This window comes from Pedobacter miscanthi (assembly GCF_032678605.1).
Classification (GTDB): Bacteria; Bacteroidota; Bacteroidia; order Sphingobacteriales; family Sphingobacteriaceae; genus Pedobacter; species Pedobacter miscanthi_A.
Window position 1 is genome coordinate 173,015 of sequence record NZ_JAVTSU010000010.1, and the last position, 113,956, is coordinate 286,970.

The 113,956-nt window shown below is 37.9% G+C and carries 96 protein-coding genes and 1 tRNA gene; 21 read left to right on the forward strand and 76 right to left on the reverse strand.

Features of this window, described 5'->3' with window-relative positions:
• Positions 1-327 precede the first annotated feature (327 nt).
• The 4 genes from R2R28_RS16265 to R2R28_RS16280 form a co-directional block, all read right to left on the reverse strand.
• Positions 328-1,005, reverse strand: a complete 678-nt coding sequence (locus R2R28_RS16265) for an OmpA family protein (protein ID WP_316826741.1) — start codon at positions 1,003-1,005, stop codon at positions 328-330.
• Positions 1,006-1,183: 178 nt separating this feature from the next.
• A complete protein-coding gene (locus R2R28_RS16270) occupies positions 1,184-1,876 on the reverse strand; it encodes an ABC transporter ATP-binding protein (RefSeq protein WP_316826742.1) in 693 nt (230 codons plus the stop codon).
• Positions 1,877-1,878: 2 nt separating this feature from the next.
• Positions 1,879-3,351 (reverse strand): DUF5687 family protein, encoded by a 1,473-nt coding sequence (locus tag R2R28_RS16275; protein WP_316826743.1) that lies wholly within the window; start codon positions 3,349-3,351, stop codon positions 1,879-1,881.
• A 66-nt stretch (positions 3,352-3,417) separates the two neighbouring features.
• A complete protein-coding gene (locus R2R28_RS16280) occupies positions 3,418-4,698 on the reverse strand; it encodes a replication-associated recombination protein A (RefSeq protein ID WP_316826744.1) in 1,281 nt (426 codons plus the stop codon).
• 119 nt (positions 4,699-4,817) lie between these two features.
• On the opposite strand from R2R28_RS16280, the gene R2R28_RS16285 reads away from it, so the two are divergent.
• Entirely contained in the window at positions 4,818-5,198 is a 381-nt protein-coding gene (locus tag R2R28_RS16285; protein WP_316826745.1) for a VOC family protein, read from the forward strand.
• Positions 5,199-5,405: 207 nt separating this feature from the next.
• On the opposite strand, the gene R2R28_RS16290 is transcribed toward R2R28_RS16285, so the two are convergent.
• Positions 5,406-6,704 carry an MFS transporter gene (locus R2R28_RS16290; RefSeq protein ID WP_316826746.1) on the reverse strand — a complete coding sequence of 433 codons (1,299 nt, stop codon included), beginning with the start codon at positions 6,702-6,704 and terminating at the stop codon, positions 5,406-5,408.
• A 170-nt stretch (positions 6,705-6,874) separates the two neighbouring features.
• Between R2R28_RS16290 and R2R28_RS16295 the strand changes: the two genes are divergently transcribed.
• A complete protein-coding gene (locus R2R28_RS16295) occupies positions 6,875-7,450 on the forward strand; it encodes a class I SAM-dependent methyltransferase (protein ID WP_316826747.1) in 576 nt (191 codons plus the stop codon).
• A gap of 277 nt (positions 7,451-7,727) precedes the next feature.
• On the opposite strand, the gene hisS is transcribed toward R2R28_RS16295, so the two are convergent.
• From hisS to R2R28_RS16330, 7 genes are all read right to left on the reverse strand, one after another.
• Positions 7,728-9,119, reverse strand: coding sequence for a histidine--tRNA ligase (hisS, locus tag R2R28_RS16300; RefSeq protein WP_316826748.1), 1,392 nt, complete (start codon positions 9,117-9,119; stop codon positions 7,728-7,730).
• Positions 9,120-9,264: 145 nt separating this feature from the next.
• Positions 9,265-9,876, reverse strand: a complete 612-nt coding sequence (locus tag R2R28_RS16305; RefSeq protein WP_316826749.1) for a LytTR family DNA-binding domain-containing protein — start codon at positions 9,874-9,876, stop codon at positions 9,265-9,267.
• Positions 9,866-10,060 (reverse strand): hypothetical protein, encoded by a 195-nt coding sequence (locus tag R2R28_RS16310; RefSeq protein WP_316826750.1) that lies wholly within the window; start codon positions 10,058-10,060, stop codon positions 9,866-9,868. The genes R2R28_RS16305 and R2R28_RS16310 overlap by 11 nt, the downstream gene beginning before the upstream one ends.
• 158 nt (positions 10,061-10,218) lie before the next feature.
• Positions 10,219-10,962 carry a LytTR family DNA-binding domain-containing protein gene (locus tag R2R28_RS16315; protein WP_316826751.1) on the reverse strand — a complete coding sequence of 248 codons (744 nt, stop codon included), beginning with the start codon at positions 10,960-10,962 and terminating at the stop codon, positions 10,219-10,221.
• A 1-nt stretch (position 10,963) separates the two neighbouring features.
• Positions 10,964-12,556, reverse strand: coding sequence for a sensor histidine kinase (locus R2R28_RS16320; RefSeq protein ID WP_316826752.1), 1,593 nt, complete (start codon positions 12,554-12,556; stop codon positions 10,964-10,966).
• Positions 12,557-12,958: 402 nt separating this feature from the next.
• Positions 12,959-13,309, reverse strand: a complete 351-nt coding sequence (locus R2R28_RS16325) for a translation initiation factor (RefSeq protein ID WP_316826753.1) — start codon at positions 13,307-13,309, stop codon at positions 12,959-12,961.
• 105 nt (positions 13,310-13,414) lie between these two features.
• Positions 13,415-14,296: a diacylglycerol/lipid kinase family protein gene (locus R2R28_RS16330; protein ID WP_316826754.1), complete on the reverse strand. Its 882-nt coding sequence runs from the start codon at positions 14,294-14,296 to the stop codon at positions 13,415-13,417.
• A gap of 223 nt (positions 14,297-14,519) precedes the next feature.
• On the opposite strand from R2R28_RS16330, the gene metK reads away from it, so the two are divergent.
• Positions 14,520-15,770: a methionine adenosyltransferase gene (gene metK, locus R2R28_RS16335; protein WP_316826755.1), complete on the forward strand. Its 1,251-nt coding sequence runs from the start codon at positions 14,520-14,522 to the stop codon at positions 15,768-15,770.
• A gap of 627 nt (positions 15,771-16,397) precedes the next feature.
• Here the strand turns inward: metK and R2R28_RS16340 are convergent.
• The 5 genes from R2R28_RS16340 to R2R28_RS16360 form a co-directional block, all read right to left on the reverse strand.
• Positions 16,398-18,509, reverse strand: a complete 2,112-nt coding sequence (locus R2R28_RS16340) for a peptidase domain-containing ABC transporter (RefSeq protein WP_316826756.1) — start codon at positions 18,507-18,509, stop codon at positions 16,398-16,400.
• A 6-nt stretch (positions 18,510-18,515) separates the two neighbouring features.
• Entirely contained in the window at positions 18,516-19,673 is a 1,158-nt protein-coding gene (locus R2R28_RS16345; protein WP_316826757.1) for an HlyD family secretion protein, read from the reverse strand.
• 63 nt (positions 19,674-19,736) lie between these two features.
• Positions 19,737-19,943: a bacteriocin gene (locus R2R28_RS16350; protein ID WP_316826758.1), complete on the reverse strand. Its 207-nt coding sequence runs from the start codon at positions 19,941-19,943 to the stop codon at positions 19,737-19,739.
• 305 nt (positions 19,944-20,248) lie between these two features.
• A complete protein-coding gene (locus tag R2R28_RS16355) occupies positions 20,249-20,782 on the reverse strand; it encodes a biopolymer transporter ExbD (RefSeq protein WP_316826759.1) in 534 nt (177 codons plus the stop codon).
• 159 nt (positions 20,783-20,941) lie between these two features.
• A complete protein-coding gene (locus R2R28_RS16360; protein WP_316826760.1) occupies positions 20,942-21,070 on the reverse strand; it encodes a hypothetical protein in 129 nt (42 codons plus the stop codon).
• Positions 21,071-21,189: 119 nt separating this feature from the next.
• Between R2R28_RS16360 and R2R28_RS16365 the strand changes: the two genes are divergently transcribed.
• The gene (locus tag R2R28_RS16365) at positions 21,190-21,537 is read left to right on the forward strand and encodes a hypothetical protein (RefSeq protein ID WP_316826761.1); all 348 of its coding nucleotides are present in this window, start codon (positions 21,190-21,192) and stop codon (positions 21,535-21,537) included.
• Between the two features lie 118 nt (positions 21,538-21,655).
• On the forward strand, positions 21,656-22,507 hold the full coding sequence (locus R2R28_RS16370) for a DMT family transporter (RefSeq protein WP_316826762.1): 852 nt from the start codon (positions 21,656-21,658) through the stop codon (positions 22,505-22,507).
• Here R2R28_RS16370 and R2R28_RS16375 read toward each other — a convergent pair whose 3' ends face one another.
• Positions 22,508-22,792 (reverse strand): putative quinol monooxygenase, encoded by a 285-nt coding sequence (locus R2R28_RS16375; protein ID WP_316826763.1) that lies wholly within the window; start codon positions 22,790-22,792, stop codon positions 22,508-22,510.
• Positions 22,764-23,393 (reverse strand): NAD(P)H-dependent oxidoreductase, encoded by a 630-nt coding sequence (locus tag R2R28_RS16380; RefSeq protein WP_316826764.1) that lies wholly within the window; start codon positions 23,391-23,393, stop codon positions 22,764-22,766. The genes R2R28_RS16375 and R2R28_RS16380 overlap by 29 nt, the downstream gene beginning before the upstream one ends.
• Before the next feature lie 98 nt (positions 23,394-23,491).
• Between R2R28_RS16380 and R2R28_RS16385 the strand changes: the two genes are divergently transcribed.
• Complete coding sequence (locus R2R28_RS16385) at positions 23,492-24,394, forward strand: LysR family transcriptional regulator (RefSeq protein ID WP_316826765.1); 903 nt, start codon at positions 23,492-23,494, stop codon at positions 24,392-24,394.
• 88 nt (positions 24,395-24,482) lie between these two features.
• Positions 24,483-26,978 (forward strand): PAS domain S-box protein, encoded by a 2,496-nt coding sequence (locus R2R28_RS16390; RefSeq protein WP_316826766.1) that lies wholly within the window; start codon positions 24,483-24,485, stop codon positions 26,976-26,978.
• A 667-nt stretch (positions 26,979-27,645) separates the two neighbouring features.
• On the opposite strand, the gene R2R28_RS16395 is transcribed toward R2R28_RS16390, so the two are convergent.
• Together R2R28_RS16395 and hutH are read right to left on the reverse strand one after the other, a co-directional pair.
• Positions 27,646-29,652 (reverse strand): urocanate hydratase, encoded by a 2,007-nt coding sequence (locus R2R28_RS16395; protein ID WP_316826767.1) that lies wholly within the window; start codon positions 29,650-29,652, stop codon positions 27,646-27,648.
• 19 nt (positions 29,653-29,671) lie between these two features.
• Positions 29,672-31,207 carry a histidine ammonia-lyase gene (hutH, locus tag R2R28_RS16400; protein ID WP_316826768.1) on the reverse strand — a complete coding sequence of 512 codons (1,536 nt, stop codon included), beginning with the start codon at positions 31,205-31,207 and terminating at the stop codon, positions 29,672-29,674.
• A gap of 76 nt (positions 31,208-31,283) precedes the next feature.
• Between hutH and R2R28_RS16405 the strand changes: the two genes are divergently transcribed.
• The gene (locus R2R28_RS16405) at positions 31,284-32,177 is read left to right on the forward strand and encodes a LysR family transcriptional regulator (RefSeq protein ID WP_316826769.1); all 894 of its coding nucleotides are present in this window, start codon (positions 31,284-31,286) and stop codon (positions 32,175-32,177) included.
• Between the two features lie 176 nt (positions 32,178-32,353).
• Here the strand turns inward: R2R28_RS16405 and R2R28_RS16410 are convergent, their stop codons facing one another.
• The 36 genes from R2R28_RS16410 to R2R28_RS16585 all read right to left on the reverse strand — a co-directional run bounded on the left by R2R28_RS16410 (position 32,354) and on the right by R2R28_RS16585 (position 69,192).
• Positions 32,354-32,911: a hypothetical protein gene (locus tag R2R28_RS16410; protein ID WP_316826770.1), complete on the reverse strand. Its 558-nt coding sequence runs from the start codon at positions 32,909-32,911 to the stop codon at positions 32,354-32,356.
• Positions 32,912-32,927: 16 nt separating this feature from the next.
• Positions 32,928-33,677 carry a polymorphic toxin-type HINT domain-containing protein gene (locus R2R28_RS16415; protein WP_316826771.1) on the reverse strand — a complete coding sequence of 250 codons (750 nt, stop codon included), beginning with the start codon at positions 33,675-33,677 and terminating at the stop codon, positions 32,928-32,930.
• Between the two features lie 30 nt (positions 33,678-33,707).
• Entirely contained in the window at positions 33,708-34,367 is a 660-nt protein-coding gene (locus R2R28_RS16420) for a hypothetical protein (RefSeq protein WP_316826772.1), read from the reverse strand.
• Positions 34,368-34,512: 145 nt separating this feature from the next.
• Complete coding sequence (locus R2R28_RS16425) at positions 34,513-34,803, reverse strand: hypothetical protein (RefSeq protein ID WP_316826773.1); 291 nt, start codon at positions 34,801-34,803, stop codon at positions 34,513-34,515.
• Positions 34,804-34,935: 132 nt separating this feature from the next.
• Positions 34,936-35,643: a hypothetical protein gene (locus R2R28_RS16430; protein WP_316826774.1), complete on the reverse strand. Its 708-nt coding sequence runs from the start codon at positions 35,641-35,643 to the stop codon at positions 34,936-34,938.
• A 12-nt stretch (positions 35,644-35,655) separates the two neighbouring features.
• Positions 35,656-37,236, reverse strand: coding sequence for a polymorphic toxin-type HINT domain-containing protein (locus R2R28_RS16435; protein ID WP_316826775.1), 1,581 nt, complete (start codon positions 37,234-37,236; stop codon positions 35,656-35,658).
• Positions 37,237-37,242: 6 nt separating this feature from the next.
• Positions 37,243-39,081, reverse strand: a complete 1,839-nt coding sequence (locus R2R28_RS16440) for a type VI secretion system Vgr family protein (RefSeq protein WP_316826776.1) — start codon at positions 39,079-39,081, stop codon at positions 37,243-37,245.
• Positions 39,082-39,104: 23 nt separating this feature from the next.
• Entirely contained in the window at positions 39,105-39,950 is an 846-nt protein-coding gene (locus tag R2R28_RS16445) for a hypothetical protein (protein ID WP_316826777.1), read from the reverse strand.
• 1 nt (position 39,951) lies between these two features.
• A complete protein-coding gene (locus tag R2R28_RS16450; protein ID WP_316826778.1) occupies positions 39,952-40,671 on the reverse strand; it encodes a hypothetical protein in 720 nt (239 codons plus the stop codon).
• Positions 40,672-40,753: 82 nt separating this feature from the next.
• A complete protein-coding gene (gene tssD / locus R2R28_RS16455; protein WP_025141860.1) occupies positions 40,754-41,149 on the reverse strand; it encodes a type VI secretion system tube protein TssD in 396 nt (131 codons plus the stop codon).
• 120 nt (positions 41,150-41,269) lie between these two features.
• Positions 41,270-41,665: a type VI secretion system tube protein TssD gene (tssD, locus tag R2R28_RS16460; RefSeq protein WP_025141870.1), complete on the reverse strand. Its 396-nt coding sequence runs from the start codon at positions 41,663-41,665 to the stop codon at positions 41,270-41,272.
• Between the two features lie 474 nt (positions 41,666-42,139).
• A complete protein-coding gene (locus tag R2R28_RS16465) occupies positions 42,140-42,598 on the reverse strand; it encodes a hypothetical protein (protein ID WP_316826779.1) in 459 nt (152 codons plus the stop codon).
• A gap of 105 nt (positions 42,599-42,703) precedes the next feature.
• The gene (locus R2R28_RS16470; RefSeq protein ID WP_316826780.1) at positions 42,704-43,042 is read right to left on the reverse strand and encodes a hypothetical protein; all 339 of its coding nucleotides are present in this window, start codon (positions 43,040-43,042) and stop codon (positions 42,704-42,706) included.
• Positions 43,043-43,145: 103 nt separating this feature from the next.
• Positions 43,146-44,168, reverse strand: a complete 1,023-nt coding sequence (locus tag R2R28_RS16475; RefSeq protein ID WP_316826781.1) for a DUF2931 family protein — start codon at positions 44,166-44,168, stop codon at positions 43,146-43,148.
• 270 nt (positions 44,169-44,438) lie between these two features.
• Complete coding sequence (locus R2R28_RS16480; RefSeq protein WP_316826782.1) at positions 44,439-45,986, reverse strand: phospholipase effector Tle1 domain-containing protein; 1,548 nt, start codon at positions 45,984-45,986, stop codon at positions 44,439-44,441.
• Positions 45,987-46,183: 197 nt separating this feature from the next.
• On the reverse strand, positions 46,184-47,119 hold the full coding sequence (locus tag R2R28_RS16485) for a hypothetical protein (RefSeq protein ID WP_316826783.1): 936 nt from the start codon (positions 47,117-47,119) through the stop codon (positions 46,184-46,186).
• A gap of 2 nt (positions 47,120-47,121) precedes the next feature.
• Positions 47,122-48,096, reverse strand: a complete 975-nt coding sequence (locus tag R2R28_RS16490; RefSeq protein WP_316826784.1) for a hypothetical protein — start codon at positions 48,094-48,096, stop codon at positions 47,122-47,124.
• A 178-nt stretch (positions 48,097-48,274) separates the two neighbouring features.
• The gene (locus R2R28_RS16495; RefSeq protein ID WP_316826785.1) at positions 48,275-49,039 is read right to left on the reverse strand and encodes a hypothetical protein; all 765 of its coding nucleotides are present in this window, start codon (positions 49,037-49,039) and stop codon (positions 48,275-48,277) included.
• Between the two features lie 2 nt (positions 49,040-49,041).
• Positions 49,042-49,716, reverse strand: a complete 675-nt coding sequence (locus tag R2R28_RS16500) for a hypothetical protein (protein WP_316826786.1) — start codon at positions 49,714-49,716, stop codon at positions 49,042-49,044.
• Positions 49,717-49,726: 10 nt separating this feature from the next.
• Positions 49,727-52,453 (reverse strand): OmpA family protein, encoded by a 2,727-nt coding sequence (locus tag R2R28_RS16505; RefSeq protein ID WP_316826787.1) that lies wholly within the window; start codon positions 52,451-52,453, stop codon positions 49,727-49,729.
• A gap of 17 nt (positions 52,454-52,470) precedes the next feature.
• Complete coding sequence (locus tag R2R28_RS16510) at positions 52,471-52,953, reverse strand: DUF4280 domain-containing protein (protein ID WP_316826788.1); 483 nt, start codon at positions 52,951-52,953, stop codon at positions 52,471-52,473.
• 12 nt (positions 52,954-52,965) lie between these two features.
• Positions 52,966-53,952, reverse strand: coding sequence for a hypothetical protein (locus tag R2R28_RS16515; protein WP_316826789.1), 987 nt, complete (start codon positions 53,950-53,952; stop codon positions 52,966-52,968).
• A gap of 65 nt (positions 53,953-54,017) precedes the next feature.
• On the reverse strand, positions 54,018-54,752 hold the full coding sequence (locus R2R28_RS16520) for a hypothetical protein (RefSeq protein WP_316826790.1): 735 nt from the start codon (positions 54,750-54,752) through the stop codon (positions 54,018-54,020).
• Positions 54,725-55,981 (reverse strand): hypothetical protein, encoded by a 1,257-nt coding sequence (locus tag R2R28_RS16525; RefSeq protein WP_316826791.1) that lies wholly within the window; start codon positions 55,979-55,981, stop codon positions 54,725-54,727. Before R2R28_RS16525 ends, R2R28_RS16520 begins: the two co-directional genes overlap by 28 nt.
• A 3-nt stretch (positions 55,982-55,984) precedes the next feature.
• Complete coding sequence (locus R2R28_RS16530) at positions 55,985-56,155, reverse strand: hypothetical protein (RefSeq protein ID WP_316826792.1); 171 nt, start codon at positions 56,153-56,155, stop codon at positions 55,985-55,987.
• A gap of 2 nt (positions 56,156-56,157) precedes the next feature.
• On the reverse strand, positions 56,158-58,020 hold the full coding sequence (locus R2R28_RS16535; protein ID WP_316826793.1) for a type VI secretion system Vgr family protein: 1,863 nt from the start codon (positions 58,018-58,020) through the stop codon (positions 56,158-56,160).
• Between the two features lie 350 nt (positions 58,021-58,370).
• Complete coding sequence (tssD, locus tag R2R28_RS16540) at positions 58,371-58,766, reverse strand: type VI secretion system tube protein TssD (protein WP_025141860.1); 396 nt, start codon at positions 58,764-58,766, stop codon at positions 58,371-58,373.
• A 120-nt stretch (positions 58,767-58,886) separates the two neighbouring features.
• Entirely contained in the window at positions 58,887-59,282 is a 396-nt protein-coding gene (tssD, locus tag R2R28_RS16545; protein ID WP_025141859.1) for a type VI secretion system tube protein TssD, read from the reverse strand.
• A 348-nt stretch (positions 59,283-59,630) separates the two neighbouring features.
• Positions 59,631-60,203: an NAD(P)H-dependent oxidoreductase gene (locus tag R2R28_RS16550; RefSeq protein ID WP_316826794.1), complete on the reverse strand. Its 573-nt coding sequence runs from the start codon at positions 60,201-60,203 to the stop codon at positions 59,631-59,633.
• Positions 60,204-60,326: 123 nt separating this feature from the next.
• Positions 60,327-61,715 (reverse strand): DUF5458 family protein, encoded by a 1,389-nt coding sequence (locus R2R28_RS16555; RefSeq protein WP_316826795.1) that lies wholly within the window; start codon positions 61,713-61,715, stop codon positions 60,327-60,329.
• An 18-nt stretch (positions 61,716-61,733) separates the two neighbouring features.
• Positions 61,734-62,180: a hypothetical protein gene (locus R2R28_RS16560; RefSeq protein ID WP_025141856.1), complete on the reverse strand. Its 447-nt coding sequence runs from the start codon at positions 62,178-62,180 to the stop codon at positions 61,734-61,736.
• A 56-nt stretch (positions 62,181-62,236) separates the two neighbouring features.
• Positions 62,237-64,753 carry an ATP-dependent Clp protease ATP-binding subunit gene (locus R2R28_RS16565; RefSeq protein ID WP_316826796.1) on the reverse strand — a complete coding sequence of 839 codons (2,517 nt, stop codon included), beginning with the start codon at positions 64,751-64,753 and terminating at the stop codon, positions 62,237-62,239.
• A 5-nt stretch (positions 64,754-64,758) separates the two neighbouring features.
• Positions 64,759-67,134, reverse strand: a complete 2,376-nt coding sequence (gene tssR / locus R2R28_RS16570; RefSeq protein WP_316826797.1) for a type VI secretion system protein TssR domain-containing protein — start codon at positions 67,132-67,134, stop codon at positions 64,759-64,761.
• A 29-nt stretch (positions 67,135-67,163) separates the two neighbouring features.
• Positions 67,164-68,141, reverse strand: a complete 978-nt coding sequence (locus R2R28_RS16575; RefSeq protein WP_316826798.1) for a PKD domain-containing protein — start codon at positions 68,139-68,141, stop codon at positions 67,164-67,166.
• Between the two features lie 34 nt (positions 68,142-68,175).
• On the reverse strand, positions 68,176-68,661 hold the full coding sequence (tssO, locus tag R2R28_RS16580) for a type VI secretion system TssO (protein ID WP_316826799.1): 486 nt from the start codon (positions 68,659-68,661) through the stop codon (positions 68,176-68,178).
• A 9-nt stretch (positions 68,662-68,670) separates the two neighbouring features.
• Positions 68,671-69,192: a hypothetical protein gene (locus R2R28_RS16585; protein WP_316826800.1), complete on the reverse strand. Its 522-nt coding sequence runs from the start codon at positions 69,190-69,192 to the stop codon at positions 68,671-68,673.
• A gap of 177 nt (positions 69,193-69,369) precedes the next feature.
• Here R2R28_RS16585 and R2R28_RS16590 point away from each other — a divergent pair, with 177 nt between their 5' ends.
• Positions 69,370-69,804, forward strand: a complete 435-nt coding sequence (locus R2R28_RS16590) for a GPW/gp25 family protein (protein WP_316826801.1) — start codon at positions 69,370-69,372, stop codon at positions 69,802-69,804.
• Positions 69,805-69,830: 26 nt separating this feature from the next.
• Positions 69,831-71,696 carry a hypothetical protein gene (locus R2R28_RS16595; RefSeq protein ID WP_316826802.1) on the forward strand — a complete coding sequence of 622 codons (1,866 nt, stop codon included), beginning with the start codon at positions 69,831-69,833 and terminating at the stop codon, positions 71,694-71,696.
• A 273-nt stretch (positions 71,697-71,969) separates the two neighbouring features.
• Here the strand turns inward: R2R28_RS16595 and R2R28_RS16600 are convergent, their stop codons facing one another.
• Positions 71,970-72,908 (reverse strand): type VI secretion system baseplate subunit TssG, encoded by a 939-nt coding sequence (locus R2R28_RS16600; protein WP_316826803.1) that lies wholly within the window; start codon positions 72,906-72,908, stop codon positions 71,970-71,972.
• A gap of 117 nt (positions 72,909-73,025) precedes the next feature.
• Between R2R28_RS16600 and R2R28_RS16605 the strand changes: the two genes are divergently transcribed.
• Both R2R28_RS16605 and R2R28_RS16610 read left to right on the forward strand, forming a co-directional pair.
• Complete coding sequence (locus R2R28_RS16605; protein WP_316826804.1) at positions 73,026-73,919, forward strand: TssN family type VI secretion system protein; 894 nt, start codon at positions 73,026-73,028, stop codon at positions 73,917-73,919.
• A 21-nt stretch (positions 73,920-73,940) separates the two neighbouring features.
• Positions 73,941-75,080 carry a hypothetical protein gene (locus R2R28_RS16610; protein ID WP_316826805.1) on the forward strand — a complete coding sequence of 380 codons (1,140 nt, stop codon included), beginning with the start codon at positions 73,941-73,943 and terminating at the stop codon, positions 75,078-75,080.
• A gap of 75 nt (positions 75,081-75,155) precedes the next feature.
• Here R2R28_RS16610 and R2R28_RS16615 read toward each other — a convergent pair whose 3' ends face one another.
• The 3 genes from R2R28_RS16615 to R2R28_RS16625 form a co-directional block, all read right to left on the reverse strand.
• The gene (locus tag R2R28_RS16615; protein ID WP_316826806.1) at positions 75,156-76,832 is read right to left on the reverse strand and encodes an alkaline phosphatase family protein; all 1,677 of its coding nucleotides are present in this window, start codon (positions 76,830-76,832) and stop codon (positions 75,156-75,158) included.
• A gap of 197 nt (positions 76,833-77,029) precedes the next feature.
• Positions 77,030-77,449, reverse strand: coding sequence for a hypothetical protein (locus R2R28_RS16620; RefSeq protein WP_316826807.1), 420 nt, complete (start codon positions 77,447-77,449; stop codon positions 77,030-77,032).
• Positions 77,450-77,527: 78 nt separating this feature from the next.
• Positions 77,528-79,111, reverse strand: a complete 1,584-nt coding sequence (locus R2R28_RS16625) for a Na+/H+ antiporter (protein ID WP_316826808.1) — start codon at positions 79,109-79,111, stop codon at positions 77,528-77,530.
• A gap of 318 nt (positions 79,112-79,429) precedes the next feature.
• Here R2R28_RS16625 and R2R28_RS16630 point away from each other — a divergent pair, with 318 nt between their 5' ends.
• Complete coding sequence (locus R2R28_RS16630; protein ID WP_316826809.1) at positions 79,430-79,990, forward strand: GIN domain-containing protein; 561 nt, start codon at positions 79,430-79,432, stop codon at positions 79,988-79,990.
• Positions 79,991-80,084: 94 nt separating this feature from the next.
• On the opposite strand, the gene R2R28_RS16635 is transcribed toward R2R28_RS16630, so the two are convergent.
• Positions 80,085-80,158: transfer RNA gene (locus R2R28_RS16635), tRNA-Asp, on the reverse strand.
• A gap of 235 nt (positions 80,159-80,393) precedes the next feature.
• On the opposite strand from R2R28_RS16635, the gene R2R28_RS16640 reads away from it, so the two are divergent.
• The 3 genes from R2R28_RS16640 (at position 80,394) to R2R28_RS16650 (ending at position 83,054) form a co-directional block, all read left to right on the forward strand.
• Entirely contained in the window at positions 80,394-81,167 is a 774-nt protein-coding gene (locus R2R28_RS16640) for a carbonic anhydrase family protein (protein WP_316826810.1), read from the forward strand.
• A gap of 174 nt (positions 81,168-81,341) precedes the next feature.
• On the forward strand, positions 81,342-82,610 hold the full coding sequence (locus tag R2R28_RS16645) for an erythromycin esterase family protein (RefSeq protein ID WP_316826811.1): 1,269 nt from the start codon (positions 81,342-81,344) through the stop codon (positions 82,608-82,610).
• Positions 82,611-82,646: 36 nt separating this feature from the next.
• Positions 82,647-83,054 (forward strand): hypothetical protein, encoded by a 408-nt coding sequence (locus tag R2R28_RS16650; protein WP_316826812.1) that lies wholly within the window; start codon positions 82,647-82,649, stop codon positions 83,052-83,054.
• A gap of 728 nt (positions 83,055-83,782) precedes the next feature.
• Here R2R28_RS16650 and R2R28_RS16655 read toward each other — a convergent pair.
• From R2R28_RS16655 to R2R28_RS16680, 6 genes are all read right to left on the reverse strand, one after another.
• Positions 83,783-85,069 carry an HlyD family secretion protein gene (locus R2R28_RS16655; protein WP_316826813.1) on the reverse strand — a complete coding sequence of 429 codons (1,287 nt, stop codon included), beginning with the start codon at positions 85,067-85,069 and terminating at the stop codon, positions 83,783-83,785.
• Positions 85,070-85,079: 10 nt separating this feature from the next.
• Positions 85,080-87,266, reverse strand: coding sequence for a peptidase domain-containing ABC transporter (locus R2R28_RS16660; RefSeq protein ID WP_316826814.1), 2,187 nt, complete (start codon positions 87,264-87,266; stop codon positions 85,080-85,082).
• Positions 87,267-87,582: 316 nt separating this feature from the next.
• Positions 87,583-87,798, reverse strand: coding sequence for a class I lanthipeptide (locus R2R28_RS16665; RefSeq protein WP_316826815.1), 216 nt, complete (start codon positions 87,796-87,798; stop codon positions 87,583-87,585).
• Positions 87,799-87,865: 67 nt separating this feature from the next.
• On the reverse strand, positions 87,866-89,002 hold the full coding sequence (locus tag R2R28_RS16670; protein WP_316826816.1) for a lanthionine synthetase LanC family protein: 1,137 nt from the start codon (positions 89,000-89,002) through the stop codon (positions 87,866-87,868).
• On the reverse strand, positions 88,971-92,075 hold the full coding sequence (locus tag R2R28_RS16675) for a lantibiotic dehydratase (protein WP_316826817.1): 3,105 nt from the start codon (positions 92,073-92,075) through the stop codon (positions 88,971-88,973). The genes R2R28_RS16670 and R2R28_RS16675 overlap by 32 nt, the downstream gene beginning before the upstream one ends.
• Positions 92,076-92,126: 51 nt before the next feature.
• Positions 92,127-94,499, reverse strand: a complete 2,373-nt coding sequence (locus R2R28_RS16680) for an outer membrane beta-barrel family protein (protein WP_316826818.1) — start codon at positions 94,497-94,499, stop codon at positions 92,127-92,129.
• Between the two features lie 205 nt (positions 94,500-94,704).
• Between R2R28_RS16680 and R2R28_RS16685 the strand changes: the two genes are divergently transcribed.
• From R2R28_RS16685 to R2R28_RS16700, 4 genes are all read left to right on the forward strand, one after another.
• Entirely contained in the window at positions 94,705-95,466 is a 762-nt protein-coding gene (locus R2R28_RS16685) for a hypothetical protein (protein WP_316826819.1), read from the forward strand.
• A gap of 210 nt (positions 95,467-95,676) precedes the next feature.
• The gene (locus R2R28_RS16690) at positions 95,677-95,937 is read left to right on the forward strand and encodes a helix-turn-helix domain-containing protein (protein ID WP_316826820.1); all 261 of its coding nucleotides are present in this window, start codon (positions 95,677-95,679) and stop codon (positions 95,935-95,937) included.
• A 643-nt stretch (positions 95,938-96,580) separates the two neighbouring features.
• Complete coding sequence (locus R2R28_RS16695; protein ID WP_316826831.1) at positions 96,581-97,096, forward strand: BfmA/BtgA family mobilization protein; 516 nt, start codon at positions 96,581-96,583, stop codon at positions 97,094-97,096.
• Position 97,097: 1 nt separating this feature from the next.
• The gene (locus R2R28_RS16700) at positions 97,098-98,072 is read left to right on the forward strand and encodes a DUF5712 family protein (protein WP_316826821.1); all 975 of its coding nucleotides are present in this window, start codon (positions 97,098-97,100) and stop codon (positions 98,070-98,072) included.
• 1,075 nt (positions 98,073-99,147) lie between these two features.
• Here the strand turns inward: R2R28_RS16700 and R2R28_RS16705 are convergent.
• Both R2R28_RS16705 and R2R28_RS16710 read right to left on the reverse strand, forming a co-directional pair.
• The gene (locus R2R28_RS16705) at positions 99,148-100,245 is read right to left on the reverse strand and encodes a hypothetical protein (RefSeq protein WP_316826822.1); all 1,098 of its coding nucleotides are present in this window, start codon (positions 100,243-100,245) and stop codon (positions 99,148-99,150) included.
• Between the two features lies 1 nt (position 100,246).
• Complete coding sequence (locus R2R28_RS16710; protein WP_316826823.1) at positions 100,247-101,062, reverse strand: hypothetical protein; 816 nt, start codon at positions 101,060-101,062, stop codon at positions 100,247-100,249.
• 796 nt (positions 101,063-101,858) lie between these two features.
• Between R2R28_RS16710 and R2R28_RS16715 the strand changes: the two genes are divergently transcribed.
• Positions 101,859-102,422 (forward strand): helix-turn-helix domain-containing protein, encoded by a 564-nt coding sequence (locus R2R28_RS16715; protein WP_316826824.1) that lies wholly within the window; start codon positions 101,859-101,861, stop codon positions 102,420-102,422.
• Positions 102,423-102,642: 220 nt separating this feature from the next.
• Here the strand turns inward: R2R28_RS16715 and R2R28_RS16720 are convergent, their stop codons facing one another.
• The 6 genes from R2R28_RS16720 to R2R28_RS16745 all read right to left on the reverse strand — a co-directional run bounded on the left by R2R28_RS16720 (position 102,643) and on the right by R2R28_RS16745 (position 113,794).
• Positions 102,643-105,033, reverse strand: a complete 2,391-nt coding sequence (locus tag R2R28_RS16720) for a hypothetical protein (protein ID WP_316826825.1) — start codon at positions 105,031-105,033, stop codon at positions 102,643-102,645.
• Positions 105,034-106,224 (reverse strand): hypothetical protein, encoded by a 1,191-nt coding sequence (locus R2R28_RS16725; RefSeq protein WP_316826826.1) that lies wholly within the window; start codon positions 106,222-106,224, stop codon positions 105,034-105,036. It lies immediately after the preceding gene.
• Between the two features lie 277 nt (positions 106,225-106,501).
• Positions 106,502-108,262 carry an ATP-binding protein gene (locus R2R28_RS16730; protein WP_316826827.1) on the reverse strand — a complete coding sequence of 587 codons (1,761 nt, stop codon included), beginning with the start codon at positions 108,260-108,262 and terminating at the stop codon, positions 106,502-106,504.
• A 6-nt stretch (positions 108,263-108,268) separates the two neighbouring features.
• Entirely contained in the window at positions 108,269-109,498 is a 1,230-nt protein-coding gene (locus tag R2R28_RS16735) for a hypothetical protein (RefSeq protein ID WP_316826828.1), read from the reverse strand.
• 270 nt (positions 109,499-109,768) lie between these two features.
• Positions 109,769-112,108, reverse strand: a complete 2,340-nt coding sequence (locus tag R2R28_RS16740) for a restriction endonuclease (protein WP_316826829.1) — start codon at positions 112,106-112,108, stop codon at positions 109,769-109,771.
• 474 nt (positions 112,109-112,582) lie between these two features.
• Entirely contained in the window at positions 112,583-113,794 is a 1,212-nt protein-coding gene (locus R2R28_RS16745) for a site-specific integrase (RefSeq protein WP_316826830.1), read from the reverse strand.
• Positions 113,795-113,956: the final 162 nt, after the last annotated feature.

Sequence of the window (113,956 nt, forward strand, 5' to 3'; positions counted from 1 at the left end):
GAATCGGGATCGGGAGGATGACGCTTCAATCCCGTTTAAGAAATTCTGCCAGTGCAACTATTTGGGGTTGCAGGGCAGTTTAGTGTAGAGCACTGTCTCAAGTTAACTAAACCTGATGGCAGCGGCATGCAGTAGAGCGAATAGAAGGGCTTTCGAAACCGATTAGTACAGGAATCTGCTTTTCAAAAAAAGAAACTAATTAACTCATTATGTGTCAGATGGTAACATCAGACACCACAACCGAACGCTCAAAAATAAAAAAACCCCGGTGGATGTACACCGGGGCTGCATATATAATGACCTCATAGGTAGAGGGAATTTGCGATATTATCCTTGTTTTTGTGCTGAAGCTTTTAACGCGTCGTTTGCAACGATTACAATTTCTACACGACGGTTAGCTGCACGGCCTGCATCAGTTTCGTTATCTGCAATTGGCTCAGCAAAACCTTTACCAATAGTAACTAACCTTGCTGCTGGCACACCTTGAGAAACGGCATAAGCTTTAACTGCTGCTGCTCTTCTTTCGGATAAACCCATGTTATATTGTTCGGTACCACGGCTATCGGTATGACCGATAATTTTGATATCTGTATCAGGATATTGATTTAATGAAGAAGCTAAGCTCTGTACATTTGTTTTAGCAGCATCTTTCAGCGCAGTTTTATCGAAATCGAATAAAATACCACTGTCGAATTTTACAATAATACCTTCGCCTTCACGAATAACTTCTGCGTTAGGAATAGCTTTCTGGATTTCAGCTGCCTGCCTGTCCATTCTACGGCCGATAAAAGCACCTGCTGTACCACCAATAGCACCACCAATTAAGGCTCCTACTGCTGTATTACCAGCCTTTTTGCCGATTAATGCACCAATAACACCACCAGCAGCAGCACCAATACCGGCACCTTTTTGTGTTTTAGTTAAACTATCACAACTTTGGAATGCCATTGATCCTACGGCTAATCCTATACTTAATGTCGCTATTCTTACTTTTGAAATACTCATGATATGCTAGATTTATAATTTCTACCCGACACATTCAAACACAATGCCAAAAAACTCTTTAAAGTGTATTTTATGCCCATTTCGACCAATTTTCGCTACAAAGAGTAATCTTACATACAAAAAAAGAGTCCCGACTGGTCGGGACTCTATCATAATGTATCATTCTTAGTACATAAAACTAAGCGGAGAAATAACTTTCTAACTCTTTTAGCGTATTTTCGTCTGTTTTGAAATCTTTAATCACTTTTCCTTTTTCTACCAGTACAATCCGGCTGCAAACATCGGTAACATGATTTAAATCGTGACTGGAAATAAAAGTAGTCATGCTGCCTGCCTGATCTTTTAATAGTTTTTTTAGACGAATCTGTGTGGTTGGATCGAGGTTGGCAAAAGGTTCATCCAAAATTAAAATTTCGGGTTTTTGCATCAAAGCTGCAGCAATACCCACTTTAACCTGGTTACCTTTGCTAAAATCGCGGATGTATTTGCCACTGTTCAGGATTTCGCTGTTAAAAAACTCACCATATTGATTCAGGTAAGCAGAAACATCGGCTACGCTGAGGTTGTGTAAACTGCCTATGAAAATGAAATATTCTTCGGGGGTTAAATAATCGATCAGGAAACCTTCATCCAGAAACGATGCGGTATAATTTTTCCAGTTATCGCTCTGCATTACGTTTTCGCCTTTTGATAAAACCTCGCCGGTTGTTGGCCTGATGAGATCTAAAAGCATGCGGAAGAAAGTGGTTTTACCAGCACCATTATTCCCTACCAAACCTACGGTTTCGCCGGCAGCAATCTCTAGATCTGCAATGTCTACAACGGTTTTATCGCCATAAACTTTTTGTAATTTCTTAACTTCTAAAATCATAATTATTCTCTAAAGCCTTCGGCTATTTTATATCGTTGTTTTTCAAGTCGTTTTGCAATGTAATTTACCCAGAAACCCCTTAGCAGGAGCATAGCTAAACCAAATATTCCTACTAAAGCTAATCCCCAATAAGGTTTATTCAATATGCCGAATGGTAAGTAAATTAAAATGGGCGTAAGTGCATAAGGAAACATTAAAAGCCATTGTGTAGCTCCTGTGCCCTGGTAGTTAAAGCTTGCTGCTTTGGTAATATCCAACCGTTTATAGTTTAAGGTAGCAAGATAAAGCACTACCACTGTGCCAAAACCGATATTATACAAATAAGCAGCTAAATGCAAAAGCAATAATTTAGGGCTTAAAAACCCGTAAAAACTGGCCAGTACCGTAATAATGGTACAACCAATGGTAAAAAGTAGAAATTTAGCCTTGATGTAATCTTTAAAATTGATTTTATTAGCCAATATCCCATCAAAATGGGCGCTTTGCCAGGCAAACATAAACTGACCATAAATAATAATGGATATACCAGTCATGAAAATGGCGCCGAACATCATCTGACCAAATGCATCGCTATTAATGGCTTTTTCTTTGTAAAAAATAAATCCATAAAAAAGAAAACAGAAACCCAGAATCACCGCAGAGCGCGGGCGTTTATGACGGAGAATTAATTTTAATTCCAGAGCCGCCAATTCTCCAACCTTACCAAAACGGTTGAGGAAAGCATAATCGGTACTGCCTTTTTTCTCCTGTTTAGTGCTTAACTCTTCTACATATAAGTTTTTACGCAAAAATTTAGAATTGATGTAAAATATAGCCGCCGCGGCCAGGGTAAAGGCAAAGCCATAAAATGGATGAGCAGCGATGGCCCTGAATACCTCATCAGAACCGGCCATAATCGAAATTACTTTGTAATATTCCAATGCAGCAAAAGCAGCGATAACAACTAATCCGAAAAAGGTATACAGGGTATTGGTAATCGATTTTCGTTTAATGTACAGCACGAGGTAGTTGTTAAAAACCATCACCGAAAATATCGAAACGATATACATTAGTGTAACCAGGATGCCGTACGCTGGTAAAATCTTAATAAAACAGAAAGGCAGGAAGATAAAAAATGGCCATAGGTTAAATGCGGAAAACAGCGCTTTTACATTTAAAAACCTGATGATTTTGCTTCTCGAAATCCTTAAATGCAGATAAGGAATAATACTAAGGGTTGGCAGCTCCTGAAACTGCAAACGCATGATAAAATCGAATGCGAAATAATAGAGGATAATACCGTTAAAACTGGAAATTACCTCTTTGTTTGGGAAAATTTTTGGCAGGAAATGCGACATTCCAAAACCAACGCCAACGGCTATGGCAAAGAAGTAAAGCATAAAGAAACCCAAAACAATCTGGCCAGCAATACTACTGCCCTTGTTCCGTGATCGCCAGAAAGATTTTCTCTGATGGCTTAAAAAAGTACTCAGCATATTAAGTTTAGGTGTTTGATTTTAGTCAATATACCTATTAGTATGCATTCCGGAGAAAATGTTACACTAATATTTGTATTTGTCTTTCCAATTTTGCCTCAATTTTTCGCGCAATTTCTCTTCAGCAGCATTTTTACCCGGATCGTAAAGTTTTGTACCGCTTAATTCGTCAGGGAAATACTCCTGGGGCGAAAAATTACCTTCATAACCATGCGAATACTGGTAATCTTTTCCATAACCGATATTTTTCATCAGTTTGGTGGGCGCATTACGAATGTGCAAAGGTACAGGCAAATTTCCGGTCTGTTTAACCAAAGCCTGGGCCTTGTTAATGGCCTCGTAAGAAGCATTACTTTTTGGCGAACTGGCCAGGTACGTTACACACTGTGATAGAATGATCCTTGCTTCGGGATAACCGATTACGTTTACGGCAGTAAAACAATTATTGGCCAGTAAAAGGGCATTTGGATTGGCATTGCCAATATCTTCTGAAGAAAGGATTAATAACCTGCGGGCAATAAAAAGCGGATCTTCGCCACCTTCTATCATCCGCGCCAGCCAATAAACAGCGGCATTGGGGTCGCTTCCACGGATGGATTTAATAAAGGCAGAGATGATATCGTAATGCTGTTCCCCGGCCTTATCATATAAAGCCAGGTTTTGTTGTGCATGCGCGAGAACGTTTTCATTGGTGAGCACCATTTTATTCCCACCAATACCATTAATGGCGATTTCGAGTACATTTAACAGTTTGCGGGCGTCGCCGCCAGATAAACGGATTAGCGCCTCATGCTCCTTTATGGTAATTTTTTTCTCTGAAAGTACCTGGTCCTTTTTGATTGCTGTTTGCAGTAAACCAGCCAATTCTTCTTCAGTTAGGGATTTTAGGATATAAACCTGGCAGCGTGAAAGCAAAGCGGAAATGACTTCAAAAGATGGATTTTCGGTTGTGGCGCCGATTAAAGTAACCAAACCTCTTTCAACTGCCCCTAACAAACTATCCTGTTGTGATTTGCTAAAACGGTGAATCTCATCGATAAATAAAATGGGCAGGCCCAAAAAGCTGTCCTTTAATTGTGCAGCCCGGTCTATTACCTCTCGGATATCTTTTACACCACTGTTTATCGCGCTCAAATTAAAAAACGGACGATCTAATGCCTGCGAGATGATATAGGCCAGAGTGGTTTTTCCTACTCCGGGAGGTCCCCAGAAAATCATAGATGGCAGCTGACTGCTTTCAATGGCTTTGCGTAATACCGCTCCAACTCCGACTAAATGTTTTTGCCCAACATATTCATCGAGGTTTTGAGGGCGCATACGTTCGGCTAAAGGAGGCAGGTTTTGCATAATGGTAAATATATAAAAATTGAGTATTTTGTTTGTCGATAATTTACTAACCAAATATCGGAAGCATCAGTCTTTACGTTAAAACAAAAGGAGGAATGCTTTAGTTCTAATTTATTATTATGGACATCAAAAATTTAGATCACCTTGTATTAACCGTTGTCAATTTAGAAAGTACGTGTAAATTTTACAGTCTGGCTTTAGGAATGGAGGTTATTGAGTTTGGCGAAAACAGAAAGGCATTGAAATTCGGCAATCAAAAAATTAATCTTCACCAATATGGATCAGAATTTGAGCCCAAAGCTTTTAAACCGATGCCTGGTACTGCTGATTTATGCTTTATTACCGATTTTCCACTTCGTGAAGTAATGCACGAACTGAAAGAAAAATGCATCGAAATTGAAGAGGGACCGGTAGAACGGACGGGGGCAAATGGAAAAATTATCTCTATTTATTTACGCGATCCGGATATGAATTTAATTGAAGTGAGTAATTATTTGTAATGTATAGTTAGTTTTTTTGCCACGGAAGCACTGAATGACAGGGAGATTATCCGGCGTCATTCCCACGCAAGTGGGAAACAGAATGCGCATTACAATACAATACTGAATAATTGGATTCCAAATTCTATAACCGTTAGCCTTTACCTGCATTACGATCCCCAATCAAGTTGGGAATGACGTTACGAGGGAACCATGCTTCAAAAAAATCTAGTCCTCTATCTTCGAGTGGTGTTTGGTATCTTTCATGGTGGTGTACAAAATCAACGAAATTAAAATACATCCAGTTACGTACCAGTAAAAGTAACTTTCGTGCCCTATATTTTTAAACCACAGCGCAAAATATTCTGCCGTTCCGCCGAAAATGGCAACTGTTAAAGCATAAGGTAAGCCTACGCCCAAAGCCCTGATTTCGGCCGGAAATAATTCTGCCTTAACCACAGCATTAATACTGGTATATCCGCTTACAATAATCAAAGCACCAATCATCAATAAAAATATAATTGTGGTGTTCGTTTCGCCAGCTAAACCTGTTAAAATTGGATAGGTACATAGCGTACCTAAAATACCAAACCCGATTAACAAGGGCTTCCGGCCAATTTTATCAGACAATAAACCAAATAAAGGCTGCATAATGGCAAAAACCAGTAAGGAAATAAATGATAATGTTGTGGAGGTTTCTTTACTCAGGTGCACGGTATTAACCAGAAATTTCTGCATGTAGGTACTAAAAGTATAAAAAGCAATGGTTCCGCCGAGGGTTAAACCCACAACCGTAAAAACTTCTTTCGGATATTTCAACAATACGGCAATACCTCCTTTTTTATCTGCTGAACTTTTACTTTTAAAAGCAGCCGTTTCGTCGATATGCCTCCGCAGATATAAAGCGATGAAAGAAAGTATTGCACCGATAAAAAAGGGAATGCGCCAGCCCCAATCGTGCAATTCTGCCGGGGTAAGTAACCAGTTTTGTAAAATCAACTGAATGCCCAAAGCCAGCAGTTGCCCGCCGATTAAAGTTACATACTGAAAACTCGAATAAAATCCCCGGTGTTTTTTGGTGGCCATTTCGCTGAGGTAGGTGGCTGAAGTTCCATATTCGCCACCAGTGCTCAAACCCTGAATCAGCCTCGCAAAAATTAACAATAACGGAGCTGCAATTCCAATTTGTTTATAGCCCGGCGTTAAGCCAATAATCAATGATCCTATGGCCATGATGAGTACAGAAAGTGTCATCGATCGTTTCCGTCCCAGTTTATCGGCAATACTGCCAAATAACCAGCCACCAATAGGCCGCATTAAAAAACCTACCGCAAAAATCCCTGCGGTATCCAATAACTGTGCGGTTGGATTGCTGTTCGGAAAAAAGGCAGGAGAAAAATATAGCGCAAAAGCAGAATAGGTATACCAATCGTACCATTCAACCAGATTACCAACTGAACCTCCGAAAATAGATTTCAGCCTGTATTCAACGTCCCTAATTTCTTCTTGGCGTACTGTTTTTTCCATGGTAAAAAGTTATTGAACGAGTGAATTTTGAATGATTTGAATACCGAAACGAAACTTAAATCAGCACCACTTGTTATTCAAAAATATGATAATTTTATAAAGAAAGGCTGAGTCATTACCATTTATTCCAATTCACTCCTTCTCTCACTCAAAATTCAATCATTAATAAAATGAAAGATAACTTTTCTACCCAATCTGCCGATTATGCCATATACAGGCCAACTTATCCGCAAGAATTGTACGATTATCTGTTTACTTTGGTAAAAAACAAAGAATCAGCCTGGGATTGCGCTACAGGAAATGGTCAGGTTGCCCGTGTGCTGGCACAGCATTTTAATGCAGTTTATGCAACAGATATCAGCGAGAACCAGTTAAAAAATGCTTTACATCTGCCTAATATTACCTATCAAGTTGAACCTGCAGAACAAACCTCAGTTGGCAATGCCAGTTTCGATCTGATTACGGTAGCACAGGCCATCCATTGGTTTAATTTTGAAGCCTTTTATGCGGAGGTTAAGCGAACACTAAAACCTGATGGACTTTTTGCGGTAATTGGTTATGGGATTATGTTTATCGATAAAAAAGTAGATCAGGCTGTCCACAAACTTTACGAAGATATTTTGGGCAAATATTGGGACAGCGAACGCCGCTATATTGAGGAAGGCTATAAAACCATCCCTTTCCCTTTTGAAGAAATAATTGCGCCACATTTCCAGATTAAACCACCTGGAATTTTAACCAGTTAATTGGTTATTTAAATACCTGGTCTTCGCTGCAGCATTATAAAAAGGCCAATGAGCGGAACCCCCTTGAATATATGTTTACCGAGCTAAAAGAAGCCTGGGGTGATGATGCAGAGAAAGATGTACATTTCCCGATTTTATTACGGGTTGGACGTTAGGTTTAACCACAGAGGCAACAGAGATAAGGCACAGAGCGCACTAAGTTAACTTCTAATTAGAGAACTTATCAGCCTCTGTTTACTCCGTGAAAACTCAATGATCTCTGTGGTTAATTAAACTTCTATTTCAACAACTCCAGTATGCCTAAAACAGTTAACTTTTTCTGCTCTCCACTTTGCATATCTTTTAAAGTAAGTTCTCCGCTGGCAATTTCATCGCCTCCGATTAAAATTACATAAGGGATGTTCTTCGCATCGGCATAGGCCATCTGTTTCTTCAGTTTTGCTGAACTTGGGTATAATTCTGCGGAAATACCTGCATTTCTAAACTGCTGAACAATCGGTAAAGCGTACTTTTCGGCTTCTGCATCAAAATTACTGATCAATACTTTTGTTCCAACCTCTGCTGAAGCAGGGAAAAGATTTAATTCTTCTAGTACATCGTAAATGCGGTCGGCACCGAAAGAAACACCCACGCCGGTTAAATCCTTTAAACCGAACATGCCTGTTAAATCATCATAACGACCACCACCGCCAATACTACCCATGGCTACTTCGTTGGTTTTAACCTCGAAAATACAGCCGGTATAATAATTTAAGCCACGGGCTAGGGTAATATCCAGTTCCAATTTGGCAACCAATGGTAAACCATAAGAAATCAGGCTTTCTACATATTCAAAAACCTGTTCAATTTCGGCAATGCCTTTTAAACCTGTTTCTGATTGCGCCAAAACTTCTTTTAAACTGGTCAGTTTTTCTTCGTTACTTCCTTCTAATAAAATTACCGGACGGAGTTTTTCCAAATCAGTTTCAGTAAAACCACGTTCTAACAATTCTTTACTAACGCCATCCAAACCGATTTTATCCAGTTTATCGATGGCTACTGTCATATCGATAATCAAATCTGGCTTACCAATAATTTCGGCAATGCCTGATAAAATTTTCCGGTTATTGATTTTGATGCTGAAATCTTTTAAGCCCAGTTTGCTCAAAGCTTCGTTGTAGATCAGAATAAATTCAGCTTCGTTTAATAAACTTTCAGAACCTACTACATCTACATCGCATTGATAAAATTCGCGATACCTGCCTTTTTGCGGACGATCGGCACGCCAAACAGGCTGAACCTGAAAACGTTTAAAAGGTAAGGTAATTTCGTGCTGGTGCATTACCACGTAACGGGCAAAAGGCACGGTTAAATCGTAGCGTAAAGCTTTTTCCGAGATTAAGGGGATCAGTTTATTGCTATTATCTTCTTCAGCAAAATCAAATAATTTCTTTTTTGGATCTTTAAGATACTCCCCGCTATTTAAAATTTTAAAAATCAGTTTATCACCTTCGTCGCCGTATTTTCCGGTTAGGGTAGAAAGATTTTCAAAACTTGGTGTCTGGATTTCTGCATAACCATATTTCCTGAAAACTGTTTTAATGGTATCATAAATGAAATTGCGTTTTACCATTTCAACCGGAGAAAAATCGCGGGTACCTTTTGCTAGTGAGGGTTTAATAACTGACATAGCCGCAAAAGTACAAAAATGTAAGGTTTAAAAAACAAAGATTCGTTATTGTGAGGAGGAACGACGAAGCAATCTTACAACGATCGCTATATGCGAGTGCTTTAAGATTGCTTCGTGCCTCGCAATGACGCAATTATTTTAAAAACTATTTCCCCAATACCTCTTTTACCATCTCCCTATTGGGTTTGCTCACCGGAATTTTATCGCCGTTATCCATTAGCAGCGTTCCGCCATCTTCTTTTAACCAGCTCTTAACAAATTTTGGGTTTACGAGATGGCTTTGGTGCGAGCGGACAAACCCCTGCGGTTTAAGCAGATCGGAATACTCTTTCAGTGATTTTGAGATCAACAATTGGTCCCCATCGCTAAAAAAGAAATTGGTATAGTTGTTATCGGCTTCGCACCTTATAATTTCTTCAGGGCTAACATACCTGATTTCGTTCTGCTGTGGCAAAGCAATCCGGCCATTTACCTTAACATCTTCTTTTTTATCAACCTTTTCCTCTACAGTCGGATTTTGATAGGCCGTGGGCTGGGTAAAATTTATTGCAACGTTATTGGGTGCTATTTGAGGTTGCGAACGGCTTTTTTTGATCAAATAGTAGATCAGCATAATCACTCCAAAAATGAAACCTAAAAACAAAATGCCCACTACTAAAAGTATAATTATTTCGGCCGTGCCCAACATAGCGGCACGAGCAATCTGAATGCCAAATGCAAGTATAAAAATCAACCCCAAAATTATTCTATTTCTCATTTTTAGTAGTCTTCGTCTTTTTAATTAAATGTAAACATAATAAAACAAAACCGGTCACCCCAGCAATTGCAATAAAGCCTACAATTAGCAGAATAATCAGTTCAGGCACACCAATAGTGATGGCGTGGGCTACCTCAATCCCAAAAGAAATAATAAAAAAGAATAAAATTAATAACTGTTTCATATTGATTGATTTAAATGTTTAGCGAAAGTAATTACGCGTTATACATTTAAAAACCAACATTGAGGATTGGGTGGATTTTGATGAGGATTAAGCGCCAGGCTTTTAGTATTGCATTTATTAAACCTAGCAGATTTGTGAAACCTGCAAGGTTTGAAAAGTCATTTCCCCAATACCTCTTTTACCATTTCCCTGTTCGGTTTACTTACAGGGATTTTATCGCCATTGCTCATCAGCAACGTTCCGCCATCTTCTTTTAGCCAGCTTTTTACAAATTTCGGGTTTATGAGATGGCTTTGGTGTGCCCGCACAAAACCTTGTGGTTTAAGCAGATCAGCATATTCTTTAAGTGGTTTGGAAATCAGGATTTTATCACCATTGCTTAAAAAGAAAAAGGTATAGGTGTTATCGGCCAAACAACGAACAATATCATCAATAGAAACATAACGTATTTCGTGTTGCTGGGGCAATGCAATTTTCGGACTGCCTGACTCATTTTTTTTGATCTGGCTCAGTAAAAAATTGAGCTGTTCGCTCTGTATTTTGTTTTTAATCCTAATTTGGGCCTTTTCTACTGCTGCTTTCAGTTCTTCGGGATCAACTGGTTTGAGCAGATAATCCAAAGCGGCAAATTTTACGGCCTGGATGCCATAATGATCATAAGCGGTTACAAACACCACTTCAAAAGTTTTTTCGGTAAGCAGGTTCAACAGATCGAAACCTGTTGTTTTTCCCATTTGGATATCCAGAAAAAGTAAATCGGGATGGTGTAAAATAACCTGTGTAAAGGCATCATCAACATTGGTCGAACTTGTAATCACCTTAATTCCGGGGCAATGCTTATTGAGTAAAATTTTTAAATTTTCTAAATTGGCTACTTCATCATCTACTAAAATTGCACGCATATTACAACCATTCGTTAATTGTGATCTGAACTAAAGTTCCCTCTGTATTTGCTTTTATATCCAATAAAAAAGGAGTTTCTTTATAAATCGAATTCAGTAAAGATATTCTGTTTTTGGTTAGCGCCAAACCCAAACCGCTATAATCTTTTGCGCTATCGAAGCCACCACCATTATCTTTTACACTCAGTATCAAATCTGTTCCCTGTTTGGTGAAACCGATTTCAATTTTACCATCATTTCCTTTCTCTGCTATACCATGTTTTACGGCATTTTCTACAAAAGGCTGCAAAAGCATTGCTGGAATTTCTATATTCTCTACGTCAAGATCAGGCGAAGCCATAATATTATATTGAAAGCCGAAGCGTAATTGTTCCATCTGCAGGTAATCGTCTAATAAAGTTTTCTCGGATGTTAAATTGATAAGGTCTTTATGGTCTAAAACATTGCGTGTTAAGCGGGCAAATTTGGTAAGGTAACGGTTGGCATTATCGATTTCATTTTTGTTCATCAGGTTTTGGATACCCGCAAGGGCATTGAACAGGAAGTGCGGGTTTAGCTGCGCACGTACAGATTCTAACTGGAGTTTGGCGATTTCTTTTTCCTGCGAATTTTTGGCAATTAATTTAGCAGCTCTTTTTTTCCGGTTATTGAGAATCAGAACAGATATAAGTCCACAAAAGCCTCCAATAATCACACTGATTAGTAACAATTCTCGGGAGGAGAAATATTTCTCTCCATTATTATTTACATGAAAAGAGTAACGGGTTGTGCTTTTTTCAATAGATTTTGAACCAAAACCCTGAGAAAGCTTAGGAATAATAAGCAATTCATAATCGCCAGATTTATTGAAATATTCTGCATTGATTAATAAATATGGTACTCTGGGTGTGATGTAACCATAAAGCCAATCATTTGAACGAAATACAATTTTCCTTGTTACTTTATTTCTGAGGTAAACACTATAAATAAAATCCAAATCAGTGCTTTTGATTACAATCATTAGATTTTTTGTGGCTTCATCTACATTAAGAACAGCAGCATCTTCCTTACTTTTAAATTTCACATATCCACCTTTTTTATCGCGAATATCTAAGTTAATCATTGAAATAGATGCTGGTTGAATTCTTTTATTATAAATTATAATAGTCACTATTTCACTCCTGTTAGTGATTTTATAAAGATTAATTGTCAGTTTTTTGTTTTCTACATTAAATTTCCCCAGATCGATCTGAGCCCGGTTTTGATATAGATTTTTTATGTTTGATTCATTTGGAGTCGCATCTGAAACAATTTGTTTATTGTCATTTTCTACAATATTATACCGATAAAATGATAAGCTGTCTTTGTTTATAAATCCCAAAAGATTAATTTCTTTAGTTCCTTCTAAATAAACAAGATTGTTTAGAGGCTGGTTAGCTATAGAGTTTAGATAATCAACCGTCTTTGTAAACTCATCAACAGTAAAAAGCATGTTAAATCCAAAATTGCCAATGATTCCAGGATAAGAGTTTTTATAGCCGTTATAGTTATTTTTCTGTGCATTCGCAATCAAAGCGAAAAACAGGAACGATAAGGAAAGGATTATTTTTTTCATGCGTTTAATTTTCCATAAACATCTTGCAAAAAATCTGCTTAAGAAACATTAAAACAGGATCTGATTGAGATAAACTAGTAAAAGGAGGGATTGGGGTAGTATTTATATTTGAGGGCGTCACATTTAATGATAGAGTTTAATCCATAAAAGCGATACTAAAAGATCCTAAAGAAAGGCCGTCATCCGATACATATCGGATCCCGCGCAGGCGAGAACCGCGCAGTGCTCAGCGAAGCTAACCTTAATGCAACATACAAACCCCGCCAAGGTATTACGATTCCCAATCGAGTTGGGAATGACGCAAAGATTGTAGGCATCGTACTTTGAATGTGGTTGAAGACTATGGCAACAAGCTAAATCAAAAAAGACCCTTCGTTGCACCCGGGATGACAGCTTTTTCTGTTAGCCCCCGGCCTTTTTTACTTTATATCCGTCCTTTTGAAGAATGCCCATTACCTTATCGCGTACATCACCCTGAATCATAATTTCGCCATCTTTAACCGAACCACCCACACCACATTTGGTTTTCAGCATTTTGCCCAGTATATCTAAATCCTCCGGTCGGCCTCTAAAACCTGTAATTAAGGTTACAGCTTTGCCGCCACGATTCTTTTTATCCAACATTACCCTCAAATCCTGCTGGTTATTTGGAGAAGTAACGGTATCATCAACTTCTTCTTCATATTCGAAGTCCGGATTGGTAGAATACATAATTCCTCCAAGATCGCTTAAACTATTTTTCTTTGGTTTCATGCTATAAATGTAAAATGGTTCATTGGTTCAATAGCCATTGGTTTATTCGTCAATGGTCAATAGTCAGATTGTCTCCAAACTCTAAACCCTCAACCCCAAGCTCAACTAGGGCACAATTACCTTAAGCGAGAGTGGGTTCACCACCGCCTGGATCTCTGTTCCCATTTGTAAAGGTTCTCCATCTACATGCACGGCACCGGCTGTTTCCCTTATAATTTTAATATTTTTTCCTTTAATAATTTCAATCATATCAGATGTTTCTGCTTTGCCCCTTAACATTACATAACCTAAAACAGGCAATTTTAGTATCGGGAAAGGTTTAATAATACAAACATCCAGCAAACCATCTTTTACCGAGGCATTAGGTGCAATATAAACATCATTACCGTATTGAGATGAGTTGGCAATACTGATGGCAAAAGCCTTTCTGGTATAATCTGTACCATCAATATTTAATTGATAGGTTTGAGCTTTATAATTAAAAACCTCTTTAAAACCCAGCTTTACATAACCAGATAAACCACGTTTTTTATCTTTCGAAAAAACAGCACTCAAATGGGCATCGAAACCCATTCCTGCCAGGTTAAAAAAACATTTATTGTTAAACTCAGCGGTATCAATCTCATCAATGTTAAAGTTATTGATAATGGAAAGTGCATATCTTAAGTTTTTAGAGATATTTAAAAACCGGGCAAGGCCATTTCCTGACCCCAAAGGTAAAACCCCTAAAATTTTATTGTGTTTTAATACCTTGCTTGCTACCTCGTTAATGGTACCATCGCCACCTGCAGCCACAATTACATCGAAGTTTTTGATAGCAGCTTCATCTGCAAGTTCGCCGGCATGACCCACATATTCGCTAAAAACAAAATTCGGACTAAACTTTTCCTTATCCAGGTATTTATCGATAAAATCAGGAATACGCAGCTTCCTCCTCCCACCAGAGATAGGATTGATGATAAAGAGGATATTGATCTTTGTGTGCAAAATGTAAGATTGAGTGCACAAAATAATCTATAATTTTTGAAATAAAGAAAATATGCTAATTTTGCGACAGTAAAAAGTGGATTGATTTGCTATCCCGATACTTCGGGACCGGATTGCAACCACTTAAAAAAATTGCTAATGCCTCCTTTCAATCATTTAAACACCTGTTTCCAAGGGGTTTGGCAATTATAAATTTGTTTATTTATCATTAATTATTTAATAAATGTCATATTTATTTACATCAGAATCTGTTTCTGAAGGTCACCCAGATAAAATCGCCGATCAAATTTCGGATGCGTTAATTGATAACTTTTTGGCTTTCGATCCAGAATCAAAGGTAGCTTGCGAAACTTTGGTTACCACTGGTCAGGTTATTTTGGCGGGTGAAGTAAAATCTAAAACATATTTAGATGTACAACAAATTGCACGCGATGTGATCAAGAAAATTGGCTACACCAAAAGCGAATACATGTTCGAAGCTAACTCTTGTGGTATTTTATCTGCCATACACGAGCAATCACAAGATATTAATCAAGGTGTAGATAGAAGTAATAAAGAAGATCAGGGTGCTGGCGATCAGGGCATGATGTTCGGTTATGCAACCAACGAAACTGAAGATTATATGCCTTTGGCATTAGATCTTTCGCATAAACTATTACAGGAACTTGCGGTTTTACGTCGCGAAAACAACGAAATTAAATACTTGCGTCCTGATGCAAAAAGCCAGGTTACCTTGGAGTACGATGATCACAATAAACCAGTTCGCATCGATGCCATTGTAATTTCTACACAGCACGATGATTTTGATGAAGAAGCAACCATGCTGGCAAAAATCAAAACCGACCTGGTAAATATCTTAATCCCAAGAATTATCAAAAGCAATCCGCAATATGCGCATTTGTTTAACGATAAAATTGAATACCACATTAACCCAACCGGTAAATTTGTAATCGGTGGTCCGCATGGCGATACCGGCTTAACCGGAAGAAAAATTATTGTTGATACTTACGGTGGTAAAGGTGCTCACGGTGGTGGTGCTTTTTCAGGTAAAGATCCAAGTAAAGTAGATAGAAGTGCAGCTTATGCTACGCGCCATATCGCTAAAAATTTAGTTGCTGCAGGTATTGCCGACGAAATTTTAGTGCAGGTATCTTACGCTATCGGCGTTGCCAAACCAATGGGTATTTACATCAATACTTACGGAACGGGTAAAGTGGGTAAAACTGATGGCGAGATAGCTAAAATTGTTGAATCGGTTTTTGATATGCGCCCTTACTTTATTGAGCAACGTTTAAAATTAAGAAACCCAATTTATAGCGAAACTGCTGCTTACGGACATATGGGCCGTACACCAGAAACAGTTACCAAAACTTTCAGAACACCAAACGGCGAAGAAAAAACGGTTTCGGTTGAGTTGTTTACCTGGGAAAAATTAGATTACGTAGACCAGGTTAAAGCTGCTTTCGGCATTTAATTCTTCGAATAAATTTATAGAGAAGGCGTTTTGCAATTTGCAGAACGCCTTTTTTGTTGCGCCCATCTTACAAAGTCGGCATGGGCCTCTGTTGGGGCAGGCAGCGTAAGTTGGGTTAAATTCTATGTTTGGTAGCTCACCAAACAGCAGAAAAATCATTGTTATTTTTTTTGAAAAGCACGATGCTGTGTTCATCGGTTCCGAAAGCCCCGCTATACGCTATACTTCGTATCGCTGCTATCGGGTTTATTTAACAGGGGCTGGTGGTTCTTAGGGTAGAAATCCCCCTCGAAAGTAAATGTTATGGAACTTTGCTATTTTCCGGTAATAGTAGCAAAAGCTTAATTTACCCAAACCTGATTGACGCGGGTAGCTCCCGATTTTTTTTCTAATCGGGACGACAAGCAAAAAGCAGGACCGACATTAAAAAAAAGCTACTGCAATTGCTTTCCAAAAAAAAGCAACAAAAAATTGCCTGTTTATTTTCTGATCAGATGCTACCATCTTAAAGCGCTAAATTATAATAATGTTTTAGCATGAAAGACCCCCGATGTGGAATCGGGAAAGGGTGGCGGAATCAGAACTTACAAAGTTTTCCTTACGCTCATCCCTTGCTAAACTTTGCAATTAGGCCAGATGATACTTCAATTCCTGGTGGCTACCCTGCTCTACCACAACCCCTTTATCCAGTACAATAATTTTATCCGCATTGTTTAATGTGCTTGATCGGTGCGTAATCACGATTACGGTTTTCTGCTCGGCTTTTAAAAATTCGATCATCCGTTGTACATGTTGCTCAGACACTGAATCGAGCGATGAGGTGGCCTCATCTAAAATCAAAATTTCCGGATCGCGGTATAAAGCTCTTGCAATAGCAATGCGCTGTCTTTGCCCACCTGATAAGGATGCTCCTTTTTCACCCAAATACGTCTGAAAACCTTTTGGTAATGCTTCAATAAAGCCGATCAACCCCAATTTGGTGGCAATATCAATAATCCTTTGCATATCGGGTTCGTCTTCACCTATTGCAATATTATCGATTACGTTACCGGCAAATAAATCAATTTGTTGCGGCACTACCGATACCATTTTCCGCAGCGAAACATTGCTGATGTATTTCAGGTCGTATTTTCCGATGCGCACATTCCCGGCCTGGATAGGATAAATATTTTGAAGGACGGACATTAACGTCGATTTTCCTGAGCCGCTTTCGCCCACTATGGCCGTAAATTTACCCTGCGGAATAGTTAAGTTCAGGTTTTCAAAAACAGGCAATCTTCCTCCATAACGGAAAGAAACATTTTCGAAATGGATATCGCCAATTTTATCGGGAGTCAGTTCGATCTGATTTTCATCGCTTTCGCGTTCCAGGTCCATAATTTCGAACAGCCGGTCTGCAGCAATTACCGCATCCTGTACGGTTTTGTTCATTCCAATTAATGAAGAAACCGGGCCTGTAAAATAACCAATCAAGGTATAGAACGATAATAACTCTCCCGGTGTAATCGAATTACTCAATACATAACCCGCCCCTACCCAAAGTAAAATAATGGTAATCATTCTGGAAATAAATTCGGTTGATGTACCCGATACCACGGCATTAATATTGGATTTAAAACCAGCCTGAAGCAATTTAATAAAGCGGGTTTCGGTTTTATCATTTGCATAGTCTTCTAAACCAAAACGTTTAATGGTACCAACTGCATTTAAACTTTCTACCAACTGCGATTCGAGTTCGGCAGCATCTTCCATTAACCTGCGCTGCGTTCGTTTGTTAAACCGATCGGTAATCACATAAATTACAAAATACAATGGAATAACAGTAAGGGTAATCAGGGCGAGTTTCCAGTAATAGGTAAACATCATGATGAATGAAAAGAAAACAATAAAAATGTTCACCACAAAATTTACGCATACATCGTTTAAAAAGGTTCTGATTTTTACCGCATCGTTTATCCTCGAAATAATTTCGCCCACCCGCATGGTATCAAAAAATTGCTGTGGCAAGCGCAGCAAATGTTTATAATAACCCAAAATAAGCTGCGAATCTATTAACTGACCAGTTTTTAAGGTAAAAACAGTTTTTGCCGAACCAATAAACATTTGCACCAATAAAATTACCATCATGGCAATGCTCATCAGGTTAAGCAGATTATGATTGCCATCTACAAGGACAAAATCGACCAGTTTCTGCACAAAAACAGAAGTTGATAAGCCCAATATAGTATAAACAATTGCACCAAATAAAACCTGTGCCAGAATGCCTTTGTGCGGTTTAACCAAACTCCAAAACCTAGCCTGGATTGATTTTTTTTCATTTCCGATCTGGAAACTTTCTGATGGCAACAACAGTATTAAAGCACCAGTCCATTCCTTTTTAAATTCATCATGTGTTTTACGGTGCACTTTCCCATCCATAGGATCCATCACCTCTATAAACTTGCCGCTTACTTTGTAAATTACTACATAATGCTGCAGGATGTTGTTTACAATAATATGGGCAATGGCTGGTGTAGGGATTTTAAATAAACTATCAAAAGGTGCTTTTACCCCTTTTGCCTCGAATCCTAGTTTTTGGGCTGCCTCCACCAAACCTAAAACGGTGGTTCCTTTTTTATCGGTTCCGGCCAGTTGCCTGATGCGGGCAACTGCCAGGTCTAATTTATAATGTGAGGCAATTGAAGCCAAACAAGCTGCGCCACAATCTGTAATATCACGTTGCATTACTTTTGTACTCATTACCTTTTATGTTTTTTGGATCAGGTTTGGATTAACCCAATCGTCTACCTTATCGTAAAGCAACTGGTATAAACTTCGGTCGGTAACTTTAAAACGGGCTGTAAAGTTCATTCCTTTTTTAAGGTAACCTTTGTAACCGTTCTTTAACTTCAGGAAATTTTTATCCATTAAACATTTCACTTTAAAAGCAGGCTGGTTATTGTTTAAAATCACAATATCATCCGAAATATCGATTACCTTGCCCACTGCTAAACCCCATTGGTTATAGTTGTAGGCATTGATTTGAAAATGCACCATCTGTCCTTTTCTGATGAGGCCAATATCCGATGGATTGATGTAACAATAGGCTGCCAAACCTGCATCGGGCGAAACCTCGCCAACTTTTTGGTTAGCAAACACATAAGCTCCCTGTTGCAAACCAATCAGGTTTTGCACTGAGCCATCAATCGGTGCACGTAAAACGTACTGTTTTTTCTGCTCATTCAATTCGGCCTGCTGACCGGAAAGCTGGCGCAACTCGTTACGGAAACCGTTGGCTTCGGTTTGCCATTGGGTTTTATATTTGGTACGCACCATTAAATAAGCCGATTCGGCCTGCTCGAGTTCGTATCTGTATTTTTCGTATTCTGATTGCGTAAGTACTTTATTTTGATAAAGTTTATTATACCGCGCAAATGTGCTGGTTGCCTGCCGTTTAGAAATTCCGGCGTTTTTTAGCTCCTGCACATATTGTTGCCACGAAGCCGCATATTGGCCCGTTTGTAAATTGGAGCCGCCATCGAATGACAGCAATGCATTAATATCGTGTAAAAATTGGGAAACCTGGCTTTTACGGGTTTCTACCAGGGCATCCTGCTGTTTGGGTAACCCGGCATCAATAGCCAAAAGTGTATCACCCTGTTTTAGTCGCTTATTATCCGATAATTTATACTGTATTAAGCGACCATTAACCGGCACAATAAGTTCTGTTTTTTCGATGGTAGATTGCAAAATGCCTGTACCATTGATACTGATGGGTATTTTTATAAAAGGAAGGGCAATTATAACCACTAAAATTGCCATAACGGTTACAATATATATTAACTGGCTTGATTTACTAATTTGAGAACGGTAAACAAGAGCGGTATGCGAAATTTTTTCGGTAGAGTAATGGGTTAGCGCCATAGGATTTAGATTTTAAAGCATCCGCCATTCTGAAAACCAGAACAGCGGATGCAATAAATTTGCTTATAAACTCCAAACAAGTTTCAAAACATTGGTTACTGTTTTGTTTAAAAATGCTGAAGTGTCTGCGCCAACTGCATTTAAAGTTCCTGAAAGAGAAGCTAAAAGTTCGCTTAAAGTATTGTTAACAATACCACCACCTTCTACTTGTGACATTTCAGTTGTGTTCATTTCTTTAACACCAAGATTTTTTAATTCTAAACTTTTCATACTAGATTTTTTTTGAGTTTTAAGATCCCTACTCTTTTTAGGCTTTTCGGGATGCGCCTGATGCTTGGCCAAACACTTCGACGAATGTAATCATATTAGCTATACGGATGTAGTATTAAACATCTAACACAAAGCTAACGATTCGTTAATCACCCAAGAAAAGTGCCTTAAAACCCCAGAAACGCAATCTCTACTAAAAAACTAGTGTATTAGTTATCATATTCAATTTATTCATTAGCCGTAAAACGTTTTATATTCTTTTTATTCGCTCATCAACAACCACGAATACTTAAAAATAAGTAGTATTATAGGTTATTATTTTTCATAAAAGCCAACTCTTTTTCAGCAAAATGATCATCGTCGATGCTATAAGATTTAATATCAGCGATTTTTATTTCATCAATTGCATCAACAAAATTCTGGAATTTGGCTGTTTTACCAGGCTTGATGATCACAATCATATACTTTGATGGATTATTTTGATGTGTAGCCTTAACCAATAACTCATTCGCTTTGATTTCTTTCTGAAGATCGGCTACAGCAATTACTTTCATATTTGCCTTTTCAATGGTTCCCATGTAAGAAACGGCTTTGTTATCTTTTCCAAGTACAATGGTCATGGTACGTGATTCGGGATAATTTTCCACTACATCAGGAGAAGTCTTATCTGGCTTAGCAATATCTGCAGCATTTAATTGGCCCAAAGTGGTGGTGAGCATAAAAAATGTAGTTAATAAAAACATCAAATCTACCATTGCGGTAAGATCTACCTTTGGTGCTGTTTTTTTGGTTCTTCCTTTTACGGCCTTGCCGCTTTGAGATTCGTTTAGAGTTGCCATAATAATTTAGGTTTTTTAATGATGATGACAACCCTGATCAAATTGCATAAAAAAAGCGATTAAAAAATTTAACCGCTTTAACGTATTACGATTCCTTATGCCATACTGAGCTTGTCGAAGTGCATTTATATGATTTATATAAAGGTCTTCGACAGGCTATCAATCACAGATTTGAAAATCGGCCGTCATTCCCGCGCAGGCGTGAATCGTAATGCAACCTGCAACCCCTACCAAATGCATTACAATTGCCATGACTGCAAAAGCCAGACTTAAAAGCGTGTTTTTCATATCAATAAAATTTAGTTTTTATATGAAACAGATTGACAATCATTTAGTTTGCTTAAAACAGCCTGCTTTCAAAACCATTTCCTGTACCACTTGTTTAATCATTATAAAATCGTATAACTATGGAACAGCCAATTGCAATGAACACTTTGAGTCAAATTTTGGAGAAATTGAGGCTGAAAGGAAAAGATAACGAATTAAAAATATCCGATCACGGTAAAATGCAGAGTAAATCGCTCGGTAAAATTTACAAACCGGAGGATTTAACCATTGTTAAAACTTATCGCTTCGAAGGCGATTCGGACCCGGCAGATAATTCGGTGCTATATCTTGTTGAAGATCAGGATAAAAATATTGGATACATATTAGATGCTTATGGTATCTATTCGGATAATGATGGACCATCATTTGATGATTTCTTGAAAAAAATACCTACCGAAAATAGGGATGAACAGGAGCTTTTCTGTTAATAAATTTGCAAAACATTATAGAAGGGAGCATTGGTGTAATCTGATTCTCCCTTTTTTTATTTAAAAAAATTAAAAAGCTATATTTCCGTAATTTTGCGGCCTTATTTAAGGGCCTCAGATGAAAAGTAAAGTCAATATTCCACCAATTACTGCTGTTTTACTGTCTATTATCAGTGTACAGTGTGGTGCGGCAATTGCAAAAGGACTTTTCCCTCAAATTGGGGCTGCGGCCACAGCATCATTACGGATTGGTTTATCAGCTGTAATTTTACTCATCGCTTTCAGGCCAAACCCGTTTAAACTAAATGCCAAACAATGGAAATATGTGACTCTTTACGGTGTTTGTCTAGGCGTAATGAACATGATATTTTATATGGCCATTGCCAGGATACCGGTTGGCTTAGGCGTAACCTTAGAATTTGTTGGGCCTTTGGCTTTAGCCATTTTTGGCTCCAAAAAAGCTATTGATTTTATCTGGGTAATATTGGCTGCAGCGGGTATTATACTTATTACTCCCTGGACAGGCACAGGATTAAATATAACCGGCATATTACTCGCACTTTTAGCCGGTGTTTTTTGGGCAAGTTATATTATACTGGGTGGCCGGATTTCGAAAATTATGAATGGTGGTGATGCTGTTGCCATTGGGATGGTATTTGCCACTTTGGTTATTCTTCCTTTCGGCATCTGGGGAGGCGGTTTAAGCATTTTAACCCCGAAATTATTAGGTTTAGGAGCAGCGCTTGCGCTACTATCAAGCGCCATTCCGTTTACCCTCGAAATGAAAGCCCTAAAGCAGATTCCGGCTCGGACTTTCAGTATTTTAATGAGCCTCGAACCAGCAATGGCTTCATTTGCAGCGCTGATATTTTTACAGGAATACCTCACACTTAAAGAATGTTTTGCCGTAGCCTTTGTGGTGATTGCCTCTGCTGGCTCTGCTTTAACTGCTAAACGTGCAAAATTATAATCAAGCCAGTTTTTGGGTTTTGTAAATTACAATTTCGTCTGTAAGTACGCCTGCCTGATCTACAAAAGCCAAAATATAAGGCTGCTCATTGTGTTGATCTAAACTTGCCTGATCTTTCCATTCCTCCTGAAAAATAAAGGTTAAATTTCCGGCAGATTCGTGCAAATCGTATTGGATGCAGGCTTCTTCTTTTCGCGAGTTGGCTACCATATCCAGTAAAATGGTTCTTAGCGGAGCCACAGTGGCCTGTTTACTCTTAATTATTGCTGTTAGATAAATGCTCATATACTTCAGTATTTAAAAAGTTTTGTGTTAAATGTTCATGATGCTGTTTTAACGCAGTCATAATATCTGCATTTTTTTCTACGTCGTGGAAGTGGGTACCCTCTATTCTTTCCATACCTGTAAAGGCGTTCATTCTATGGAAGCCGAACAAAACACCATCATCCACACTGGTTTCCATAAAAAACTCACCGGGTAAGGTAAATGCTTCTTTTGGTGCGTTCCACGATGAGGTAACCATATATTTACGGCCATGTAACATGCCGCCTGTACCATAATTCCGGCTGGGATTATCAGCTTTACGGCCATCGCTAACATAAATTCCTTTTTTGTGACCTTCTGTAAATACCACATCGATGTATTTTTTAAAATCATGCGGCAATTGAAACCACCAGATCGGTGTATGATAAATCACCACATCGGCCCAAACATATTTTTCTACTTCTTCTGCAGGATTGTAATTGTGGTTAATGTTGGTTGTTTTAACCTCAAAATCTGCTAATGATGAAAAGAAATCGGCGGTCGCATCGGCAATGGTTTCGTTAAATTTTCCTCCGGAGTGACCAAATTTTTGTCCTCCGTTGATGATGAATATTTTTGTCATTTCGTTTTTCTATTTTGATAAGACAAAATTACCAAGCTAAATCCTATTATTAAAACAAGTTAATTCATAGATTTGTATCAGAATTATAATAGCTAATTATGGTTAATTTAGAATGGTACAGGAGTTTTAAGGCGATTTATAAAACCGGTACTTTAACCGGTGCGGCCGAAAGCCTTTTTATTTCGCAGCCTGGTGTAAGTTTACACCTCAGCTCTTTAGAAAGTTATGTGGGTTATAAACTTTTCGAACGTACGGGCAGAAAAATGATCCCTACGGAAAAAGGAAAAGTATTGTATAATTTTATATTAGAACCACTTGCAAAACTGGAGGATGCCGAGAAACACTTCCAGAAAAGCACAGAGAAACACACTCCAACCATTAGTGTAGGCATGTGTTTCGAAACTTTTCAGATCACACTCGAGCAGTATATTTCAACCCTTCCCTTTAATGTGATTATTCGCTTTGGGGAATATCCCGAAATGCTCGATCAACTGGATAAAGGCATTTTAGACCTGATTATCACCCCACAAAAAGGCAATTCGCCCAATGTAGCGCATGAAGCATTTTCTTCTGAAACCATCGTTCTGGTTGGTGGAATAGAAACCGATGCCCAAATTTTTGATTCCCTGGCCAAAAAGAAAGATTTAGCAGGAATGGAGGCCTGGTTAAAGGAACAGAAATGGTATGGCACTGCCGGAGACATGGAACACCTCCTGCGTTTCTGGCAACTTAATTTTGGCAAAAGGGCAGATTTCAGGCCAAATTACATTGTGCCGAATCTTAATTCGATTGTCCGTTGCCTTTCCGGTGGAAAAGGACTGGCCATTATCCCCGATTTCCTGTGTAAAAAAGAAGTAGATGAAGAAAAAATCAAGATAATTTGGCAGGGTATTACACCTCTTAAAAATACATTATATTTTGGTTGCAGAAAAAATACGCAGTATGCTTCAGAAATTCATGTAATTAAAAACCTTTTTAAGGAGGTTATGGTTAGTATATAGTTCAAAATCAATATTTAGAGTTTACGACTAAGTTATTTTGAAATTTAGATAAAATATTTATTTTAGATTATCCCTTAATATCCCATAAATGAGTCAGTACAGTCACCTTTTAAGCAACGATCAACTATTAGAAGTTTTTAACTTAACCTATACTGCCACTGCTGTTCATGTTGGAGAAACTGCTATAATTCAGGTTGCAAACGATGCGATGCTCAGGATTTGGGGGAAAGACCGAAGCATCATCGGAAAATCTTTAGAAGATGCCTTGCCTGAATTAAAAGGCCAGCCTTTTATCGAAATGTTCAGAAAAGTTTGGCTCGAAGGACTGGTGATATCAGGAAAAGATACTGCTGCCGATATTATAATAGACGGACAGCTCCAAACCTTTTATTTTGACTTTGAGTACCGGGCAATAAAAGATGATGAGGGAAAAACCATCTGTATTTTGCATACTGCAATTGATGTGAGTGAGCGGGTACTTAGGCAGGAAGCGGTAGAAAGGGAGCGTGAGAAAGCAGAAGCATTGCAGCGTGAGCAGGCTTTAAATGAAGAACTGGCCGCAACTGTTGAAGAATTAGCAGCAACGAATGAAGAACTGGTTGCTACAAACGAAGAACTGCAGGAAACACAAGAAACATTACATGTTTTAAATAATGAACTGGAATTGCGGGTTCTGGAACGTTTTAATCAACTTTCGGAAAGCGAAAAACGTTTTAAAACGATGGCCGAAGGCACAGACATTTTTATTGCCGTAGGTGATGAAAATGGAAACGCGATTTATTTTAATAAATCATGGACAGATCTCACCGGCCGGTCAATGAAAGACCTGCTTGCGTTTAACTGGATTAACCTCGTACACCCGGATGACCAATACAGGTATGAACAGCTTTATCAAGCTGCCTTTGCTGCGAAAAAACCGTTTGTAGGCGAATTCAGGATCCTGAGTAAAAAAGGCGATTACAGGTGGCTGCTGGCCAGCGGCCCGCCGCGTTTCCATGCAAACGGATCTTTTGCGGGTTATATTACCTCGTGTGTGGATATTACCGAACGAAAACTGATTGAACTGGAGCGTTTAAACCTGACCAAACTGATTGAAGCCAGCTCAGAATTTATAGGTCTGGCAGGGCTTGATATGTCTATCCAGTATTTAAACCCTGCGGCTATAAAGAAATTGGGTTGGGAGAGTGTAACCAATCGGACGATTTTAGACTGCGTTTTTCCGGACGACAGGCAAATGGCAGAACAACTTTTACCAGGAATTTTGCACAACCTGAACTTTAGGGAGGAAATCCGTTTCTGGAACGAGAAAACAGGAAAACCTTTTTGGATTGAGTGGAATGGTTTTGCCATTAAAAATGAAGAGAACGATGAAGTAATTGCCATGGCTACGGTAAGTCCTGATATTACAGAAAGAAAACTTTATCAGGAAGAACTTCAGGATATTAATATGGAAATGGCCGCAGCAAATGAAGAGTTGGCGACTACCAACGAAGAACTTGCCCAAACACATGAAGACCTGATTCAATATGTAAATAAACTGGCTGAAAGTGAAGAAAAACTTCGCCAGGCGATAGAAACGGGTAGAATGGGTACCTGGAGCATCAACCCAAAAACGCTCGAAATAAGTATGTCTGATTTTGTTAAAAACTTGCTTGGCTTACCAATTGATCAACCGGTTGCCATGGAAGCCATTATGAATGCCGTTAACGAGGATTATCATGATATGCTGAATACTGCATTAGGAAATGCCTTAAAAAACCATTCATCAAGCGATACAGAATACCCCATTAACAACTTAGTTACCGGTGAAGAAAAATGGGTAAGGGCAACGGGAAGGGTATTTGTAGATCAATACGGAAATGCGACAGAATATTCGGGTTTATTTATTGATATCACGGAGCAGAAACTGGATGAACTGAGGAAAAATGACTTTATCGGCATGGTAAGTCATGAGCTAAAAACCCCTTTAACGGCTATTAATGGTTTTGTGCAGGTTTTGCAGCGTAAAGCTAAAAAAGACGAAGACAATTATGCAATTATTGCTTTGGATAAGACACATAGCCAGATCAGAAAAATGACCACCATGATTAATGGTTTCTTAAATGTATCGCGACTGGAATCGGGTAAACTTTTAATCGAAAAAAGTGATTTTAACCTGGATAACCTTTTAAAAGAAACCATTGAAGAAACTTATATTTCGCAATCGTCTCACCAGATTATATTAAAGCCAACCTGCGAGGTAACCGTCCATGCAGATCGTGATAAAATCGGAAATGTAATTTCTAACCTGATCAGCAATAGTTTAAAATATTCAGATAACGGTACAAACATCGAAGTTACCTGCAAATTATCTGATACTGAGGTTGAAATTCAGATAAAAGATGAAGGCATAGGAATTAAACCCGATGATCTTGATAAACTTTTCGAGCGTTATTACCGGGTACAAGGCAACCATACCATTTCGGGTTTTGGTATAGGGCTTTACCTCAGCGCGGAAATTATTGAAAGGCATCATGGTAAAATATGGGCCGAAAGTGAAGAAGGCAAAGGTTCTGTGTTTCATTTTACTTTGCCTTTGAGTTGATCGCATATTTTACCACAGAGTACATCGGGTTTTTCGCAGAGGGGCACAGAGGATTAGAGAAATTCATCATTGCGAGAAAGCTTTTCAGCCGACAGCCAGCCCCGATTTTCTGGAAGAATTCTTAATAGTTTCGTCATTCCCAACTTGATTGGGAATCTTAAAGCACTTGCATTACGACTCATACCTGCGCGCGAAAAAAAATAGTAAAAAGAAGAATCTTCAGTTCTTAAATACAATCCAATAGACAAAGATTCTTCACTGCGTTATCAATGACAGATTTAGAAAATCGCCCGTCATTCCCGCGCAGTCCTATCGTGTGGACACATCTTTTTTAAATTTTTGTGGCGTTATGCTGGCTTGCTTTGAAATAACCCAGCCCTAACCGAAGAACTCCGTCAATCCCAAGTGGCGGAAGGATCAAAAAAACAGTTGCACAATAGGACAACTTGCGCTACCAAACCTAAAACGCAGTGGTTTTGTGAAAATATCACTCAAACTTTCGAAGTGCTCAGCGAAGCTAATCTTAATGCAACCTGCAATCCCTACTAAGGCATTACGATTGCCAGTCGAGCTGGCAATGACGATTATACGCACTGTCATTAAACCTCCAATGTATTTGAAAAATGCTAACCTCCACCACTGACAAAAAAGATTTTTTTTTTAAACCTTAACCTATTCCTAATCCATCCAATAAGGCATCATCAACCAGATTTGGGAGCGTAATTTTTAAAGTACCTGTCCGTTCCATTTCGCGTTCGATGGCAAAACGGGCTTCTTTGTTGCGTGCCCAGCTTCTTCTGGCAATTCCGTTATTTACATCATAAAAAAGCATGTTCTGCAATTTTTCTGCTGCCTGGCTGCTTCCATCCAGCACCATTCCAAAACCACCATTTATTACCTCGCCCCAGCCAACGCCACCACCATTATGGATCGAAACCCAGGTTGCACCCCTAAAACTATCACCAATTACATTATGGATGGCCATATCTGCGGTAAACCTGCTTCCATCATAAATATTACTTGTTTCCCTGAAGGGCGAATCTGTTCCGCTTACATCATGATGATCTCTACCTAGAATAACTGCTGCAGATAATTCACCTGTTTTAATGGCTTCATTAAATTTCAGCGCGATCTTTGCCCTCCCTTCGGCATCGGCATATAAAATCCGCGCTTTTGAACCTACTACAAGCTTGTTCTCCTTGGCTGCAGTAATCCAGTTAATATTATCCTGTAACTGTTGCTGTATTTCTGATGGGGCAGTTAATTTAATTTCTTCCATTACTTCTTTTGCGATGCGATCAGTTAAATCGAGATCCTTCTCGCTCCCGGAAGCACATACCCACCTAAACGGACCAAATCCATAATCGAAACACAATGGTCCTAAAATATCTTCTACGTAAGAGGGGTACCTAAAATCGATCCCATTAACCGCCATTACATCGGCGCCTGCTCTACTACACTCTAGCAGAAAAGCATTTCCATAATCAAAAAAGTAAGTTCCTTTGGCGGTATGTTTGTTAATGCTGGCTGCCTGTCTTTTTAACGAATCCTGAACATCAACCCTAAATTGATCGGCTGCATTGGCCATCATTTTATTGGCTTCTTCAAAACTCAATCCTACCGGATAATAACCTCCTGAGTATGGATTATGCAATGAAGTTTGGTCAGAACCAATGGCAATTTCGATATTTTCCTGATCAAAGCGTTCCCAAACATCAACGATGTTGCCAATGTAAGCCACGGAAACCGTTTCTTTTCCTTTTTGAGCTAATATTACACGGTTAACCAGTTCATCCAAATTATCGATCAACTCATCTACCCAGCCTTGTTGATGCCTTTTGGTTGCAGCCTTTGGATTTACCTCTGCACACACGGTAATACAGCCCACAATATTACCCGCTTTGGTTTGTGCACCACTCATGCCACCCAAACCTGCGGTAAGGAATATTTTACCAGCGGTATCCTGCCCATAAAAACCTTTTTTGCGAAAAGCGTTCATTAAGGTAATGGCTGTACCATGTACAATGCCCTGAGGCCCTATATACATATAAGAACCCGCCGTCATTTGTCCATACTGGGTTACCCCTAAGGCGCTAAACTTTTCAAGATCCCCGGGCGAAGAATAATTCGGTACCATCATGCCATTGGTAACCACCACACGCGGCGCAGCGGTACTTGAGGGGAATAAACCCTGTGGATGCCCGCTATAAATATTCAGCGTTTGCTGATCGGTCATGGTAGCAAGGTATTGCATCGTTAATAAATACTGCGCCCAATTTTGGAACACGCTCCCATTACCGCCATAAGTAATCAGCTCTTCGGGATGCTGGGCTATTGCCGGATCCAGATTATTCTGAATCATGAGCATAATTGCCCCAGCATGCATTGTAAGGCAAGGGTATTCATTTATCGGCCTTGCATAAATAGTATAATCGGGCATAAAACGGTACATATAAATATGACCGTAGTTTTGCAGTTCAGCTAAAAATTCTGGTGCCAGTTCTGCATGCCATGCCTCTGGAAAATAACGTAAAGCATTTTTAATACTCAGCTTTTTTTCACCTGCATTTAAAACATCTTTCCTTACAGGAGCATGGCTCAATGCTGTATTTCTTGTTTTGGGAGCAGGCAATGTTGAAGGAATACCTGCCAGTATCTGTGCTTTAAAATCCATATTTTGCAATTTTAAAATCTTAGTTTAATGTCGATTCTGCCTCACTTGCAACGGCAACAATTTTACCTTGCTGTACCATTTCGATGGCATTTTCCATTCGATCGTACATGATTTGATCTTCTTCAAAATGATCAATTTCGGTACGCACAAAATCGTGCACCGCAGCTAATATTTTTCCTGGTTTTAATGGATGATGGTAATCAACAGCCTGTGCAGCACAGAAGAGTTCGATGCCGAGGATTTTTTCTACATTTTCGATTACCTGTAAAGCTTTACGTCCGCTAATAGAACCCATACTCACATGATCTTCCTGACCAAGCGAAGTTGGGATACTATCGGCACTGGCGGGGAAACAAAGCCCTTTATTCTCGCTCGCTAAAGCTGCGGAAGTGTATTGAACAATCATAAAACCCGAATTTAATCCTGTTTCTTTCATCAGTAATTTCGGTACACCCGGGGTATTTCCTTCCAGCGAAAGATAAATCCTGCGATCGCTGATGTTCCCGATTTCTGAGGCGGCTAAACAAGCATAATCGAGTGGTAAAGCCAATGGCTGACCATGAAAATTACCTCCACTGATGGTTAAATCATCGTTAAATATGACAGGATTATCGGTTACTGAATTGAGTTCGATTTCTAAAGCTTCTTTTAGGTGTATCCATGCCGTTCGGGAAGCACCATGCACCTGCGGAATGCACCTTAACGAATAGGGATCCTGAACTTTGGCGCAATTGGCATGTGATTTCATAATTTCAGATCCCTGTAACAGTTTCCGTACCTGCTCTGCCACCGCAATATTTGCCGGATAAGGCCTTAACTGATGAAGCTGTGCATGAAATGGCTTTTCGGAGCCTTGTAGTCCTTCAATCATCATTGCGGCAATAATATCGGCAGAAGCCAGTACATTTTCCAAACGTTGCACTACTTTAACAGCATGTGCGGCTATAAACTGGGTACCATTAATTAAGGCCAGGCCTTCTTTTGGACCCAATTGCAGCGGACTCATCTTAAATTCTTGTAAAAGTTGGGCTGTAGTCATAACTTCGCCTTTGTAATGCACCTTACCTAAACCAATTAAAGGCAAAAACAAGTGCGACAAAGGGGCTAGATCGCCGGAAGCACCAACTGAGCCTTGTTTGGGCACCAATGGTGTAGCACCGATTTCTAAAAACCAGATCATCCGGTCGAGTGTTTCTATTTTAATGCCTGAATAACCCTGGGCTAAAGCCTGTAGTTTTAATACCAGCATTAGTTTTGATATTTCGTTATCAATTGGTTCGCCTACACCGACCGCGTGGCTTTTCAGAATATTCTCTTGTAATTTACGGGTATCAACCGCCGAAATCATCGAAGTACACAACGGACCAAAGCCGGTATTGATGCCATAAACTGCTTTACCGGAAACTGAAATCCGCTCAACCACCTTACTGCTTTCGAGCACTTTAGTACGTGTGCTTTCACTCAAAAGGCCTTTAATTTCGCCATTGCTGATGGCTAAAGCCAGCTTAGCGGTTAAATGATCTGTTCCGTAATTAAAAATCTGTTGCTCGCTCATGTTAAAAAGGTTTTAAACAAAAATAAGCCCTATATTTGATACCTATAAATACCAATTACATCATCATGTAATAACCATGGGTTATCAAATAGAACTTAGGCATTTAAAATATTTTCAGGTTCTGGCAGAGGAACTGAAGTTTAGAAAAGCGGCCGATCGCCTTTTTATTTCTCAACCGGGACTGAGCCGGCAGATTAAACAGATGGAGGAAATTTTTAATGCTCCACTCTTCGATCGTACTAAGAAAAAGGTGGAACTTACGGAAGCAGGCCTCTACCTTAAAGATGAAGTAGATTTTCTCTTTAGCCATATCGAAAACATCAAAAAACAGATCAGCAACATTAATGAGGGTAAACAAGGCGAACTTCGCATTGGTTTTTTAGGCTCTGCAGCACAAAAAATTGTCCCGGAGGTGATTTTTAAACTGAACAAAGATTTCCCGGAAATCAGGACCAATCTGGATGAAATGCCTAATAAACTACAGATTGAATTACTGGAAAAAGATATGCTCGACATGGGTTTTGTGCGGATGCAACAGTTTAAACCAGGAATTTCCAAATACATGATCCACCAGGACACTTTTTCGCTGGTGCTGCCCAAAAGCCACCCCATGAAAAAGGCAAGTTTTGAAGCAATAAAAAAATTGGGCAACGAGCCTTTTATCTTTTTCTCGAGCGACGATAGTCCATTTTATTACGACCTGATGATGAGCATTTGTGAGGATCATGGTTTTAAACCCAAAACTTACCACAAATCGGTTAATGCGTTAACTATTTACAAACTGGTGGAAGAAGGTTTGGGCATTGCCATAGTACCTACCGGCCTGCAATATGGCTATCAGGAAAATGTGAAGTTTGTAGAACTTACCCATATTCAACAAAGAACAGAACTGTATATGATCTGGAAAGAATCTAACCGAAATCCTGCATTAAAAAATGTGATTAAGCTTTTATTAAAGGATAAGATTTAAGATTATCTGCTTCTGAGATAAAGCTTTACGCTTTTGGCCGCAGTTAAACAGACATGGGCATTATGTACCAACTAAGCCAATATACCAACAAAATAGGTATTCCAACCCTCTACCTCAAAGTTATAAACTTTACGTTTTTGATAGAACTAAAAAAGCGACCTTTTGGTCGCTTTTTATTAATCCTTATTCCAGTCTGGAGGAAGCCAGCCCTTATCATCCTCATTTTTCGGGTCAGATTTGTTTGTATCATTTGAACCTTTACTTTCTGCTATCATCTGATCTAATAAATCATCAAAGTCATTTCTTTCAGGTTCTATCTCTAGATATTTTAAATCCACATTTAATTGAAGAAAATCTAAAAATGTTCCACTTATATTCAAATTTTTATCTTCATCAAGAAAAAGATCATCATTATTTCTTCGACCCGTTATCTTTAATTGATAAAATTCAGGCAGCGATTTACTTTGCTGGTAATTATTCTCAAAATTTTCATCTAACGAAACATTCATATCCCGGATCTCAAAGCCTTTAAAAGAATTGTCTTCCAGAAGTTTTTTTAAATTTTCGGTTATAATATAACAAGGATAGCACTCCATCAAATCATCACCAAGCCAGTCCTCTAAATTTATATGGAGTTTTATAACTGTCTTAAAAGGTGGTGCTTTCTCTACGAACTCAGTATTATCTCCCAAACCAACAATAACCTCAGGCTGTATTTTCTTATAATCTTTCATTATTAATTATATTTATTTATCTGGGCCAAACTGAAAAAGGAGGGTCAAATTGATTTGAAAATTTTTTATCAATTGCCCTAGCATAATCTTCAAGTTGTTTTTTACTTGGAACTATTCCTGCCTGATCAAATCTTTTATAAAATTTGTTCCATTCTTTTCTAATTTCACTTAAATGCAGATCATTGTTTATTTTTTTAGGTATTCCCCTCAAGTTTTCTAACGCATGAATCTCTGCTTTTGTAAATATTCCTGGATACCTTTTCAATACCTGCTGCTCTATAGCATGATGAACAACAACCTTACCTCTTAACCAGGGATATGCACCAAAAAAAGTAGTATGATAACAGGCATTATGAACCAAGTAACCATTCTCTCCAACAAAATAGCACTCATCTATTTCTACCTCAAAAGTATAAACTTTAACTTTCCTGAAAGAAATTTCTGTTGAAATTACTTGCGAATCCCCTCCCTTTATAGAAAATAGTCGATCTCCTACTTCTATCTGTTCTGCATCTTTGTATTCACCATTGACATAGAAGGGATGGTTTTTCGTTGTAAGGATAACTCCTTTATGTGTCGTTATTTTTAAAATTTCCTCAACATCGTCATTGAATAAGCCAATAACCTTTCTAAGGTTTACAGAATTTGTATCGATATCATAACTATATACTTCATCATTCAGCTGTATATCTTTTATTTCTTTTAAGCCATTTTTCACATGTACCAGTGTATCACCGGTAAAACAGGCAAAAAAACTACATAGCACAAAAAAAGCGACCTATCAGCCGCTTTCTATTTAACTCTTATTCCAATCTCCAGGCAACCAAGGGTTTTTAGGAACATCGGGATCATTATCGTTATTGCCATCTTTAGGGAAAATATCTAATGGGAGATTACGATCGAGACGGATCAATGATTCATACTCCCCGAAATTTGGATATGGCTCATATAAACCACTCACATCAAATTTCCGATTACTCTCATAATCTTCGAATTTTTGGTTTTTATCATCATACTTTCTGTAATTGATATTGCCTTCTTCATCGAATACAAAATGCATCCTGTAATCTTCATTCTCCCCACTCTCTGAGGTGAAATGATAGTACCATATTTCTCGGAGAAATAATTCTTCTTTATTACGTAAAGACTCGCCTAAAAGATAGTTCAGATACTTTCTTCCAATAAAATCAATAAACTCAACTCCTGCATGGCTACTTTTTAAAATTACATTTGCAGTGCAAAATGGAAATTCTTGATTATCCTCATTAAAGATACAAAACTCATAGCCCAGCTTTTCTTTATGGTTTAGCTGTGCAACATCTTGCGAGGTTAATTCCCCTTTTTCTACTTTTTGCTTGTATTTTGTTTTATTCCACAGATCCCACCGACCAACTGCACCTTTTTCTGTGTTCAACTCCTTATAGCCATAAAGCCAAGTTTTAAATATTACTTCCATTAAAATTATTTATATAAATTTCCCCCTATGTCCCTAATTTTCACACCTGCATCTTTGGCGTGATCCAATACTGATTGCGGAATACCTCCTTTTTGAACTGGCACTTCCAATATCATTTCTCCAGACAGTTTTTCGCCACCTTGTGCTATAGCATCAGCATTTCTAGGTGTTTTTTTATTAAAGTCTCAGGCCCATATTTTTCTACAAGCTCATCAATATATTTTTTTGCGGTTTCCTCTGTAACATTTGCTAGTTGCGAAAATTTTCTAGATACAATTTCTTTACCGGGAATATAGCTATCTAATCTTTTACCTGTTTCTAAAACAACTTCGTTAAAACCTCCCATCCTTTTATAAAAGCCTTCTCTTATAAAATTGAAGTAATTTCCTTTGTACATTCTCGCCAACCATTCAGGAAGATGTTTTATCTGACTCAAACAAGGTCTTGCATTATGTACCAACCAGGCCAGTATCCCTACAAAATAGGTATGCCAGCCCTCTACTTCAAAGTTAAAAACTTTACGCTTTTGGTAGGGCCAAAAAAAAGCGACCTATTAGTCGCTTTCTATTTAATTCTTATTCCAATCTTTAGGTAGCCAGGGATTATCGTTTTTTTTATCGCTTTGATCGGTGTTAATACTCGCAGGAGGTGCTACGGCACTTGTATCTATACCTTTTAAAAGATCACCTGGTTTAATAATAGATTCGTAATCCAAGAGTTCCTCATATTCCCCATACTTAGGGATTTTAATCCAATTCTGAGAAACATTAACAGGATGTGCTGCTTCTTTCTCTTCTCGCTCAATTTTCACTGAGGGTTCCCGAATAATCGTTTCTGTAGTAACATTAAGATTTCCTTTGGGGGTAAAAATTAAATGTTGATCCTGTAATAAATCTTTTAACATTTCATTATTTTTACCGGCATAACTCCTAATCCAAACCTCACTTAAAAACATTCTATCATTATCTTCTTTTTTAAAAACCATACTTACTGTCCAAAACAATCTTTCATTAAGAAACTTAACATGTACTGTTTTTTCCGTATTCACAATATAAGCATATGGTTCTTTGTCCTTATATATAGTTGTGGGATACCAAAGATGATGAGCATGTGCATATTTTGCCCAATTTTCTGTGGTTTTACCGTGTTCTTTCCAAGTTGCTTTAGAAACATCATCTTCAACTCTTGTTTTGATGTTATTTAAGCTTTTTTCTTCATCCATTATTGAATAACGGACATCATTATAAAATCTATGATCAAACGTGATACTATTCATTAATTTTTAAATTTAATATCCAATGCCTTTGAATATATCTTCAATGTTTTCGACAATTTTCACTCCATTATCAGCTGCATGCTCTAAAACTTCTTTGGAAACATCACCAATCTTGTCTACCTGTAAGAATTTTTCCCCTTCTAAAAATTCTCCTTTAGACTTATTGGCAATCTCCATGCCTTCCTTATATTTTTTAGCTAGCTGGTCGATATATTTTTTTGCTGTTTCTGTTGACACCTTTGATAAATCAGTTGCTTTTCGTTCTATAATGGCCTTTCCCGGGATATAACCATCTACCCTAGAAAATAATTTACCGCCCTTTTTTAACCATGTTTCAGAAAAGTACTTTAAGCCGTTTTCTTCAGCAAGTTTAAGCATTGCTGCATTAGCCTTTTTATTAAAGGCAATTCCTCTCAAAATATCAATTGCCCATTTTTCTCCTGCTTTTGCTGCTGCAGTTAGACAGACATGGGCATTATGCACCAACCAGGCCAGTATCCCTACAAAATAGGTATGCCAGCCCTCTACTTCAAAGTTAAAAACTTTACGCTTTTGATAAGCAAATTTATGTTTTTTTATAAACTTCCATTCGCCTTCTTTTGTTTTTAGTTCATCATTCGGGGTTAAATCGGCTGCATCTTTCCAGCCTTCACGTGTATAGAAAGGATGTTCGGCAGTGGTTTCTATGGTTTCTCCTTCTAAGGTTATTTCTACGGTGGCATCAACTTCACGTTGCATGGTGGCGGTTACCACTTTTAGTGCAACGGTTCCGCTTTCTTCATCCCAGGCCCAAACTTCATCACCGGCTACAATTTCCTCGATATTTTTTTGTCCTGATGCGGTATGAACGGGGGTACCTTCGGGGAAACAGGCAAACACACAAACTTTCATGGTGGCCATGGCAATATCATCTACATGTTTGGCCGCTGCCTTTGCCAATGCTTTGGCTCCCTGTTTGGTCAGCGCTTTTCCGGCGGCCTCTAATGCGGCTTTACCGGCAACTTTTAAGCCTGCCTTTAAACCTCCTTTTGCAGCGGTAGAAGCGGCAGTGGTTGCACCAAAACTAACCACGCCGGCAATATCAAGCGCTAAAAAACCAACATTGGCGGCTACCATCCACCAGTTGCCTTTTGCTGCCGAGCGTACAATACCGATTATACTGCCCACAACAGGAATCAGTTCTGCGGTATCCCACCAGCCCCAGCCTTCATCTTCCTGCTCCTCACTGTGCTCATCGGTCATTTTAGCCAGTTCCTCTTCGCTGATGGGAATCTGTCCACTCGTCATGAATTCGATTTTTCCACCTACACTGCAGGGTAGCTTAGATTTGAACAGTAAAGTTTCCTGTCCCTTGATTTTTACTTTGTAGGTATCTGTCCAATCAATTGGAGCTGGCGCACAAGCAGAACCAGTTACGGCACAAACCCCAAAAGAGGGGATATTTTTCATCGGGATTTTATCGGCCTTGGTACAGGCCATACAGCCGTTTATTTTAACATTCTGATTGGCCAGCCCCTTAAAAAAATTAGGGGCAGCGCCTTTATCGCAATGGCAAACGGCTTTATCTACAATATATTCTAACTGATCAGGCATAATCTTTTAGGTTATATCAGTATCATTAGAATTGATTCTTATCGTGGCGGTTCCGCTCATTTTAACATCTGCACCATCAATTTTGGTTTCGGTACTCCCTTTTACTGATGCTGATGCCGAAGTACTTTCAACACTCACTTCGGTTTTACCGGTAATGGCAACGCCCAGGGTTGTTGCATCAAGGGTAATACCTTCGGTATCGGCCGTTGCAGCAATGGTTTTCTTGGCGCTAATGGCAATTGTTCCTTCACCACCACCCTCTTCGCCAGGCTGGGCATTAATGGCAATGCTGTTGCTGGCGTTAACAATAAAATCTTTGGTGTTGATGGTAAAAGAATTGGGCGCGGTTAAGGTTACCTGTCCATTGCCATGCATGGTAATTACATTCCCGCTGGGATCTTTGACGTTAATGCTGCCATTACTATCGTCCATAATAATGGTATTACCGCTTCTGGTAGTTAACGATTTGGTTTTATTGGTATCGCCACCTCCAATGCCCGATTTACCATGGTAAACACTGCCTAATACAATCGGCCGGGCAATGTTACCTTCTTCAAAGGCCACTACAACCTGATCGCCTGCTTCGGGTACAAAAGAAAAACCGCGGTTTTTGCTTACTTTTTCGCTGCTTCCGGCATCGGGCGTAATTACCCGCAGCCATTCGGTGATGTCGTTGCACTGACATTCCCATTTAAATTTTACTTTAACCCGCCCATGCCCTTTCGGATCGGCATTATCCACCACATCAGCCAGCTGCATATCGGGGCTTGGTTTGGTATAATTTTTTACCTGGATACGTTCAGTTGTAGAAACCAGCCCTTCGAAAGTATTGTAATACTTCCCTGTGCCATCAATATCGTGGTTAATGCTGGTGATGAGAAATTTACCTAAACTTTCGGTACTAAAAGCAAGTTCTTTCCTTAAGCTCATGGTAATTTCTGCAATGCTTGCTAATGCTAGTGCCGCATTATCTCCGCTGGCATGTACTTTTAAAAGGTTGCTGATGTTTGCTTTTTCCTCATTATCTACGTGGCTCTTGATATCACTATTGTTATCAACCCTGATTAAAGATGGCTGGTTGAATATCTTGCTAAACGTTGTATTGGATGCCTGGATAGCATGATCCAGATCGGGCGATCCGTTAGCGGCTGCCGCACTTTCACTATGTAACATTTCATCCTGTTTGGGATTATAGGCAAAACGTTTATTCTTTATCGGCGCAATTTCCATGGCATATTGAAGGTTCTGCACATCGCGGCCATAAAACAGTGCTATTTCCTTCTGATCGTCGGGCTTACCGAAATTAAGTTGTTTGCCGTCGTAATAAAACCATTCGTGGTATTCTCCAGAAAGCCTGTTTAAAAAATCGAAATCGCTTTCCCTATATTGTATCAAATAATCAATTGGTGCCTTTCTTGATGCATTAGATATAATTTTGAGGTCGTTTTGTGGTACTTCTGAAGTAGCCAGCTTAACAATTGCATTTAAATCTTTATCCAGGTAAGAACCTAAATCTGGTCCGCGATCGATCAAAATGGTTGGGCTATAACCACTCACGATTAATATGCCATGGTAACCATGGCTCTGTGCCAGTTCTACCTTGGTTACCAAACCAGCAAACTCCTGTAAACTGCCCGATTCGTAACCAAAGGAGGCGCTAAGGGTTTTACCCACAAAATCGCGGCTATCATTTAAACTGATCATCCCCGGCGAACCCATCTGGTCGTGGTTAAACCGCAGCTCGAAGTAATGGTGCGCATTAAAAGCCTGCTTTAAGCTAAAGGAAGCAAAATGCATAATGGCCTTATCTTCTATGTTAATTTCGGTGATTAATTTCTTTTCCATATCAACTAAATAATAGTTTGGTACTACTTAAATATTCCATCACGAAAGGTTAAAACATTTCTTTTTCCAGTAAAAATTGATCCGTTTTTTGTTTCGTTAACCTCGGGATAGTTGATGGTTTTATTTTTGGGGTTATAAGTTATTGCCAGCTGCGCGATAAGTTTTTCTTTGTCCTGATCTTCTTTAAGATCGGCCGATGCAAACAATTGATTTTTAACCGCTTTCCCCAACCTAAAGAGCGGTTTATCGATACTGAATTTTGTATGGTCGATTACCAAAGCATGGCTTACGCTATAAGGTTCGGTACCGCTCATTTGCCCGTAGCCGGTAAAAAGATAGGTTTTTTGAGGCGATGTATTTAAGGTATAAACATGATCAAAAAACGGCGTAGGGCTTCCTTCGTCATCTTTATCCTGGTAAAGGCTGTTAAATGAAAGGGCTGTTAACGCACTATTGTCATCCTTATACTGAACAATGTTTTGTACATGCCACATAGAACCCGAATAAGGTGAGAGCCAATAAAAAAGCCTTAGCTTATGGTCATCGGCCGCGATTACATTGATTTCATATTTTTTTAAACCAACAAAATCATTCTCAAATGAATTGGGTTGCTGCAGTGCAGTTATAAGTGCTTTAATAAAAATTTCTTCAGCTTCAGTATTTCCATCATTGAGGTAACTTTCTCTTGAAGCTACCATTTTGGACGCTAAGTTTTCGAGCGAATCGGTTTCTGCAGATTCGGCCTTCTTATTATTCTGTGTGGTAGAATCAATTAACTTGGCCGCACTTTGCTTTTTTTCATCGTGCTTTGCTTCGCATGAAAACAGCAGAAAGACCAAAGAAAAAAATAAAATGCCGGTTGTTTTCATGTTATTGCCTTGGTATATTAATTAATCCCCTGTTTTCCATTGCTTTTAAAATAACGCCTGTCCCAATTTGCTTGTTTACATAATCGAGACTAAAAACATGATCTCTTGGAAAACCACCTTTGGTATAAAGATTAGAGCCACCCCACAGGTACGGTGAATTGATATGGTTGGTTTGATAAGCCTGGGCTGCACCGTTATATCGCTCTAAACGCATTAACACCTTTGGTAACGACCAAACAGCTTCCTTATCCAGGCTACGTAATTTTAAAGCATCTACTGCACTTTCTTCAAAAGTAAATGGTGGACCATGACTTATTTTTGGCCGATCAGGAGGATATTGCTTGGTAAAACCGCTAAGCGGATCGCCATTGTGCAAATGCCTGTTAAAATCAGAATTACTCTCCCTGTAATGTACACAGGCAATAAAATACCATGGAATGCCGGTACTTTCGGAAAAAAGGCCGGTATCAGAAAACGAACGGCTAAAAAAGCTATTGGCAATTTTTGGATTGTTTTTAAGAAAATTTTCGTCGGGTTCTCTTAAAAAACAGGTATTTCGATAAGTATACTGGGTTAAATTGAGCAATTTATTTCTGACGGCCTGATATCTCGATTTATTATTAATGATTTTATCATCAATAATCCGATTAATCTCTGCAAATTTTAGTGGAGATATTGTACAGGCATTGAACAGGTTAATGTATTCTAAGTCGGTAGCCATAGGTAGCTCTTTTTATCACACCCCAAACAAAAATCGTTATTAGTGCCGGTTTGGCCAGCAACTAATAACGATTTAAATCGGATTAAGCTTTTGGCCAATCGTTTTCGTGTTCTGCATTACCCAGTTTTAATTTACGGGCAGATACTACGAAACTTAAAGTCATTGGCGTATTGTCGTTTACCGCAATACCTTCGTTATACTGGATGATATAACCATCTTCGAATGACAGTTCTTTCATTTTTGCATCTTCTTCGCCTTTTTTGAAAACCAATGTTCCAGAAAGTGGCTTGTACTGGTTGTTAACCATTGATTCGATTACTGAAGTATCTTCAGTTGATTCGATTTCGATGTGGATGGTACCTCCATAAACACCTGAGGATGGACGGCCTTTTGCGTCAACATCTCTATTTAATGAAAAGCTGCACTGTAGTACATCAAATTCTTTTGATCCTAAGTTTAAACGGGTTTTGAATGCCATTGTAGTAAGTTTTAATGTTTTTGAAAAATGAATGAATTGCAGCGAGTGATTGGCGTTTAGCGTAAGACGCTTGGCATTTTGTTTACCTTAGCCCCTAAACCTTATACCTTCAACCTCCGCTTAGGCTTTTGGCCAATCGTTAACATGCTCAGCACTGCCTAATTTAAGCTTGCGGGCAGAAATCTGGAACTTAAGCGTCATTGGGTGATCGCCCACAATGTTTATTCCTTCGGAATATTTAACAATGTAGCCATCCTCGAAGTTAACTTCTTTCATTTTGGCATCTTCCTCTGACTTTTTGATCAACAGGGTTCCTGTAATGGGTTTGTACTGGTTGTTTACCATCGCCTCGATAATTGAGGTGTCTTCGGTTGATTCGATCTCAATGTCGATGGTACCGCCGTAAACTCCGGAAGAAGGTCTTCCTTTAGCATCTACATCACGGTTTAACGCATAGGCACAATGAAGCACATCGTACTCCTTGCCTGAAAAATTTAATCTAGCTTTGAAAGCCATAGTTTTAAAATTTAAAGGTTAAAAAAAATAGAATTTTACGTAGCCTCCGCTACTCTACATCATCAACCAAATATTAGGCCAATTATGATGTATCTACCTCATATATAATGATTAACAGCCTTATAAAAACCAGAAAAAATTAGTTCCTGATGCAGGAAACAAAGATTTTTGCAAAGAAAAAAAATGTATTTTTTTTAAAATTAATTTCCGTCTCATTTTTACTACAGGCAATAGCTTAAAATATTGTAGCATTTTAGGACAAAGTGTTACACTTTGGGACAATTCATCCATTAATTACTATTCTGCCAGATTCAATTGGGAATTGCCTGTACTTTATTACGACCTCACTTTTTTTAATTAACTGAGTTTTTGGCCAGCCTACCAGATCAAATCCCCGGTTGGATAATTACTGAAAAGTTAAAACTGTATCAGGCTGTATTACATAAGTGTTGTTTAAGCAGTATGTGATCTGATTTAACTTTGAAAAAGATAATAATACCAATCACCTCCGTATTTGAAGAATACAGAGACTATTAATAATATGAGGAAGTAGAACAGCAATTGTTTAACGTAGCGATATTTTTTCTTTTTGTTCAGTTTTAAATAGTAGGAACCTATTAAAAATAAAATGCCCGAGATAAAACCAGAAGGAATTCCACCGTAAACAATTGGAATTGATGCCCACCAGCCATCCCGCTCAAATAAAAACCAGAAGAATATGCTAATCAAAATGCTTCCTAATAAAAAGCCTAAAACTTTTAGAAGATTTCCCTCTGATATTGCATAAATAATTATCGACAGCCCAATTAATAAAGTAAAAGGGGTATAAACCAATTCATCTAAAAAATCTTTTCTTTCAATAGGAAAAATAACACCAACCGCGATAAGGCTAATTGCTAAACCTACCAGAAGGCTTGTCTTTTTAATTTCCATATTATCTCTGCTTATCGCCTGGATTTTCCCAAACGTAAATATTTCTCTTAACCTATTTATTGTTTTTGGTTTGACATCGATTTGGCAACAGCGCCCAACCGTTACTTATTTCACAAAAGGATTATCTAATAATACATTTGAGACCAGATAAAAAGAAAGCACCAAACTTACGCTGAACAGGATACTAAAAAAAACCATACACCGCACAAAGTACAATATCCAGATTATTCTTATTTTTTTCATCAAAAGATCGGCAAGAACGAATAAAATAGCAGCAGGAATGCTGATCACTAATCCAAATTGCTTTATAATCTGCAATATGGCAGCAAAAGTAACCTTATCTGCAAGGGCACCAAAGCTATATACGAAGTACAGCGTAACGATTGTTGTGGCTAATAAAAGAACAATCAAAAATTTAATTAATGGCCGGGTTTTATTTTTCATAATATGCACCACACTTTTGTTAAATCAGGTACTTGTACCTCAAAAACTTTGGTTCCTTTAATCACCAGCGTATCTATCTTTAAAAATCTTTATCTAAGTTTCGTTATTGTTCGTACTTCCACATGTTTTCGAGATCTATTTTTTTTATTGTAAATTCTTTTTCTCCCTGCTTAAAAACCAGTTTTCGGTTACTTAAATCTTCATTCATACGCAAAACGATTTCGATGGGCTTTGCAGGATCTACCTGTTTGAATAAATTAAAGATTTCTTCCTCGTCGAAATATTTGACCTGAAAAACGGTTTGAACTTTTGATTTATCCTCAAAAATAAAATCGATTAATCTTGGTACCGCCCTTGGTTTAAAAGTATTATCTATTACTGTTTGGTTAAATAAAGTTTCTTCTTCCCCATTAAACATTTCGATTCCTACATTAATTAGTTTATGATTTGGAATTTCTATACGGGCACGCCAGTCGTATTTTTTTCTGTATATATCCCATATATCGTATTGAATTCCACCTTTTTTTAGGTTTTCATAGGCTTGTGGGACAGATTTGGATACATCAAAATATGCTTCTAGTGTAAGTGTGGGGTTTGATGGAACAACATCCTTTATAGCTAAATTGGTTTCTGTTGCCTGGAAACGAGCTACTTCTATTTGTTGGTCATCGCCATAAACCCAAACTATTACAAGGCCACCTGGTGCACAGCCAACGGTTATCAAAGAATAGTTTGAAGGGTTTGAACCATTGCCACGCCAATCTATGGTTCCTTTTTCAAAGAGTTTTTTTATTTTATCAATTGGCATATCCCAACTGCCTGTATAAAATTTTTTTTCCAGAAACGATGCCCAGGTTATACTCAATTTTACGGGTAATGCCTTTAAATCTTCACCTTGTGAATGTAAAGGGCCACTGTAACCCCAACCTGTATGATTTATTCCTGAGGTAGGTATATAAACGCTTTTTCCATCTTCTAAAGCAAAACTGCCGTTATAGATATTCGTTGGGTACAATTCTGGTGCACTAGATGTTGGAAGCCATTCGTATTTGACCATCATAGGTTTGTTTTTACAAGAGATTAATATTATAGCAAATAAAAGGAAACAGTTAATTATTTTTTTCATATTTATTTTGGTATTGACGTAGGCTAACTAAATCAGAAGCATCAAAAAATAAAACCACATGCATCTGCAACCGATTTCGACCTGTTCTTTTTAGTCGTATTACTGTTTCTATTAAAAGAATGAAAATCAGCAGATAAAATAAGTACAACGAAATTAAGTCAAGATCATAAGTCTGTATTTGATAATTACTTTCAGCAAATGCAAAGTAAAAGGTTAAGGATGAAACCAGTAAAAATAAAAGACTTATAATGAAACATTTAACAATATTTTTCATGAATTCCGCTCAATTAAACGGCTTCTAACAATAGTTTTGCCCACTATTCTGAAGTTGGGAACATATGCCTGTGGTATATCTCCATACATAGAGTTCCAATGAATGTATTTGCGCCTTAATTTTATCAGCATGTTATGATCTTTTACTATGCGATTAAAAGTATCGGTAGCCATCTTTTTTTCCTTTTCTTGCTTTCTAAATATTTCTATTTGCTTATTGGTATAGTATTCCATTTTTGGTTGACTACCATTTATATAAGCGGTTAATCGTTCCTTTACTTTATTCAAATCTAATTCATCTGGTGCTGTAGGTTTTGGGATTCCATAATATTTATTTAGTTCTGTTATGTCGATCGTCCCCTCATAGTTTGCATTGAGTTTTTCTGACATAAGGCTTAACGTAACAAAGCTATAGGTGTTACGTATACCTGAACGGTTAATATGGGTTTCGTGCCACTTGTTTGGACGAGTAACTTCATTTTGACTTTCAATGAACCATCCCTGTGCAATAAGGTCATTTAAGTCATTATTTAATATTTCATTATAATCTTCGTCGCTATATCCATCACCTATGGTATTGTCAAAATCCATGATCTGTTTAGACTCATTCATCTTATCCGTATAACAGCCTCCAACATCAGAATGCACACCTGGCAAATAAAAATCTTGTCCGCCGGCAGCTTTAGCAGTTGGAGTTAACATAAAGTTTTTGCGATGCTCATCATTCGCGCAAAAATGAATTATTTTTTGAGCAATAAGACTGTTTAAATGAAGTTCAGCAACATCGTTGTTATAATCTGGATGCCTTGTTGTGTTTGTAGCATTTGGATCATAAGATGAAACGGTATCATAAAGTCCAACAAAGCGTATGATGAGCTTATTAATTTTTATTTCTCCTAATAGCTTCCCCAACTCGCCATGTGCAGGTAAATCATCAACTGTAACCAGTTGTTTATGATCATCAAACCTGAGTGTCCGGTTTTCATTCACTCCACTACCAACACCTTTAGAACGATAAGGCCGCTTATTGACCTCATAAATAAAGTTTCTTGCCGCAGCCGCTCCACGACTAAAACCAAAAACATCCAATGTTAGCACGTTAACTTTATCCTTACCTTTTAATGCTTTCACTTTATCGGCTATTAGTTTACAGCCCTTTTTAACTTTTTCTATAACACCCTGCGTACCTGAACCAAAAGCAACGCCGAGATGATTTGTTGGATTGTCAGAATCTTCTCCAAAATCATCGGTACCAATGCCTTCTATGTACACGCTATCTGCATATTTGTTTTTGGCATAATGCGTTTCTTTACGTGCTACATTAGAAAGGTCGTTCATATAGCTATCATCTTCATGGTTAGACATTTTTTTGTAGGCATCGGCTGCTGTCTTCTTTTCCTCTTTGTCCATGAAATTACCCAATCTTGCATTGGTGTTTTTTCTGTTGTTTTGCGTACCATCAAAAAAAACACCAATCCTGATATCTATAGTACCTTTGGGTGGTGGTGGAGGGGTATATGAACCTAATTTAACGTTCTCTGCCATAATTTTGGTGTATAATTTTATCCTGAGGAAGATGAAACAAATCTATTCTTCACTTCATATTTATTTTTATTTTACCGCTTGGCTATCCGGGCTTCTGAATAGGTCCAACATGCTTTCCCTTCCCAATCTTCTCCCAATTTAATGAAATAAATAAGGTATTTTCCACAGAAAAGATAAAAGCAGAAATATCATGGATGCTATTTATATAATCCCACGAGCCTGATTACTTCCGACTGCGACATCTGCAGCGATTTTAGCTTCGCTATTACTTTCCTGCTAATCGTTGCATTAATTAATGTCTCCGTATTTTTTCCTGTTACTTCTACACGATCTGTTAGTTTGAGCAGGTTAAGTGTTAAAGGATTGTAACTGACTTTGCGTGATACGATCTGACGATCTTCTGTGTTGCGGTAAATGGCCATTTCCAACAGGTTTGGACGGAGGTAACTTATTTTTTTACTAAAGTGCGTTTCTTCTGCCGATGTGCCTTTAACTGATTGCAATTTGCCCAAACGGCTGTACTGGTATTTGTAATTCCAGGTATCTTTTAGATCTGACTGGCTTCTACCAGTAGTGATTTTGGATTGCTGAAGGTTCTTATTCCATCGTTTGCCATTTGTGGATAATAAAACCGGATAAATATCATTAATGGCGTAATCTTCCAGATAATCATCCAAAAGATCGAAAAAATCAATTATAGAATGCTTTATGCCTACTTGTTGTTTAACCTGTGCATAAAATTCGGGGTATAGCCAATACTTATCCTGTTCATTCACAAACATGGTATGTTCGGCATCGGAGAATGTAATCTTTAGCAGTTCAATGTTATCTGCCCCATTTAGTATGGATTTACCGCGCAGGTAAAGGCTATTACCGTTGGCAGTTAAGCTATAAGCTGTTGCTTCTGAGAGTAGCCCAGCTGCTATTTTATAGACAAAAAGGCTATCTTTTGAATCATTATACACATATAAGATTTTACTGGTATCCTTTTCATTTCCCTCCGGAGATTTAAGTGCTGTTAATCGGGTCAATAAAATTCCTTTACAAACTTTTGCTTGTTTTTGCGATTGTTGTGCTGTTGCACTCAACACAATCAAAAAATTAAAAATAGCGGCAAATACCAGTTTGATCATATTTATTTCGTTGTTGCAGCCGTTAAGCGGCTAGGCGTTATTTTCCAGAAAATACTTTTCCCTGCTGTAATCGTAGCAGAAATACCATTAGCGGTTTTTACTCCGGTATCGTAATAAAAGTTCCCGCTTGTCCAGTTTTGCTCATCTTCAAAGTCCGATGATGGGATGGCATACTTAATTCTGTCGGGCACCTCCACCTCTTTAAACTGCGGTTTGCCATCGGGGCCTTTTACTTGTTTGCCATCTGGCCCGAGCAATGGCTTTTTAACTTTCTTTTTAAGGTGTTCGTGCGTACCCTGGTCGTTGTTTTCATCATGGTTGCCTTTATCTTTGTACCTGGCTGAAGTACCATTTTCTGCTACAAAATTATCGTAAATGGTTTTGGGAATTTCTACAAATTTATATTCATCAAATTTATTCTGCCCCAGTTTATTGTAAGGATTGGTTTCAGAATTACCCCATGCCAGAAAATCGGTTCCATCCCAGAACTCGGCACCATCTGTAATATCTTTCACCCCAAAACAGACATCTAGTACGGCGTATCTCGACAGTTTCGATTTTTCATCATTTTTGTCCGGTAGTTCTTTCTTGTCAGGGACAGAAGAGTAACCGGAGGCGAGTAGCGAGCGCCAGGTTTTTTTGGTAGAAACAGCCCTGTTATGACTGGTAAAGGCTACGCACCTGAGTTCTGTGATATCAGCGTTTCCTGATTCGTGACTGATGATATAGGCAATGTATCTGAAATCTGAATGTGCCAGTGCTTTTCCATCGTATTTAACCAGATTAGCTTCATCATTCAGCGGCTCCCAATTTTTTGCAGCTGCTGCCTGATCGTACTTTTCTTTAGTGGTGGTAAAAATTTTAGCACTGCCCGCTATCCCTCCCAGGTATTCGCCTTCGCGTGTGTAATAAACATATTGTAAGGTTTCTTTAGGGTCTTCCTGTGGCTTATAACCTCCAAACTTAACATTTGTCATGATTCCTCAATTTACCGCAACCGCCGTTTTAAGGCAGCTGTCCTGCTTCAACATTTATCCAATGCCAGTTTGGGCATGTGTTTTTTAACAACTGCCCCTGGTATTGTTCAATTTGACTGTTTTTATTTGAGACCGCTAATTTTTAAGCAGCAAAACCTAAACCTGTGATTTGCAGGCATTAAACCACTTCGAATATCATTTTGGTTTTATCCATCATTACATTCAGTTCTACATAAATTTCTTCTCCGGAAGTGAAGTTTACCAATTTGATTGCAGGATGCCCGGTTGGCCCTCTGAAAGAAACAACTTTTCCATTTTTAAAGAAATAAGGTATGGAAATGGCATCATCATCAAATTCAAAACCATTATCCATATCATCGAAGATGGAATTTAAACGGGCATCAGATTGTTCCTGATTGAGGTACATCATAGAAGCAATGTTATTTTCTTTTTTAGAAAAAACCTCTTTTATTTTTTGATATTCTTTTCTTTTAAACAGCGATTTTACATTGGAATAAAAATTATCCAATCTTTCATCCAGTTTATTGATGTCCATTAAGTTAACCCCATCTCTCCAGGAGGCAATTTCATAAGGGACTATCGTATTAAAGCCTGACTGGGCTTCGTAAACATTTTTTTTACCATTATCTTTTAAATCAGGTTCAAATTCTGCTATCATATTTTTGAACTCGAGGGTACCGCCCGCACTATACTCAATAATTTTAAATTTTGTAGCAGCATCAAGCACAAAATTCTGATCATTGAGGGCATTAAGTCTGATTTTAACCTTTTGGTTTCCAGAAGCAAAAATACCGTGATTAATCGGAAGCATACTGCTCATACCATCTTCGACAACTAAATTTAGGATTTCGAGGTCGTTGATTTCTACTATAAACCTACATGCAGATACTGAAAACTCTAAAAGATAATAAGGCTTTGACATAATTATTGTTTTAGGTTATTGCTTTGTTTGTACAGCTCATTATTGGTTTCGCGAAGGAAATCGAGATAGCTGAGGTTACCTGACTTATGTTTTTTATATTCAAGAAAGGCTTCGTAATAGCCAAATGACCCACCTATCCTGGCAGATAACAAAGCTTCTTCACCCTTACCTACGCCATCTAAATAACCTGTTTTTTTACCTTCGCCGTTTAATCTGGATAACAGTAAATAAGTAGTTCCGTTACTATTGGAGATAAAAACCCTTGCCCTTTCTTCGGCATCTTTCCCGTCATCAAACACAAGCTTAAACTGGGTTTTATTTTTCAACAGGTAAGCTAAAGTTTTTTCGAAAGCATCAGGGCTGAACAGATTCAATGTATAACCCTGAAAAGTACTTCCTTCGTTTTTAGAAAAAAAGCGGACCAATGATTCAGAACTTGAAGCGGATTTAGGTGCAACAACACCACCAAAGCTGATACTTTTTTCAGCATCGGGAACATAAGAAGTATATTGCACCTCCTGGCTTCCTATACCTGCGCCTGAATTTGATAATTTTAAAGTTTTTAAATCGTCACCTTTAATTGGCAGCGATAATTTTTCTAAGTCAAGATTCTGACCTTGACAAGACTGGAATAAAAACGGGATACACATCAAAAAAATAAAATTCAACTTTTTCATTATACAATTATTAACTATTAGGTTTATAAATAAAAAACTCTGCCGATCTTCCTGTAAAGTTAGCTACGCCCTGCATTACATCGTACGCTTTCCAGAAGGTACGGCTTTCATTAATATTAATTGGTTTCCAATCTGCAGATACAACTTTATAAGAAAGTCCGACCTCAACAAACATGGCAACTTTTGCAACACAAGGATCAAGGATCAGGCCAGGTTTGAAAAGCAGGCCTTTATAGGTATCCCATTGAAAACTATAGGAACCCCGGATGGCTACACTGGCTTCGGCTGTTAATCCGGCTTTAATAGAAGCCTTGCCATACTCTAAAAACATTGCTTTAGCATTAGCCACAATCCCGGCTTTTAAAGTCACTCCAATTTTCGTCTCAAGTTTTGCCTCTAGCTGTACCTGATCGGAGGCTGTATTTATTTTGCCCCCTTTAATGCCTCCGGCTACCGAGCCAAGAAATACAGCATCAATATACATATCAAGCTTAGCTTCTGCATATTTAGATTTAAAACCCTTTGCCGACCACTCTTTAGCATATAGAAAAAGATCGGCTGCTACGGTATTACCAGTTGCAGCTATGGATACTGCGGTAACTACCAAACCCAATAAATCGAAGGTAACCTCTAAACCTATAATGGGATCTGAGTATACATCTACTAAAAACTCGGTACCAATATTATTGGTTTCAACATTTTTATATTTACCGTGGGCCAGATACCATTCTAAGGAAATGGCAAATTTTGGTGCAAGAATGGAAACTGTTAAAGGTAGTTTTCCGGCAAAAGGCACCTTCCTTACGCCTCCTTTTGTGGCTGTTCCCAATGCACGTGTAATATCACGCACTGAGGTAATCAGGTTAAATACATCCTTAATTTTACTCTCTATTTTTAAGGTGTAGTTATCGTTTTTGGTAAATTTAGTCCCGTCATTATTCCAATCAGCATTCAGCTCTACACCCCATTCTATGCCACTTGTTTTAGCGTCGTAACTGGCGCCTAACTTATCGGCTGTTTCTTTTAACTTTGTATATCGCTGGCTAATTACCGGGATATTGCTCCAATCCATATTAAGTGGACTGGACATATTAACAAAAAACTTAAATTTCCACCGTATGTCGGAATATACGCGTACCAAAACCGTCGCCCTGTTTTTGTTACTGAAATACCTGCAGGAATTGATATAATAAAAAAACTGTTTGGGTGCCTGCAAATGGGGCATAAAATAATCAAAGGCGAAAAGTTTATTATCCATAGGTGAGAAAACCCAGTCGTCGGCCTTTTTATTTTTTTTCTCAGCAGCCATAACATTTAACCACTCGCTGTTTGGACTGGTCTGACTGTCGATCTTCCTCAATACCGCGGCCTGGTGTTTATCGTTAGACAATACACAACCATCGGGAGAAGTATAGTTATCGATGTTGAGCGTCATCTTTTTCTTTACAGATTGCCCTGGCCCTACTGTTTCGAACACAATGGTTTCTGCATTATTTTCAAAAATCTTGAATTTAATGGTTACACGCCTATTCTCTGCATGCTGGTTATCGGTTACATTTTCGCCTTTGTATATTAAAGCGCGTTTACCATAACCTTTCGCACTTATTCTTTTGCTATCTACACCTTTTTTAACCAGATAATCAACCGCTCCTTTTGCCCTTTTAAGAGATAATTCATCGTTAAAAGCATCTGTTCCGCGAACATCTGTATGTGCGCCCAATTCTACGGGCAGGTAAGGATTCTGGAATAAATATTCAGCGAGTTCATTCAAAATTGCCTGCGCTTTTGAAGTGATATTCCATTTGTTAAAATCGAAGTGGATAGACATCGATCTGGAGAAACCATCAGATTTCATTCCTTTCAATCCTATTTTCCCTTCATCAAACAGCAAGAATCTTTTACCATCGTTAATTTCAATTTTGGTATATCCGCATGGTTCGTAACGTTTTGCATTTACAGGCTGCTCGCCAACCTTGGCAGCAGTATTGGTTCGGGTAGGTGCAACGTTATTTGTTATCTTTCTTCCTTCTATCCTTAAAAAGCGGGCATGATACCGATCTTTATTCGAATCGAATATAATCTGTTTGGTAGCCTGATCTTTAACGGTAATAAAAAACTCTCTTAGCGCAACATCGCGTGTTATCGAATGCCATAAACTGGTATCACCAATCGTAATGTTTACTTCTCCTCCCTCGCATGGAACATCTGTATAGGTTTTAACAAGAATATTATCTCCGATTACACGATTGTATACATCTATAATCAACATGTTGCCGTTTAAGCCCTCTGTTTCTATCCAAAGCACTACACTGTCGCCATATTGTATTGGTGTAGCCTTTAAAGAATCTCCTCCTTCTACCAAAGACCATTTTGACTTTATAATTAATGGTTCTGAATGTGCACGTACATATACGCCGGCTGGATTTTTATAATCTCTTTCGCCAGATAGTGAAGCTTCGATGTAATATTGCTGGTTACCCGATAACTTTTTGTTGATCACAAAGTTTTTAAGCCTGGGCCCTGTGCCGGGATACTTTTTAATGATAGACTTACGTTCCTTATCTTCCAGCATCCATTTTACGTTTGCCTGTTCTGCCGCGTTGGTATCAGGCATCCATTCAAATACGACAAAATTTACGGGGGTACCCCCTCTCAAAACGAATCCATTTGGGATATGAAGATCCCTCATTCTCGTTTGATAAGCATCCAAAGCTATTTTCTTTACTCCTTTAGGCATCAGTTTATCGTTTTTATCTATGCATTTACTACTTCTCCTCCAAATTCGCTCCCATCTACTTCTTTTCCGTGTCCGTATTTGGCTATTGGATTTATTGCAGATTGAACTTCATCAGGAGAATTCACAAAATTTGATGAGCTCGGCTCCATCACCTGACCATGAAAAACAATCTTTATACAGTCTGTTCCTCCAATTGGACAGGTTGCCTTGCTATCTTCTAATAACAACTTACCTCCGTTGGTTAGTACGGTATTTTCGTAAAAACCAGACCATTTGGTAACAGCAGCGGTACAAGGTTTATTATTCATCTTTGAGCAGGAACCAAACATATTTTTCTCAAAAGTGGTGCCTATATCCTTATCTGTTGCAATAAGTTTATTTGCTCCATCTTTATCATTTACATATTCTTTCTGCTGTGTAAGTACCTTTAATTTATCAGGCGCCGTACCAAAATTGCACATGCAAACTGCTCCCTGAACTACAATATATTTTTCAGCCATAATTGTATCCTTTTATCTAAAAATATCTTTCCAGATACTTCTTTTTTTCGCCCCATTATCCTCAACCAATAATGTTGAACCTTTTATTTTCTTTGTAGCGTGATCGAAATTAAAATCTAATTCCTCATCATTTTCCCTTATACAAAACACATCGAGTTTAGCATATTTCTGGCTGGCAGATGCCTCGAATGTATACATGGATTTTAATATCCAGATTTGTTTATTGTGTGGGTGCAGTAAATATTTACCGGAATAGTTCCCCAGGCAATTATCTATCTCTAAAGGATCAATTTCGCCCTTAACATTTATTTCTATCATACCCGAATCATTGTATTGTGGATCCAATACAAAAGAAGACGAATAGTTAACGTTCCGAAACGGTAAGATTGGGAAATATAACGATGACCTGGGCTGATCATTTAAGTTATAGTTTTTATAAACAGGCAGAAAAAAAGCATTTAAAAACCAATCCTGATCCTTAATGGCTAAATTCAAAATAAACGGATCATTTATGTTTTTTTCCATCCTTTCCACGTATTCATCTAAAACCGCTCCTTCAAAAGTATGCTGTATATCTTCCTTTACTTTCTTCCACCTATGCTGTACATCATCCAGATTTTGAATTTCTGCAACCTTTCCTTCGGCATCTAAAACCACATTCATCGGATAAAAAATACCGCCAACCTTATACGCCAGCTGATCGGCCAGTAAATCAGGTTCGTTTTCATTGATATAAACAGGACTAATCCTGTTAATGGTAAAGCAGGTAAAATTTTCAATCGTATTTTTAATTCTTACCACTTGTAATTCGTATTTAATTTCATGGATCTTCTCATCCAGGTACAGCTCTAACCGCAGCCCATAATCCATTTTATGACCAATAGGCCATTGTGGTTTGAAATTGCGGTTTTGCAGCTCACGCGTTGAAATGACCGGTTCCGGATGCACTTCAGCCTTTGATAAGCCATCAAAAAATATACTTTTATCTTTATCAAACATGGTTTATATTTTGCTTGAAATACCTATACCTTTTTCCCTGTAATCCAAATCAGTTTAACCGCTAACTACCTGCTCACTTTACGTATTGGCGCATCCTCTTTCTTACGTTCCAATACGGTACCGTTATCGCCATCCAGGATGCAAACGTGTTCAACACGATCTCCCGCAGGCAAATCTTCAATCCAGCTTACGGTCCATACATTTTTTTTAAACCGGTCACTAAAACCCCGCTGTAAGTTGCCATCATGATGAAAATCGACATCATTCTTTTTACCAAATGCAATAACATCGTTCAGGGTAAATTTATAACCCAAATCCTTATCCACAGTTTTGGTCAGGTTTCCTTGTTCATCGTAATATTTCCAGATGCCGACTTCAAGCTCGATCGAAAAAAAATTATTGTATTCATGAATATTTCCATTGTTGTAATAGGAAATCAACTCATTAAATCCATTTTTATGTTCAATTCTTTCTACAAAAAGCTCAGCAGCCTTGCGCGTAAAGGGCTCTGCATCTACATTGGGCTTTGGAATATAATACTCTTTAACATGAGAGCCATCTTCAAGTGTTTTTCCCTCATAAAGCGGATTTGCGATCATCTGCTTTTCGTAATTGTCAACATCAAACTTCCTCATTCGTGGTTCTTTCTTCTGTACCGTTTTAATTTTTTTACTGGCTATGGTATCTTGTTGCCCAATCTGCCCGGATTTGGTTTGCTGGCACGAACATGCCAAAACCAACAGGCAAAACATTAAATTTATTTTAACAACTTTTATAGCATTTTCCATAACTGCTCCCATTGCCACTTATATAATTGCCTGGATTTGATTGCAGTTTTACTGCTATAGTAATCCATAATGTTATCGGTGGTATATTCTTTAAAAACATATTTGCTGCCATTAACAAAAGTGTGCTGAAGTCCGATGCTGTGGCACATTTCATGGGCAACAGTTGCTTCATCAATGCTCGGCGAAGTTTTTAATTTTTTATTTGTTCTCACAATATCAGCAATCACGATGCTTGGCGTAGCCACTCCTTTCTCCTCCGGGATCTCTTGTGTCTGTCCTAATATAAATCCTTTACTTCCACACGATTCATTTTCAAGGGTCATCGGAACAAAATAGATTTTGCGGTACGAATTGTATTTGAATGTGAGATAGTTTTTTTGTTTTTGCTGATACAGGCATTTCTCCAGAATAAAAAATGCTGACGCCTTCGGATCCCTGGTATAGCCAAGTCCATCTTTTATTTCCTTTTCGCTCGAGGCCCTGATATTTTCAATTTTGATCTCTGCTTTGATGTAGGCCTGTCTCAGATACTTTCGTAAAGATGCTTTTTCCTTCGCGATGCTCATCAGCGATTGATTCATCCCAATCGTAACATTCACAAAACAGATTTTTACAAACTTGTGGAATTTGGTGTGGTTTCGTTTTACAATAAGCTGGCCTACTAAATATTGTTCGCTGCCTTTCGAAGCGTAAACCTCAATAAATTCATCTCTTTCGAAATAAGCTATACACTTAACCGTTATGGCACTATCTAATTTAGCAGTGCCTTTAGCTAAGGGCAATTCCTTATCTACCGTAATTTCAAAATATTTTTCGTTATACTTAAATTCGAATTTTTCGGGCTCTTCCTCTACTTCAACTATCAATTTTAACTTAGCCGAATATTCGGGAAGCAAGGTCATATATGGAATCGGGTAGATGTATGGAGCTTCTTCATTGGTGGTTTTCCAGGGAACAGAAAAACGTCTGTACTCACTGAAAACCAAATTATCATACTCTTTTGTGCTTTGTATAAATTTGGGATTGCAAAAATCGTAACTCCCATCTGCTTTTTTCGGGGTGTTATAATAGCCGGTGATATTTTTATACCACACATCTCCTTTATTTCCCGAATCGCCAAGCCTTACCCAATCAAAGCCAAATTCGCCATTGTAATTGCTATGCGGCCGAAAATGAACCAAACACTTTGGTTCTATTTCCAGTAATGTAGGCGTATAACTTTTAAATTGAACATTTGCCATAGCCTACTTATTTCCCTCGCCAACAATTTTTTTGTTACTCGCCAAAACTAAATTATTGTACATCGCCTCTACATTCAACTTATCAGCTATTTTCATAGCCTTTTTACCCACAACCATACTATAATCAGAGCGAACTTTAATTTTCATATTGTTTGATTGTTTTGTAATTGCCATAACTAGAATAATTTAGATTTCTCTGCACTGTTTATTTCTACCGTTTTACCACTTTGCAAGCTCATATTCTCCTTTTGACTAAACATCGAAATCTCACTTGCCAGTTCATTAGAGGTTTCTGATTGTCTGGTAAAATCCTTGGTTACAAACTCTGATCTCTGATCTGAACTTTCCTGGATATCTCCTGTTGCGCTAAGCGAATAATTGTTTCCTGCGGTGGTATTGATATCCTTACTTACGGATGTAGTTTGGTTATTACCAATAGAAGCCGATTGATCTTTGCCCACCTTTACATCCATGTTTTCCTGTACGTTAATCTGCATATTCTTACAGTTTAAGGTCATGTTTTCTAAAGCAGTAATGGTAATATTATTGCCTTTGGTATCAATATGGATGATGTTATTATGGATATCGGTAATTTTGATCCCCTGTGTGCCTGCATCATCATCAAACTCTACCAAATGCCCGCTTCTGGTAATGATACTTTTTAAATGGTTTTGAATCAGCGGACTGCTATCAACGCTGGCGCTATGGTAAACGCTTCCCATTACCACCGGGCGGGCAACATTACCTTCTTCAAAAGCAATCATTACCTGATCATCAATTTCAGGGATGGCAAAATAACCACGGTTATTACCCCTGTCGCCAACACCCGCACTTGGCGTAACCACACGCAGCCACTCGGTAACATCGTTGGTTAAACATTCCCATTTAAATTTCACCTTAATACGCCCCTGCCCTTGTGGATCATTGTTATCGATCACATCTGCCAATTGCATATCAGGTTGTGGTTTTTCGAAGTTTTTTACCAGTAAACGTTCCGTAGTAGCAACTTTTCCTTCGAAAGTGTTATAGTATTTACCGTTTTCATCAATATGATGTTTAATTCCAGTGATGAGGAATTTACCCAGGCTTTCGGATGTAAATGCCAGCTCTTTCCTGAGGCTCATTGTAATTTCGGCAATACTACCTATACTCAAGCCTGCATTATCGCCCCTCGCACTTACTTTTAAAAGCTCGCTGGTATTGGCTTTCTCTTCATTTTCTACCAGGTTTTTAATATCGCTGCTATTATCTACACGTATTAAAGAGGGCTGGTTAAAAGTTTTACTAAATGTAAGGTTCGAAGCTTTTATAGCATGTGATAAATCGGGGGTACCATCTGTCTTTCCGCTGCTTTCGCTCAATAACATTTCGTTCTGCTTTGGGTTATAAGAGAACCGTTTATTTTTTATTGGTGCAATTTCCATTGCATACTGCATTTCCTGAACATCCCTGCCATAAAATAGCGATATTTCTTTTTGCGAATTTGGCTTGCCAAAATTAAGCTGTTTACCATCGTAGAAAAACCATTCGTGGTATTCGGCCGAAAGCCGGTTTAAAAAGGCAAAATCACTTTCTCTGTACTGGATGATATAGTCGATTACATTAGTTCTTGCTGCATTGGCAACCACCTTCAGATCGTTGGCTGGTGTATCTTTAGTTGCCAATTTTACAATTTCATTAAGGTCTTTATCCAGGTAAGAACCTAAATCAGGACCACGGTCGATTAAAATGGTTGGGCTATAGCCACTTACTATAACAACACCATGATAACCATGACTTTGTGATAGCTCCACTTTAGAAATCAGGCCAACAAAATTCTGCATACCTTCTGGCGAATGGCCAAAAGATGCAGTTAATGTTTTACCCACAAAATCGCGGCTATCATCTAAACTGATCAAACCCGGCGCACCCATTTGGTCGTGGTTAAAACGCAGTTCGAAATAGTGATGTTCGTTAAAAGCCTGCTGGAGACTGAAGGAAGCGAAATGGGTAATTTCCTTATCCTCTATATTGATTTCTGCAATGAGTTTCTTTTCCATATCGATTTATCTTGATCACAACAATTACCTTAAGCCAAAGGCCGGGTAGGCACATGCGAACATGTTAAAATGAATTCATTTTTTGCAAGCTGTATGTACTGATTGTGTGCGGATGCCGAACCAAACGTTTTACCTGAATAGTAATCGTTTTTTACTGCAATATGTTTGGAATGGTTAGACATAATTGAGCATTAATTTATGAGAAAGCTTTTCTGATGAATATACCACATCAATAAAGCAATGTTAATTTTGGGATAATGAAGGTAGATATAGGGTGATAAAAATAGCAAAGGGATTAAAAGCGCCCCGATTTATCGGAGCGCTTTAATTGAATATATGCTTGGTGATGACTAAGCTTTTGGCCAATCGTTTTCGTGTTCTGCATTGCCCAGTTTTAATTTACGGGCAGATACTACGAAACTTAAAGTCATTGGCGTATTGTCGTTTACCGCAATACCTTCGTTATACTGGATGATATAACCATCTTCGAATGATAGTTCTTTCATTTTTGCATCTTCTTCGCCTTTTTTGAAAACCAATGTTCCAGAAAGTGGCTTGTACTGGTTGTTAACCATTGATTCGATTACTGAAGTATCTTCAGTTGATTCGATTTCGATGTGGATGGTACCTCCATAAACACCTGAGGATGGACGGCCTTTTGCGTCAACATCTCTATTTAATGAAAAGCTGCACTGTAGTACATCAAATTCTTTTGATCCTAAGTTTAAACGGGTTTTGAATGCCATTGTAGTAAGTTTTAATGTTTTTGAAAAATGAATGAATTGCAGCGAGTGATTGGCGTTTAGCGTAAGACGCTTGGCGTTTTGTTTACCTTAGCCCCTAAACCTTATACCTTCAACCTCCGCTTAGGCTTTTGGCCAATCGTTAAGGTGCTCTGCGTTACCTAATTTAAGCTTGCGGGCAGAAATCTGGAACTTAAGCGTCATCGGGTGATCGCCCACAATGTTTATTCCTTCGGAATATTTAACAATGTAGCCATCCTCGAAGTTAACTTCTTTCATTTTGGCATCTTCCTCTGTTTTCTTGATCAACAGGGTTCCTGTAATGGGTTTGTACTGGTTGTTTACCATCGCCTCGATAATTGAGGTGTCTTCGGTTGATTCGATCTCAATGTCGATGGTACCGCCGTAAACTCCGGAAGAAGGTCTTCCTTTAGCATCTACATCACGGTTTAACGCATAGGCACAATGAAGCACATCGTACTCCTTGCCTGAAAAATTTAATCTAGCTTTGAAAGCCATAGTTTTAAAATTTAAAGGTTAAAAAATTGATTTTATGTAGCCTCCGCTACAGCATCACTCTAACCAAATATCAGGCCAAACCTAATGTATTTGACTCATTGATAAGCGGTAACCTCAATTTAAAAAAATAGCAATTTTGTGTTTATCGCCTAAAAATGCAGTTATACACCTTGTTTTTGTGGAAAAGATGTTGAAAAAATCAGGATATATTTTTAGTGTTACAAATACAGGTAAACAAATGGTACCGCTACAAAACTGTAGCGATTGTACACAAAGTGTAGCATTTTAGGACAAGTGTATTATGTTCTGGTTTGTGAGGAACATACCACGGCACGCAGACCATTGACTTTAAATCAGCTGTGAACCAAATTTTTCCATTTTAGCCAACCATTTTTGGCTGTAATGGTTTTCGAGTGAATGCAGTTCGCCAATGGTATTGGTTAACACAGGGCTCATTCTGCATTTTTCGAACACTACTTTTTTAATGGAAAGATAAGTGGTTTTCTTATTTGCCTTCCACTCTTTAAAGGTAGCTTCGTCCAAAATAGACACAATCCTTGCCGAACGGCCACTAAAATTGTTGTTGATATTCTGCTGTTGGGTTGTAAAAATCTGATCGGGCATAAAAAGGCGATCGAAAAAACCTTTAACTTTTGCCGGGATATGGTCTACATAAACAGGGCAAAAAAGCACCACATGGCTACTTTGCCTAATGGCGGTTAAAGCTTTTTGCAAATCGGGTTCTAACTCGGCAATCTGTCTGTTGTTAAACAGTTTATTCGAATTAAATATCAGATCGATGATTGCCAGCTCCCTTACGGTAGCGCCAACACTTTCTGCACCTTGCTTATAGGCGTTAATCAGGAAATTTGTAGATGCGTTTTTTTCAATATCTCCATTGAGGAGAAGTACTTGCTTCATTTTTTTTGATTAATCTGATCTGGCCGATGCATTACAAAATTATAAAGAATTTGTTAAGTGTTATGCATAACCCATAAAAAAACCCAACGCTAAGGTTGGGTTTTTATTTTCAGTAATCAAAAACTATTGCTGATTATACTCTGTATTCCACGTTGTATTTTCATCTTCACCTTTATGACCATCAAGTTTTACTACAAAACTTTTGGCCGGGAAATATGGCGTAATGTGAATATCCAGGTGGATTCTGTCTTTTTGAAGTTCGTCTCTTTCGAAACGCATAATTTTAAATCTTTCTATCAAACGGTCTGCACCCTGAATACCATCTAAAAACTTAACAATTTGTCCACGTAAATCCTGTTCGGTTTTAGAAGTCCAGTTTTCGAATGCCCTTCTGTTTAAGAAATCAAATAATACTTTGGTTACGTAATCGAATACACGCACAACCGAATAAGTTTGTAAACCAATGTTATCGCCATTGAACAGGGTTTTAGCAGAGAAAGCCATTACCTTACCATATTCGTTAACCATTGGCACTAAACCAACACGCTCTAAATGAGATATTTCACTTTTCTTTAAATCGAATTTTACACCATCCACTTCGTTTATAGCCCCATGTTTTTTACCAGCAGTAACCTGCGACATTAATGTGTAGTACATTTTACCGGCAAGTGCAGCAGATCCTGGTACAGTAAGATCATCTTCTTCTCCAACTTCGGCTACTTTACCACGGCCAACCAACCAGTTACAGGTCATGATTACATTCGATCTGAATGCATCGGCACCAGTAAGATTTGCTGCCGTAAATAAATCAAGCACATCATCCGGCTGATCAAGGTCGGCAAAATCGGTTACCAGCATGGCTTTGTTATTATGGGCTATTTTACCCCATCTTTCTACCACTTTATTAGAGCCCATATAACCCGGCACCACCATTAACGAATAGTTTTTGCGAAGATCTAAACGATCGTAGTTTTGCTTTAATTCATCATCCACATATTCGATAAAACGTGGGTTATCCAAATCTTTAATCTGATCCATTGATGCATTTAACAGCACCACATTTTTAAGTTTATCAGATTCGGTATTTTTATAGAATAAATGAACCGAACGGTAAGCCTGCTCTAATTCTCTGGTGCTTTCTAAAGCTGTTCCGATATTTTTACTCAGGTTTTGTTCTGCAGCATTCAGTTTTTCGGTGCTTTTTTCTACCATATCAGCTACCGAAGTAGAAGATTCGAGCACGTCGATCCAAAGCTGAATTTTCTTTTTCAGTTCTTCGCGTTCTTTCTTTTTTTCATCACCGGTTAAAAAGATCTGTTTACGGGCTTTACGCTCAGGATTTAGATTCTGAAGGCCATCAACGGTAGCTTCCAACAAATCGAAACCGCCAACACGGGCCAGTTTTTCTAAGTTATCTTTAAGTGATGTTTTTTCTATGGTTTTGACTTCGGCCGGTTTAAAACCCGCTTCGGATGTATTTTGGTCTGCTTTTAATTCTTGAGGATTTGACATGTTTTTTCAGCGTTTAGATTATTTATTTTGCTCCAATTCGTCAACAAAATTCTTCAAAGCACTAATAAAGGCCGATTTTGTTTCTTCGTCATCAAGTGTAGCTTTTAAAGTTTTGTTCGATTTTAACTGTTTGATTACGTTAAGCGACATTTCTCTCTCAATGTTCACATTGGTTAAATAGTTACTTTGATTGATGATGTTTTTCACACCAAAATCGCTCAAATCCGTAAAGTTGATGGTTTCGCCAACGGTAGACCCGTCTTGCTTTTCGAAAGCCACTCTAACATTTGGTTTGTAATGTTCAAATACTTCCTTTACTGTTTTTAATCCTTCTACTTTTTCGGGCTTGATGGGTTCGTTATCGGTTAGTTTTTGTACAAAAAGTGTTTTGTTGTGGGCAATTTCTGCGAAAGCTTCCGAGGTGTCAATTTTCCGCTCGTTACCGCCAATTTCATAATTAAACATAGTATGTAGATTTAGGTTTACGATTAATTTTTTCTAATAATATAATAGTTAACGTTTTAACTCAATTTTTGTTCCAATGTAGCAACTTCTGGCTGAATAATATTCCATTGCAATGTATCTTCTTCGGGATTTTTGCTTACTACCACCTTTGATCCTTTTTTGAGTTCGCCTGAAATGATGTATTTGGAGATCGGCCGGCGTAAAAGATTCCGGATTACTGCCGATAACTGCCTTGCCCCATATTTGGGTGTAAAACCATCTAAAGCAATCATTTTTTTGGCATCATCTGCAATTTCAAATTCAATACCCATTTTATTTAAGGATTGAACCAAACTGCTCAGCTGGATTTCGAAAATGCGCACTACATTACTTTCGTTAATTGGTGCAAAAGGAACGATTTCTGAAATCCTCGCTAAAAATTCGGGACGGAAATGGCCTGCCATTACTTCCATTAACTGGTTAGATGCAGGAATTACGCCTTTACCAATCTGTTCGGCAATCCATTCGCTACCAATATTAGAGGTAAAAAGGATCAATGAATTACTAAAATCACCTTCTTTACCTAAACGATCGTGCATGTGCCCTTCGTCCAGGATTTGTAAAAAAGTATCGAAAACAGAAGGGTGCGCTTTTTCAATTTCATCGAACAACAATACAGAATAAGGCTGCTGCCTGATTTTGTTTACCAACAAACCGCCTTCTTCGTAACCTACGTAACCCGGAGGCGCCCCATAAAGCAATGCGGCACTGTGTTCTTCTTTAAATTCGGACATATCAAAGCGGATCATCGCTTTTTCGTCGTTAAACAAAAATTCGGCGATTGATTTGGCCAGTTCGGTTTTACCCGTTCCGGTTGGTCCCAATAAAAAGAAAGATCCGATGGGCTGTCCTTTTTTATTTAATCCGCTACGCGATTCGAGTATGGCATCAGAAACAGCTTTTAAAGCCTGATCCTGTCCTACCACACGTTTTTTAAGATATTGCTCCATATTGAGCAATTTTTCCTTTTCACCTGCCTGCAGTTTGCCCATTGGGATGCCTGTTTTATAGGCCACAATTGAGGCGATATCCTGTTTGCTGATACGGTCACTTTTTTCCGCAGCGTATTTTTTTAATTCCTGTAAACTATTGGTGATGTAACCCTGGTATTCTTCGGCAGTTTCGAAAGCATCAGTCTGTGTTTCATCGGTTAAACGCCCCAATAAAACCGGGCTTAATTTATTCTGAAGTAAAGAGAAAAGCCACTTATAATCGGCAAATTTATCGGCTTCTGACTGCTCAGCATTCCCATTTAAGGCTTCTAAATCAACTTCAAGACTTTCGATTACCTGATCGGAAGTATCGTTCATCATTTTCATGGCAGCCATGGTCCTATCCAATAAATCAAAAGCAGAATCCGGAAGTCTCCTATCTTTCATGTAACGTTTAGCCAGGCGTACACATTCGCCCAAAGCATCAGGTTCGATGCTCAGCGTATGGTGTTCTTCGTATTTCACTGCCAGTTTCTGCAGCATTTTAATGGTGCTTTCTTCATTTGGCTCATTTACCTGTAACACTTCGAAACGCCTGTTAAAAGCCTGCTCGGGTTCAATAATTTTGCGGTATTCATCAATGGTGGTCGCACCGATTACGGTAATTTCGCCACGGGCGAGTTCTGGTTTTAACAAATTACCGATACCTGCACCCAATGGGCCTTTGCTATCCAGTAAAGTATGGATTTCATCAATAAAAAGCACCGCTTTTTCGAACTGTTTAATTTCTTTGATGATGTTTTTTAAACGGTCTTCTATTTCACCTTTGTACGATGCACCCGCAATCAGCGAACCTAAATCGAGTTCAAAAAGCTGAACAGGCTTTAAGCTTTCGGGCACATTCTGGTTTACGATATCAATGGCGAAACCATCAACCAAAGCTGTTTTACCTACGCCGGCATCACCGGTTAAAATCACATTTGGTTTGGTACGGCGACAAAGGATTTCCATCATTTGCCTGGTTTCTTTATCGCGGCCAATAATTTCATCTGTTTTACCATCCCGCACCATCTGCAACCGATCGATACAGTATTTATACAATGCATTGCCGGTACTTTTATTTTCGCCACCAGACGTTGTTTTATCAGGAGAAACTACCCTCGAAATTTCTTCGTCTTTTACATAAAGATCCAAGATTTCGCGTTCTTTTATGGGGAACGATTTTAACTGGTCGGGCTGAAAACCTATGCCCGGTTTTGCCAATGCGGTTAATACACAAACCGGGGTGATTAAATCCAGGCCAAGTTTAATGCGTACATTATCTGCTTCTTCAAAAATCACCGCAATTTCGGGTGCACCGCTAACCGTATCGGTAAAACTTGCCGATTTCGCCAGTTCATCAATCCGTACTTCTGCCCATTCGCTGATGTACTCTTCATCCTTACCAATGGAAGTGATGAAAGAGCGCAGGCCAACATCTTTATGCATCAATCCTTTGAGCAGGTGCGCGGCAGAGAAAACTTCATTTCTGTACTCCTTAGCCAAAGACTGTGCGATATGCAAGGCGGTTTTTACCGATTCACTTAAATTTGTAACTGCCATATGCCTTAGTTGGTTGTAGGCAATACTGCCGGGTTAAAATTGTTTTCGGTGATGTAGTAATATATTTTGCCGTTCGAAATAAACTGTTGCTCAATCTGTGTAGCTCTTTTAATCTGCTGAACAGACTGGTTTAACAATTTGATATAGGTTTCGAACTGATCGAGCGGCATTTTAGAATTGTTCTTTAAATCGCCAACGGTATATTTTTCTAAAAATTCGTTGTTTAAAGGCAGGCCGGTTACCAACTTGATGTAGTTGGCCAAGGTTAAGCGTTTAATGTTGCCTGATGACTCTTTAATACCTAACATCTGCTTCGGCATCCTCACATAATTTTTAACCAGTTTGCTCCTGAAAGAAGATTGATCAGCTTGTAGGTTTTGCCCCAGCATAATCGAAAATACATCTACAATCTGTTTGTACTCCATGTTGTTTAAAACAATGGCATACTGTAAAGTAGAACGGTTATTTTTTACCGCATCTGCAGATAAATTTGCGGTACTGTAATATTTAAAGGCATTATGCGGCATACGGTCTGCAACCTCTGCACCAACCGGCTCCGGCAACAACCCTTCTACATCGGCCGTTAGGTTTTTCCTAGAAATACCTGTTAAACGAAAAGCACTATCTAAGGAGCTGATCTGGTTATAGATATCAGAATTGGTTTCTTTTACAAAACGACGCAGGGCAATCGTCATACTTTGGTTAGCATTTACCGAACCTTTGGTTGGAAAAACCACACCACCCTGGATTAAACTGTTTTTAGGGTAATCTAAATAGTAAGAAATAGAATCCTGCAAACTGGTATTGTAAGGCTGGAAACTTTTTAAACCTTCACCTTTTACCATGGTGTTTTTTCTGTACTCTGCAGAGCGGATAGCCGATTCTGACACCAGCTTACGTGATTGGATTACAAAATCATTAAATGATTGATTGAAATCACTGTAAACCTGTAAGGCCAAAATACGCGCATCTGCCTGTGCAACCTGCTCGCTCAGTTCGTTAATCAGGTAATTGTTGGTTCCTCCGGTATTTCCGGTGCTACCTACTAAAATAATTAAATTGGTTTCGTTCTTTTTAGCTTTAAACAAGCCTAAACCAGTTTTAATAGCCTGAAAAACGGGTTCTTCACTTATTTCGCCATTACATCTTACCGTATTTTTAGCCTGATTAGATAAGAAAGTCATCAACTGCCTGTAATCATTCTGAATCGGGCTCACAAAAATCCCTTTTAAAGCACAACCACTTTCGCCACGGTACACCACGCCACCAAAGTTTACTTTTGTTCCTTTACCAAAATCGCCCATAATATTCTCGAAAGATGCAATGGTATTGGTCATTCCAGAAAAATACTTGGTCATCGGGCTACCACCATCTACTACAAAAACAACGTTTACCTTGCTTTTATTTTTACGCAGGTTCAGGTAATCCTGATAAGAAAGCGCAGAACCGTTAATGGTTAATATTTTATTGTCTTTTTTATTGTAAACATCGGTCGCAATACCTACTGTGTTGCCACCTTCATCGTTCGAAACCACAGGTACACTTCTTAAAATCAGGTTTTCCCTTGGCAATAATGGGTCTACCACGAAGGTTGTTCCCTTATCGATCCCGTTCTTGATAGCAAATGAAGTAGAATCATCTTTGTCATAATCGCCCGGTTTAACCGAAGTGATGTACAAACGATCGCCCCAGCTGTGCACAGCTTCGGCAGAAACCCAGCCATAAATGCTTTTTAAAGCCGTATCGGCAACCAGCTGATCATCAGAACCAATCAGGTATTTTTTACCATCCTCCGATTTTTTATAGATGTAGGCAATTTCATGTAACCTTACTTTGGTTCGTCTATCTTTAAGCTCGGGTGTATTGTAAACCAGGATGGAATCGGTGGTATCAAAATAGAATTTCGGCTCTGTTAAGGCATTTTTTCCGTTTACGATACCAATGGCTTTTTCTGCATAACCAGTTTTCTGGTTAGAGAAGGCACGTTGCCACAACAGCAATTTCGATTTTGCAATCCACCCGTAGCTGATGGCGCTTTTTTTATCGTTAATTTTCCTTCCCCTAATCATTCCGGCCTTGTATTTAATCAGTTTCAGGTAGCCATTTTCTTCTTTAGAAACATAAAAAGGCTCCATAAAGCTGATTTTTTTCATAATCAGGCTTCCACCCGGAGTGGTGGTGGTATAATTATCTTCGCGGTCGGAAAAAACAATCCATGGCAAACTGCTGCTGCTGGTATTGTCCATTACGTTTATACTTTCTGATGGCCTTTCGTAAGATTTAGGCATGTATTTTACTTTTTTGCCAAAGGATGCCGGCGACTGTGCGTAGGCAAACGATATTCCTAAAAACAGGATGGTTAAGGCATAATATTTTTTCATATTCATTAGATGAGCTTTAAGATGTTAATCTATTTTGTTTTGGCCGGGGCATCAGCCGTTGTTGCTGCAGGTTGTGCCGTTCCCGAATGTTGTTTAATATTTACTAAACTGGCACAGGTAGAATTTGGCTTAATGGTAAGCTGCGCTTCATCAACGGCTATTTCGCCTCCAAAAGTGAGGCCCATGCAGTATGAATAAATATCAGTTTGTTTTTTCTTGCCGTTCATTTCTACATTAACCGTTACTTTTTCGTTACCGCACATGTACTTGTTAACGAGGTAGTAATAATTGGAATTAAAATCGGCACCATTGGCAATGGCCTGCAGGCGTGCCCTGATATCATCGATGGTTTTACGTTCGCCATCACCAGGAGCAACAATATCTTCTACAATTTCGGCGTTAGGATCGGTAATCAGGATGTTTAAGAAAGCAGGCTTGCGGCTTTTATCCGTCCGTAAACGAACCACGTACTTTCCTGGCGCACGGTAAGTATAAAGGGCAGTTTTTCCTTTAACATCAACACGGCCGGTTTCACCGAATGACCATTCGAAATCTTTACCTTCACCATCGCCCTCCAGCCTGATTTCTTCGTTAACCAAACCCGCAGTTGGCCCGCTGATGGTAAGCACACTGTCTACAACCGGGGTATGTACTGTATCTCTCACGGTTACCGGAAATTCCTGGCGGAGTTCGCCATCAACGGTTAAGCGTACAATGTAAGTATCAGGTTTAGTGTAGTGATAAGCACCCGTTTTGGTTGTGGCTTTTTCTCCGTTACCGAATTCCCACAGCCATTTTGAAGCTTTTGGAGTATTATCGGTAAAAACTAAATCTTCATTTAAATAAATTTCATCTTTTAATATTCGCGCATCAATTGCCCTTTTTTCGAACAATGAACTTTTAAATAAGAAAATCAGACCTGTTAAGAGCAATACAGCGAGTAGGATGTAGAGAATAACATAGCCTTGCGAATTTGAATTAACTTGCTTGGTGTTTGTGTCAGACATAGGTAGCGTTTTTTATAGGTTGTTTTTGGGATATTTATCTGGCAGATATGGTTTGCTGTAACTGCCGCCTGTTGGTAATACAGTCGTCAAGTTGTCTTTTGTGCAGTTCGATATCTGTAATGTTTCTGTTTTGTTCCTGTCTATCGTAAAATAACCGATCGTACAGCTGTGCCGTTTGAACAAATATTTTATAGCGCGAGTCTGACGCTTTCCGGTCAAACGCGGCCCTGATAGAACCTAGTGAATTTTGTATATCGTTTTTAAGGAAAACCGCCTGTACATTTGGGTTATAGCGGGTTATTTGTTTATAGGTGGTATCAACCGTTGGCGAAGTTTCTTTCACCATACTTTCGAAAGCTTCATTTTCATTGATTTTAACTTCGAGTTCTTCTTTAGAAATTTCATAGCGTGATTTATCGCTATAAAAAATACCAAAGCTTAAAAGCCCAACGGTAAAAACAAACAGCGCCACAAAAAACAAGAATTGTTCGCGCCTTTCTTTTATGCTTAATTTTATCATAATCTTTAATTATCGACCGAATCGTCCGTTTTTAATTTTGTTTGCTGCAGCCTGGTTTATGCGATGACAATCGGTTATTTGTTCCTTATATCGCTGAATATCGCCTCTTGATTTGATGAGTGAATCCTGCAGATCGGCCATTGCACCAACATTTTTGTTTAGTTTTTCGTAAAGACTAAAACTCGGACTGGTTTGTGTTTTTTTTGATACCAGATCTTTTATCCTGTTATTGGCGCTTTGAATATCGCCGAGCAGAATACTCTGCTTGCTCATTTCATTTGCATTATAATCACGATACTGGGCTAGTTCTTTAAAACGGAGCAGAATAAGGTCGAAATTGGTATTGATATCTTTTCTTAAATAAGATAATTTTTCGGTCTCTTTTACCTTTTTATCGAGTAGGGTATACTCATAATCGGAGGCTGCAAAAAAGAGATAAATAGAAAGAATGGAGAAAAGCGTCAGGAATACAAAGTTTAAAATAAACCTGGTATAGGCAGTTCTAATTTCGATGGCGTTAATGGGTTTCATAGAGCATTAATAATTTCACATAGTCGTATATAATATTAATCTGACATCAACCTCACATAAAATCACACAAACCTTTTCAAATTAACATTGTACTATAACAATTTTTAATATTTGTTGTTTGGTTATTAAAACGATTTTATTTCTTTTACTTTTAACAAACTTTAAGCCAAACCATCTATGTCTGAAAATTTTTACAACAAACCATTCAGATTTAAGTCTGTTTTCGCAGGCACTGGTCTTCAGCCAGCTGACCTAGGAAGATCGATCTCCAACCACATAGAACTGATCATTTTTACCCGTTACGGGGAGCATCGTTACCACAACGATTTTGGCTGTGAGATATGGGACCTTGATTTTGAATTAATCGTAAGTGAAAGCATCTGGGAGGAAAAATTCCGTAAATCGCTGCTAAAATCAATCACCGATAATGAGTTCAGAATCTACAATACGGAGGTGGAAGTGCGGATTACAGAAGTAGAAAATGTTTATCCATTACGTAAGATAACAGAGATCAAAAAAAAGGTGGATATTAGTGTTAGGGCACTGATAAAAACTACTGGTGAAAAATATTTTTTTAATACTGCTTTATTCCTTAGCCCCTTATCAACCTAATCTAAAACGCCCAAAATATTCTACACATGAAACCAGTTTTTTATTCATCCAAAGACGAAATCCGGAACAGAATTTTAAAAAATGCCGAAGATTTCTGGAATGTTAAAGACAGTAACGAGTTTGATCCGTTGGTTAGGCTGATTATTGAAGCCTTAAGCAACGAACTTTTTAATGTTGCCAATGATGTTAAAAACCTGGAGAACAGAATCTTCGATAAAATCAGCCGTATTCTTGCCCCCGATCATTTAACCTCATCATTACCGGCACATGCCATTATGCATGCCAGGCCCATTGAGCAAGAAGATTACCTATCGCCATACAGCCAGTTTGCTTTTAAGAAAAATATCCCTCAGGAAAATGATAAGACAAAAAAAACCGATATTTTTTTTAGTCCGCTGCACAACGTAAAGGTTAATAATGCATCAATAAAATATATTGTTACCGGAAATACACTTTTTAATGTAGAACAGTTAGGCAAACAGCCTGCGTACAATACCCTGCCTGGTGTTTCTACAGAGAAAAATACCCTTTATATCGGCTTCAGTGGCATTAAAAACTGGATGGATTTTAATAAACTGAATTTATTTTTTGACTGGAAAAATTATTCAGTACCCGAAAACACTTATGATTTGCTCTCACTGGGGAAATGGTTTTACAAAGATAACGAGCTTGCTGGTTATACCGAACGGTTTATGGACGAGCCTTTAACGGGCAAAATACAGGCGCCTTTTCAGCACAAGCAATTGCTTAGTTTGATTAAGGCCGACGTGCTGCAATTTTATAGCAACAGATTTATTACCCTGGGCGACCTTAATGACTTTAATATTGATGACAATAAGGAACTGCCTGCTGAATTCGCCGGTATGTTTCAGCCTGCGATATTAAACCAGTTTGATGATTCTGTAAAATGGCTTAAAGTAACTTTTCCGGCAGCCATTAACCAGGAAATGCTGAACGAACTCTACATTTATATCAATGCTTTTCCGGTGGTGAATAAACGCCTAAGCCAGATTAAACACCGGCTTAAAACCATGAACAATATTATCCCCATTAAAACGGAATCGCTTGACCAGATGCTTGCGGTAGAAAACCTGAAGGATAATAAAGGAAAAAGTTATAACGAAATTCCATACACCAATGAAAACGAAAAAGGCGATGGTTCTTTTTCAATTAGGTATGGTGGTACAGAGCGTTTTGATACCAGAAATGCAAAAGAGCTGGTAGATTATCTCTTTGAATTGTTGCGCGATGAAAAAGCAGCATTTTCGGCTTATGGACCAGATTTTTTAAGCACCATACTTAAAAACCTGGAGCAAAATATCGCCCTTATTGAACAAAAAAGCCGTTCGGCACTTAAAGATATTAAAGAGCTACCGAGTTATATTGTATTGAAACCAATTGATGACGCGGATATTTTATTTCTGGATATCTGGGTTACGCAAGCCGAAGAAGCCAACCACATTAATGCGGGCAGCCGTTTAGCAGTGTACGATAATAACAAAGTGAATGCAGAAAGTATCTTTTTATTGAGCCAGACAAAGGGCGGCCGATCAAGATTAAATGCCACCAACAGGGTACAAGCATATAAATATGGTTTAACCACTGCCGACCGGATTATTACGAAGGCAGATGTAATCAACTTTTGCCGTTACGAACTGGGTAACAAATTAAAAGGTATTACTTTAACTAAAGGCCTGATCATGGATAACAAACCAAATGCGGGCTTTATTAAAACTACCGATATTTTGATCGAACCAGCAGATCAGCTTAACCTGAGTACACAGGATTGGGAAGAGCTGTTAAGCTTAACGCTGGCAAAATTAAACCTGAGGAGTACAATGAACATACATTACCGTTTGCTGTTAAAGCCAACTTTATATCGGGCGGTTTAATATTAATGTAATACCTTGTTAACAAGTTACTGATAAAGGGTTTTGATAGAAAAGTCGTTTCGAAGATTCATCTGTCATTCTGAACGCAGTGAAGAATCTTCTAATAACCGGAGCCCCTGCTTTTCAGTAGCTATGGCAAGAAATCGTGAAGATTCTTCGTCATTACGATCCGATAGCTATCGGATCGTAATGACGCTAGCGTATCGATCGTTGTAGGATTGCTTCTTACCTCTCTATAACGATTTCCCGCTGCTTGTTACAGATCCGCATTTATTAAAGATATACCGTATAACCTAAAAAGGCACTTTCGCCATCCTCACTTAATACCGTTTCCTGATAATCGGGTGCGGTAAAAAGTTCTACATTTACCTCGGCATCTACCGGCATTAAATAGCTGATGGCCATATCGAGAATGGCCCTGTTTTTTTGACCCGGGATAAAGTTAATCAGTTCTTGCGGCGAAGTTGGGCCAATATTAACATTATAAGCTTCGTGCTCTGGCATAAAATGGTCGCCAATAATGGTATCAATCCCCAATGCACTTGTTCCCAGCTGCATCTGCATTTCTTCCGCAATTTTTACCGGGGCAATATTTGCTGTAGCATCCACAATGGCAATAGGCAGGTTAAAAAGCGCGGTAAGCACTTTTGATACAAAGTCAATATCATTCCTTTTCTGTTGGATTTCTGGCAATAAATGCATCCAAATAATGCTTTGTTCCTTATTGAGCAGGTTAAACTCGTCCCAGCCAAACTCGAATATCTGGCTCAGATCAGCATATGTTGTTTTTTTATCGAGCATGTTTTCATACAGCTCGGTCATGATCCTTACATAATTAATTTCGGCATCAAAGGGCGTAAAAAACAACCTGGCTTCTTTTTCTTCCTCTCTCCTGTCCCTGATGTCTTTAATCATCGATTCTTCATCCATCCCAGCACTGCCAGTTGGCGGCCTGTGGAATAGCCCTTCGGGCAGCATATCATACAAACCTTCGCGGTTGGTAATAATGCGGATACGTTCGTGCCTTCTTTTTTCCGAATAATAGATGCTGGTGGTTTCAATATCTTTTGCAAAAGCACGCTTATCAGGTCCCAATGGGATAATTTCTATCCTGTCGGCATCAATAACCTTGCGTTCGATCAGGTCGGCAGCATGTGCTACAGCCTTATAATCTGTAAAGAGTTCGTTATTAATCAAAGTTTCTTTTTTCATTTAAACTTTAAGCTTGGTTATTTGTTATAGGTTAAATTTATATTATCGAAAAAAAATAGGATTATAATCAAATACTAAAGATACTATATTTGCAATACATCACATCTATAAAAATTAATGGACGTTCAATCATTTTTTATCCGCTTTCTCTTATTTCCGCTGATCTTCATGGTATCAACAGCGGTGCTTTCCATCATTAACAAAAAGAACCAGTTCCTCAATAACAAAAGACTCATCGTAAGTGTTCTGTTAATTGGAATTATTTTAGCTATCCCGGGTTTTTTGGGTTTCCTGAATTTTAATTTCATGCCTTGGGGCTACATTATCTGTTGTATTTTCTACCTTTTAATGGGTTCGCTTTTTGTTTATCTGTTAACAAAGTATTACCCAAAAGATTTACTGGAGCGTAAGGTTTTTATCTTTTTCGCCACGCTTGTTTCGGCCATCTTATCCGTATATTTATTCCAGCTGGCCTTTAACTGGTTAAGTTCGGTAAATTTTGGCTGGTTCGGCGCAGGTAGTATCATCTGCTTTTTTGTACCGCTTATTTTTTGGTGGGCTTATGTTGCCTTATTGGGCATTCCGTCAGAAATTTATAAAATCTGGAGATATCCTGATACACCATTGGATATTAATATGGACCATGTGGATTTTAACCGCTTACTGGTATTGGAATTGGAGCTGTACAAAAAAAGCAGCGATCCTGAACCATTAAAAGTAAAGGTGAAGGCAGTAGAAAACATGAACTTCGGGATCTGGTTTCATAAGTTTATTGATGATTACAATTTAAAGTTTGCCAAAAGTCCGGTGGAGTTTAAAGGTGATGATATGGAAAATTATAAATGGATTTTCTTTATTAAAACTTCCTTTTTTAAACGAAATATTTTTATCGATCCGGATCTGGACATTATCGAAAACGGTATTACTGAAAAAATGACGATTTACGCAAAACGCGTATCGGAAAATGTAAATAAGCCTAACGAAGTTGGCGAAAGTGCTATCTTTATCTAATCTATAATTAAAACATCTACCATGATAAAGCCGCTAAAATATAAATCCATCAACTGGATTAATGGCATGAAACTCTCCAGCGATCACTTTACCGTAAGCGATCTCTATTTGCAGGATTTTGTACGGGATGCAGTATCGCTACAACTAAATAGCAGTAATTACGGATTTTTACCGCCATTTGCAGGCTATAAAAGTTCGCATGATATTGAAATTATCGAAAAGGCAACTAACCACATCGAGGTACGTGTAAGGTACTGTAATGCGGTTACACCAGAGGGCTGCCACATTGATATTACACAATCTGATAATATGGACACACTGGTTCATAACCACTATTTTGGTCAGTCAGAACCACGTAACTATGTTATTTTATTGGTGGTGAGCCCGTTTAACCGCGTACCCACCGGCACACCAAGCCCTGATGAAAGTCCAATCCGTTACCCTGAATTGGCTAAAGGCTATTCTATTGCGGTTTTACCGGAAAGTGAAGTGGGTTCGCAAACGGCCGACAGCTATTTTTTAACCATCGGACAGGTTTATTATGAAAATGGAAGGTTATCGATTAATAACAATTATATCCCGCCAAGCTCAACCATTACCAGTCATCCTGCATTAATCAGGTACTATGAATCGTTTAGCGTTTTGCTGAATGATTTACAATTGGCCGCATTTAAAATTATTGATAAAACCAGTGGCAGGGATAACATTACGCCACTTGGCAAAAATATCCGCCTGATTTCGGAAAAGATTGTGGATTATATTGCAGGCTTATTTTATGAATACAGAAATGTTGCACACCGCGAATCGCCTGTAATTTTGGTTGGCTATTTTTCAAGCCTGGCACATATCTTTTTTACTGCAATAAAACTGATTGATCCCCGCGAAAGGGAAGAACTGTTAAAATACTTTTACGAGTGGAAAGATGTTACCCCCGGAAACTTTGAAGAACTTTTAGCTAAAACCATCGAACTGGTGTACGATCATAAACAGATTAACAACAGTATGGTAATGGCGAATGAATTTATGAATGTACTGGTGGCACTTTGGAATAAATTAAGCGGGCTGGAATACATTGGCCAACGCAAAGAAAACATTGTGGTTGCCGAACAGCAGGTGGTACAACAAGTACAAGCCAGAAAAACCTGGACGTTGCTGGATTAATATTATTTCTCGGACTAATTTAATAATGAAGCTGTACCCTTTGAGGATACAGCTTTTTTTATTATGTATGTTGGTTTAAAAATTAATCAGTGTACTACCATCATAGTAAGCAGGTTTAGCTATCCCTAAAAACTTTAATATGGTAGGTGCCACATTGTATAAATAAGGCGCCCCATGGTAGTCTGTTGTTTTACGTTTAAATATTGGCGTAGTTAAAGCACTCCAGGTAACGGCTGCACCATTTTTAGTCAGGATATCTATTTTAGGGGTAACCAAACTGCCATTATAAGTGGTTCCAGTGGCCTCATTTCCTTTAGTATACAAAACCAGGTCGGCATTTTGCGGGTGTGATGAGGTTAAGGCCGTAAAACTATAAGCACTGATACTGGTTGCAGGCAAAGCTGATTTAAACAACCTGATTTCTGAAATATTACCGGTAAAGTAAGGGCTATAATTACCCGTACCATCCTGTCCTATTTTAAAAGCGGTGCCGCTTTCTAAATCGCCTACAGCAGAAATATTGCCTTCTGCAACTTGTACCCCACCATCGTATATAGTTGCCTTTTGAGTACTGCGGTTAACCACTATGGCTACCTGATGCCAAAGCTGATCGGTTAAATCAACGCCGTCAACATCAAGCCTATTGGTACCATCTCCAAAGTTGGCCCTGATCACCCCATTCCTGTTGGAGATAATAATTCCTTTATTATAACCACTTGCCCAGTTTTTATTCCCGATAATTACCGGATCGCTTGTGGCCGATGTTGCCCTCGCCCTGAATTCGATGGTGAAACTACTGGTTGCACTCAGGTTCAAATTACTAAGGGCAGGCAACTGACCGTAAACATTGGTTTTAAAATCGACTGTAGAAATGTTATGCGCTGTTGATTCTGTTGCTGTGGTTGGCAGTGCGTTAACCAATTGAGGCGTAATAGCACTGTTATTTAAAATAATAAAAGCATTTTGTTCGAGGTAGCTCGCTCCGCCATGGCTGGCATCTCCTCCATGATCAGTAGCAACCACAACTAACCAGTCTTCGCTGTTATAGGTTGGCCTTGCTTTTAAAGCAGTTAATATTCTTCCTACGCGTGCATCAACGGCCTTTACCGAATCCATGTACATTTGAGTGGTGGTTCTGTAGTTACTGGCGTGGCCGGCATGATCTACATCATCAAAATGACAAAAAGCAACATCGGTATTGCTGGTGGTAATTTCCTGGATAATCCTGGTTTCGGTGGCGTTATCGCTTGCACTGTTCTGTTTCACCGTTACATCCTGGGTGGCTACAATAAAACTGTTAATGGATGACCAGGTAACAATCGATGCGGTGCGTAATGCTGGCAAACTGGTTTTGATTTGCCTGAAAAATGAAGGATAGTTTACAAAGTCTGATCCCGAAAAACTATTGTCGGATGCTTTGTGCTTGGCTACACCTACACCGGTAAATAAAGCCGACCATCCGTTAGATGACCAGGTTGGAACCTGTGCCAGTGCATTTGTACTGGTGTACGATTGGTCCATTAATGTTTTAAGGTTAGGCGCATTTGTAGCTGTAATGGCTTTCCAAACACAGCCATCAATACCGATAAATAATACTTTTTTAGGTTTAGCTGTTAAACCACTATTGGTTTCAGATTTTAGATCTAACTTCTGATCAACGGTAGTTTCTTCTCCAGGCTTTTTACAATACATGAATAGTCCTGTAAAAACAGCCAAAGCAGGCAATAAGAATAACTTTTTATTTTTTTTCATAATAGATTGGAATGTTTTGTTTAGCTAAACTAAACAATTGTTTTGTAAAAATCCAACTGTTTATCCAAAATATTTTACAGAATGTACTGATTAATAAGTCTCTTGTAAAATGATTAAACTACACGCCAAAATAAAAGCTCCAAGCTAAGGGCTAAGGGCATGTAAAGAGAAGTGGTAAGTTTTAAAATAAAATGATCTTAATCAAAAACAACCTGATCTGGTCCGGATATCTTACTGATATGACATGCGCACTTACCGCCGCCCATTTTAATCACAACAGATTTGGTTTGATTTGTTGCTACCGATGTACCGGTAATTTTCAGGTCGTCGCCATTTTCTGACAGTTGTAATTTATTACCATCATCAACTACAATAAAAGCACCTTTTACCGTACTGGTGTAAATACTTGAATTGGCCTTTAAACTTTCTCCTGTCCTCTGGTTGATTACGCTAAAGTCCTTTACTTCAGCTCCTTCACCTTTATTATCTACAAATCTTATCCCATACGAAACAAACTCGTAAGTACACATTTTGTCTCCACAATCAGTAATGGTTTTGTTCTTTTTACAGTTGAGCAAGGCAATGCCTATGATTAATAAAAGCGCTATTTTTTTCATCGTCTATTTGGTTTTTAATAAAAACGATAATGCGGGTCAAAATGCTACAGTTAAAAAGATTTTGAAAGGTAAAATGAACTAGATCATCCGCAATCTTTCCTCTTCAAGATCGATCTGATACAATTGATGGCGAATAATCTCTTCATTAATTGCAGGATCTTTGTTCAGCTCGGTAAGGTAAGTCCTTTGGCTTTCGAGCATTTCGATAAAAATTATTTTTGTGTTTTCATTCATCCAGCTATCGTCGCTGGCTTTCGACTTTTCTTCCCAATGTTTTAGCAATTTTTCCATCCCTACATGACCATTCAATTCGTTATCGTACTTATTTTTAAGAAACTGATAACTATGCTGTTTTAAATCCTGTTTCATTTGTTTTTTAACCGTTTCTTCAGCTTCCTGATTAAAGATAAAACCAAAGGCCCCGGTACGCTTTATAATAGATGGAAGTGTAAGCCCCTGCACCAGAAGCGTCAACAATATCACAACGAAGGTGATGAACAGGATCAAATCTCTTTGTGGAAAAGCTTTTCCGTTATCGAATGTCAAAGGTATAGCCAGTGCGGCAGCCAGTGAAACCACTCCGCGCATACCCGTCCAGCCGAGCAATAAAGGCATAAGCATCAATATTCTTCTCGAACGTGCAGCAGGCGCCACGCCTGGCCTGAAAATTAGTGTAGCAAACATGGCAGCATATGAACTGATGATCCGGGCTGCAATCAATACACCGGTAACCAACAGGCCATAACCAATGGCGGTACTTAAGGGGATGCCTTGTGAACGTAAACCATCTCTAATTTCAGGAAGTTCCAGTCCGATAATTAGAAAGACAATGCCGTTTAAAATAAATATAAAACTCTCCCACACGCTAAATGTCCTGATCCGGCTGGTACTGCTTAAAAAAACCAATCTCCTGGCCGACATAAACAGGCCGCCAGCTACCACAGCCAGCACACCAGAACTATGTACCTGCTCGGCTATCCAGTACATAAAATAAGGTTCAATAAGCGTGAGCGCTGTATCAGAAGGTGCATCGGTGGGTAAATATTTGTGTATCTGAACAAAGATCCAACCTAACAATAAACCAATACCTGCGCCACCAACCACCATCCACAAAAAGCTGGAAGCAGCATCCTGCCAGATAAACTGACCAGTGCCAACGGCCACCAATGCAAAACGAAAGATAATTAGTGAGGAGGCATCGTTTAACAAACTTTCTCCTTCTAAAATGGCAGCAGTAGATTTTGGAATTTTTACAAATTTGGTAATGGCTGCGGTACTCACCGCATCGGGTGGAGAAACAATGCCTCCCAGTAAAAATCCTATCGCAATGGTAAATCCGGGGATAAGATAATTGGTTACAAGTGCTACAGAAAGGGCCGTAAAAAAAACGACCAGAAAGGCAAAACTACCGATAATACGCCACCACTTTTTCATTTCTTTAAAAGAGATTGTCCAGGCTGCTTCAAATAACAGTGGAGGAAGAAATATAAAAAATATGAGGTTGGGATCAATTTTTACCTTTGGTAATCCAGGGATAAAACTGATCAGTAATCCTCCAACAACCAATAAAATCGGATAAGCAATTTTTAGTTTAGTAGCCCACATATTCAGCAGCACAATGATGGCTACCATGGCAAGCAAAAAAGGTAAAATGGTGTGCATTACAGATAAGGGTTAAAATGATAGCAACTAATATTGATGTCAATTTATAAAAAATACCATACAAATTCGTCGTATAAACCATTGATTTAAAATCTTAAATCCTTTTTAACTGTCCGATCGCAGAAATAGACTGTTCGATAATGAACACTTTTAAAAGCCAAATAACGGCACAACACACTGACTATCAAATATATAATTAAAAAATAGCGTTTTGGCACTTCCTTGGTTAACATGCAGACAAAGGATACAACCCGCAAATGAAACAAAGGATTGGTATCGCTTAACGATTTGTTCATACATCATTAAAATAAAACAAAAATGAAATCTTATTTAAAACCCCAAATTGCCATGGTATCAGTCATCATTTTAATCATGACCTATCTCTTTCCAGCACCTGCCAAGGCTTCAAACGAAAAACCTTTAAAAACAGATAAGGTTTCTCCATTCAGAAAAATCCTAATAAAAGGGAATATTGAAGTGATTCTGATCCAAAAGCCCGGCCTTAACATTTTTTATGCTGATGGCAATGAGGGAAGCGCCAGGGTAACGCAACAAGGAGAAATTTTATCCATTACCGGAACCAGTACAGTGCGCGGTAAAATCATTGTTTATGTAAATGAACTTTATAGAATAGACGCAGCAGAAAATGCGATTGTAAAAACACAGGGAATTTTAGATGTCAAGCTCCTCCAGATCATTTTAAAGGGAAATGCAAGTGCCGATATTTATACTACAAATCAGGAGCTTTATACGGCCATTTATGATAAATCTACTCTATACTTAAGGGGAAATACCGATACCCATTTCCTTTTTATGGATAAGACTCCGACATTAACTTTAGATAGGTTTGCAGCATTGCATACTCAGCCTACTGAATAATAAAAATTGGTTCAAGATATAAACTGCATTGAAAACGAAAAAGCCTGTAAACATTTAATTTACAGGCTTTTAGTTCAATTTAAAACTATTTTCGCGGAATGGACGGGACTCGAACCCGCGACCTCCTGCGTGACAGGCAGGCATTCTAACCAGCTGAACTACCACTCCTTTTGCTCTCCTTTAAAGTTAGAACCTCTTTCCCTTTCGGGATTGCAAATATAAGGACTATTATTCGTTTATTGCTATACTCTTCGATATTTTACAGCACAAACCCGTAACCCACTGAATTTCACTTACAATATTTTATTCAGCCAGCAAGCAAACTTAAAAACTAACAGACAATTCAAAACACAACGATGTTTAAATATTATTTTTATAATTTTAATTATTATTTCCATCGCATATGAGAACATGTTTTTTAGCACTCTTATTCATTATAAGCATGACCCTAAGTACATGTAAGCAAAACAATTCAAACATAAATTCTGAGGAAATAGACAAAGAGGACACGCTAACAATTGCAATAGACGACATTTTAACTTCGGATGTTTTAACAAAAGAACAACAAACGAAACTTAGCCCAGCAGATGTTCTCAAACGTTTACAGCAAGGAAATCTGGATTTTACAAGAGATAATTTAACGATTCGCAATACCACTGAAAGGGTAAGAAAAGCGTCGTTGGGCCAATATCCAAAAGCAGTTATACTTTCGTGCCTGGATTCGAGGGTACCCGTAGAAGATATTTTTCATAGCGGGATAGGGAACCTATTTGTTGCCAGGGTTGCGGGGAACATTGTTAATGAAGATATTTTAGGAAGCATGGAATATGCCTGCAAAGTTTCAGGAGCCAAGCTTGTAATGGTGCTGGGGCACGAATACTGTGGCGCAATTAAATCCGCAATAGATGGTGTAAAGCTGGGCAACATCACCAAGCTTCTCAAAAAAATTAACCCTGCTGTTATTAGCGCTAAAACCACCTTTAAAGGCGAAGCTATTTCTTCTAATCCATTGTTCGTTGAAACGGTTTGCGATGAAAACGTTAAACTATCTATTCGAGAAATTCGAAATAGAAGTACAATTTTGAGGGAAATGGAAGCAACAGGTGAAATAATGATTGTTGGTGGCGTTTATGATATGAACTCCGGAAAAGTAGAAATATTCGAGCCCGCCAAATAAAGATTTTATTGGCAACAAAAAAGCCCCAACTTTTGCAAGTTAAGGCTTTTGTTGCGGAATGGACGGGACTCGAACCAATCTCTATATCACTGAAAAAAAGCATCTTAAATCAAATTAAGGCAAACTGCTCATTATATGCTCACCATTTTTTAGCAACTACCAACTATCTGAAATATGAAAAAATCAAATATTTTATTAGCTCTATTCTTAATTGCTGCCCAGTGCTTAAGTGCGCAGCCCCAAAAAAAAAGCGAAGTAACTGATTCGTTAAATAAATATATTTATCCAATAGCAAGCCGCCTGAATGTCAAACCAGATTTCACTCAAACAGTTGACATACTGAAATCTAAACAATTCGTATCCCTCGGGGAGTCCTCGCATGGCACAAAGGAATTCTATGAAGCAAAGACAGAAATTATTAAAGGATTGATAGAAAAAGCGAATTTCCGGACAATATTTATTGAAACCGACTATGCATCCCTAATCTATCTAAACCAAATGTTACAGGGCAAAAAGGATACATCATTATATAAAAGATTTGGACAGAAAGGCATTTATACGATTTACAAAACCCAAGAAGTATATCAGCTTTTCGATTATGTTAGACAGTACAACTCACATCACGAGGAAGCTCAGAAGGTTTCGATAATTGGCGTGGACATGCAAGATCTTGTTATGATTGCAAGACGGGTCCTCTATGAGCTTCCAGATAGCGGAAAGGCAACTCCCAATATCTACAAGTCCTTAATCGCTCTTAAAGATATTTTTTCCACTGGACAGCTTATTAAATTTACGAAGTCAGAACATGAAAGAAATTTAGACGCGATTGCGTTAATGAAAGAAAAGGCATCTGTACAGAAAGATGCTAAACTTATCCTGCTTCTAAGGATGTTAGAACAATCTTATGACATGATGAATGCTAAAAATGATTCCTCGAGGAGGGATTTGAGGGACAAATTCATGGCAGAAAATATTCTGTGGATACGGTCAAATTTCCCAGATCAAGGGAAGAGTATCCTTTGGGCCCATAATGCCCATATTTCGAACATTCCCTCTTTTACACGAACGACTTTAGGATCATATTTAAAACCGGTGCTTCAAAAGGATTTATATTCCGTAGCATTCATGTTCGAAGAGGGAAATGTCAGGATTTTGGATCCTCAACAGGACGGTTATCAAGTAAGGTATGTAGAACGTTCAAAAAACCCTAAGTCAATTGAAAATATTTTTTCGGACGCGGATAGTCCGGCTTTTTTTCTTGATCTTGAAAAAGTGCCTGTTGGTAAATTCCTCTGGAACGAGATTAAAAAAAACACTTATATGAGGTCTTTAGGGACTACTTTTTTTAAAGATGAAAAATTGACCATGGGAAAGGAACCTCTTCTCGATTGTTTTGACGGTGTTATCTTTTTCAGAAAAACAAACGCTTCAATTGGATTTTAGACCTTAAAGACTTCATATCTAATCAGCAAAAATTATATGATTAATCAATTCAAGAATCTATTGGAAAAGATTTCTGCTCTTTCTGATGATAAACAACTTGAGCTTTATACATCAATCAAGCCGATCTTAGCCTACAAGGATATATTGGGAGATGGTGAGAAATCAGAAAATCCGAAGCTAAAAAGAATGGCAGGTTATGGCGCTTATGTCAAAGACATTACTGGAAATTATACGCATGCACTACTTGTTAAAAGCGATAATGGAAATTTAGCTATTGATGCTGAAGATTGTGTAGTCGGCTACAACCTTAGAAACAACGAAAAATATGGGGCATCAGAAATACAAGATATCAGGAAGTATCTCAATGGAGACAGTAACGTGATGATTTTGGGTGCACATATTGGAACATTGGGCATCCCGTATCAAGATTTTGCTGTAAAATAGTAATGATCGAGGCCAATCCAAAAACATTCGAACTATTAAAAATAAATATATAATGGAATAGAATTGAAAATGCCGAATATTCAATTTTGCCGCTATTCAAAATCAACCAAAAAAATAAAGTTATCTTTGCAACGGGGATATCTGAAACACTATAATTTAACTGCATAAAGTCCTTGCATGCATCAGACAGGTCTCATAACGCTGAACGGTGCTTTTTTCAAATTCTTTGCCGATGAGGCCTTTCATCTTTGAGCTGTGATCTTCAAAAACCGTAACAATGGTCCTTGATTGCATAGCTTTCCGATAAAACGATCTTTAACCGTTTCTGCCATAACGGTTTTGCTTCCTACCGTCATTAATTGGTAAAGCTCCTGGGCTTTCGGAAAAAATGAATAATTTGGCGTTTCTAGAAAACGAAAAAGCCTGTAAACATTTAATTTACAGGCTTTTAGTTAAATTTAAAACTATTTTCGCGGAATGGACGGGACTCGAACCAATCTTGTATATCATTGAAAATAAGCGCTTTAAATCACAACTAACCAAACTGCTCACTATATGCTCACCATTATTTTGAAACTTTTTGACTGTAATTGACTACCAAATATAGCAACAAATATTATTTGATAAAACGCTAAAATTACGTTACACCTTAATGACTATTGGTTAACTTATAGATTTGATACAATGAAGACAATCAAAACCCATTAAGTAAGTAAAACATAAATATCCTAATTGTGAGTATTAAGTATTTTATTAAAATTTCTAAAAAATCTATTAAGCAGAGAACTCTCTTCAGTAATAATTTCGGCGTCAGCTTTCATACCATTTTTCAAAATTATCTTATGCTCCCCATCCTTATTCTCAAAATGAACGAATGTCACTTTTGCAATAAATACACTGTCCCTGTAAGCAACATCAGAAATATAAGATAACTTCCCTCTGATGAGGCCATATTGCTCAAAGGGATAACTCCTCATTTTTACTAGGGTAGAGGCTCCCTTTACAATCTTTCCCATATTTTCTTGAGGAATCTGAATCTCTCCGAAAAAATCAGTATTTCCAGGATTGACAATAAATACTTCCTGTCCTACCTGAAGATTTTGGTTTTCCTGTACAATGCCTGCAAAGCTTAATATCCCGTCGACTGGAGCTATCAAAACGTGCTGCATTATCCAATTATCTCCTTCTGTAATACATTGATTCAAAGCCTGCACAAATTTAGCCTGCTCTTCCATTATTGTATGCCTGAGGTCCAATAAATCCTTTTCTTTTGCGCTGTAAGTTCCTGAATTACTTAACAAAGCCGTTTCACTCTGCTGAAGTGGATATTTCGACGCTAGAAATTTATTTTCCTGCTGTGCAAACTCACTCCGAGATATAACCTTATTTTTATAGAGTTGTCGATAAGCATTATATTCTTCCTGCTGATTGGAATATTCTTGCCTCTGAATTTTCTGCTGATTTTGTATCTGGTGATTTATTGTGCTAATATTCTTTAAATCTTTTTCAAGGATCGCCAAACGCTTAATATAATAACCATTTCTAACTGTAGATTGATATTGTAAATATTGTTGAAAGAAATTTTGATAACTAATTTGCATTTCTCCAAGGCTAAGGTTTTGAGGCAAAGTGATAGCTTCAAAATTCTGCTTTAATATTTTTGTTTGTATCGATTTTAGGTCAAGAACCAATTGGCACACATCTTTGGCTTTAGCTGTACTTTCAAAGTACCCCAAAGATTGACCTGCCCTTACAGATTGACCGTCTGATACAAGTAAGGTGGTAAGCTTGCCTGTCTGTTTTGCAAGTACAGGTTTCGGGGCATTGAGACAATTGACCCTTAAATTCGTCCTTATAACATCTGGATAATTGATGAATGAAGAAAATACAATTATGGCACCCAATATAGAAAACACAAGGGTAATTCCCCACCTCAAAATCCATGTAGGTACAGCTGTAATTATTTCCTGCACTTCATCGCTCGAAATTTCCTTTTCTGATATATTATCTGGCATGCCGATAAATTTATTGTCCTAATTCTAGCTGATTTCTTACTAAATGATAATACTCACCTTTATTAGCAGATAGTTCTGCATGCGTCCCCTGCTCAATTATTTGGCCTTTGTCCAGAACCACTATATTGTCAGCATTTTTCACTGTACTAAGTCTATGGGCTACAACGACTACCGTTCTACCTTTGAAAAAGCCGTCCAAATTTTCCATGATTGCCATTTCGTTATTTGAATCTAAAGCATTTGTCGCCTCATCAAAAAAAATGTATTGAGGGTCTTTGTAAACGGCCCTAGCAATAAGAATTCTTTGTTTTTGGCCTTGACTTATTCCATTTCCCTCTGCGCCAATTTTGGTATCAAGTCCTAATGGAAGATTTTCAATAAACTCATGAATATTTGCTACCTGTATCGCATTTCTCAATTTTTCTTTATCTGGATAATCATCACCTACTGCTATGTTCTTCGCTATACTATCGGAGAATATAAATCCATCTTGCATTACTACTCCACATTGACCTCTCCAATATCGATAACTTATTTGTTCAATAGACAAATTGCCTACCTTTATTTCCCCTAATTGTGGAACATAAAATCTAAGTAACAATTTGAGTATTGTTGTCTTTCCACTTCCACTCATGCCAACAATAGCTGTTGTCTTACCTTCTGGAATATTTAAAGTGATGCTAGACAATACCGGCTCATTACCAGCGCCAGGATAGGTAAATGTCAGGTTCTTCAATGCAATACTCTTACTCATTGGTAAATCATTTATAAAAGTCTTATCCTTTGGCTCTTCCTCATCCATTTGCCGGATTTCATTTAATCTCTCAAGGGAAATTTTTGTATCCTGAAATTGTTGGATAAATCCCAGCAATTGCTCGATCGGACTATTTAACTGACCTATTATATATTGCACTGCCATCATAGCACCTAGCGTAAGGTGACCATCAATAACTGATTTGGCCACCAAGAATGTTATTAGAATATTTTTGCCTTCGTTTATAAATAAGGTTCCGGCCTGCTGATACTGACCAAGTGATAAGCTTTTAATACTAAACTTGAAAAGCTTCGCTTGTATTCGCTCCCACTCCCATCTCTTTTGGTGTTCACAGTTATTAAGTTTGATTTCCTGCATACCACCGATGAGCTGAACGATAGCACTCTGATTCTTTGCAGATATATCAAAACGTTTAAAATCAAGGTTTCTGCGTCGATTTAAAAAAAACGACACCCAAACGAGATAAAGAACACTACTTGAAAGAAAAATAAAGAAGATAGTTATATCATAGTAGGTCAAAACTGCTGCGAAGATTACTAAGTTAAAAGCCGAGAAAATAATTGTCAGTGTCGGACCAGTAAGAAAGCTTTGAATCCTTCCCTGATCACTCATCCTTTGCATAATATCACCAGTCATTTTTGTATCGAAATAAGCTATAGGCAATTTCATAAGTTTGATTATGAAATCAGTAAGAATGGAGATGCTAACTCTAGCTGTTATGTGCAAAAGGATCCAAGATCTTATAAACTCTACACTGACCCGACCTAAAAATAACATGGTCTGTGCAATCAGGATAACATAAATAAAATTAAGGTTTCGGGTATTAATCCCAACATCAACAATACTTTGGGTAAGGAACGGAAAAATCAATTGAAGCAGGCTACCGACAGCTAAGCCTATAAATAATTGCAAAATTAAATCCTTATAATTCCTTATATAACTAAAAATATATTTTAGACTTAAACCTTCCTCATGATTATCATCCTTCTCATAGAATCCAGGAGATGGCTTTAAAAGTAATGCGACTCCCTGTTGTTGATCCTCGTTTTTTATGCTGACCCAGTGATTGAGAATTTCTGCTTTAGAATATTTAATCAAACCCTGCGCAGGATCTGCTATAAAATAATTGCCTTTACTTACTTTATATAGAACTACAAAATGACTCTTGTCCCAATGCAGAATACAAGGAAGATCGAGTTCTGATAACAAATTAATTCCAAGTACAACTCCATCAGTGCGAAAACCAATTTTCTCTCCAGCTTCACTTATCCCAAGAAGGGATACGCCTTCCTTATTTAAACCACTGACCTCTCTAAGCTTTTGTAGACTAAAACTTTTTCCGTAATGTTTTGATATCATCCTAAGACAAGTCGGACCGCAGTCCATAGTATCCAATTGTTTATAATGGTGAAATTTTCTCAAAATTTTTCAGTCAGCAATAGTTGTTTAATATATAGATATTTTTCGAACGAAAAGAAACAATGTGGAAAATTAGCTTCGAAAGATCATCTGAATTTTTGCCTAGATGAATTCTAGACACACCTAATAATTGTTGCTGGATCAATTTCAGACTAGAAGTGTCAGAGATTTTTTTGTTAGATTCATAGAACTACAGTCAATTATGATTGTAGTATAAAACCTACCAATACCAACAATTAAAGAATTATTATCGCTTTATCGGTAGTAAATTGCAAAAAAGTAAAATATTAGAGGAAGTATCTTCCTCTAATAAGCAAAATTACGAAGTGTAAGGTTTACTGCCTTTTGAATTACAGCAAGTTTTTGAATCTATGTCCTTTGTACTCGAGCATGCGGCATCATTTCCAATTGTTCCAGAAGGATCTTCTCCCGCTGGTTCATTTAAACCTCCTAGAATTTTACTCATGCTTTTTGCATTCAATCTTGTAACAGTATCCTTATTAAAGGATAGTTTTTGGTTGACTTTTTTGTCCATAATATTAATTTTTAAATTAGTAACTAAATATACAGTTTTTATAAATTAATCACCAAATAAAATCTAATTAATTTGTAAGAATAATTTTTTCCCATCCTCTACAGTTATCATTGAGAATACCTAATAATGTAAGTCCTACCCCTGAACAACCGTGCAAAAAACTATAATCTCCCAATTTTTGATCATTTCTTATGATTTCATTCACATAGTCATAACTAGCCAACTTAAAAGAATTATTATTGGTTATCTGATAAATTCTATTAAAGAGGTGAGCACAGCTAGCTGAACCATGACATAAACCTGGCTGATCATTGAAAGATTTGAGGTTATTAGCATTTATTAAGACCTCATCTATCCATCTCTTAAATCCAACAAATTTCCTTTGTTTCACAACAGACTTTATAACAACGGCATTGGTTAGGTCTCCATAACACCAACCCATTCTTGAAATAGGAAATTTATCCGCTTCAGAAATGTTGAAAGAATTTGGAAAGAAAAAGCCATTTTCACCTGGCTTTTTAAAAAAATGATTGTATGAGGTTAACAAGGCGCTAAGAAGTTCCTCTGCTCTTTTGCCCCATTTACCTGAATTCACCATTGCGTTAAGAATGTAAATAATTGAAGTGTTACCATGAGCGACACCAGTATCAAATACGCCGATAAGAGGACTCGCTTCTTGAAAATCCCAAGACTCATAATACACCTGTTCTTCAAATGTTTGAGAATTTTTGGATAACAGCTCCAAAAACACTGACCCGAGCTCCTCTTGTAAAACATCCGAGTTAGAAAGCTGCAAAAAGAAACAGGCAATTCCTGTACTTCCATAAAGAAAATCGAAGTTAAAATTATTCACCTTTTGATAAAACCCATTAATTAACAACGGCTTAAATTGCTGAATCAAACTATCTGAATCTTCAAAATGGATAAAACCCTCCTTTCCGCAAATATCAATTAGCCATGCAATTCCAGTTAGTCCTTCACAAACACTATCTCCCTTTATCTTTTCAATATTATCTAAAATCATTTCAAGATAGCGCATTGCGGTCTTATGGAAACGCTTTTGTCCTGTATGACGTGAAAGATAAAAATAATAGAGTACGATGCCACCATACCCCAGCATAAGATCATACCTCTCGTCAAGTTCCAAAAGTTCGCAGATCCTTTTATCTATTTTAAGAAGGTACTTGTTGATTTCTTTTTCCATTCTTTGACATAGCCTTTTTCGAACTATACAATCTTTCCATTAATGTATAAACCAGAAGTTCGTTTACCCTTTGCTTGCCGATGAATAATCTATTCAAAGACATGTGAATGTAACTTCTCAGCAGATCGAATAATTGTTCGAGATCGCCACATTCGTAAATTATTTTATCTATCGATGATCTACTTTGCAATGACCTTACCATCAACACCTTGTCAATAGCCATCAAATTTTCATCCGGTTCACCTTCTAAAAATGCGATGATATCTTTCCTTAAGTTCCTATTAAGATGGTTAAGTTGGATTTTTAACCCCTTAGATGATCCAAACTCTTTATAAAAACCCTGATGCATCCCTTCCAACAGCGAATATTTTTCTTCAAGCAATAGATTAAAATCATTCAGCAATGCATCTACAGACCGAATTGCGATCAAAAGTCTAAACTTATCTTTGTCCTCACCGTTCAAAAGAGTTAGAAGCCTCAATGTTGAAAGACTATCATAGTAGAACCAACTTTCGGCATCTTCAATAAGGCTCGCACCATAGCGCTTTATCTCCCGCTGATATGTATCGAGCTGGAATTTCGAAACTATTCCCCCTTTAATATAAGGGTTAATTTTAGCAATGATCTTTGACTGAAGATCGAAATTTTTGGAGGCATCTGAATTGTAGAACCTGATTCTTATATGATTAGAGGTATCCCAATACCTGATAAAAAAGAATTTCTCAAAATCATTATCTTCTATGCCTTGTTCGACAAAACTCAATATAACAGACTTTAAAAGTTTCTCTGCAGATTTTGAGCCACAGTATATTTTAAAATAAATCCATTCACTCCCGAGACTAAAATTTGTTTGTATAGCCTCATCTGAATCTGTGCTAGTTGAATGCAAGACAGAGGGAATTTCAACATTTCTGTAAACAGGTATAATAAGCTCATTTGTAAATGGATTGTCGTGATTGTCATTGACTATACAGTTTTTCTCATTAAAAAGATATTCTGTTAATCGAGCAATGTTAAACCTTTTTATAAAATGCACGAGCAGGGTAATACCTTCTGAACTATCTAAATCAAGAAGCATACAATTATCGCCCCTCGCATAACCAACGAATCTTGGAATATCTCTCTCAGCTCTGATCTTAAGTATGACATCTAAGCAATATTTTAGATCATTCAATTTATCCTTAAAATCCGTATCGTAGAATACCCATTCGGCTTTCTTCAATATTAGATTTTTATAATATACTCTGGGCAATCTATTGGCAAAATCCAGCTTTCCCCATCTCCAGGTGGCTTGTTGATGCAATCCTTGGTCTTGGACATCACATAAAAATTTGTACAGTGGAAGACAGTCATTGCTATAGTTGTGGGCAGATGTAAGTCTGGGCAATATCACTTTGTTTAATCTTTTACTCCTCAATACTACTCGGTCGTTTACTACACTTACAAAAATATCAGAAACCTCTATTTGATTCTCAAGAGGGGCGCCGGAAATCCCGACATATGGAATTTCATATTTACGCAATAACGGTCTTGATAATATATTTGCATCAAAAGACTGTGGGAAATGGACAATTTCAGCATAGATACAATCGGGGAACTCTTTTTCCTCCTCATTTAGAATCTCATTTGCAAATTGCATCAATTCTTCACTACCATAAGCAAATCGTGATATAAGATTTGCTCCGGAAGGTCCTCCGATAAAATTAAAATCAAACATGAAACCCCCATCATTCTTGTCTGATTTCATTAACGCCCCCATAGCTAGCATACTATTGGAAAATTTCATTTCCTTTAGCTTGTCTTTTAACGCGTCTCTTAGTGTGTTAAGATCATCATCTGTTATTTCAATAACAGTAGCGCCTGTACGTAAATACTCATGGTATTTCTTTTGAACAAAATCATTGATCGGATCTAGCTCTACCGTGGCTTTTGCTTTTCCCCGTTTAATCATTAAACCGTCTATGAATTCATGACCACCAGCACTTCTATCATCGATACCTGAATAACCAATCCCTAAATCTGCATCAATAGCAATTGCTAGGGGGATTTCCTCTTCACCAAATTTATCGATGAAAGATGTTTTGAACAAATCAAGATCCTGTACAAATAAATCACGATAAATTACGGACAGGTCTTCAATCTGGGATATAATTTTATTAATAATATTCTCATCTACACATGCCGATTCGAATTTCAGAAACATATCAGATTGGAGGGTTGTTTTCGGGCGTTCTAAACCCCAGACATTTCGCTCTAATATCGCCTCAATGTTCCTATAATGGGGCACACCGTTATTCGGCTCCCTTAAAGCTTTTTGTAATTCTCTAAACCACTCATTGATTCTTATTGGAATCGATAAATCTTTAAGTTGATCAACAAGGTAATCTAATGCATCCTGACCAGTTATATTAATCTCCAACTGCGATACCAATAATTGTGAATTGATTAAAGTTGCAATAAAGTCCTCAGCCTCACCTCTCTCAACTTCAACAGAATTTATTAAATAATCTGACATTTCAGAAATTAAACAGCCTGATTTCGCCAAATTGAGAAGTCCTTTAATGTAGTCAAACTTTTCAACTGAACTAAGTTTATGATGCCTTATCCCATTAAGCACTAGATATTCAACATATCTAAATTCATCATAAACCTCATATATACTATTATTTGGAAAAAACCTTAACTGACTCCGAACATCAGTATCATTTATCAAAGCTTCGACTAAAGTTGTTAAATAATTCATATCCAGCCTTACGGACTTATGATAATTTTTTGGATCATCAAGGATCAGGCTTGTGGGACCGGAAGAAATTTCCGCGATACCGCAACCAGCAAAAGTGGCAAAAGGGGTACTTCTCATCACACTTCGTATCCAATATTTATTGAATGTCAGTTTTTTTCTCTCACCCTGTGACTCGTCCTTCTCAAAATATTCATGGTAATATTCTGGCGTTGAGAGATAGAGTCCATCCAAAAAAAGATCTTGGGGAGATGATTTTGCTAATTCGTCATTATACATCCTTAAACTCTGTAAAGGAGTACGGATTATTAATTTAGAAAAATGTTTATACATATATAATTTGGTTTTTGCAAATCGTTGGAAATACCAGATAAGAGAATTGTTTTATTTTTTTATTCGGTCTGATTCTTCAATCGTGCTATCCTTAAACCGCTTATTATTTTTGTCATTTCCGAATCGATAACTTACCGACAATCTAAAATTTCGGTTATCATTATAATCGTCAACCCTACGCCTTACGTTGTTAATGAAACTTGTAGAACTAAGCCTGCTGGTTTTAAAAATATCTGTTGCATTAAGAGATATATTGATTTTCCTTTGAGCGAATCCCGCAGAGACGCCTAAGTTCAGAGCATAGTAATCTTCTCTTTTGTTCAAATCTGAGATTTCTGGAAATTGATAATAAAACTTAATATTTGCCCTTAATGTCTTTTTCTTGTTTAAAACCAACGTATTGTCAGTGGAGAAATAAGCACTTAGATTATTAACAGTATTAATCGAACCGATGGTGTAAACATATTTTTCATGATATAGACTTAGCTGATTATAACTCTCCAACCAGCTAAGCTTGTTAAAGGTATAAGACTCACTTAAACCATAAATTGAAATATCAACGAAGTTTTGAGGTTTGAGGACAGAATAAACATTATCCGGAGCTAAAAGCGTAATCCATGCAAATCCGTTCCGCACTAAGTTGCCATAGATCGATGAACTAAATTTATCAGTGTTATAGTTAACTTCAAAAACATGGCTTTTAGATGGCTGAAGGTTTGGGGTTCCTTCCTCATAATTATAGGTTGAAGTATAAAGTCTCGCTGGGTTAACGGATTCATAAGTTGCCCTATTGATCCTTTTCCCATACGACACGCCGATGGTCTGTTTCGTATTAATTTTATAGTTTAGGTATGCTGTCGGTAATAAATTAAAATAATTTTGCTTGATTTTCACATAACCTAAACTCGGATAATTATTGGTTACTGTGTTTTCCGCGCGTAAACCTACTTTGATGTTAAATTTCTTGACTGTCTTTTGGGCACTCAGGTACAAAGCAGATATATTCTCAAGGTAACGAAAGCTATTTCCTTGATTAGCTAATGATACTAATGATGATTGGTAGGAAGTCAAACTATTCGTTTCAATAAAGCTGATTTTCCCACCAACTTCAAGATTTACTATTTTATTTGGAAGGGACAGATCTACCTTGGAAGAAAAAATTTTTGTCCCTTGGTTCAATGAAGAATTAACATCAACTTGCCCAGTTTCCAAATTAGTACCGAAATCAAATCCGCGGCTTAAAAATGTATTGTCAGAGCCATTATTGTAATCTAAATAACCTACATCAAAATCAAGTACCTTACCTGTGGTATCGAGTTTTTTTTGAAAATATAGAAAAACAGATCTAGATACATTATCAGAATTGCTAATTCCTGGAGTATTTATGACCGAATCCAAAATAGAACTACGATACTCGGCCAATCTCTTATTTTTATTCTTCCCATCATTATTTACCTGTTCATATTTTATACCTATAGAAGAACTTTTAGACAAGTCATAATCCAGACTTATACTACCTCTAAGACTACTTCTTTGGTTAACATTTTGGTAATAATCGTTGCTTGAGGAAAAAGGGCGTTCAATAAAATAATTGTTGTAACTAAAGTATTTACCAGTTCCAGATGAAAGACTAGTGTTGATGTGTAATTTTTTAGTGTTATAATTGAATGCACCAGATAGTCCCGCAGCCGCATATTTACCAAGAAATATTGCGGTACTAACTAAACCGCTGTAACCTAAAACTGTGTTCTTTTTTAGAATTATATTAATTAACCCAGAATTACCAGCTGCGTCATATTTGGATGGGGGATTTGTAATAACCTCTATCTCCTTAATATCATTTGAACTTATTGACCTCAGATAGGTAATCAGGTTATTACCAGACAGATTTATGATTTTTGAATTGACCATCACTGCTACGCTATTTCTCCCAATAATACCGACACCCGTGTCACCAACTCTAACGCCGGGGGCTTTGCTCAGTATATCATAACCGTCACTACCAATTGCAATAACGCTATTTTCAACTTTAAATACCAGCCTATCAATTTTTCTTTCAATCAAGGGCCTGTTCGACGAGATGTCAATCTGTGCTAAGTTATTAGGCAGTTCATTGAGCACAACAGCTATATATTGTGATAGCGAATCAACTACTTGCACATGCCTTTCTTGATAACCGACGGAACTAATCCGGAGCTGAACATTTAAAAAATTTTTAGCTTCTATATGAAAATTTCCGAGCGAATCGGTAATATGAGCGCTAACTAAATTGTTCTTAACTGAATCCCACAACATTATATTAGCTGATTTAATGGGCTTTTTGATAATATCTGAAACACTTCCTGTGATTATATGCTGACCAAAAGTTTTAAACGAAAAAGAAATAATAATGACAATAAACAGAAAAATATTTTTTTTAAGCATATAGCTAAATAAGGTTAAATACGTAAACGCAATATAGAATTAAAATATTTATCTAAGCAAAAAAAACAACTAACAAATACGTTACTTTATTAAAAAACCATTATATATAACTAATTTATAATACACGAATCGACTGTTAGCATAATTATTATAAATTGCATATCGTTAGTTATTCAAATTCTTAACTAGAAGATATCAAGTATTTATGGCTATCAGTTATTTTAAACCACGAAATCGCTTTGATTTTGCAGTTACCACATTGGATATAGATAATCCAATAACCTGGAAGCGTTCGCATTTCCTAAAACATTTTTTCAAAAGAATCTTTGCTATACATGAAGATCGCCTGAATGAATTTTATCATCACCATCTGGATTATTGTTTGGCGAAAAACGATAAAGTCAATGAACAGATCTTCTTTAAACACCTTTGGGAGATTATTGAGAGGCAGTTGAAAGTTTTAATGAGCAGAGATATCTATGGGGAAAACCACGTCAGGACGCAAAGGGAAATTGAACATCTAAAGAAATTTACAGACGTCCTGATCTCGTTGGATCAATGGAATATACACAAGTCTAATGACTCCGTGATCGCACAACAGGACTCTGAGATCCTCGCCCTAAAAAAACAGATAGTAAAGTTAAAGTCAGATTTACAAATAGCGACCATTCTTGAAACCAAACAATATATAAATATTCCAAAGGGTGGTCTTCTTAGCTTTCTTGACCTGTGTATCCAGATGCAGGATATCAAACTTCCTACGGGGAAGGAAATAGTCTTTACAGAATTTCAGATTGTTTGGGTCAAACTTATATGCAGGTATTTCCGTGAGGACCATGAAGAAATCGACTTTAACCGTGTACGACGTTATTTCCCAAAGGACAGACGCAACCCCGGCACCCGCTCATCGGAAATTCCAGCTGGTCAACATCTTTTTGAGATCAAAGGCGTTAAAAAAAGAAATTGAAATCTAAACTCAATAGACAATATCAAAACGTATTGATTGCGGTCAACGCATATTGGGTAATTTTACTCCCATAAAATTTAGATTCAGACCTTACCAATTACCATGCGGTTCTGTGTGGTAATAAAAAAACATTCCACATTCATTTCTTTGTTCCAGAAAAAAGACTGCTACTAGATCATGCAGCTTTCAATGAATTAATCAAAGAGAAAAATGAATGTAGAACTAATCACAAAAGAGGACATAAAGAACCTTAAGACGGAAATACTGAACGAGATCAGGCAGCTCATCAGACCGGGGCAATCTGAAAACAGGCAGTGGCTAAAGAGCGCTGAAGTACGAAAGCTCCTGAGTATCTCACCGGGCACGTTGCAGAATCTCCGTATTAATGGAACGCTACGCTATACCAAAATCGGGGGAATGATGTATTACAAAATGGAGGATATAACAAAGCTTCTGGAGGGCAGGGAATGACCGGTTACGAAAGTAGAAAAATGGAAGACCTCTGCGTCTCGAGAATTGTCAGAATGGGATCGGACAGCAGATTGCTATCCACCCATATCAGTATCCTTACCGCTATATCTATATGCTGGCATCACAGCGGTTTCCGGGAGCCATTTTCAGTTACAAGGAGAAAACTGATGACTTACTCCAAGATAGCTTCTTTTGCCACATATCACAAACGCATGAATGAACTGAGCGCCTTTGGGTATATCAAATATCAGCCCACTTACCACCCGCGGAAAGGGAGCAGCATCTGGTGGGGCGACCTGGATTAAAAACGTATATATGTATACGCGTATATATGCATATTTTCATATCCGTACATATACATATATACAAACTCAGGGATCGAAACTCTGAGGGGGCTTATGGATCATGCAGAAAGTCCTTTTTCATTTTCAGAAAAAGGAGCAAGCGGAAGTTGGGCAGAGCCCTACTTTGCTTGCCGTCTGCTGCGTAAACGGGGTTAAAAGAACCCTCCAGGGGTTCTTTGCTTCTGCTAAATGATCATTAGGCATGAAAAAGGAATTCCCTGGAGGATGCAAAATAACTGAATATAAAGCTAAACAGATATATGGATATGTAGGAAAGTTTGAGGACTGTAAAATACTCGGTGCAGGACGATGCCAAGTTTGAAAAGATAGCACTGAAACTTGGGAGGTCGAAACGGCAGGTATTCTCACAGATGATAGATTACTTCTACCGCAGCAAAAAGGATCCTATTGATTTTAATGACGAACTTTTAAAAAACACGATGCTTAAAGGCCAGAAAGAATATATCGGGTTCATTAAAACACAGGAAAAAGAACTGCTCATTCCGATAAAAAGGGACTCGGTGAGAATGGTTGAAACGCTGAAAAAGATTGTAGATTGCTTCAATGGCCAGGTACTGAAGCATAATGATGAGGTTATTGAAAACCAGTTGGCACAGGCGAAAAAACTTTCTGCCCTGAATATGGTGGTCGACAGAATGGAGATTAAAATGGAAACAAAGCAGAGCCTGAAGGAAAGATGTCTTTATATCCTGAACAGTTATATCAAAGAAAGGGATTCCTTTAATATGATGAAATCATCGAGGGAAAAAGAGGAACTCGCAAATTTGACCCGTAAACAGATAGAGCTTCTTTAAAATGTTCATCAATATCACAGATAGTGCAACAGCAAATAACAGGGGAAGCAGCGGAGAGCTTGTTAATTATCTTGAAAAGGAAAACAGGCTTTTTAATAAGAATGAACCAGAAAATTGGTTTAACCACACAGCAGACAATATAGAACCATACCAGGTGAGGCATGCCATTGATAACAATATTGCCAAACTCTGTAAGGCAGATGCGAAGTTCTTTTTGGTTAACATCAGTCCCAGCCAAAAGGAGTTGAAATACCTTATGGAGGAATTCGGCGCTCTAGGTGTGAAAAATCAGATGAAAATTTTTGCCGAAAAGGTAATGGACGCATATGCAGAGAATTTCAAGCGGGAAGGTATTAATTCAGCAGAAGACCTATTGTGGTTCGCAAAAGTAGAAAACCACCGTTATTATACTTACAGGGATAAAGAAGTTGTGAACGGGGAGAAAAAACGCGGCGAGATCAAGGGTGATAACCAGATGCATATCCAGATCATTGTCAGCCGTAAGGATGCTACCAACAGGATTAAGCTTAGTCCAATGAACACCTCAAGGGGAAAGAACCAGGAACACTCGAAAAAACTGGGGCAGTTCAACCGTTTGGCATTTAAGCAGTCAGGTGAGAACCTTTTCGATGAACTGTTCGGTTTTGACAGAAAACTGAATGAGACACTTGCCTTTGCCAACATCCAGAAGAACGGAAATATTGCTCAAAAAGAACAGCTGGATCTGTTGGAATATAGCCTATCTCAGCATAATGCAGACAATCCGCTTGCCACCAGACTGGCAGGGGACATATCTTTAGGGCTGCTTAATAGTGCAAATGAAATGCTACAGGTGGTAGGTAAAACGGTTTCGGGTTTTATAGAGATCATGATGGAGCCTGTTTATACCCCTTCTACGGGATCAGGTTCAGTTGACCAGGCTGAAAAGAAAAGAAGGAAAAAACGCAAAGGGCAAAGTCAGGGAATCAGTAGATAACCGCATTATTATGGGCAAACATGTTTCCCTCCGCGCATTTGCGGCCTGCAAAAACCCCTCCCCACGTAAACCCCGCTGTTTTTGCTTTCGCATTTACGGAAGAAATTATTAGAAATACAGCAGTTCCCACACTTTACATGATATCATGGCATCACGGTAAATTGTATTGATACAGCAGTTCCCACATATTGCATGATGCCTAGACATCTCAGCGGGCACGATCTGTCCCGCCCTATGGCTTTGCAAACAGCCCTTATATTTTTTTCAATTGTATTTAACTATCAAACAATGGTACCTAAGCGGTTGCAACACCTTATCAAATCCTTCGGAGCTGGCCGCAGTGCAGTCCTATGATTGCGGCCAATCAATAATTTACCTGTCCCACTAATACATTACTCTTAAATCCCTCTGTCGGATTTACAATAGAGCGCTGCATCTTATTCCGGATAAAGGGAAGTATTCCTGAGAAAAACCATGTTAACCGCATCTTAATTTCAAAATGTGGTGGATATGGCATGCCACAGAACAACAGAAAAGAGCCCACGCACTGTATCTTAATTTCAAATGATGTGAAATACGGTACGTACCTGTGTGGTTTTACTCCCAATCAAGAAATAGTTAGTGAGCATCAAGGTATCCTCACCCTATGGCTGTACAGGCAGCCTCTTATATTTTAAAGCAGTTTCATCATTAATGATATTATTTTTTCATCTGTTTTTAACATGAAGCCCGCCATTGCAATGCCATGTGATTGGCTTGTGAGAATATTTATATCTCACCCTACGGTTCTGCAAAAAACCTCTTTTTTTATCTTATCCCACCAGGAGCTGTGTGTCTACTTTCACCATCTTATAGCTGATTTTACCGTTAGACAAATAGACGGTGGGCGTCAGTATATCTTCACCCTATGGCTGTACAGGTTAACCGCCCATATTTTAAAGCAGTTTCATCACCAGTAATATTATTTTTATCTGTTTTTAACATGAGTGTCGCCATTGCAATGCCCCTGTTTTGTCGGCTTGTGAGTACATTTATATCTCACCCTATGGTCCTGCAAAAAACCTCTTTTTTTTATCTATTCAACGATTACCTGTATGCCTGCTTTCGCTGCCTTATAGCTGATCTTTTCCTTTAGACTGTAATAACTCCAGTTCTGTAATAGGTAATGGTCTTCCTTTGCTATTTCCTCTTTTTCCTGCTGGTTAATCAATAGCAGTGTTGCTGCCTGGTGTTTAACACAGAAATCGATCAGCATCCTGCTGTAAACATGGAGCTTTTGCTCCACATATCGCTTTTCCATATGACGGTAATCGGCTAAACTTTTCATTTTCCGCTTTTTGCCATGACCACCGCTGTTAAAGGCTACGGCTTTTTTGACCCTGTTTACCGCCGCCTGTATCGCCAGCCTGCGGTGGAGAAATTCCTCCCTGTTGCCAATGGCATGTTCATGGTTACCGATCTTAACGGTTACAGGATGTTCTATGGATAGGGAGGCTTCGGCGATTACCGTAGCATCTAAAAAGTGCTGCTCTTTTTCGATCTGTATGGCGGCCAATAGGAATATTTTTCCCTTGTCCAACTGTATATTGCTGGTCAGGAGTTTTAAGGTTCCACCCATGATCCTATCGAGCATGGTTTTCTTATCCGATCTGTCCTTTCCGAGATAGGTTTTAAAGGGGATCTGAAAAAGCCTGAAGCTGAAATTCCTGTTGTCAGCTATTCTGGTCAGTTTGGAAATCACCTCCGCACCGAAGGGCAACGGGATATTGCGCTTGTAGTTCCGAAGCGATTTTTCACCTTTCCAATAAGCATCCTTCTCTTTATTAAAATAGGAGATCAGCGTATTGTTAAGGTTGCTTAGGATATTTGTGGGGATCTGCCCTTTAAAATGATTGGACAGCAACCTGTATGTGGTATTTTGCCGTGAGGATTTCAATATTCCGTTCTCTTCCTTCTTTTCATCTGCTATCTTTAGTTTTATATCCTCAGTTAGATAAAAAAAATCTTTTACCCGTTCCTGAACAAAATGATGGCTCATGATCATATTTGCTGCACGGAAACAGATCCATTGCCAGTTATACAATTGTTCTATCGCATGTTTGACCACTTCCTTATCTGCTGAATCGATCAGCAACTGTATTTTTCGGGTAACAACCATTGTACTGTTTTCCATATCAACTGATTTTAATTTTCCTGATTTTTAGCGAAGCGGTTGCGAAAGCCCTCTGGATGTGTCCTTGATCAAGGCTTAACGCCTCCGCAATTTCAGTGAAGCTATACTGGAGTTCATAGCGCATCTGAAGGATCATGGACTGCTCTTCGCTGACATCCCCCTCGAACCTGAATCTACTGGTTTTTTCAATTTTATTGAGTTTTTCTGTATCTGAGATAACGGCTTTTAGACATTCAAGTGTCTTCTCCACTTTTCTCGCTACTTGATAATCGGAGATACCGCCGATATGCCAGGCCATCTGCCCATAGTCAAAAGCATATTTGATACACAGCCGGATAAAGAGCTGTTGGTCTTGACTGAGGTTCGGTAAAACCGCTTCCACCCGCTCCCATTGCTTTTTCGCTTCAGGCCCCGGTTCATGCTGATAGAGGATACCCGTTTCATCTTCCAAGTTGGGATCATAACCGCCCATAAAGTCTTGGTAATTTTCAATTTCATCCAGCCGCAGCATATTGCGATGGAACCTGCTACTGGAAGTTTTATAGTAGGCCTTACAGCCGTCTGAAGTTAGTTTCCTTACAAAAGTCTCGATATGCTCTGGACAGGTAATAACTTTTCTGGATAGCCAAAGCCTCAGGAACGCTTCATTTACGATGCAGCCCGCATTTACGTCATCTTTTATATACCTGAAACCATAATAATATGTCCGCGGATATAGTAATTTATAGAAAAATTCAAGCCCTCTTTCGTTCCCTTTTCGGAACTTTTCAAAATGAATAGCGTGAGCGGTATCGGAATATGGTTTTATCTGTTCCATAGCAGTCTCATTTTAAATATGTATAAATTTGTTGTGGAAACGGATGACAAAAAAAATAAGGCATAAGATCCGTTTTCCCCCTTAGCGACCCATTAGGTGCAGCGAAAGGATAACTTGAGCTAAGCTGTTCAAATATGAGACTCGTCAATGACTTAAGTTGATTTTTTGCTGAAAATCGAGCCCCTAAACGTTTTTCCCTACCCTTGCCAAAAAGGCATAGCATAGCCCTTAGGCCTATTTTTATTATTCTTTTCATGAGTTCAGTTAGTTGTTTTAGGAATAGGCAATCTTAAAAAGGTGAAAAGAAAATAAGGCAAGGAGCATTATAAAAAACCTAGTTTATTATTAACCATTAGGTTTCCCTGCCTTAATAATAGAGCTATTCTGGCGCACAGATCACTAATGAGATAAGGTGATCGAAAAGATGTGAATGTTTGTATTTCATCATTCTTGCTTGAGGGCATATGAATAATGAACTTTAAAGAATGGAGCAAATAATGATGAGCTCAAACTTAATATATTGCGGAAGCTTGTAGGAAAGCCGTGAACATATACAAGGAGAGCCCATCACTATCGGCAAAGATAGTAAATGGGCAATAACTCCTGTATCTTGGGCTCACAAAAAACTCCTACATTTTCCGCTCAAGATTCAAAAATTCAATTGCCTATTTATTTTACTTTAAATAAACGAGTAAACTATTACTCATTATAAATCAACAGGTAAAGTTAAAAATTTATCCTAATAAAAGAAATAATTTGAATAATTTTTAGGACAAAATAGTTCTTCAATTTGAAGATGGCGAGAAATGAAAACGCAGAATATTCAAAGGCCCTCGGAGAACGCATTAAAATGTTAATGGAAATTGCTGGTTTAGAATTAGCTGGAATCGCTGAATTTACCAAGATTTCTGATAGCCACCTTTATTCTTTAATTAACGGCACCAGAAATTTAACTGGAAAAACAGCCGAAAAGCTAGCTAATAGCTTTGGCCTTGAAGGTTGGATGTTATTAAACCTAAATCACAAAATTCCTCATAGCATCCGAAAATCAACAAAATTGCTTGAATTTTATGCAAACTTTAAAAATGTACATGAATATTTTTCTGAGACCTTAGATACTAGAAAGGCATCATCATTTATTGAAAAAAAACTACTTAAGAGCAATTTTCTTTCGGTACCAAAATTTATATGGGAAATTAATGCAGAATGTAGTTCAAAGGGTTATGCTTACTCAAGTAAGCAGCTATCACAAATTCTAACTTATCTAGTTCATAAAGGGGTCATAAAAAGCGAAAAACGCCGAATTAAGTTACGTAGTGGAGAATTTGGCAAAAGAATGGTGGATGTTTTTTGGGAATAGATCTAAGGACTGGCCGACATCTATCAACAACTCCTACTATTCTTTCCAGATTTAACAATATTCCATCCTCACAATATCCTTATACGTTGAATCTGACATAGATTTTCCTAGAGATTTCGATAAGCTTATTTTTTGCTTCAGTAGCACAATTGTAGTTCCAGGCTATCACATTGAAATTGTTCGAAATTTCGATTTCGGAGCAACGCATCTCCTGTACTCCCTAGGCTTGTTTGTTTTTTTCTTTTTCCAATTGGTCATCTTTTAATTTCGCTTCCCATTCCTTTCGTTTCTCTATGGGCTCAATAATTAACTTATACTGAATATAGTCTGCAAAACACAAAAGCAGTTCCTCTTTGCAATTATCTCTCACAAGGAAGATCACATCTTGTAAATGTGATTTAGCGAGTGAAAGTTTTTTAGTTGCTATCGCATACAGGAACTCGATCAATCCTTCACCCTGCTCTTGCGTATGGTACTTTATTAAAGTTTGAAACGTGCCAAACATCTCTGAAGATAAATCAGTATCGATGTGATATGCCAGCTCTTCTGGCCGAGCAGCTCGGAGAATAGAAGCTTGAATTATACCATCGTTAAACCGGTCAAAATTTCCAGGATCAAGAAGATTTCTTACAAAAGGAGATTGTGCCAAACACCTCATAGAAGTCCCTGATTTAGCCGGCTTTATAACATTGTTCCTTAAAGTGTTTAGGATATTTGAAATCGTAAAATAAATATCAGCTTGGCTTACATCATCAACATAATCTTCAAAAGCAAAAAAGGCAAAATTCTTTCTTATCCTCAGCGCTTCATATCCTTCACTAATAGGTCTAGGATAAAAAAGTCCCTCAGAAAGTCCCCGCATTTCAGCCCCCTCGCTCTTTTGCAATAGTGCTTTGCGATTCTCCAAAAAGGATATTGACTTTTCAGGTGACACTTCTTTATCTCTTAAAAAACCTATAAAAGACGAGAGAAAATCCACTTCTCTTAACCAAGAAGTCTCGACAGAATTGTTTTCACAAAAAATAGTCTCTATTTCATGAAAACTATTTGATTCAAGTCCATAATTGCCCTGCCTGAGATTGCTTTTCAGCTGCTGTAGATATTGAGTATTTTTAGTTCTTGCGATGCCAATAAAATAAATAATCCGAAGCTGATCATATTTTCTAAGTGCACGACTGATATAAAGCAAGTTTTTCCCATTGGAAATGCAGGATCCGACCACAACAACACTTCCCGCACTTGTACCATCCAACTCACTGATATTGTCCTGACTAATTACCTTAGGAATTTCTCCTTCTTTGTAGTTGGAAGATATCCGGTCCTGAATCAGCTCAGCAAGTTCCTGCGATGCCTTATCATTCAGATTAATTATCTTTCTGGTATTACTAGGAATAGATTGATTAATAAAATCATTAAGTTTCTCACTGAATTTGGCATATTTTTTTTCTGACATGCCTTTCAATATCTGATAAAAATCAATATAAATTTCATATTTACCAGCGGTGCTCTCCTTATAATTTACCTTGAACACATTTTCATCACGTTTAACAGAGATAAACTGTTTAACAAACCTGGAAAGATATGGCTCTGGATCTTTGACCCCTATCATTACCCTATTCACATGTGGTTTTTCCAAAAGAAAAACATCACCAGTCACTTCCACAGGATAGGAACCGTGTTTGCATAGTTCACAATTTCCCTCAACATAAGTCTGATAATGTGGTATTCCATTTAAGTTTGCACCAGACTGGGTTAGATTACAGACAACCTTATCACGAATACTAGCGAACTTGGCTTCGTCCCCTAAAAAATAGAGGATCAAGATATTTTCTCTTTCGATCAATCTATGCCGATCAAGAATATAGGTAATGATATTTGCAGAAGTGGAAGCCGATATAAGTAGCAAAGCATCAGACATATAAGGGACAGGATTTTTATATAGCCCATCATAGGAACTGAAACTCTCAATCGGTATCTGTTTCCTAAACTCAGGGCTTATAAATCTATTTTTAAGTTCCACTAAAGCAAATGCAAGGCTGTTTATGGACGAAGTATCGCAATATATTTGTGTGTGAATCTCCTCGTCGAAATGACCAAGCAGGGCAAATGCGATAAAGTAAATCTCTGAGCTAAACAGGAGGATATTCCCTGTTCTTAAAAATTTATTACAGTGTTTTCTTGAAGGGAACACAAAATGATGTGCCCCCTCGGCAGAGACTAGCCCACCTCTTTTAATAAAAATCTGTTGCAATCCCTCATTTAAGAAACTATCCAAAAAGCCTTTTGGCAAAATACCCGGATTATCTATTGTGCCATTTTTCTGATAAGTTACGACATGTATACCTTCGGCAAGTGAGGTTTCTTGTCTTTTGGGAATTCCTTTAAATGTTTTATCGATATCATCAATGAATATTTTCTTAAGATCACCTGAAAGATAATTTGGCCCGATTATAAAGATTTTATCAGTCTGGTAATGAATACCATAAAAGCGTTTAATTTCCGACTGTAAAATATCCTGATTGATTTCGTCCCGATCACAAAAGATGACAGTAGCAGAGACAGTTGCCCGCGCTTCTTTGTAATCAAAGCGATAAATATAGAAATTGTTCATTTAGAATTCAGTAAATTCAATCGGATAGACTATAGTTATTACCGAGCCTTCTATCTTCTTGTAGGAAGTAAATTTCTCGTTACTATCGTTTTTCCAATCATAAAGCGTTATTTGTTGATTTTCTCTTAGTTCATCATATCCATGGGTAATCATATTTCGATAGATACATGAATGACCCGTTTTAATCCTTATAAGCCCCCTTCCATCAAGAATTTTGAGTATTTCGTCCAGTCCCAGGCCTTTTTCCTCCTTATAAATTCCCTGGGCTGAAGTCGAATGTTTTGTAAGACATTTTCTTATAATATCTATTTCGTCCCAGGATTGCGCCTCAAGATTGACAGACCGGAATTTATCCGCAAAGCCAATCCCACCATCAAACACAGAAATCTCCATAAAATAAAGTTCCTTGTTCACATTTTCCTTAAGGCGAGTGCTTGCGAAGAAGTGTTTTAAACCCTTATGCCATTTATACTCTTCTAAGAGATTACTTCTTTTTCTTTTTATAAATTTTACTAATGTCCCCCTTATGTTAGGATCAAGAGGTACTTGTGACCCATCATGTCTCGCCCATTCAAAAGTGTTTTTCATCAGCTCATATATAATGGAAACAAAAGGATCTTTTGCGTGATCAAATGCCCTGGGTAGCTCAGAATACATATAAAAAACTTCTTTAATCCCCTTTTCAATACTATTTTTGAGCTGAATTTTAGTTTGGATAAACTGATATTTACCTCCGAAACAAGGTAACAACCTATCATCTGGAAGATGATCAAAATCAGCGAGAAGAAGTTTATTCCCAGGAATTGTACGCCCATTTAACATCCTTTCCGCATACAACTTATTGAAAGGTTGTAATGGATGTCTCAAATTCCGTCCATCCTTAGTATATATACCTGTTCTATTCCAGGCTAAAACTACCATTGGAAAGATTAGTTCATTCTTGTATAGTTCTATGAGCGCCTCTGATGATACATCTTCGATATCTATAAAAAGTTTTGCAGCGTTTTTATATCTCAACCAGGTGACCACAAATAGCATTATAGCTGGAGCTATCCCAAAATAACTATAATTTAAAGCCCGTGGCAGCATGAGATTGACATCAACATCAAATTCTATTGCCCTTTCGAGTTGGGTTAAATATGTTTCAACATCTTCCAACCTAGAATTCTTCTCTATGTTAATTGTAATCATGTAAAGTGAATTGTGATTGCTTATATGTTGTATAAGGTATAAATATAATGTTCAGGTTATGTATTACTAAAAAATTAAAATAACCTATATGTATTTCAGGATTCGTTATCTTAATATCTAATCTACAAAATACAGTGCAGTAATTGAACTTCATGATATAGTATCATACTTATAATAGCAAAAATCGAGGTATTTTGGAATCTTTAAAAACCTGCTGGATCAAAAGCACAATCCCTTCTAACTGCTTAGCTGTATTTGCCATTTACAAGTATCTGATTTAGGCATCTGTTTTAACTTTATTAATCTTCTTCAATCTGTCCAAAATCGGAGAAAAAGCGATCGTCATCCAGTCTTTTTTCCATTCCGAATGAAAATCAATATCGCCAGAAGCAGGTTTATCGGTCAAGGCTTTAATTCTGACTATTGTAGGGATTGGAATGGAATCACCGATTATTATCGCCTCTTGCCTTTCCAACACGGGTAACGTGTCTGTAATTGCACTAACATTGTCGGGCATTAATCTTTTCACATATTGTTGATCGGTAGGATTTGTCAATCGCATAGCGACAAAATTATTACATTGAGAGAAAATTGTCTCAGAAATCTCGGAAGGTCTCTGGCTCACAATCATCAAAGAAAGTCCGTATTTCCGCCCTTCTTTTGCGATTCTTTCGATTGATTTTTTGACAGAATTATATTTAGCCCCCTCACTCTTCGGAATGTAATTATGGGCCTCTTCCAATACCAAAAGAAATGGCAATTCCTCTCCATGTTTTTTGGTACTCTTAAAATAAAAACAAAAGTCAAAAATCAACCTACTGATCAAGGAGACCACAATACTAAGCACCTCGAATGGTATACCACTCAAATCAATGATGGTAATATTGGAATTGGTATCTTTAGAATATCCTATAAATTGTTTGACAATATCCTCAAGATCATCTGTATGCAGTATTGAACCGTCTTTTTTTCTAGGATGCAATAAAAATGAAAGCCGTTCATCATTGATCTTGGTCTCCAATCTCGGAACAAAACGGTCGAATTCGCCGGCATAAGGGCCTCCGTTTATTTTCCCACTTGATTTGTCCTCGAAATCAACTTTTTCAAACAATAGATAATCCGGTTCAACCCCCTCGGGCTTTTCCTTAAACTTAAGTTCTCCGGTTTTCGCATCCTTTGTTGCACAGTTCTGGTTATGCAGGTAGCGAAAGACTTCATTGATATCGAAGTACACAGGAGTATCATAATTAACCTTGCCAATGGCTGGGTTATGTTTTTTCTTATTCAAGGTCACTGCGTACTTAAATTGAGAAAGCTGATTATGAGAATTACTTTCACGGCTTTCTATAAACATTTCTTCCAATTCTTCAGAATTCATCAACCAGTATGGCAATATCAATGTCTCGACATCTAAAAATGAAGCTTTAGGAAACGCAGGTGCGTATTCGCCATGAAGATCGAAAAGGATGATATGAGAATTGTTAAGGACTCCTTTCGTAACCTGCGGATCGCTTGGTCTGATACCTTCCTGTAAAATTTTTGCAACAGTACCTGACTTTCCCGAGCCAGTAGAACCTACAACTGCGATATGTTTGCTAAAAAACCGATCACCGTCAACCGCAATATCAATGTTGTTGTTCTGTGCCAATGTGGAAAAAATGAATCTTTTTTTGGCGCTTATTCCGGCATAAATCTTTTTCATGACCTCAACATCGGCTATTTCTACACTGTTCGGCGGGATTGCGATCTGTTGTCCTCCCCTTTTAAAGTTACCTTGCTCATCCAGGAAGCCAATTGGCTGAGCGTCCAAGATAAACGATGGCGATACACCCTCTACTTCCTGACCTAGGTTTGGATCCTTTATTTTAAAACTTTGAACCAGTGCAATGATAGAGGTGTTGGCCTCATCAGAAATTTTAAGATAACTACCAATGGTAAAATCTCTGGTTTCATGTTTAAATTGTTCTACATTAAGTACCTCGATCTGGATTAGACTGGGCGCTACACAAAGTATTCTAAAAATGTTGTCCTTACTCATTGGGCGTTAAAAAATGGTTAATATATCTTTTAAGTTATCGAATAGCTTAATATCAAAAATAATGTATTCAGAAGCTTTGGGATACGGACATTCCTGTTTTCCAAAATTGAACACTACTTTGGGTTTCTGAATTTCATCTATTTTTGCGATAAAACTAGAAAACATCAGCAATTTAATGGAATAATCACTTTTCATAATTCTGTTACCAGTTTTGTCGGTATTTATAATCGGTGGTTCATTAAACCTTTCCGGAGAAAAGAGTATTGTTTCCATCCCATCATTAAACTTGTGGTTATTCAATACCATATCTACTTTAACCTTCAACATTTCCACCGCATCAAGATCCATTACCACAGTCAAGGGTTTTGCGTCTTTAAAAATTGTTCCTATTGAGTATGTCTTGTACATCAAAGCCTCTAAAAACGTTAATACTGGCACTTCGGTATCCATCGCTTCGAGCAGGTCTTTTCCGATGATGACATATTTGGTTTTTGAGCGCAGATCTGATTTCGTTGATTTTATCACTTTAACGGTTTCTGCAATACGCTCCTTTTTTGTTTTAAGTTTGTTGTGCCACTCACTTAAAAGCTGCTTACCGATATCAATTGAAGTAATAAAATCCCTCTTATTAATTTTTCTCTTTCTCGCATCTGCCTTTATCGAAAGGTCCATAATCCTGCGTAAAGAATTGTTATAATAAAGATTATCGGCCTCATAGGCCGAGCAGGTGAAACGCTTCTTCAATAGAGCAATGACCTCAAGCTGCTGATCTTCGAATTTTTTACCGAAGACAAATTTGAATCGGTTCAAAAAGTTGATAAGGTTTTCGTCAGTCATACCATTATCTGTATGATAACATTTGGGGATCTTTTTTTCTGTAAAAGTTAAAATGTCTTTAAGTTGGTTCAACGAAATGGCTTTTTCTTGGCCACCGACTTCGTTTTCAAAATGCGCATAAAGCACATAATTAAACTGCGCACTGGTGAAAGCTTTTAGCCTAAAATGATCCAGCATCAGCATGATCGGTTCACGAACTGCAGAGTTAATAAAGGAAGGTTTAGATAAATATTTACACTGCACTGCTGTTGTTTCATCTGCCGTATGGATATCAATATCCTCAATACCCTCGACAACAATGTGATCTGAATCATCCCCAAGCATGAGCAGCTTCAAGATAGAAGTATCAAATTGATAATAGTAGCCTTTTATAGTTGCCTCAGCACTGCGTTCACTCATTTAAATAAAATATTGGTTATTCCCTGTTTGTTTTTTGAAATCTGTATGAAAGTACTCTTAAATAGATCACAATTATCTAGCGCTAAGTTATTGCTAAAACATACATCATAAATACTTAAATATGTGTAATCTTTATTGAGAAATCCACCCATGGCAAAGTTAGTTTACAATAATATCAGATCTTTACGGTTTCCCTCGATAGGGTATTTAAGTGTCAAGTATTGGTAGTTTGAACTATTATGCTAATGGAAAATGTTAAAGGGGTCAGCATCATGAAAATAGCCGATCAATGTCTTCCCATTCATCTTTTGGTCTTTCATAATCAGGTATGATGGTCCCCCGATACCCCCTATCATCGTCATCATCATAATCGGTACTTTCTAAAGCTCGGTCGACGATCTCAGATGCGCTTACATCATAGGAATGATCAAATTCATCAAAATAGTCACCAAGGTTTACCTGCTGAACGAACTCAACATACTCATTCCATATATCTTCATCAAGTTTATCCTGAGCATAAGATCGGCCCATTTCGCCTGCATTACGAATAACATCGTCCTCACCAAAATCTATATCTGCTGCGAGTGATTCAAAGATTTTTGAAAGCTTTGATTCGATCAGCTGTTTATTTTCACCAAAATGAATATAATCTTTAAAATCAGCCGAACACCGAGCAAATATTGATGTTATATTTTCTAGATCAATGGATTCTTGTGCGCAACGTATGATAATATCTGTGAAGCGATACAGATTGTCCTTGATGAAACTATACAACCCAGAGTCCTGAATTACATCGGCCATAAGAATATTACTACAAAGAATGTAAGAGCTTACGCCTTCCGGATCGTTAAGTATTTCTTTCATTAGCATCAGTGCAGCAGATCCATCAGCAGAAACCTGTAAGGGAAAGTATTCAATAAGTGCATCCAACAGATACAGAGGCCTGGATCCAGGCCTAACAATCCCAACTTCATCCATTGAGGCAATGATTGAGTTAAAAATCTTCGGACGTAGCCTGGTATCAATAATAATCTTTCCATCGCTGTCACCGAAATAAAAACTTAACTGATCGATAAATGCAATTGAGCAGAGGATAGCCTTCTGTTCTGCCTTATCCTCCACTAAAAAAGCCAAAAGATAATCAGTGATAGACGGGTTGAGAAAAGAATATTTGTTCTGTCGTTCCTCAGCATAGTAATTGGAGAGTAAGAAACCATCAAGTAGTTTCTTAAGTGAGTTATTGTATGCAGAGGGTTTGCGGATCAGTCCGCTATTAGCCAATTCATATTCATAGCGGGCTGCGAAAGCAACTTCCAAGACATCATCTGCAACATAGCTTCCACCAAGTGAAAATAAAGACATCACCAGAAACCGATCCTCATCTTCTAATTGTTGTTCAAAAGCATGCTTCCAGATTTCCTCAGGGTGATCTAGTTGATAAAACACAAATTCTTCAACGGAGGAATATTTTTTGGGATCATAATGGCGGACATCAGTTATAAACTCAATCAGCCGCGGAAAGAAATTCAGATGTTTGATGATGCGCGTATAAACATCCTTCTGAAAAAATGGTAGCGAGAAATTGGAGTCTATTGCATTAAAATACAAATGGTTATATAAAATCTTCGCTTTGTTCAATGCAGAATAATTCCTCAGTTCGAGTTCATATTTAAGATCAGTCGTAAGACGACTTCTCTTTAGATTTTCATACCGGTGGTTCGCCTGGTTTAGAATTGTGGTTCTTGAAGTAAAAATCAGGTATTTATTTGCGAAAGATTGAATTTTTGCTACAAAACTGATGATCTTGTTTTCAGGATTTTTTGGGTTTTGTATGTCAAATAAGTTGGCACCCAAAAAATCATCTATAAAGAAGATCTGTTTTTTTTTCGGGTCATGTGAAAGCAACCCTTCCACTTCGGAAATTTTTCCATCAGAAAAAATAAGCTCACAGCCAGAAGCTAGCCGTTCACAAATCAGCATATAGGCCAGTGTCGTTTTTCCCACGCCAGGCAAACCGCTGATAATTAAAAATTTATTTTCCAACAAAATATCAACCGCGCGAGAAAAATCGTCAGTCATCACATAGCGCTTGGTATTACTCAAAATCTTTTCCCTATGAAAATCTGAGTTGTTAATTACAGCATTATTCAATATCCGACGCATCACATTAGTACTGGTCAGCCAAAGCTTAAAAAACTTTTCTTCAATATTGTTATGTTTGCTCAATATGGACTCCAAGCGCCTTCTTCCGAAAATATCATTTGTAGAACGCACAAATGGGTTAAGTATATCCTTTATTTCGTTAGCCTGCTTTGGAGAAAGCGGCACTGAAGTCGCCACTACATATCGCAAAGGTACAGGAATCATTTTTTTTACACTTTCCAATTCTCCATTAAGCAGTTTCTGTTTAAGATGTGCATAGCCAGAACCAACATAATGTTTTACCTGCACCACAATTTCATTTTCTACCTTCCCTGTATACAATAGGTCGATTCCGCCATCCTTTCCGGCTTTAAACAACTGAAAGTCTACTTCATAGACGGTATCAAGCAGATCTTTGCATAGATCTTCAAATTCTTTATCGTTGAGAACATCAAGATTATATTTCATAGTCATTATTTTCTGGCTTAATAATACCAGGTTAATTATCTCGACAATTTATGAATTTTAACATTAGACTTTACTATAGCCTTTATATTCAGACCCATCAACAATCTCGGCTCACCATATCTTTGAAATTATCAGATAGTGAGCGAAGAAACTTTACTCTGTCTGGTTCAATAATTAGCTGGTTACTTGTCAAAGATAGATGTCCAAGCCCCAGTCCTGAAAAAACATATAGATGGTTACTATAAGCCTTTGATGGATAGAATTGCCCCAAATTAGTTAATTAATAGCATTGCAACATTAAATTATTATTTACATATTGCAAAAGCAAGGGGTGAGAGCCTTGCATCAATCATAGATTGAGAGCGTTAATTTAGATAAAAGGATGCAACAGCGAATGTTGCATCCTTTTTACTTAAGGGCAGAATTTGAGGAAAACATCGTGGAATACCGCCCTTATCAACCGGAAGCTCTAGATCACTCTACTCTCTCAATAATTTTCTGCATATCAGAACCAATTTTATGATCCATTACCTTTGCGTAAATCTGTGTTGTTTTAATACTGGTGTGTCCCATCATCTTAGACACACTTTCTATGGGCACACCATTGTTAAGCGTTATAGTGGTGGCAAAGGTATGTCTGGCAATATGAAAAGTCAGCAACTTATTAATATTACATAGGTCTGCTATCTCTTTTAAATACGCATTCATTTTTTGGTTGCTCATCATTGGAAGCAAGGTGTCTTTGACAATACACTGGGGATGGTTTTCATAAGCTTTAATTATGGATAGAGCGACTGGCAGAACAGGGATCCGTGAAAGTGTATCGGTTTTCTTTCTGCTTGTATATATCCATAAATTACCATCAGTGCCTTTAACCAGCTCAGATCGTTTTAATTTACATACATCTACATAAGCGAGACCTGTGTAATAACTGAAAACAAACATATCGCGAACTGTACCAACCCTATCTACACTGAACTTCTTTTCCTTTATAAGGCTTAACTCTTCTTTGGTGAGCACCTCACGGTGTACAGTATTCTGTTTTGGTTTGTAATTAAGATAAGGATCCACTGCCAGCCAGCCGTTACCTAAACATATGCGAATAACTTTGCCAAGATTTTTGATGTATTTTATTGCAGAGTTATTGCCACAGTTGCGGACGCTCCTAAGGTAATATTCAAAATCAACCAAGAAAGCAAAATTGATTTTTGTAACAGGAATATCTGAAACATTATAATTTAACTGCATAAAGTCTTTAACATGCATTAGGCAGGTTTCATAGCGCTGAAGGGTGCTTCTTTCATATTCCCTTCCAATGAGACTTTTCATTTTTAAGTTGTGATTTTCAAAAACCGCAACAAGAGTCCGTGATTGCAGAGCTTTTCCAATAAAACGATTTTTAACCGTTTCTGCTGTAACGGTTTCGTTCCCTACCGTCATTAATTGGTGAAGCTCCTGAGCTTTCGACTGTAACTTATCCAGAAAAGCATTCAAAATCCTGATATCTTCTTTTGTGCCTGAGGCTCTTCCGGCCTGTGCGTTCCAGCGATTGGGATCACATGACTTTCCCGTAGAGGTTTCTGCCCGTCTACTGTTGACCGTAAACCTCAAATAGATGGTTACCGGACCGTTTTTGTAAGTGGAGCGCTTTTTTAAATAAAAAAGCAGATTCATGTTTGTTCTCATGACAATTGATTAAAGTGAAACAAAATTGTTAATTCTGTCACTTACAGTCAAGATGTTTAATGATTGAACTAGCTTATAAACAACTATTTAAGCTATAATTGGTGAGCATTCATATCGTTTAATGTACTCACCGAATTGCTCACCTATTTCTTGCGAAAAAAT

Bases quoted from the DNA above. Each gene is read 5' to 3' on its own strand.
- R2R28_RS16265 (WP_316826741.1), bottom strand. From the start codon at position 1,005: ATGAGTATTTCAAAAGTAAGAATAGCGACATTAAGTATAGGATTAGCC.
- R2R28_RS16270 (WP_316826742.1), bottom strand. From the start codon at position 1,876: ATGATTTTAGAAGTTAAGAAATTACAAAAAGTTTATGGCGATAAAACC.
- R2R28_RS16275 (WP_316826743.1), bottom strand. From the start codon at position 3,351: ATGCTGAGTACTTTTTTAAGCCATCAGAGAAAATCTTTCTGGCGATCA.
- R2R28_RS16280 (WP_316826744.1), bottom strand. From the start codon at position 4,698: ATGCAAAACCTGCCTCCTTTAGCCGAACGTATGCGCCCTCAAAACCTC.
- R2R28_RS16285 (WP_316826745.1), top strand. From the start codon at position 4,818: ATGGACATCAAAAATTTAGATCACCTTGTATTAACCGTTGTCAATTTA.
- R2R28_RS16290 (WP_316826746.1), bottom strand. From the start codon at position 6,704: ATGGAAAAAACAGTACGCCAAGAAGAAATTAGGGACGTTGAATACAGG.
- R2R28_RS16295 (WP_316826747.1), top strand. From the start codon at position 6,875: ATGAAAGATAACTTTTCTACCCAATCTGCCGATTATGCCATATACAGG.
- hisS (WP_316826748.1), bottom strand. From the start codon at position 9,119: ATGTCAGTTATTAAACCCTCACTAGCAAAAGGTACCCGCGATTTTTCT.
- R2R28_RS16305 (WP_316826749.1), bottom strand. From the start codon at position 9,876: ATGAGAAATAGAATAATTTTGGGGTTGATTTTTATACTTGCATTTGGC.
- R2R28_RS16310 (WP_316826750.1), bottom strand. From the start codon at position 10,060: ATGAAACAGTTATTAATTTTATTCTTTTTTATTATTTCTTTTGGGATT.
- R2R28_RS16315 (WP_316826751.1), bottom strand. From the start codon at position 10,962: ATGCGTGCAATTTTAGTAGATGATGAAGTAGCCAATTTAGAAAATTTA.
- R2R28_RS16320 (WP_316826752.1), bottom strand. From the start codon at position 12,556: ATGAAAAAAATAATCCTTTCCTTATCGTTCCTGTTTTTCGCTTTGATT.
- R2R28_RS16325 (WP_316826753.1), bottom strand. From the start codon at position 13,309: ATGAAACCAAAGAAAAATAGTTTAAGCGATCTTGGAGGAATTATGTAT.
- metK (WP_316826755.1), top strand. From the start codon at position 14,520: ATGTCATATTTATTTACATCAGAATCTGTTTCTGAAGGTCACCCAGAT.
- R2R28_RS16340 (WP_316826756.1), bottom strand. From the start codon at position 18,509: ATGAGTACAAAAGTAATGCAACGTGATATTACAGATTGTGGCGCAGCT.
- R2R28_RS16345 (WP_316826757.1), bottom strand. From the start codon at position 19,673: ATGGCGCTAACCCATTACTCTACCGAAAAAATTTCGCATACCGCTCTT.
- R2R28_RS16350 (WP_316826758.1), bottom strand. From the start codon at position 19,943: ATGAAAAGTTTAGAATTAAAAAATCTTGGTGTTAAAGAAATGAACACA.
- R2R28_RS16355 (WP_316826759.1), bottom strand. From the start codon at position 20,782: ATGGCAACTCTAAACGAATCTCAAAGCGGCAAGGCCGTAAAAGGAAGA.
- R2R28_RS16360 (WP_316826760.1), bottom strand. From the start codon at position 21,070: ATGAAAAACACGCTTTTAAGTCTGGCTTTTGCAGTCATGGCAATTGTA.
- R2R28_RS16365 (WP_316826761.1), top strand. From the start codon at position 21,190: ATGGAACAGCCAATTGCAATGAACACTTTGAGTCAAATTTTGGAGAAA.
- R2R28_RS16370 (WP_316826762.1), top strand. From the start codon at position 21,656: ATGAAAAGTAAAGTCAATATTCCACCAATTACTGCTGTTTTACTGTCT.
- R2R28_RS16375 (WP_316826763.1), bottom strand. From the start codon at position 22,792: ATGAGCATTTATCTAACAGCAATAATTAAGAGTAAACAGGCCACTGTG.
- R2R28_RS16380 (WP_316826764.1), bottom strand. From the start codon at position 23,393: ATGACAAAAATATTCATCATCAACGGAGGACAAAAATTTGGTCACTCC.
- R2R28_RS16385 (WP_316826765.1), top strand. From the start codon at position 23,492: ATGGTTAATTTAGAATGGTACAGGAGTTTTAAGGCGATTTATAAAACC.
- R2R28_RS16390 (WP_316826766.1), top strand. From the start codon at position 24,483: ATGAGTCAGTACAGTCACCTTTTAAGCAACGATCAACTATTAGAAGTT.
- R2R28_RS16395 (WP_316826767.1), bottom strand. From the start codon at position 29,652: ATGGATTTTAAAGCACAGATACTGGCAGGTATTCCTTCAACATTGCCT.
- hutH (WP_316826768.1), bottom strand. From the start codon at position 31,207: ATGAGCGAGCAACAGATTTTTAATTACGGAACAGATCATTTAACCGCT.
- R2R28_RS16405 (WP_316826769.1), top strand. From the start codon at position 31,284: ATGGGTTATCAAATAGAACTTAGGCATTTAAAATATTTTCAGGTTCTG.
- R2R28_RS16410 (WP_316826770.1), bottom strand. From the start codon at position 32,911: ATGAAAGATTATAAGAAAATACAGCCTGAGGTTATTGTTGGTTTGGGA.
- R2R28_RS16420 (WP_316826772.1), bottom strand. From the start codon at position 34,367: ATGGAAGTAATATTTAAAACTTGGCTTTATGGCTATAAGGAGTTGAAC.
- R2R28_RS16430 (WP_316826774.1), bottom strand. From the start codon at position 35,643: ATGAATAGTATCACGTTTGATCATAGATTTTATAATGATGTCCGTTAT.
- R2R28_RS16435 (WP_316826775.1), bottom strand. From the start codon at position 37,236: ATGCCTGATCAGTTAGAATATATTGTAGATAAAGCCGTTTGCCATTGC.
- R2R28_RS16440 (WP_316826776.1), bottom strand. From the start codon at position 39,081: ATGGAAAAGAAATTAATCACCGAAATTAACATAGAAGATAAGGCCATT.
- R2R28_RS16445 (WP_316826777.1), bottom strand. From the start codon at position 39,950: ATGAAAACAACCGGCATTTTATTTTTTTCTTTGGTCTTTCTGCTGTTT.
- R2R28_RS16450 (WP_316826778.1), bottom strand. From the start codon at position 40,671: ATGGCTACCGACTTAGAATACATTAACCTGTTCAATGCCTGTACAATA.
- tssD (WP_025141860.1), bottom strand. From the start codon at position 41,149: ATGGCATTCAAAACCCGTTTAAACTTAGGATCAAAAGAATTTGATGTA.
- tssD (WP_025141870.1), bottom strand. From the start codon at position 41,665: ATGGCTTTCAAAGCTAGATTAAATTTTTCAGGCAAGGAGTACGATGTG.
- R2R28_RS16465 (WP_316826779.1), bottom strand. From the start codon at position 42,598: ATGGAAATTAAAAAGACAAGCCTTCTGGTAGGTTTAGCAATTAGCCTT.
- R2R28_RS16470 (WP_316826780.1), bottom strand. From the start codon at position 43,042: ATGAAAAATAAAACCCGGCCATTAATTAAATTTTTGATTGTTCTTTTA.
- R2R28_RS16475 (WP_316826781.1), bottom strand. From the start codon at position 44,168: ATGAAAAAAATAATTAACTGTTTCCTTTTATTTGCTATAATATTAATC.
- R2R28_RS16480 (WP_316826782.1), bottom strand. From the start codon at position 45,986: ATGGCAGAGAACGTTAAATTAGGTTCATATACCCCTCCACCACCACCC.
- R2R28_RS16485 (WP_316826783.1), bottom strand. From the start codon at position 47,119: ATGATCAAACTGGTATTTGCCGCTATTTTTAATTTTTTGATTGTGTTG.
- R2R28_RS16490 (WP_316826784.1), bottom strand. From the start codon at position 48,096: ATGACAAATGTTAAGTTTGGAGGTTATAAGCCACAGGAAGACCCTAAA.
- R2R28_RS16495 (WP_316826785.1), bottom strand. From the start codon at position 49,039: ATGTCAAAGCCTTATTATCTTTTAGAGTTTTCAGTATCTGCATGTAGG.
- R2R28_RS16500 (WP_316826786.1), bottom strand. From the start codon at position 49,716: ATGAAAAAGTTGAATTTTATTTTTTTGATGTGTATCCCGTTTTTATTC.
- R2R28_RS16505 (WP_316826787.1), bottom strand. From the start codon at position 52,453: ATGCCTAAAGGAGTAAAGAAAATAGCTTTGGATGCTTATCAAACGAGA.
- R2R28_RS16510 (WP_316826788.1), bottom strand. From the start codon at position 52,953: ATGGCTGAAAAATATATTGTAGTTCAGGGAGCAGTTTGCATGTGCAAT.
- R2R28_RS16515 (WP_316826789.1), bottom strand. From the start codon at position 53,952: ATGTTTGATAAAGATAAAAGTATATTTTTTGATGGCTTATCAAAGGCT.
- R2R28_RS16520 (WP_316826790.1), bottom strand. From the start codon at position 54,752: ATGGGAGCAGTTATGGAAAATGCTATAAAAGTTGTTAAAATAAATTTA.
- R2R28_RS16525 (WP_316826791.1), bottom strand. From the start codon at position 55,981: ATGGCAAATGTTCAATTTAAAAGTTATACGCCTACATTACTGGAAATA.
- R2R28_RS16530 (WP_316826792.1), bottom strand. From the start codon at position 56,155: ATGGCAATTACAAAACAATCAAACAATATGAAAATTAAAGTTCGCTCT.
- R2R28_RS16535 (WP_316826793.1), bottom strand. From the start codon at position 58,020: ATGGAAAAGAAACTCATTGCAGAAATCAATATAGAGGATAAGGAAATT.
- tssD (WP_025141860.1), bottom strand. From the start codon at position 58,766: ATGGCATTCAAAACCCGTTTAAACTTAGGATCAAAAGAATTTGATGTA.
- tssD (WP_025141859.1), bottom strand. From the start codon at position 59,282: ATGGCTTTCAAAGCTAGATTAAATTTTTCAGGCAAGGAGTACGATGTG.
- R2R28_RS16550 (WP_316826794.1), bottom strand. From the start codon at position 60,203: ATGAAGCAAGTACTTCTCCTCAATGGAGATATTGAAAAAAACGCATCT.
- R2R28_RS16555 (WP_316826795.1), bottom strand. From the start codon at position 61,715: ATGTCAAATCCTCAAGAATTAAAAGCAGACCAAAATACATCCGAAGCG.
- R2R28_RS16560 (WP_025141856.1), bottom strand. From the start codon at position 62,180: ATGTTTAATTATGAAATTGGCGGTAACGAGCGGAAAATTGACACCTCG.
- R2R28_RS16565 (WP_316826796.1), bottom strand. From the start codon at position 64,753: ATGGCAGTTACAAATTTAAGTGAATCGGTAAAAACCGCCTTGCATATC.
- tssR (WP_316826797.1), bottom strand. From the start codon at position 67,134: ATGAAAAAATATTATGCCTTAACCATCCTGTTTTTAGGAATATCGTTT.
- R2R28_RS16575 (WP_316826798.1), bottom strand. From the start codon at position 68,141: ATGTCTGACACAAACACCAAGCAAGTTAATTCAAATTCGCAAGGCTAT.
- tssO (WP_316826799.1), bottom strand. From the start codon at position 68,661: ATGATAAAATTAAGCATAAAAGAAAGGCGCGAACAATTCTTGTTTTTT.
- R2R28_RS16585 (WP_316826800.1), bottom strand. From the start codon at position 69,192: ATGAAACCCATTAACGCCATCGAAATTAGAACTGCCTATACCAGGTTT.
- R2R28_RS16590 (WP_316826801.1), top strand. From the start codon at position 69,370: ATGTCTGAAAATTTTTACAACAAACCATTCAGATTTAAGTCTGTTTTC.
- R2R28_RS16595 (WP_316826802.1), top strand. From the start codon at position 69,831: ATGAAACCAGTTTTTTATTCATCCAAAGACGAAATCCGGAACAGAATT.
- R2R28_RS16600 (WP_316826803.1), bottom strand. From the start codon at position 72,908: ATGAAAAAAGAAACTTTGATTAATAACGAACTCTTTACAGATTATAAG.
- R2R28_RS16605 (WP_316826804.1), top strand. From the start codon at position 73,026: ATGGACGTTCAATCATTTTTTATCCGCTTTCTCTTATTTCCGCTGATC.
- R2R28_RS16610 (WP_316826805.1), top strand. From the start codon at position 73,941: ATGATAAAGCCGCTAAAATATAAATCCATCAACTGGATTAATGGCATG.
- R2R28_RS16615 (WP_316826806.1), bottom strand. From the start codon at position 76,832: ATGAAAAAAAATAAAAAGTTATTCTTATTGCCTGCTTTGGCTGTTTTT.
- R2R28_RS16620 (WP_316826807.1), bottom strand. From the start codon at position 77,449: ATGAAAAAAATAGCGCTTTTATTAATCATAGGCATTGCCTTGCTCAAC.
- R2R28_RS16625 (WP_316826808.1), bottom strand. From the start codon at position 79,111: ATGCACACCATTTTACCTTTTTTGCTTGCCATGGTAGCCATCATTGTG.
- R2R28_RS16630 (WP_316826809.1), top strand. From the start codon at position 79,430: ATGAAATCTTATTTAAAACCCCAAATTGCCATGGTATCAGTCATCATT.
- R2R28_RS16640 (WP_316826810.1), top strand. From the start codon at position 80,394: ATGAGAACATGTTTTTTAGCACTCTTATTCATTATAAGCATGACCCTA.
- R2R28_RS16645 (WP_316826811.1), top strand. From the start codon at position 81,342: ATGAAAAAATCAAATATTTTATTAGCTCTATTCTTAATTGCTGCCCAG.
- R2R28_RS16650 (WP_316826812.1), top strand. From the start codon at position 82,647: ATGATTAATCAATTCAAGAATCTATTGGAAAAGATTTCTGCTCTTTCT.
- R2R28_RS16655 (WP_316826813.1), bottom strand. From the start codon at position 85,069: ATGCCAGATAATATATCAGAAAAGGAAATTTCGAGCGATGAAGTGCAG.
- R2R28_RS16665 (WP_316826815.1), bottom strand. From the start codon at position 87,798: ATGGACAAAAAAGTCAACCAAAAACTATCCTTTAATAAGGATACTGTT.
- R2R28_RS16670 (WP_316826816.1), bottom strand. From the start codon at position 89,002: ATGGAAAAAGAAATCAACAAGTACCTTCTTAAAATAGATAAAAGGATC.
- R2R28_RS16675 (WP_316826817.1), bottom strand. From the start codon at position 92,075: ATGTATAAACATTTTTCTAAATTAATAATCCGTACTCCTTTACAGAGT.
- R2R28_RS16680 (WP_316826818.1), bottom strand. From the start codon at position 94,499: ATGCTTAAAAAAAATATTTTTCTGTTTATTGTCATTATTATTTCTTTT.
- R2R28_RS16685 (WP_316826819.1), top strand. From the start codon at position 94,705: ATGGCTATCAGTTATTTTAAACCACGAAATCGCTTTGATTTTGCAGTT.
- R2R28_RS16690 (WP_316826820.1), top strand. From the start codon at position 95,677: ATGAATGTAGAACTAATCACAAAAGAGGACATAAAGAACCTTAAGACG.
- R2R28_RS16700 (WP_316826821.1), top strand. From the start codon at position 97,098: ATGTTCATCAATATCACAGATAGTGCAACAGCAAATAACAGGGGAAGC.
- R2R28_RS16705 (WP_316826822.1), bottom strand. From the start codon at position 100,245: ATGGAAAACAGTACAATGGTTGTTACCCGAAAAATACAGTTGCTGATC.
- R2R28_RS16710 (WP_316826823.1), bottom strand. From the start codon at position 101,062: ATGGAACAGATAAAACCATATTCCGATACCGCTCACGCTATTCATTTT.
- R2R28_RS16715 (WP_316826824.1), top strand. From the start codon at position 101,859: ATGGCGAGAAATGAAAACGCAGAATATTCAAAGGCCCTCGGAGAACGC.
- R2R28_RS16720 (WP_316826825.1), bottom strand. From the start codon at position 105,033: ATGAACAATTTCTATATTTATCGCTTTGATTACAAAGAAGCGCGGGCA.
- R2R28_RS16725 (WP_316826826.1), bottom strand. From the start codon at position 106,224: ATGATTACAATTAACATAGAGAAGAATTCTAGGTTGGAAGATGTTGAA.
- R2R28_RS16730 (WP_316826827.1), bottom strand. From the start codon at position 108,262: ATGAGTAAGGACAACATTTTTAGAATACTTTGTGTAGCGCCCAGTCTA.
- R2R28_RS16735 (WP_316826828.1), bottom strand. From the start codon at position 109,498: ATGAGTGAACGCAGTGCTGAGGCAACTATAAAAGGCTACTATTATCAA.
- R2R28_RS16740 (WP_316826829.1), bottom strand. From the start codon at position 112,108: ATGAAATATAATCTTGATGTTCTCAACGATAAAGAATTTGAAGATCTA.
- R2R28_RS16745 (WP_316826830.1), bottom strand. From the start codon at position 113,794: ATGAGAACAAACATGAATCTGCTTTTTTATTTAAAAAAGCGCTCCACT.